83 protein-coding genes (1 of these 83 running past the window's edge) are annotated in these 90636 nt (G+C 62.9%); 52 read left to right on the forward strand and 31 right to left on the reverse strand.

The window, feature by feature from the left end:
* The 14 genes from RTP54_RS23100 to RTP54_RS23165 form a co-directional block, all read left to right on the forward strand.
* Positions 1-368, forward strand: the 3' portion of a protein-coding gene (locus RTP54_RS23100) for a hypothetical protein (protein ID WP_409517190.1). Its footprint begins 19 nt before the window's first position; 368 of the gene's 387 nt are visible here — the last part of the coding sequence; the start codon falls outside the window, past its left edge; its stop codon occupies positions 366-368.
* Positions 369-507: 139 nt separating this feature from the next.
* Positions 508-1410, forward strand: a complete 903-nt coding sequence (locus tag RTP54_RS23105; RefSeq protein WP_112811245.1) for a LysR family transcriptional regulator — start codon at positions 508-510, stop codon at positions 1408-1410.
* Between the two features lie 82 nt (positions 1411-1492).
* Positions 1493-1981, forward strand: coding sequence for a GAF domain-containing protein (locus RTP54_RS23110; RefSeq protein ID WP_312365929.1), 489 nt, complete (start codon positions 1493-1495; stop codon positions 1979-1981).
* Between the two features lie 57 nt (positions 1982-2038).
* Positions 2039-3160 carry an FAD-dependent oxidoreductase gene (locus RTP54_RS23115; protein WP_312365930.1) on the forward strand — a complete coding sequence of 374 codons (1122 nt, stop codon included), beginning with the start codon at positions 2039-2041 and terminating at the stop codon, positions 3158-3160.
* A gap of 296 nt (positions 3161-3456) precedes the next feature.
* A complete protein-coding gene (locus RTP54_RS23120) occupies positions 3457-3636 on the forward strand; it encodes a hypothetical protein (RefSeq protein ID WP_312365931.1) in 180 nt (59 codons plus the stop codon).
* A gap of 276 nt (positions 3637-3912) precedes the next feature.
* Entirely contained in the window at positions 3913-4857 is a 945-nt protein-coding gene (locus tag RTP54_RS23125) for an ABC transporter permease (RefSeq protein WP_112811249.1), read from the forward strand.
* Positions 4854-5672 (forward strand): ABC transporter permease, encoded by an 819-nt coding sequence (locus RTP54_RS23130; protein ID WP_112811250.1) that lies wholly within the window; start codon positions 4854-4856, stop codon positions 5670-5672. The genes RTP54_RS23125 and RTP54_RS23130 overlap by 4 nt, the downstream gene beginning before the upstream one ends.
* Complete coding sequence (locus RTP54_RS23135; protein WP_312365932.1) at positions 5669-7297, forward strand: ABC transporter ATP-binding protein; 1629 nt, start codon at positions 5669-5671, stop codon at positions 7295-7297. Before RTP54_RS23130 ends, RTP54_RS23135 begins: the two co-directional genes overlap by 4 nt.
* Position 7298: 1 nt before the next feature.
* The gene (locus RTP54_RS23140) at positions 7299-8156 is read left to right on the forward strand and encodes a serine hydrolase (protein ID WP_312365933.1); all 858 of its coding nucleotides are present in this window, start codon (positions 7299-7301) and stop codon (positions 8154-8156) included.
* Between the two features lie 53 nt (positions 8157-8209).
* A complete protein-coding gene (locus RTP54_RS23145) occupies positions 8210-9754 on the forward strand; it encodes an ABC transporter substrate-binding protein (RefSeq protein WP_312365934.1) in 1545 nt (514 codons plus the stop codon).
* Positions 9755-9867: 113 nt separating this feature from the next.
* The gene (locus tag RTP54_RS23150; RefSeq protein ID WP_312365935.1) at positions 9868-11307 is read left to right on the forward strand and encodes a M20 family metallopeptidase; all 1440 of its coding nucleotides are present in this window, start codon (positions 9868-9870) and stop codon (positions 11305-11307) included.
* Positions 11308-11582: 275 nt separating this feature from the next.
* A complete protein-coding gene (gene repA, locus RTP54_RS23155; protein ID WP_409517191.1) occupies positions 11583-12842 on the forward strand; it encodes a plasmid partitioning protein RepA in 1260 nt (419 codons plus the stop codon).
* Between the two features lie 4 nt (positions 12843-12846).
* Positions 12847-13911, forward strand: a complete 1065-nt coding sequence (repB, locus tag RTP54_RS23160; protein WP_112811255.1) for a plasmid partitioning protein RepB — start codon at positions 12847-12849, stop codon at positions 13909-13911.
* Between the two features lie 350 nt (positions 13912-14261).
* The gene (locus RTP54_RS23165; RefSeq protein ID WP_312365936.1) at positions 14262-17171 is read left to right on the forward strand and encodes a DNA translocase FtsK; all 2910 of its coding nucleotides are present in this window, start codon (positions 14262-14264) and stop codon (positions 17169-17171) included.
* 83 nt (positions 17172-17254) lie between these two features.
* Here the strand turns inward: RTP54_RS23165 and RTP54_RS23170 are convergent, their stop codons facing one another.
* Entirely contained in the window at positions 17255-17656 is a 402-nt protein-coding gene (locus RTP54_RS23170) for a VOC family protein (protein WP_312365937.1), read from the reverse strand.
* 320 nt (positions 17657-17976) lie between these two features.
* Here RTP54_RS23170 and RTP54_RS23175 point away from each other — a divergent pair, with 320 nt between their 5' ends.
* The 12 genes from RTP54_RS23175 (at position 17977) to RTP54_RS23230 (ending at position 34569) form a co-directional block, all read left to right on the forward strand.
* Entirely contained in the window at positions 17977-19044 is a 1068-nt protein-coding gene (locus RTP54_RS23175; protein ID WP_312365938.1) for a LacI family DNA-binding transcriptional regulator, read from the forward strand.
* A 25-nt stretch (positions 19045-19069) separates the two neighbouring features.
* A complete protein-coding gene (locus RTP54_RS23180) occupies positions 19070-19816 on the forward strand; it encodes a transporter substrate-binding domain-containing protein (RefSeq protein ID WP_112811258.1) in 747 nt (248 codons plus the stop codon).
* A 76-nt stretch (positions 19817-19892) separates the two neighbouring features.
* Complete coding sequence (locus RTP54_RS23185; RefSeq protein ID WP_312365939.1) at positions 19893-21548, forward strand: amino acid ABC transporter permease; 1656 nt, start codon at positions 19893-19895, stop codon at positions 21546-21548.
* A gap of 25 nt (positions 21549-21573) precedes the next feature.
* Complete coding sequence (locus RTP54_RS23190; protein ID WP_312365940.1) at positions 21574-22236, forward strand: SDR family oxidoreductase; 663 nt, start codon at positions 21574-21576, stop codon at positions 22234-22236.
* 17 nt (positions 22237-22253) lie between these two features.
* Positions 22254-25286, forward strand: a complete 3033-nt coding sequence (locus tag RTP54_RS23195; RefSeq protein ID WP_312365941.1) for an aminotransferase class III-fold pyridoxal phosphate-dependent enzyme — start codon at positions 22254-22256, stop codon at positions 25284-25286.
* A gap of 202 nt (positions 25287-25488) precedes the next feature.
* A complete protein-coding gene (locus RTP54_RS23200) occupies positions 25489-26637 on the forward strand; it encodes an ABC transporter ATP-binding protein (protein ID WP_112811262.1) in 1149 nt (382 codons plus the stop codon).
* Between the two features lie 20 nt (positions 26638-26657).
* Entirely contained in the window at positions 26658-27890 is a 1233-nt protein-coding gene (locus tag RTP54_RS23205; RefSeq protein WP_312365942.1) for a sugar ABC transporter substrate-binding protein, read from the forward strand.
* A 19-nt stretch (positions 27891-27909) separates the two neighbouring features.
* Positions 27910-28866: a sugar ABC transporter permease gene (locus tag RTP54_RS23210; protein ID WP_312365943.1), complete on the forward strand. Its 957-nt coding sequence runs from the start codon at positions 27910-27912 to the stop codon at positions 28864-28866.
* Positions 28859-29671: a carbohydrate ABC transporter permease gene (locus tag RTP54_RS23215; protein WP_112811265.1), complete on the forward strand. Its 813-nt coding sequence runs from the start codon at positions 28859-28861 to the stop codon at positions 29669-29671. Before RTP54_RS23210 ends, RTP54_RS23215 begins: the two co-directional genes overlap by 8 nt.
* 3 nt (positions 29672-29674) lie before the next feature.
* The gene (locus RTP54_RS23220; protein WP_312365944.1) at positions 29675-31378 is read left to right on the forward strand and encodes an amylo-alpha-1,6-glucosidase; all 1704 of its coding nucleotides are present in this window, start codon (positions 29675-29677) and stop codon (positions 31376-31378) included.
* A 14-nt stretch (positions 31379-31392) separates the two neighbouring features.
* Positions 31393-32427 (forward strand): LacI family DNA-binding transcriptional regulator, encoded by a 1035-nt coding sequence (locus tag RTP54_RS23225; RefSeq protein WP_112811267.1) that lies wholly within the window; start codon positions 31393-31395, stop codon positions 32425-32427.
* Between the two features lie 129 nt (positions 32428-32556).
* Complete coding sequence (locus RTP54_RS23230) at positions 32557-34569, forward strand: beta-galactosidase (RefSeq protein WP_312365945.1); 2013 nt, start codon at positions 32557-32559, stop codon at positions 34567-34569.
* A gap of 45 nt (positions 34570-34614) precedes the next feature.
* Here RTP54_RS23230 and RTP54_RS23235 read toward each other — a convergent pair whose 3' ends face one another.
* Together RTP54_RS23235 and RTP54_RS23240 are read right to left on the reverse strand one after the other, a co-directional pair.
* Positions 34615-35109: an SRPBCC family protein gene (locus RTP54_RS23235; protein WP_112816079.1), complete on the reverse strand. Its 495-nt coding sequence runs from the start codon at positions 35107-35109 to the stop codon at positions 34615-34617.
* Position 35110: 1 nt separating this feature from the next.
* Positions 35111-35494 carry an ArsR/SmtB family transcription factor gene (locus RTP54_RS23240; protein WP_112811269.1) on the reverse strand — a complete coding sequence of 128 codons (384 nt, stop codon included), beginning with the start codon at positions 35492-35494 and terminating at the stop codon, positions 35111-35113.
* 252 nt (positions 35495-35746) lie between these two features.
* On the opposite strand from RTP54_RS23240, the gene RTP54_RS23245 reads away from it, so the two are divergent.
* Positions 35747-36244 carry a DUF2165 family protein gene (locus RTP54_RS23245; protein WP_112811328.1) on the forward strand — a complete coding sequence of 166 codons (498 nt, stop codon included), beginning with the start codon at positions 35747-35749 and terminating at the stop codon, positions 36242-36244.
* A gap of 41 nt (positions 36245-36285) precedes the next feature.
* On the opposite strand, the gene pcaF is transcribed toward RTP54_RS23245, so the two are convergent.
* Genes pcaF through RTP54_RS23260 form a run of 3 tightly spaced genes read right to left on the reverse strand, consistent with a single transcriptional unit; the run spans position 36286 to position 39145 of the window.
* Positions 36286-37491, reverse strand: coding sequence for a 3-oxoadipyl-CoA thiolase (pcaF, locus tag RTP54_RS23250; protein WP_112811270.1), 1206 nt, complete (start codon positions 37489-37491; stop codon positions 36286-36288).
* Positions 37492-38274, reverse strand: a complete 783-nt coding sequence (locus RTP54_RS23255) for a CoA-transferase subunit beta (RefSeq protein ID WP_312365946.1) — start codon at positions 38272-38274, stop codon at positions 37492-37494.
* 10 nt (positions 38275-38284) lie between these two features.
* Entirely contained in the window at positions 38285-39145 is an 861-nt protein-coding gene (locus tag RTP54_RS23260) for a CoA transferase subunit A (RefSeq protein ID WP_312365947.1), read from the reverse strand.
* 242 nt (positions 39146-39387) lie between these two features.
* On the opposite strand from RTP54_RS23260, the gene RTP54_RS23265 reads away from it, so the two are divergent.
* Both RTP54_RS23265 and RTP54_RS23270 read left to right on the forward strand, forming a co-directional pair.
* Positions 39388-40143, forward strand: coding sequence for an IclR family transcriptional regulator (locus RTP54_RS23265; RefSeq protein WP_312365948.1), 756 nt, complete (start codon positions 39388-39390; stop codon positions 40141-40143).
* Positions 40144-40216: 73 nt separating this feature from the next.
* On the forward strand, positions 40217-40879 hold the full coding sequence (locus RTP54_RS23270) for a sulfite oxidase-like oxidoreductase (protein ID WP_312365949.1): 663 nt from the start codon (positions 40217-40219) through the stop codon (positions 40877-40879).
* A gap of 58 nt (positions 40880-40937) precedes the next feature.
* Here the strand turns inward: RTP54_RS23270 and RTP54_RS23275 are convergent, their stop codons facing one another.
* The 3 genes from RTP54_RS23275 to RTP54_RS23285 form a co-directional block, all read right to left on the reverse strand.
* Positions 40938-41141 (reverse strand): hypothetical protein, encoded by a 204-nt coding sequence (locus RTP54_RS23275; protein WP_112811274.1) that lies wholly within the window; start codon positions 41139-41141, stop codon positions 40938-40940.
* Positions 41142-41571: 430 nt separating this feature from the next.
* Positions 41572-42033 (reverse strand): acyl-CoA thioesterase, encoded by a 462-nt coding sequence (locus RTP54_RS23280; protein WP_162703664.1) that lies wholly within the window; start codon positions 42031-42033, stop codon positions 41572-41574.
* A gap of 367 nt (positions 42034-42400) precedes the next feature.
* Positions 42401-42661 carry a hypothetical protein gene (locus tag RTP54_RS23285; RefSeq protein ID WP_312365950.1) on the reverse strand — a complete coding sequence of 87 codons (261 nt, stop codon included), beginning with the start codon at positions 42659-42661 and terminating at the stop codon, positions 42401-42403.
* Between RTP54_RS23285 and RTP54_RS23290 the strand changes: the two genes are divergently transcribed.
* Together RTP54_RS23290 and RTP54_RS23295 are read left to right on the forward strand one after the other, a co-directional pair.
* Entirely contained in the window at positions 42660-43643 is a 984-nt protein-coding gene (locus RTP54_RS23290) for a GAF domain-containing DNA-binding protein (protein ID WP_312365951.1), read from the forward strand. The genes RTP54_RS23285 and RTP54_RS23290 overlap by 2 nt on opposite strands.
* A gap of 256 nt (positions 43644-43899) precedes the next feature.
* Entirely contained in the window at positions 43900-50736 is a 6837-nt protein-coding gene (locus RTP54_RS23295; protein ID WP_312365952.1) for an autotransporter domain-containing protein, read from the forward strand.
* A 90-nt stretch (positions 50737-50826) separates the two neighbouring features.
* On the opposite strand, the gene RTP54_RS23300 is transcribed toward RTP54_RS23295, so the two are convergent.
* Positions 50827-51714 (reverse strand): helix-turn-helix domain-containing protein, encoded by an 888-nt coding sequence (locus tag RTP54_RS23300; protein ID WP_312365953.1) that lies wholly within the window; start codon positions 51712-51714, stop codon positions 50827-50829.
* Between the two features lie 114 nt (positions 51715-51828).
* Between RTP54_RS23300 and pobA the strand changes: the two genes are divergently transcribed.
* On the forward strand, positions 51829-53001 hold the full coding sequence (gene pobA / locus RTP54_RS23305; RefSeq protein WP_312365954.1) for a 4-hydroxybenzoate 3-monooxygenase: 1173 nt from the start codon (positions 51829-51831) through the stop codon (positions 52999-53001).
* Here the strand turns inward: pobA and RTP54_RS23310 are convergent.
* Positions 52980-53534, reverse strand: coding sequence for a GNAT family protein (locus RTP54_RS23310; protein ID WP_312365955.1), 555 nt, complete (start codon positions 53532-53534; stop codon positions 52980-52982). The two genes, pobA and RTP54_RS23310, sit on opposite strands and share 22 nt — an antisense overlap.
* A 90-nt stretch (positions 53535-53624) precedes the next feature.
* A complete protein-coding gene (gene pcaQ / locus RTP54_RS23315) occupies positions 53625-54551 on the reverse strand; it encodes a pca operon transcription factor PcaQ (protein WP_312365956.1) in 927 nt (308 codons plus the stop codon).
* Between the two features lie 93 nt (positions 54552-54644).
* Between pcaQ and pcaD the strand changes: the two genes are divergently transcribed.
* The 5 genes from pcaD to RTP54_RS23340 all read left to right on the forward strand — a co-directional run bounded on the left by pcaD (position 54645) and on the right by RTP54_RS23340 (position 58403).
* Positions 54645-55457, forward strand: coding sequence for a 3-oxoadipate enol-lactonase (gene pcaD, locus RTP54_RS23320; protein WP_112811281.1), 813 nt, complete (start codon positions 54645-54647; stop codon positions 55455-55457).
* Positions 55450-55854: a 4-carboxymuconolactone decarboxylase gene (gene pcaC, locus RTP54_RS23325; RefSeq protein ID WP_112811282.1), complete on the forward strand. Its 405-nt coding sequence runs from the start codon at positions 55450-55452 to the stop codon at positions 55852-55854. The genes pcaD and pcaC overlap by 8 nt, the downstream gene beginning before the upstream one ends.
* Positions 55855-55866: 12 nt before the next feature.
* Positions 55867-56616 (forward strand): protocatechuate 3,4-dioxygenase subunit beta, encoded by a 750-nt coding sequence (gene pcaH, locus RTP54_RS23330; protein ID WP_312365957.1) that lies wholly within the window; start codon positions 55867-55869, stop codon positions 56614-56616.
* Positions 56616-57230 (forward strand): protocatechuate 3,4-dioxygenase subunit alpha, encoded by a 615-nt coding sequence (pcaG, locus tag RTP54_RS23335; protein ID WP_312365958.1) that lies wholly within the window; start codon positions 56616-56618, stop codon positions 57228-57230. Before pcaH ends, pcaG begins: the two co-directional genes overlap by 1 nt.
* A 117-nt stretch (positions 57231-57347) precedes the next feature.
* Positions 57348-58403 (forward strand): 3-carboxy-cis,cis-muconate cycloisomerase, encoded by a 1056-nt coding sequence (locus RTP54_RS23340; RefSeq protein ID WP_312365959.1) that lies wholly within the window; start codon positions 57348-57350, stop codon positions 58401-58403.
* A gap of 4 nt (positions 58404-58407) precedes the next feature.
* Here RTP54_RS23340 and RTP54_RS23345 read toward each other — a convergent pair whose 3' ends face one another.
* The 3 genes from RTP54_RS23345 to RTP54_RS23355 form a co-directional block, all read right to left on the reverse strand.
* On the reverse strand, positions 58408-58749 hold the full coding sequence (locus RTP54_RS23345) for a tetratricopeptide repeat protein (RefSeq protein ID WP_312365960.1): 342 nt from the start codon (positions 58747-58749) through the stop codon (positions 58408-58410).
* A gap of 31 nt (positions 58750-58780) precedes the next feature.
* Positions 58781-59371 carry a flavin reductase family protein gene (locus RTP54_RS23350; protein ID WP_312365961.1) on the reverse strand — a complete coding sequence of 197 codons (591 nt, stop codon included), beginning with the start codon at positions 59369-59371 and terminating at the stop codon, positions 58781-58783.
* Positions 59372-59433: 62 nt separating this feature from the next.
* Positions 59434-60042, reverse strand: coding sequence for a superoxide dismutase (locus RTP54_RS23355; protein ID WP_112818633.1), 609 nt, complete (start codon positions 60040-60042; stop codon positions 59434-59436).
* Between the two features lie 105 nt (positions 60043-60147).
* On the opposite strand from RTP54_RS23355, the gene RTP54_RS23360 reads away from it, so the two are divergent.
* Complete coding sequence (locus RTP54_RS23360) at positions 60148-60828, forward strand: metalloregulator ArsR/SmtB family transcription factor (protein ID WP_312365962.1); 681 nt, start codon at positions 60148-60150, stop codon at positions 60826-60828.
* A 55-nt stretch (positions 60829-60883) separates the two neighbouring features.
* On the opposite strand, the gene RTP54_RS23365 is transcribed toward RTP54_RS23360, so the two are convergent.
* Positions 60884-61651 carry an SDR family NAD(P)-dependent oxidoreductase gene (locus tag RTP54_RS23365; protein ID WP_312365963.1) on the reverse strand — a complete coding sequence of 256 codons (768 nt, stop codon included), beginning with the start codon at positions 61649-61651 and terminating at the stop codon, positions 60884-60886.
* A 295-nt stretch (positions 61652-61946) separates the two neighbouring features.
* On the opposite strand from RTP54_RS23365, the gene queC reads away from it, so the two are divergent.
* Genes queC through queE form a run of 3 tightly spaced genes read left to right on the forward strand, consistent with a single transcriptional unit; the run spans position 61947 to position 63738 of the window.
* Positions 61947-62657 carry a 7-cyano-7-deazaguanine synthase QueC gene (gene queC / locus RTP54_RS23370; protein WP_312365964.1) on the forward strand — a complete coding sequence of 237 codons (711 nt, stop codon included), beginning with the start codon at positions 61947-61949 and terminating at the stop codon, positions 62655-62657.
* Complete coding sequence (gene queD / locus RTP54_RS23375; protein ID WP_312365965.1) at positions 62657-63013, forward strand: 6-carboxytetrahydropterin synthase QueD; 357 nt, start codon at positions 62657-62659, stop codon at positions 63011-63013. Before queC ends, queD begins: the two co-directional genes overlap by 1 nt.
* Positions 63010-63738 (forward strand): 7-carboxy-7-deazaguanine synthase QueE, encoded by a 729-nt coding sequence (gene queE, locus RTP54_RS23380; RefSeq protein WP_312365966.1) that lies wholly within the window; start codon positions 63010-63012, stop codon positions 63736-63738. The genes queD and queE overlap by 4 nt, the downstream gene beginning before the upstream one ends.
* A 48-nt stretch (positions 63739-63786) precedes the next feature.
* Here the strand turns inward: queE and RTP54_RS23385 are convergent, their stop codons facing one another.
* From RTP54_RS23385 to RTP54_RS23395, 3 genes are all read right to left on the reverse strand, one after another.
* A complete protein-coding gene (locus RTP54_RS23385; protein ID WP_312365967.1) occupies positions 63787-65652 on the reverse strand; it encodes a hypothetical protein in 1866 nt (621 codons plus the stop codon).
* A 280-nt stretch (positions 65653-65932) separates the two neighbouring features.
* The gene (locus tag RTP54_RS23390; RefSeq protein WP_312365968.1) at positions 65933-66721 is read right to left on the reverse strand and encodes a hypothetical protein; all 789 of its coding nucleotides are present in this window, start codon (positions 66719-66721) and stop codon (positions 65933-65935) included.
* 19 nt (positions 66722-66740) lie between these two features.
* On the reverse strand, positions 66741-66977 hold the full coding sequence (locus tag RTP54_RS23395; RefSeq protein ID WP_112818624.1) for a hypothetical protein: 237 nt from the start codon (positions 66975-66977) through the stop codon (positions 66741-66743).
* Between the two features lie 285 nt (positions 66978-67262).
* On the opposite strand from RTP54_RS23395, the gene RTP54_RS23400 reads away from it, so the two are divergent.
* From RTP54_RS23400 to RTP54_RS23410, 3 genes are all read left to right on the forward strand, one after another.
* On the forward strand, positions 67263-67940 hold the full coding sequence (locus tag RTP54_RS23400; RefSeq protein WP_112811298.1) for a winged helix-turn-helix domain-containing protein: 678 nt from the start codon (positions 67263-67265) through the stop codon (positions 67938-67940).
* Complete coding sequence (locus RTP54_RS23405; protein ID WP_312365969.1) at positions 67927-69297, forward strand: HAMP domain-containing sensor histidine kinase; 1371 nt, start codon at positions 67927-67929, stop codon at positions 69295-69297. Before RTP54_RS23400 ends, RTP54_RS23405 begins: the two co-directional genes overlap by 14 nt.
* 65 nt (positions 69298-69362) lie before the next feature.
* Positions 69363-69929, forward strand: a complete 567-nt coding sequence (locus RTP54_RS23410) for a dual specificity protein phosphatase family protein (protein WP_312365970.1) — start codon at positions 69363-69365, stop codon at positions 69927-69929.
* A 181-nt stretch (positions 69930-70110) separates the two neighbouring features.
* On the opposite strand, the gene RTP54_RS23415 is transcribed toward RTP54_RS23410, so the two are convergent.
* The 11 genes from RTP54_RS23415 to RTP54_RS23465 form a co-directional block, all read right to left on the reverse strand.
* Positions 70111-70821 carry a phosphatase PAP2 family protein gene (locus RTP54_RS23415; protein ID WP_409517193.1) on the reverse strand — a complete coding sequence of 237 codons (711 nt, stop codon included), beginning with the start codon at positions 70819-70821 and terminating at the stop codon, positions 70111-70113.
* A 25-nt stretch (positions 70822-70846) separates the two neighbouring features.
* Positions 70847-72169: a histidine kinase dimerization/phospho-acceptor domain-containing protein gene (locus RTP54_RS23420; protein ID WP_312365971.1), complete on the reverse strand. Its 1323-nt coding sequence runs from the start codon at positions 72167-72169 to the stop codon at positions 70847-70849.
* Between the two features lie 6 nt (positions 72170-72175).
* Positions 72176-72829 (reverse strand): response regulator transcription factor, encoded by a 654-nt coding sequence (locus RTP54_RS23425; protein WP_112811334.1) that lies wholly within the window; start codon positions 72827-72829, stop codon positions 72176-72178.
* Between the two features lie 52 nt (positions 72830-72881).
* The gene (locus RTP54_RS23430) at positions 72882-74570 is read right to left on the reverse strand and encodes a phosphoethanolamine--lipid A transferase (RefSeq protein ID WP_312365972.1); all 1689 of its coding nucleotides are present in this window, start codon (positions 74568-74570) and stop codon (positions 72882-72884) included.
* A 174-nt stretch (positions 74571-74744) separates the two neighbouring features.
* Complete coding sequence (locus tag RTP54_RS23435) at positions 74745-75494, reverse strand: isoprenylcysteine carboxylmethyltransferase family protein (protein WP_312365973.1); 750 nt, start codon at positions 75492-75494, stop codon at positions 74745-74747.
* A 9-nt stretch (positions 75495-75503) separates the two neighbouring features.
* Positions 75504-76265 (reverse strand): carboxy-S-adenosyl-L-methionine synthase CmoA, encoded by a 762-nt coding sequence (gene cmoA / locus RTP54_RS23440; RefSeq protein WP_312365974.1) that lies wholly within the window; start codon positions 76263-76265, stop codon positions 75504-75506.
* Positions 76266-76498: 233 nt separating this feature from the next.
* Positions 76499-77329, reverse strand: coding sequence for an ABC transporter ATP-binding protein (locus tag RTP54_RS23445; protein ID WP_312365975.1), 831 nt, complete (start codon positions 77327-77329; stop codon positions 76499-76501).
* A gap of 7 nt (positions 77330-77336) precedes the next feature.
* Entirely contained in the window at positions 77337-78368 is a 1032-nt protein-coding gene (locus RTP54_RS23450) for an iron ABC transporter permease (protein WP_312365976.1), read from the reverse strand.
* Positions 78365-79375, reverse strand: a complete 1011-nt coding sequence (locus RTP54_RS23455; protein ID WP_312365977.1) for an iron ABC transporter permease — start codon at positions 79373-79375, stop codon at positions 78365-78367. The genes RTP54_RS23450 and RTP54_RS23455 overlap by 4 nt, the downstream gene beginning before the upstream one ends.
* Entirely contained in the window at positions 79372-80736 is a 1365-nt protein-coding gene (locus RTP54_RS23460) for an MATE family efflux transporter (protein WP_312365978.1), read from the reverse strand. Before RTP54_RS23460 ends, RTP54_RS23455 begins: the two co-directional genes overlap by 4 nt.
* Before the next feature lie 31 nt (positions 80737-80767).
* Positions 80768-81757, reverse strand: coding sequence for an ABC transporter substrate-binding protein (locus tag RTP54_RS23465; protein ID WP_312365979.1), 990 nt, complete (start codon positions 81755-81757; stop codon positions 80768-80770).
* A 227-nt stretch (positions 81758-81984) separates the two neighbouring features.
* Here RTP54_RS23465 and RTP54_RS23470 point away from each other — a divergent pair, with 227 nt between their 5' ends.
* From RTP54_RS23470 to RTP54_RS23495, 6 genes are all read left to right on the forward strand, one after another.
* On the forward strand, positions 81985-82836 hold the full coding sequence (locus RTP54_RS23470) for a LysR family transcriptional regulator (protein WP_312365980.1): 852 nt from the start codon (positions 81985-81987) through the stop codon (positions 82834-82836).
* 240 nt (positions 82837-83076) lie between these two features.
* A complete protein-coding gene (locus RTP54_RS23475; RefSeq protein WP_112818615.1) occupies positions 83077-84249 on the forward strand; it encodes an ABC transporter substrate-binding protein in 1173 nt (390 codons plus the stop codon).
* 318 nt (positions 84250-84567) lie between these two features.
* The gene (locus tag RTP54_RS23480) at positions 84568-85434 is read left to right on the forward strand and encodes a branched-chain amino acid ABC transporter permease (protein ID WP_112811308.1); all 867 of its coding nucleotides are present in this window, start codon (positions 84568-84570) and stop codon (positions 85432-85434) included.
* 2 nt (positions 85435-85436) lie between these two features.
* On the forward strand, positions 85437-86435 hold the full coding sequence (locus RTP54_RS23485) for a branched-chain amino acid ABC transporter permease (protein WP_312365991.1): 999 nt from the start codon (positions 85437-85439) through the stop codon (positions 86433-86435).
* The gene (locus RTP54_RS23490; RefSeq protein ID WP_312365992.1) at positions 86435-87199 is read left to right on the forward strand and encodes an ABC transporter ATP-binding protein; all 765 of its coding nucleotides are present in this window, start codon (positions 86435-86437) and stop codon (positions 87197-87199) included. The genes RTP54_RS23485 and RTP54_RS23490 overlap by 1 nt, the downstream gene beginning before the upstream one ends.
* Positions 87180-87896 carry an ABC transporter ATP-binding protein gene (locus RTP54_RS23495; RefSeq protein WP_312365981.1) on the forward strand — a complete coding sequence of 239 codons (717 nt, stop codon included), beginning with the start codon at positions 87180-87182 and terminating at the stop codon, positions 87894-87896. Before RTP54_RS23490 ends, RTP54_RS23495 begins: the two co-directional genes overlap by 20 nt.
* A gap of 88 nt (positions 87897-87984) precedes the next feature.
* Here RTP54_RS23495 and RTP54_RS23500 read toward each other — a convergent pair whose 3' ends face one another.
* Entirely contained in the window at positions 87985-88671 is a 687-nt protein-coding gene (locus RTP54_RS23500) for a GntR family transcriptional regulator (RefSeq protein ID WP_312365982.1), read from the reverse strand.
* A 205-nt stretch (positions 88672-88876) separates the two neighbouring features.
* Between RTP54_RS23500 and RTP54_RS23505 the strand changes: the two genes are divergently transcribed.
* Both RTP54_RS23505 and RTP54_RS23510 read left to right on the forward strand, forming a co-directional pair.
* Positions 88877-89920: a 4-hydroxythreonine-4-phosphate dehydrogenase PdxA gene (locus tag RTP54_RS23505; RefSeq protein WP_312365983.1), complete on the forward strand. Its 1044-nt coding sequence runs from the start codon at positions 88877-88879 to the stop codon at positions 89918-89920.
* A 74-nt stretch (positions 89921-89994) separates the two neighbouring features.
* A partial coding sequence (locus RTP54_RS23510; protein WP_312365984.1) for a tripartite tricarboxylate transporter substrate-binding protein occupies positions 89995-90636 on the forward strand: 642 nt, incomplete at its 3' end.

Consider the following 90636-nt stretch of genomic DNA (forward strand, 5'->3'; position numbering starts at 1 on the left):
CTCTTCATGAAGGGCATGCCTCCATCATCCTGCAAAATCTCTTCCGAGATGCCCTTGAGGCCTATGATGATTGGGGCGAGGGGATGCCTGAACCCGTGGTTTCGTTCGAAGGCAAGGTGCTGCTGATCGGGTACGTCTTCGACCGGATGAAATCTTGCACCGACATCATGCCGGCAAACATGATCGGCATCGTCACCGACGGTCTGACCAAGCCCTGGAGTGGCGACGGTCCGCTCGACGAGATGACGTTTTCGACCGCGGCGCGTGTCATGTCCGTTCTCACCAAACGGCAGACGCGTCGTTACGGCAGTGGCTCTATCGAAGTCTTTGCCGAGCGCTTCAAGCCATCGTTGCGTATCGACGCCTGATCCGTCAGGACAGATCGAAAAGCCCGGAGAGCGCGCAGGCGCTCTTCGGTTCCTGCTTTCGCCGAATCCGGCTTCCTAGATCCGCTTCCATTTCGTAGACACGACAGGAACCGGCGATGGGATCGATGAGGCGGCGACCATGAATTTTCGACAATTGGAGGTGCTGCGGACCCTGCTTGCCACCGGCTCGACGATCGCCGCGGCAAAGACCATGGGGCTTAGTCAGTCCGGCGTCAGCCGCCTGTTGCAGCAACTGGAAGAGGACCTGTCGCTAACGCTGTTTGCGCGCGACAAGGGCCGGCTGATCCCCACGCCCGAGGCGATGAAGCTGTCGGAGGATGCCGAGCATATCCTGCTCGGGATCGATCGTTTCACCAATCTCGCCCAGGATCTTCGCAGCGGCGCGGTCGGCCCGGAAGTCGTCCGGATCGGCCTGCCGAACAGCATGTCGGAAAGCTTCGCGCCGGCGATGCTCGCCGATTATGCCAGGGATTTTCCCGGCGTGCGCATCGAAACCTTCTTCGACACCACCGTTGCCATTGCCCGCCTCGTCGAGCAGCGGATCATCGATTTCGGCTTCCTGCGTTACGAGGGGCAATTGAGCGCCAGCCTCGAGATGCAGCCGGTGGCTGGCGGCGTGAGCGTCTGCGTCATGGCCAAGGACCATCCGCTGACGGCGCTCGATCACGTCACGCCGAAGGAATTGAGGGGCATCCCGCTGATCCTTATCGGTCGCCGCCGGCCGACCCGGGTCATGCTCGACGAGATCTTTCGTAAGGCCGGCGTGCCGCAGAAGGTCAAGATCGAGACGCACAGCAACAGCTCGGCCTGCGCCTATGCCGCCCATGATCTGGGTGTTGCGATCATCAGCAGTTTCTTTGCAAATCTGCACCGGCACCTGCCGATCGAGATCAGGAGTTTTTCGCCGCACCTGACGCAGGATTTCGGCGTTGCGACCGCCGCCGGCGTGCCGCTGTCGATTGCCGCCCAGGCGATGATCGATTGCCTGAAGCGCCAGGTTGCAGCCTCCCAGCAGCCGTGAGCGCTTGGGTGCTGCCGTAATTGGCAAATGCCGTCTGCGACACTACATTGCCGATCCATGTGTTGAGAGAGTGAAGAGCATCATGTTTCAGGCAGCCGTCATCGATACCGGCGACAAGACCGAATTCTACAGGGAACTGGCGCAGCAGCTCGAGGGTCTGCTGCACGGCGAGCCGAACCTGATCGCCAATGCCGCCAACGCCTCGGCGCTGATGTTCCAGACGATGCCCGATCTCAACTGGGCCGGTTTCTATTTCCTCGATACCGACGCCGAACTGGTGCTCGGGCCGTTCCAGGGCAAACCGGCCTGCGTTCGCATCCCCGTCGGCCGCGGCGTCTGCGGCACGGCGGTGAAGGAAGGGCGATCGATCCTCGTCGAGGACGTGCACGCCTTTCCCGGCCATATCGCCTGCGATGCGGCATCCCGCTCCGAACTCGTGGTGCCCGTCAGGCGCAACGGCCGGGTGATCGGCGTCATCGACCTCGACAGCCCCAAGCCTGCCCGTTTCGACCTTGACGACCAGGCCGGCATCGAAACGCTCGCTGCCATCTTCGCAGCCGCGATCGGCTGAGGAACGCTGCCTTGGTTGCTCTGAAAACGACCGACCCTCGTTCGGTCTTGCCCTGAAATGATGGATATCGAGAGTTCGCTTGTTCCGGCCGATACGCATGCGCGCGTCGCCCGCAAGATCGATATCGTCGTGATCGGCGCCGGGCAGGCAGGGCTGTCTTCGGCCTACCATCTAAGCCGGCTCGGACTGTCTCCCCACGTGCAGTACGTGGTTATCGACCGGTCGCCGCAGCCGGGCGGCGCCTGGCAGTTCCGCTGGCCGTCGCTGACGCTCAGCACCGTCAACGGCATTCACGATCTGCCCGGCATGAAGTTTGCCGAGGCCGTCGACACGAGCAAGGGCGAAGTCCACGCCGCCGTCGCCGTTCCGCAATATTACGGTGCCTACGAGAGGGCATTCGAGCTGCCGGTCCGCCGGCCGGTTGCCGTCAGCGTGGTGTGCGAGCGTGGCGAACGCTTCCGGGTCGAGACCGATGCCGGCGTCTATGCTGCCCGCGGCATCATCAATGCTACCGGCACCTGGGAGGCGCCTTACGTTCCGCGCTATCCGGGAGCCGAGCTTTTCAAGGGGCGGCAGCTGCATACCAAGGACTATCAGACCGCCGACGCGTTTGCGGGCCAGCGCGTTTTGGTGGTTGGTGGCGGCATATCGGCGATCCAGTTGCTGGACGAAATTTCCAGGGTTGCATCGACCACATGGGTCACGCGCGAGGAACCGGCCTTCCGCGACACGCCGTTTACGCCAGAGGTCGGCCGTGCGGCGGTCGCCATGGTCGAGGACCGTGTCCGCCGTGGTCTACCGCCGGGCTCGGTCGTTTCCGTCACCGGCATTCCGATAACGCCGGCGATCCTCGCTGCCCGCGCCCGCGGCGCGCTCGATCGCCGGCCGATGTTTGCCGAGATCACCGCATCCGGCGTGCGCTGGCCGGACGGACGCGAACAGGCCTTCGACGTCATTCTCTGGAGCACCGGTTTTCGCAGCGCGCTCGACCATCTGGCGCCGCTGCAGTTGCGCAACGCTGACGGCGGCATCCTGATGACCGGCCGGCTTGCGACACAGGTAGCGAAGGACCCGAGGATCCACCTGGTCGGTTACGGCCCGTCCGCATCGACGATCGGCGCGAACCGCGCAGGCGGCGCGGCTGCGCGCGAGCTCGCCGAACATCTTCAGCTGCTCTGATCGTCGTTTCGCAGGCCGTCCGTCCCGCACCCTACAGCGTTTCGCCACGGCGCCCGCCTTCGGCATCGAGGGGTGTATGCGGAAAATTCCGCTTGAGCCGGACGTTGCGTCATACCTTAAGCCTGATTCTCGAAGGCGCCTTGAACAATCGGGCGTCGAGTCTCGGCGGGTCGCTACAGCGGGATCTTCGTGCCCGCAGGCACGCCGATGCTCATCGCGTTTCGCTTCATCGGGCGTCGGTACCGGAGCTGTTCTTCGGCGACATCCGACGGCGGCGGCGAAGGATACGGTCGCGGATGATGATGCAGGCAACGCAGACGAAGCGCCGGGCAGCGGTCACTGCGGTTCGGCGCGTTGTGGTCGGACTCGCCTTTGCCGTGTTCGTCGTTGGTGTCGCGTCTGCCGTCAGCGCAGCGCGTGCGCGTGGTGGCGATCTCTTTCCCGATCTGAAGATTGGTCTCAACATCCGCTGGTGAACGACGGACCGGGGTGAACCGCGGCTGCACGTTTCACGCTTCGCCTCTGCGCGCTGCTTTAATGCTCCCGCTCTGAGTCCGCAACAATCGACCGGGACATGCGCTGTGACTACCACGCCACACGATGGTGCGCATGTCATGCCTTCGTCATAGAGCTATGACGATTCGTCATAATATTGCGCAGTTTTTTCCATTCGATCATAGTTGTTTCAAGAAAAGCCGGCAGGAGGGCCGAATCGCGATGTTGCGCCAGGCTGCTCTCAGTACGGGGAACCCATGATCAAGTTCATACTCAACCGCCTCGTGATGGCGATACCGACGATCGTCATCGTCTCGGTGGCCGTGTTCACGCTCATCCGTCTCATTCCCGGCGATCCGGCCGCGCTGATGCTCGGCGATATGGCCGAGCCGCAGCAGATCGCCGAAATGCGCGGCGTGCTCGGTCTTGACCGCAGCATTCCCGAGCAGTTCGTCATCTGGGCCGGCAATATCCTGTCCGGCGACTTCGGCCGCTCCATCGTCACAGACGAGCCGGTCCTGCACCTGGTGCTGAGCCGCTTCATGGTGAGCGCCGAGATCGTCGTGATCGCGGTGTTCCTGGCAAGCCTGATTGCTGTTCCCGCCGGCGTCATCGCCGCCTGGCGGCAGAACAGCCTGACGGACCTGGCGCTGGTCGGCACCGCGACCGTGCTCCTGTCGATCCCGACCTTCTGGCTCGGCCTGCTGTTGCTGCTCGCCTTCGGCCTGAAGCTCGGTTGGTTGCCGGTGCTCGGCTACGTGCCGATCTCGGAAAACTGGAAAGGCGGGCTTCTCTATCTCGTGCTGCCAGTGATGACGCTGGTCATCCATGAAATGGGCGTGATCATCCGCATGGCGCGCGCCTCGACGCTCGAAGTGCTCCGCCTCGATTACATCACCCACGCCCGCGCCAAGGGCCTGTCGGAAAGTGCCGTGCTCTGGAAGCATGCCTTCAAGAATGCCTTCGGCCCGACCTGGACGATGATCGGCCTGATCCTCGGCAATCTGCTCGGCGGTATCGCCGTCATCGAGACGGTCTTCACCATTCCGGGCCTTGGCCGCCTGATGGTCGACAGCATCTTCCAGCGGGACTACCCGGTGATCCAGGGCTGCCTGCTGCTCGTCGCCTTCTCCTATGTCGTCGTCAACCTGGTGGTCGACCTCCTCTATCCTCTCTTCGATCCGCGGGTGGTGGCAGAATGAGAAAGTTCACGTTCAACGGCGTCATCGGCGGCGGCCTGATTGCCGCGCTCGTCATCACCGCACTGATCGGTGTGTTCTGGACGCCTTACGATCCCAGTGCACTCGGCTTCACCTCGCGTCTCGCCGCTCCCGGTGCCGCCCACTGGCTCGGCACCGATGAGTTCGGCCGCGACGTGGCCAGCCGGCTGATGATCGGCGCCCGCGCCAGCGTCTGGATCGGCTGTCTGACGGTTGCCTTCGCGGTCGTCTGTGGCACGTTGATCGGCCTCATCAGCGGCTATGCCCGCGGCTGGGTCGATGGCGTCATCATGGCGGTCAACAACGCGCTGCTCGCCTTTCCGGGCATCCTTCTGGCGCTCGGGCTGCTCGCCGTCTTCGGGGCCAACCAGTACGGCATCATCTTCGCGCTCGGCATCGCCTATACGCCGTCGATGGCACGCGTCGTGCGCGGCGCGGTCCTGTCGCTGCGCGAGCGCGAGTTCATCGAGGCTTCGCGCGTCATGGGCAATGGCGAGATATATACGATGCTGCGCCACATCTTGCCGAACTGCCTGGCCCCGATCACCGTGCTTGCGACATCGATGTTCGGCTGGGCGATCCTGTCGGAAAGCGCGCTGTCGTTCCTCGGCCTCGGCGTACCGCCACCGGCGCCGACCTGGGGCAACATGCTGGCCGCCGGCCGCCCGTTCATCGAGCAGGCCGTCTGGCTCGGCTTCTTCCCCGGCCTCTGCATCGCGCTGACATTGCTCGGCATCAACCTTCTCGGCGACGCGCTCCGCGACAAGCTAGACCCCCGCATGCGAGGCCTGAAATGACCGGTAGCTCCCTCCTCAGTGTTCGCGACCTGTCGCTGGCCGTCTCCCACAATGGCAATCAGGTGGTGAAGAGCGTCAGCTTTGACGTCGGCGCGGGTGAAATCGTCGGCATCGTCGGCGAATCCGGCTCCGGCAAGACGCTGGCGACCCGCGCCATCATCGGGCTGATCCCGCCTGCCGTGCGCCATGTCGGCGGCACGATCAGGTACCGCGGACGCGATGTGCTGTCCCTGAAGGATCGCGACCTAAGGCAATTGCGCGGCGGCGAGATCGGTGTCGTGTTCCAAGAGCCGATGACCTCGCTCAACCCGTCGATGACCATCGGCCGGCAGCTCGAAGAAGGCCTGATCCTGCACACGAAGAAAAGCGCCGACGAGCGTCGGGCTGCGATCCTCGATATGCTGAAGCGCGTCGGCTTGCGCGAGCCGGAGCGGGCGCTTGTCGCCTATCCGCACGAGTTCTCCGGCGGGATGCGTCAGCGCATCATGCTTGCCTCGGTCATGCTCCTGAAGCCGGCGCTCCTGATCGCCGACGAACCGACGACTGCGCTGGATGCTGTGGTCCAGCGCGACGTCATGGAACTGATGGTCGAACTCACAAAGGCCGAAGGCACGGCCGTCCTCCTGATCAGCCACGACCTGCCGATGGTGGCGCGCTACACCGACCGCTTCGTCGTCATGGAAAAGGGCGTGATCGTCGAGCAGGGACAGACCGCGGACATTTTGAGCGCTCCGGAGCATCCCTATACCCGCAAGCTGCTCTCCTCGCTGCCGTTTCGCGCGGCACCACGCAAACTCGACATGTCGCGCACGCCCATGGTGTCGGCGCGCAACATCGTCGTCGAGTATCCCGGTCGCAAGGGGCTCTTCCGCAAGCAGGCGCCGAAACGCGCGCTGCATGGCGTCAGCGTCGACATCCATGTCGGCGAAGTCGTTGCCCTGGTCGGCGGCTCCGGTTCGGGCAAGACGACGCTCGGGCGCACCATCGCCGGCCTCGTCGCGCAGAGCGAGGGCGAAATCCTGTTCCAGGGACGCGAGCGCAGCGCCGATTGGCGTGATTATCGCCTGAACTGCCAGATGGTCTTCCAGGACCCCTATTCGTCACTCGATCCGCGCATGACGATCCAGGCGCTGGTCGAAGAGGCCTTGCGGCTAGTGCCCGATCTCGATGGCGCGGCCAAGCGCAAGCGGGCGCTCGATACGCTCGACGAGGTCGGCCTTGCCGGCGATTTTGCCAATCGCTACCCGCACGAGCTTTCAGGGGGCCAACGCCAGCGCGTTGCGATTGCACGAGCGATCGCGCGGCGGCCGAAATTCCTGATCGCCGACGAGCCGGTCTCGGCACTCGACGTAACGGTGCGGGCGCAGGTGCTCGAGCTCTTTTCCGACCTGCAGAAACGCTACGGATTTTCCTGCCTGTTCATCAGCCACGATCTCGGCGTCGTCGAGCAGGTGGCTGACCGGGTGATCGTCATGCAGGACGGCCGCATCGTCGAACAGGGCGATCGCGACCGGATCTTCGACCAGCCGCAGGAGGCCTATACGCGCAAGCTGCTTTCCGCGATCCCCGCGCTCGACCTCAACCAGACGGGCGGCGTTACCCTCAAATGGCGCCTGGAGGCCTGACATGACCGTCGCGATCAAACCCGCCACCATTTCCGATCGGCTCCACGCGATTGCCGACGCCCAGCCGTTCATTACCCGCTTTCTCGTCCGCAATCTGCAGACCGGTGAAACGATCGGGCGCGGCGAAAACGAAGAGACGCCGTCGGCGAGCACCCGCAAGACCTCGATCATGATGGCGGCGCTGAAGGCGACCCACGAGGGCCGGCTCGATCTCGATCTGCCCATCACTTACGAGGAGCGGCTGAAGCACGAGGTCGCGAGCGGCATGTTGCGCTACATGACGCCGGGTCTCGTCATTCCGCTGCGCGATGCCATCGTCGGCATGATGGTTTTGAGCGACAATGTCTGCACCAAGATGGTGCTGGAGCGGCTGACGCTGGAAGAGGTCGATGGCTATTGCAAGGCGATCGGCATGGTGGGTACCCACCATCGCTTCCTGATCCCGCCGCTGGGGCTGAAGCAGGACCATTCGCTCGGTGAAGTCACGACCACGACGGCGAGCGACCAGATCCTGCTGCTCGAAGCGATCCTTGCGGCCCAGGACGATGAGGCTGCCGCTGCCCGGCTTGGCGCATCGGTCGCGGTTTGCCGCTTTGCGCTGCAGACACTGAAGAACCAGGTTTTACGCTACGGCATCCGCTCACGCCTGCCTTTCGAGGTCGTTGCCGCCAGCAAGTCCGGCCGGGGCAAGCGCGGGCGCATGGATACGGGCCTCGTCTATCGCGATAACAGGCCGCTCTATGCCATTGCCGTCTTCACCGATGGCGTGCCGCAGGTGATGGCCGACGGCACGCCCGGATACACCATTGCGCTCGAAACCATCGGCCTGTTGTCCAAGGCCTGCTGGGACGCGTTCTGAGCGGAGATCAACCGCAACAAACCAACAAGAAACAACTGGAGAAGAGTGGAACAATGAGAAACTTATTCCTTGCCGGCACCATCCTGATGAGTGCCGCCGGCTTTGCCGAGGCGCGTGACCTCGTCGTCGCGCAGAGCTCCGATATCCGCAGCAACGTGCCGGGTGTCAACCGGGACGGCAACACCGATTCCGTGATCTTCCATATCGTCGAAGGTCTCGTCGGCTATGCCGAGAACGGCGAAGTCAAACCGCTCGTCGCCAAGAGCTTCGACGTGTCGCCGGATGGCCTGACCTATACGTTCAAGCTGCGCGACGACGTGAAGTTCCATAACGGCAATGCGGTCACGGCCGATGACGTCGTATGGAACTGGAACCGCTACATGGCAGCAGACACCAAGTGGACCTGCGCCGGCGATTTCGACGGTAGCAAGACCATCAAGGTTTCCGCCGTCACCGCTGTCGATCCGACCACGGTGACGATGACCATCGAAAAGCCCTCGGCTGTCTTCCTCGGCCTGATGGCACGCCCCGAGTGCGGCTACACCGGCATCATCGCCAAGGATTCGGTCGGCGCCGACGGTGCCTTCGTCGCGCCCATCGGTACCGGTCCGTTCAAGTGGGCCGAGTGGAAGAAGGGCGAATATGTCCGTCTCGCAAAGAACGACGCTTACGTTTCGCCCGCCAATGACGGCAAGCCGGATGGCATGGTCGGCTCCAAGCGGCCGCTGGTCGACGGCATCAAGTTCATGGTCATCCCCGATGCCTCGACGGTGAAGACCGGCCTTTTGTCCGGCGCGCTCGATACCGCCGAAGTCTCGGCCGACCTGATCTCGGAGTTCAAGGACAGCGAGACGATGCAGCTCATCGTCAAGCGCAACAACGGCAAGAACCTCCTGTACTTCCAGACCCGCGACAAGGTGCTGAGCAACGTCGCCGTGCGCCGGGCCATGGCCGAAGCGCTCGACCTCGACCAGCTGGTTGCCGCCGTGTCGAACGGCACCGGAGAAGCCAACGCGTCGATGGTTTCTGCGGACTCGATCTTCTATTCCGACGTCCAGAAGGCGAAGATCCCGATGGATCTGGAAAAGGCCAAGAAGGACCTGGCCGACGCCGGCTACAACGGTGAGCCGATCACCATCATTGCCAACAAGCGTGGCAACGTGCCGAGCTTCCCGGCAGCCGTCGTCGCCCAGGCGATGATGCAGCAGGTTGGCCTCAACGTGCAGATCGAGGTGCTCGACTACGCCACCCAGGTCGATCGCCGCCGTTCCGGCAACTACCAGGTCATCTCGCAATCGGTGTCGCCGCGTCTCGACCCGGCACTGATGTACTCCTTCTACGTCGGCAACAAGGACAAGAACGCCTCGTTGATGTGGGATAATCCGAAGGCGATCGAGCTGATGAAGGCCGCCTATGTCGAGGCCGACCAGGCCAAGCGCCAGGCGATCTTCGACGAGTTCCACAAGCTGATGCTCGAGGAAGTCCCGGGGATCTTCATGTACGACATGGTCGACATCTGGGGCGCGACGAAGAAGCTGCACGGCGAGCCCGTCTGGCAGTCGAACACCCGGCTCTGGGAAGTCACGCTCGACGACTAAGTCGTCGCCGGGTCCGATCCTGCAATCCAGTGGCGGCATCCGTGCCGCCACCTTCCATCCGAAGACAGAAATGCCAATGCGGCCGGCCCCCGTCGCCCGCAAGAGGAATATCTATGCCCCAGCCATCCGTCGTCGCCGCTCTTTCCGAGATCGTCGAAGCATTGAAGCCCGAATTTGCAGCCATGAGCGACGCGATCTGGGATCATGCCGAGCTGAGCTTTCGCGAGCACAAGTCGGCTGTGACGCAGATCGCGATGCTGGAGAAACACGGGTTTCGCATCAAGCGAGGAACGGCCGATATCGAAACCGCCTTTACCGGCGAGGCCGGCGAGGGCGGCCCGGTGATTGCCCTTCTCGGTGAGTTCGATGCGCTGGCGGGGCTGAGCCAGGTTGCCGGCATCGCCGAGGAAAAGCCGCTCGTCAGTGGCGGCACGGGGCATGGCTGTGGCCACAACCTGCTCGGCACAGGCTCTTTGCTCGCCGCAGTCGCACTCGCGCGTTACCTTCGCGAAAACAAACTGCCGGGCACGGTGCGCTATTATGGTTGCCCCGGCGAAGAGGGCGGCTCGGGCAAGACCTTCATGGCGCGCGCCGGGGCTTTTGCCGATGTCGATACCGCGCTCACCTGGCATCCGGCACCGTTCAACGGCGTGCGCTCGACCAACAATCTCGCCGTTCTGGAAATCTATTACCGTTTCAAGGGCGTGGCCGCGCATGCCTCGAACGGCGCCCATCTCGGGCGCAGCGCGCTCGACGCGCTTGAGCTGATGAACATCGGCGTCAACTTCCTGCGCGAGCACATGCCGCAGGATTGCCGCGTGCATTATGCCATCACCGATGCCGGCGGCACGGCGGCCAATGTCGTCCAGGCGCGCGCCGAAGCGCTTTACCTGGTGCGCGCGCCGCAGATGCCGGAAGCGCTCACGCTCGCCGCCCGGATCGACAAGGTCGCCAGGGGCGCTGCCATGATGACGGAGACGGAGGTCGAGATTGTGTTCGACCGTGCCGCCACCAATCTCCTGCCCAATATCACGCTGGAAACGGCGATCCACCAGAACATGGTGGCGCTCGGCCCGGTTGCCTTCGACGAGGCCGATATCGCGTTTGCCCGCGAGATCCAGAAGACGATGACGCCGGAGGCGATCGCCAGCAGCATCCGGCTCTACCAGATCAAGGGCGACGTCTTTGCCAACAGCCGGATGGACGGAACGAGCGGCCTGCACCTCGGCCTTCGCGACTTCGACGGACAGTCGCATTTCCGCGCCGGCTCGACCGATGTCGGCGATGTCAGCTGGGTGACGCCGACGGCGCAATGCTGGGCGCCCGCCTGGGCGATCGGCACCGCGCCGCACACCTGGCAGGTGGTCGCGCAGGGCAAGAGCCCGGCCGCCCACAAGGCCTTCGCGCATGCGGCCAAGTCGCTGGCGGCAACCGGCCTCGACCTCATCCTCAATCCGCATCTGCTGGCTGAAGCCAAGGCCGAGTGGCGTGAAAAGACCGAGGGCAAGCCCTACCGGTGCCCGATCCCGGACCATATCGGCCCCAAGCTCTGATTATCGGCGGGCATTCGTTTCGCGCACTGCCATGTCAAGCCGCCAGCCTCCCGGGGTTGGCGGCTTTTTCGTTTCTTCGGACCCATCAAACACCCGAGGGGCTTGCCGCACCGCTCGGTGGAATGCGGTCCGACGCCTTGACGCGAATCGCAGTCTGCGGCATCACTGTTACGGAATTTCGCGAATATGCGACATTTGAGCGTATCTGATTTAAATCTCTGTTAGTGTCTTTCGGCGACAAAGCCGTGCGAAGGCGCGCAAGGAGCACGGCGGGAATGGACATGACGGTAACACAGACGCGACCCGGGACCGATCTTTCCCACGCCAGGCTGCCGGCTGACGAAGCGATCGCCGCTGACGCCCGCGCCCTTTCCGAGCAGTTGAAGGCCATGCGCGAACGGCTGTTTCCGCCGACCGCGATGAAGACGCTGCGCAGCTTCACCTCAGGCGAGGCGGCCAAGCTGATCGGGGTCTCCGACGGCTATCTGCGCCAGCTGTCGCTGGCAGGCGAAGGGCCGCAGCCCGATACCGGAACCGGCGGCCGCCGCTCCTATTCGCTCTCCGACATCAACGCGCTGCGCCGGCATCTTGCCGAGCAGGCGCTGGCCAAGGGCAATGCAGCCAAGGCGCGCAGCTACCTGAAATGGCGCGACCGCGAGCGCGGCGAGCACTTGCAGGTAATCTCCGTCACCAACTTCAAGGGCGGCTCCGGCAAGACCACATCGTCGGTCCACATCGCGCAATATCTGGCCATGACCGGCCACCGGGTCTTGGCCGTCGACCTCGATCCGCAGGCCTCGCTTTCGGCCCTGTTCGGCTACCAGCCGGAACTCGACCTCACCGGCAACGACACGCTCTATGGCGCCATCCGCTATGATGCCGAGGCGCGGCCGCTGAAGGATATCATCCGCCCGACCTATTTCGACGGGCTCGACCTGGTGCCCGGCAATCTGGAACTGCAGGAGTTCGAACACACGACGCCGCAGGCACTGAGCGCCCGCCATAGCGGCTCGGATGCCGGGCCGTTGTTCTTCGCGCGGGTGCAGTCGGCGCTGGCAAGCGTTGCCGACGACTACGACGTCGTCGTCATCGACTGCCCGCCGCAGCTCGGCTACCTCACGCTGTCGGCGCTTTGCGCCTCGACCTCGGTGCTCGTCACCGTGCATCCGCAGATGCTCGACGTCGCGTCGATGAACCAGTTCCTTTACATGACATCCGACCTTTTGAGCGTCGTGCGCGAGGCGGGTGGTGAGCTCAATTTCGACTTCCTGCGCTACCTCGTCACCCGCTTCGAGCCGAATGATGGCCCGCAGGCGCAGATCGTTGGTTTCATGCGCTCGCTGTTCGGCGACCGGGTCCTGACCTCGGCGATGGTCAAGTCGACGGCCGTTTCCGACGCGGGCCTGACCAAGCAGACCCTTTACGAGGTCGGCCGGGAAAACTTCACCCGCGCCACTTATGACCGGGCGATCGAATCTCTGAACTCCGTCAACGGTGAAATCGAAGCTCTCATTCATGCGGCCTGGGGGCGCTAAGGACATGGCTGGCAACCGCAAGAACGAACTGCGCGCTCTCTTTTCCGGCAATGTGCCGCCGGCAGCCCCGGCGCAGGTGACCGAGACGGCTCAGACGACGTCTGCTGCGGTGACGGCATTGACCCCTCCGGCACCCCCGGCCGACACGCCACGCGCCGCATCCGGCGCGATCAAGGCCATGGGCCTGTCGCTCGGCAGCATCACCCGCGAGGCCGAAGAAGCCCGGTCGCTGCGCGAGGCGTTGCATCAGGGCGAGCGCGTCGTCGAACTCGACCCGGATCTGGTCGATGCTTCCTTCGTCGGCGACCGCCTGACCGATGGCGAGCTCGATGATCCGGATTTCCTGGCGCTCGGCGACAGCATTCGCGAAAACGGCCAGCAGTCGCCGATCCTGGTGCGGCCGCATCCGGAAAAGCAGGGACGATACCAGACCGCCTACGGCCACCGGCGGCTCAACGCCGTGCGCAGCCTCGGCATCAAGGTCAAGGCGATCGTCCGGTCGCTGACGGATGACGAACTGGTGCTGGCGCAGGGCAAGGAAAATGCCGAGCGCCGCAACCTGTCGTTCATCGAGCGGGCGCTGTTTGCCGCAGCGCTTGCTGATCGCGGATTTGACCGCAAGGTGATCGGTGATGCGCTTGCCGTGCAGAAGAGCGAACTGTCGCGTCTGATCCAGGTCGCCGAAGGCGTGCCCTTGGCGATCGCTCGGGCGATCGGTCCGGCGCCCAAGGTTGGCCGTGAACGCTGGATGGCGATCGGGACCATGCTCGAAAGCGAGCCGGCGCGGCAGAAGGCGGAGGAGGAGATCGGCCTCAGGCGGTTCCTCGAAGCCGACAGCGACCAGCGCTTCCAGTTCGTCTTTGCCCGGCTGTCGCGCGTCGACCGGCAGGACCCGGCCAAGCCCGAGGCTCTCGTCGACGAGAACGGTCGGAAATTTGGCAAGCTGAAGCGGGACGGAAAGACCGCCCGGATCGAGTTTTCGCCTGACGTCAGCCCTGCCTTCGTCGATGAGGCGATCGAGCTTCTGGCGAAGCATCACGCGGCTTTCACGGCTGCGCGCCGGAGCTGATCGGCCAGCGTATTTGCAAGCTCGCAGCGACTATTCCCGGGCCGGCGTGACGCAATCACGCCGGCCCGATTCGTCGTGGCCTTAATCTGCGACGCAGGCGACGTCCCGCGCCCAGCTGCAGCGTCCCGAAATGACGATCCGGAAGAAATATTTTCGCCCTCGTGACGCCAGCGACAGAATGGCGCGATGCCCTTGAGAGGGATGGGGATTGCGGTTGCTGTCGAGACCGTTTTACCGGATCGAACGTGCCCTGCGTCGTCATTCGAGTGACGCTTGGAAGGGACTTGTTAACCTTCATTTCCTATCGCTTAGCAGGCCCCTCGGCGATGTCTCTAGCTCTTCCAGGACCCATGCGTATTCCCAGGACAAACTTCTCTCAGGCAGCTTTGCATGATGCAAACCAGGCGGATTACTATGACGATCCGCAGGACGGTGCGTTGAGCGATATGCCCACCCATGACGTGGATCCCGTCGATCCCTATCAGTTGTACGAGGCGCCTGCGGCGCCCCGCAAGCCCGCCAACCAGCAATCGGACGCGACCGCCCATGTCGGCCGCGCCGCGCGCCTCTATGGCCAGGGCACGGCCTATGCGCCCGCCCAGGTGACGTCGTCGACCGACGAGCCGCTGCCGACCCTGTCGGAGATCGCCGGTCACTACGGCGATTCGACCTGGGAGAGCCATTTCTTCCTGGCACCGAATGTGCGTTTCACCCGCACGCCGGAACGGGAGTTCACAAAGCGCCGCGCACCGTCTGATGCCGAGAGCGAAGCGGTATCGGAAGACAACAGCGCGCCGGTCGAAGCCATAGCTGCCGAGATTGCGCCAGTCGGGGGCGCGCCGGTCGCCATCGACGTAGCCCCGGTCGCCGTCGAGGTTGCCGACCCGGTTGAAGCGCCGGTGACCTTCGCTGCGCCGGTGCCCGCACCGGAGCCGGCCCTGCCGTCCTACAGCCCTTCCGAGCTGCTGCGCGTGCTCACCAGCCAGTTGCCGCATTGGTCGTCGGGGCCGAAGCCAGAGGCTGCCAACACGATCTCCGTCGCGGACGCCGCCGTCGCGAGCCCGCCCGCCGCTGTCATCGTCGAAACCCCTGCGGCGATCGTGTCGCCGCCGGTAACCGTCGAGCCGCTCGCGACCTCCGTGTCGACGGTCGCTGCGGCAGAGGTTCCGGCCGATACGCGTCTGTCCTTCCTGTCGGACTTCGCCTTCTTCGAATTCGGTCCGTCCTCGGGCGACGAAGAAGCGGCCGAGGCTGTACAGCCGAAGCCTTTTGTCGAAACGGCGGCACCGGTTTCGTTTGCTCCCGCCACTTTCGCGCCGGCTCCGGTTTCGAACCCGGGCCCGATCAAGTCTGTCGAAATCAGGCGCATGCCGCCAACGGCGATCACCTCGCTCTTCCGCGTCGTCGAATGCCGCCCGGCAACCGCCGTGCCGGTGATCGCTGAAACGGTTGTCGCAGCGCAGGCTGAGCCCGTGCCGGCGCAGCCCGCACCAGAAGTGCCCGCGCCAATTGCGGTGCCGTCGGAAATCTCGTCGGTCCCCCCTGTCGTCATCGAGCCTGTCGAAATCGCAGCGCTGGTGGCCGAGGAAGAGCCTGTCCGCACTGTTGCGACAGTCTCCAAAGCGGCGATCACCATGCCTGCCCAGGTGTCACGTGCCCCTTCGCTGTTGCCGCCGATCGGCGTCATCGAACGGTTCGCCCAGGCCGACGGCTATGAATTCCCGTCCGAGGACCTGCTGCAGGAGCCGCCGGAAGGTCGTGGCTTCTTCATGTCGCAGGAACAGCTCGAGCAGAATGCCGGGCTCCTTGAAAGCGTGCTCGAGGATTTCGGCGTGCGCGGCGAGATCATCCATGTCCGGCCGGGCCCGGTCGTCACGCTTTACGAATTCGAGCCGGCACCCGGCGTCAAGTCATCGCGCGTGATCAACCTTGCCGATGACATCGCCCGCTCGATGTCGGCACTGTCGGCCCGTGTCGCCGTGGTCCCCGGCCGCAACGTCATCGGCATCGAGCTGCCGAATGCGACCCGCGAGACCGTGTATTTCCGCGAACTGATCGAATCCGTCGATTTCCGCAAGACGAACTGCAAGCTGGCGCTTTGCCTCGGCAAGACCATCGGCGGCGAACCCGTCATCGCCGAACTCGCCAAGATGCCGCATCTGCTCGTTGCCGGCACCACCGGCTCGGGCAAGTCGGTGGCGATCAACACGATGATCCTGTCTCTGCTCTACCGGTTGAAGCCGGAAGAATGCCGCCTGATCATGGTCGATCCGAAGATGCTGGAACTCTCCGTCTATGACGGTATCCCGCACCTGCTGACACCCGTCGTCACCGATCCGAAGAAGGCCGTCATGGCGCTGAAATGGGCGGTGCGCGAAATGGAGGACCGCTATCGCAAGATGTCGCGCCTCGGCGTTCGCAACATCGACGGCTACAACCAGCGTGCGGCAGCCGCCCGCGAAAAGGGTGAGCCGGTCATGTGTACGGTCCAGGCCGGCTTCGAGAAGGGCACTGGCGAGGCGCTGTTCGAGCAGCAGGAGATGGACCTGGCGCCGATGCCCTACATCGTCGTCATCGTCGACGAGATGGCAGACCTTATGATGGTTGCGGGCAAGGAGATCGAAGGCGCGATCCAGCGGCTTGCGCAGATGGCGCGTGCGGCCGGTATCCACCTGATCATGGCGACGCAGCGTCCCTCGGTCGATGTCATCACCGGCACGATCAAGGCCAACTTCCCGACCCGCATCTCCTTCCAGGTCACCTCGAAGATCGACAGCCGGACCATCCTTGGCGAACAGGGGGCCGAGCAGCTTCTCGGCCAGGGCGACATGTTGCACATGCAGGGTGGCGGGCGCATCGCCCGTGTCCACGGCCCGTTCGTTTCGGACCAGGAAGTGGAACATGTCGTCGCGCATCTGAAGACGCAGGGGCGGCCCGAATATCTCGAAACCGTCACGGCGGACGAGGAAGAAGAGGAGCCGGCCGAGGAGCAGGGTGCCGTCTTCGACAAGACGGCCATGGCGTCCGAGGACGGTAACGAACTCTACGACCAGGCGGTCAAGGTGGTGCTGCGCGACAAGAAATGCTCGACGTCCTACATCCAGCGTCGTCTGGGCATCGGCTACAACCGCGCCGCATCGCTCGTCGAACGCATGGAGAAGGAGGGCCTCGTGGGTGCCGCCAACCATGTCGGCAAGCGCGAGATCATCCATGGCAATCGCGACCACGCCAGCACGCCTGAAAGCGACGACATGGATTGAGGCCGCGGCCTCTGTCGCAAGTGTCATCTGAAAGGCCGCGAAGATAGCTTCGCGGCCTTTTCCCATGCGGGCTTTGCTGCCGCCTAGGCTTCCGGCGTGTTGAAGACCGCTTCGATCGCATGACCGTCGGGATCGATGACGAAGGCGGCGTAGTAGTTCGGGCCATAATGGGGGCGCAGACCCGGTTTGCCGTTGTCCATGCCACCATGCGCGACCGCCGCCTCATGGAAGGCGTCGACTGCACCGCGGTTCGGCGCGGCGAAGGCGAGATGAAAGTCCGGTCCCGGAGCCTGCTGGCCCGCAGGGCAGAGCTTGATCGCGAGTTTGTCTCCGCCGCCCGCAATACCATATCCGATGGCCTGATCAGGTTCGCCGGGTCTGAGGTCGTCCCAGACCCTGACATAGCCAAGCGGCGCCAGGGCGGCATCATAGAATGCGGCGGCGCGCTCGATGTTGGAGACGCCGAAGGAAATGTGGTGAAGCATAAGGCTCTCGCTGCAAATGGCCGTTCTCTGGCCATGAGACAGTGGCGGACACCGATCCGCAAGCCGTCCCGACCGTTATGATCGGCTGTGCACGCTTCAACCGGGATATCATGGGCAAATCGCACGGCCCGTTTGCCGGCACGCGCGCTTGCTTGAGCCACGGCTTTCGCCGCGGTGCTATTTTGGAGTGCCTGCCGGATCGAACTTTAGCTGTCCGCCGTCCCCTAATGTTAGAATAAAAACGTTTTTATTTTTCTTGAAAACGTTTTTATTGGCTGTTACGCATAATGTGAGAACGAGCCAAGGGCCTGGGAGGGTGCATGGCGGCGCATATGCACAAGACCCGGCGTACACCGCCGCCGACGATCAAGACGCTGGCGGAAATCACTGGCTATTCCATCGCGACAATCTCGAAGGCGCTCAGGGATTCGCCTGTCGTCTCGCCGGTCACGCGCGATCTCATCTTCAAGGCGGCACGCGAGGTCGGTTATCAGGCCAATGCCCGCGGAATGGCACTACGCACTGGAAAAAGCTTCCAGGCGGCCGTGCTGATGCCGGTGACGGCTGCGCGCGACTATGAGTGGGACGGCGTCGAATACACACAGGTCTTGAGCGGCGTCAGCCAGGCACTCGAAGGTACGGACTACCGCATGTCCGTGCATGTCATCCGTGATGCTGCCGATGGCGTCGAGACCGCGCGCCGCATCGTCGAGCACGGGCTGGCCGACGGATTGATCTTCTCTGGCATCCTTGCCGACGACCCGCGCATCGATCTGCTGGTCGACCATCATTTCCCGTTCGTGTCGATGGGGCGTTGCCGCAAGGATCTGGACTACGCCCATGTCGATATCGACAATGAATGGGCGGCCCATGCGGCGACCGCGCGGCTCATTGCCGGCGGGCATCGTCGCATCGCGCTGGTCAACCCGGAGCGCCGGCTGTCCTACGCGCTGGACAGGCTCGATGGTTTTGCGCGCGCTTTCCGCGAGACCGGGATCATTGCTTCCATGGACCTCGTCGTCGAAGGCGATCTGTCGACGCATTTCGGCCGGCAGAGCGTGATCGAGCTGCTGCAGGCGGCGGAACCACCGACCGCCTTCGTCTGCATCAACGAATCGACCACGCTCGGCGTGCTCTCGGGGCTTGGCAGCCTCGGGCGGCAGGTGGGCGTCGATATCGACGTGATCGCCTATGACGACATCAATGTCAGCGCCTATTTCACGCCGCCGGTCACCACATTCTACCAACCGATCGAGGTCCTCGGACGGACCCTCGGGCAGTTCCTGCTGAAGCGCATGGAGGGTGAGGACCCGAAGGCACTCCGGCAGGTCTTCAGGCCAACCCTGATCGAACGACAGCCGGATAATCTCGGCGGCAGGCTGGCCTGAGCTTTATCATCCAAGGAGGAGAACCATGAAGAAACTGATCATTGCGCTGACCTTTGCAGCCCTGTCGGCAAGCGTGTCCCATGCCGCCGATCTCGGCGGGAAACTGCTCAAGGTGGGCTCCGACACCACCTCGCCGCCGATGGAGAGCGTCGATCCCGCGACCGGCCAGATCGTCGGCTTCGACGTCGACGTGGTCAACGCCGTCTGCGCCAAGATCAATTGCCAGGCCGAGTTCATCACGACCGGCTGGGACGGCATCTTCGCCGCCCTCGACCAGGGCAATTTCGACCTTGTCGCATCCGGTGTCTCGATCACCGAGGAACGCAAGAAGGCGATGGATTTCTCCGATCCCTACATCGTCAACAGCCAGGCCGTGCTGATGCGCGTCGAAGACCAGGACATCACGCTCGAGCGCTTCAAGGATGCCGGCAGGAAGCTTTCGGCCCAGGCCAACACGACCGACGCGCAGGTTGCCGAGAGCGTCGTCGGCAAGGAGAACGTCGCTGCCTATGACACGTTCAGCGCGGCGATCATCGCGCTCAAGAACAAGGACGTAGACGGCGTGGTCATCAACGGCGCCAATGCGGCCGCCTACGAGCGCGAGTTCGCCGGCGAGCTGGTGGTCGCGATCAAGGATCTGGAATCCGACCCGCTCGGCCTGGTCTTCCGCAAGGGCGACGAGAACATCGCGGCCTTCAACGAAGGCCTGAAGATGATCAAGGACGATGGCACGCTCGACCAGCTGGTCAACAAGTACTGGGGACTGAAGTAACCTCCCGCAATTCCCCGGAGCGCCGACGTGTGCTCCGGGATCCCAGCCTGTTTCATTCGATACCCCGGAGGAATGAATGTCGTTCCTGAGAAGCGTGCGTCCGAGCAATCTTATCATCCTGACCGCGCTGCCCTTCATCATCTATCTCTTCGTTTCCTCCGGAGACTACCAGCGGTCGCTTCGCGCCATTCTCGGCGTCGAGAACGGATCGTCGGCCTTCGTGCCCGGCTTCCTCGCACTGGCGATCGCCTTTTCGGCGGGGCTGTGCGTTCTCCTGTTTTCGCGGGCGAAGGCGAGCCGCCCGAAATGGGCGGTGGCGGCCGCCGTGCTCAACGTCGCGGCAGCCGGCGTCCTGCTACTGGGACATAACATCCACCCCTTCATCGCCTCGGTGGTGGCAAACGGCGTCGACGCGTTCAAATCGGACCTGATCGTCAAGGGCGTGACACCGCGCCAGCTGACGGACGCGGCCGATCTGTGGGTGCGCAGCATCGAGGCATGGCTGTTCCCCGCCTATCTTCTTTTGAGCCTTCTCGGCCTCGGGCTGTTCTTTGCCGGCGCGCGCCCCGGCGAGCCCGTCGACAGCCCGCTGCGGCGGATGGGGCGCTGGATTCTCGGCATCATCAACGGCGCCGGACTGATCTTTGTCTTCTTCTTTGCCCATATCGCCTTTGCCGCCGGGGTGGCGACCACCATTCGCGCCGCGATTGCCGCATACATTCTGGCGGCCGTGCTGGGCCTTGTCTGGGTCGGGCTCTTGCAACTGCATTCGACGGTGCGCACCAGCCTCTATTTCGCCGTGGCGACACTGGTTCTGGCACTTGCGGCCGGGTGGTTCCTGCTGCAGCCGCGCGATACCTATGTGCTGGCGGGTACGCTTCAAGGCAAGGTGGGCATCGTCACCAACACGCCGGCGGGCCTCATCAGCGCCGTGCGCTTCGGCCAGTATGAGGGCGCGCCGCAGACGGAGACGCCTGTGCGTACCTTCGTCGGCCCGACCGAGGCGCTTGCCTCGATCGCCAAGAACGAGGGCGTCAGCGCCGCCTTGCTGCCGGCCGCCGCCGCGCCCGCCGATATGCCGGTGCTCTGGAAGATCGAAGCGCTGAATGACCGCGACCGCGCGACCGGCATCACCATCGCCGTGCTTGCAATCGTTCTCGGGCTTTTGACCTTCGGCGGCTACCTGCACCAGCGCCATCCGTTGGCGATCGGCTCGGAATTCATCGTCGACACCATTCGCGGCATTCCGATGCTGGTAATCGTGCTTTATGTCGGCCTGCCGCTCAGCGGCGCGCTGAAGGACGCGACGCAAGGCGTGCTCGATCCGCCCAATCTGGTGCGCGGCATCGTCGCCATGGCGCTCGCCTACTCCGCCTATCTCGCCGAAATCTTCCGCTCGGGCATCAACGCCATTCCGGTCGGTCAGGTCGAGGCGGCGCGCAGCATCGGTCTCAACCGCTGGCAGACGGCGCGCCTCGTCATCCTGCCGCAGGCCTTCCGGATCATCATTCCGCCACTCGGCAACGAGCTGATCGCGATCCTGAAAGACACCTCGCTGCTGTCGATCCTGTCGATCCGCGACATCACCCAGCGCATGCGGGAGTTCCAGTCGGCGAGCTTCCTGCCGTTCGCGCCCTATAACTCCGCGGCGATCTTCTACATCTTCCTGACGCTTGCCGCGGCGAGCCTCGTGAACATGGTCGAGAGAAAATATGACATCAAGCATCGATAGCACGAGGGGGCGCAGGCCCCGGACTGTGTTGATCACCGGTGCCTCCCGCGGCCTCGGCCGCGAACTGGCGTCCCTTTATGCGGCGGACAACTGGCGCGTCATTGCCTGCCTGCGCGGAGGGGCGTCTTTGGGTGGAGAGATCGAAACGCAATTGCTCGATGTCTCCGATCCGTCTTCGATTGGAGCGCTCGGTCGAGCGCTGCAAGGCGTGGCTATAGACGTTGTCATCAACAATGCCGGCATTCGCGGCGATACCGGCGGGCTTTCGACGCTCGACGGCGACGACTTCGTCGAGGTGATGCGCATCAACGCGCTCGCTCCCTTGCTGCTGGCGCGGGCGCTGCGGGCAAACCTTCTGGCGGGGGAAAGTCGGGTCATCGCCAACATCTCCAGCCGCGCCGGCTCGCTTGCCGAAGGCACGCTCGACGACGATGACGGCGACTATGCCTATCGCTGCTCGAAGGCGGCCCTGAACATGGCGACGGTGAAGCTGGCGCAGGATCTGCGCAAGGACGGCATCACCGTGCTGTCGCTGCATCCCGGCTGGGTGAAGACCGACATGGGTGGAGACGAGGCGAGTGTGCCGGTGGCGACAAGTGCCGCCGGGCTGAAGGCAATTATCGACAAGGCCGATCCAGCCGATAGCGGCAGTTTCCGCAGCTACGACGGACGACGGATTTCATGGTGACGGGACACGCAGCAGGCATGACAGAGATGGACGTTAAGGCAGAACAGGAGCTGGCGGCAATCCGGGCATTGCTCATCGAGGCCTATGGCATCGAAGGAGACGTATCGCCGCTCCCGGGCGAGCACGATCTCAACTACCGCGTACGGGTGCAAGACGGCGGGCAATATCTCTTGAAGCTGCACGCGCCTGGGGATGCAGACGATCTCGGCATGCAGATCGCGGTGCTCGATCATCTGGCGCAAGCGGCAGCTGGCCTGCCGGTCTCGCGGCCGGTGTTGGACCGCGAGGGAGCATCGACGGTCAAGGCGACGCTGCGCGGCGAGCGCACCGCCAGGTTGCTTACCTGGCTTGAAGGCGATATCTGGGCGAAAGCCGCCTCGCGATGCCCGACCAGCGTGGATACGCTCGGGGACCTGCTCGGCCGGCTCGACCGATGCCTCGAGGGCTTTGGACATGCCGGCACAAAGCGCGTCTATGCCTGGGATATCGGTCGCGCCGACATGCATCTGCCGCATGTAGATCTGATCGATGGCGCCGACAAACGGGTCGCGGTCGGTGCGATCCTCGAGCGGTTTGCCGCATCGGTGCTTCCGAAGCTTGAAGCCTGCCCCCGTCAGGTCATCCACAACGATGCCAACGACTACAACGTGCTTCTGGACGAAGACGGCCGCGTCAGCGGCCTCATCGATTTCGGCGATATGGTCGAGACCTGGCGCGTCGTCGAGATTGCCGTCGCTTCCGCCTATGCGCTGATCGGCACCAGGGACCCGGTCGGTACGATTGCGGCGCTCGCGGCCGCCTATCACCGCGTAAACCCGATCAGCGAGACGGAGGCGAACCTAATCTTCGACCTCGTTCGCACCCGTTACGCCGTCAGCATGTGCATGGCGGCCAAACAGATCCGCGAAAACCCTGAAAACACTTACCTGCTGGTCAGCCAGGAGGATGTCTGGCGCGAGCTTCAGCGTCTGGAGCGCGAAAACCGTGCGATAGCCGTCGCCCGCATTCGCGACGCCTGCGGTTTTGCACCGGTGGCACACGCGGCATCGGTCGTTCGATGGCTGGAGCGGAATGCTCATGGTTTTTCCGTCATCGTCAAACCGTCCGTTACAAAGCCGGAAGTCGCCGTCTTCGATTTCTCCGCATCCAGTCCCGAGGCGGCGCAATGGGCGGCGCTAGACGCTGCGGCAGCGGAGACGCGGATCGCGGGTCAAATCCGGGGGCAGAGCGCCGATTTCGGCATCGGGCTTTATGGCGAGGATCGCGGCATCTACCAGGGCGATGCCTATGAGACGGCGACGGCGGGCGAGCGCCGCTCGATCCATCTCGGCGTCGACATTTTCGCGCCGGCGGGCGAGCCGGTGCATGCGCCGTTTGCCGGCAAGGTTGCCTTCCTTCATGACGATGCCGTCGCCTTCGGTTTCGGCCCGACGGTGCTTTTGGAACATGCGACCGATACCGGCGACATTTTCTGGACGCTCTACGGCCATCTGTCGCGCAGTTCACTCGCGAAGCTGGCGATCGGCCAGCCGATCTCCGCGGGTGAAAGCTTTGCGGCTTTTGGCGCACCTGAGGAAAACGGCAACTGGGCGCCGCATCTGCACTTCCAGCTGGTGACCGACCATCTCGGGCTCGAAGGCTGCATGTTTGGTGTCGGCCTGCGAGATCAGTGGCAGGTCTGGCGCGAGGTGAGCCCCGATCCGAGCGTCGTGCTCGGGCTCTCCGTTCCGGCCTCCGTCATCGTCGCCCGCGACAAGGATTTCCTCGTGCGTGAGCGTCATCGCCGCATCGGCCGTTCGCTCAGCATCGCCTATAGCGCCGCACCGCTGAAGATCGTCGGCGGCGAGGGCGCCCACCTGGTCGACGAAGATGGCACGCGCTGGCTCGACATGGTCAACAATGTCTGCCACGTCGGCCATTGCCATCCGCGCGTCGTCAAGGCGGCGCAGGCGCAGATGGGCAAGCTCAACACCAATTCGCGTTACCTGCACGATTCGCTGGTCGAGTATTCCAGGCGGCTCGCATCCCAGTTTCCGGATCCGCTCAACGTCTGCTTCTTTGTCAATTCCGGCAGCGAAGCCAATGATCTCGCACTCAGGCTGGCGCGCGCCTATACCGGCAACCGCGACGTGATCACTGTGGATCACGCCTATCACGGTCACCTCTCAAGCATGATCGACGTCAGCCCCTACAAGTTTGCCGGCAGGGGTGGCGAGGGGCGTCCAGCCCATGTCCAAGTCGCGGAAATGCCCGATCTCTATCGCGGCCGCTACCGCTACGGCGACGTCGATGCCGGCCGCAAATATGCCGACGACGTGCGCAACCAGATCCTGGCGCTCGCGGCCAACGGCCGCCGCCCGGCGCTGTTCTTCAGCGAGGGCATCCTCGGCACGGGCGGTCAGCTGACATTGCCGGAAGGCTATCTGCGGGAGGCCTATGCGCATGTGCGCGCCGCCGGCGGCCTCTGCCTCGCCGACGAGGTGCAGGTCGGCTTCGGCCGCGTCGGCAGCCATATGTGGGCGCATCAGACGCAAGGGGTGGTCCCGGATATCGTCACCATGGGCAAACCGATCGGCAACGGCCACCCGATGGCCGCCGTCGTCACCACGGAGGCGATCGCCGCCTCGTTCGCCAACGGCATGGAGTATTTCAACACCTTCGGCGGCAATCCGGTTTCGGCCGAGATCGGGCTTGCCGTGCTCGACGTCATCCGCGACGAGCGGCTGATGCATCATTGCAAGGTCGTCGGCGACCGGCTGATGGACGGAGCGCGTGCGCTTTCCAGGCGCCATGCCATCATCGGCGACGTGCGCGGCTACGGCCTCTTCAACGGCATCGAACTGGTGCGCGATCGCGAGACGCTGGAACCGGCGGCATGCGAGCTCGACTTCGTCATCGCCGAAATGAAGTGCAAGCACCGGATCCTCTTGAGCAGCGAGGGGCCGCACCACAATGTGCTGAAGGTCAAGCCGCCGGCGCCGTTCAGCGCAGCCGATTGCGACTACTTCCTCGAAGCGCTCGACGACACGCTCGGGCGCCTAAGCCCTTGATCGAAATGCGATACGGCTGGCCATGCGCCGGCCGTGTCTTTTCTGGATCCTTTGTCCTGCACAGCAATTTCTCGGGCGCGGATTTTTTCCCTTTACAACGAAGTTAAACGTTTTTATCGTTCATATAAACGTTTAACACGAACATGTGGCAGCTAGATCGTTCAGGCTTGCGCCGCAATGTTCGCCATCAGGGGAGGGCCCGTTGGCAGCTATCCGAATTGAAAATCTGCGCAAAGGCTTTGGGTCGCTCGAAGTCTTGAAGGGCATCAATCTCGATATCGCCGACGGCGAATTCGTCTGCTTTCTCGGCCCATCCGGGTGCGGCAAGAGCACGCTGCTGCGCTCGATCGCCGGCCTCGAGGAACTCGATTCCGGCTCGATCCATCTCGGCGATCGCGATATCACCGATCTGCGCTCGGCCAAGCGCGATATCGCGATGGTCTTCCAGAATTACGCGCTCTATCCCCATATGAACGTGCGCAAGAACCTGTCCTTCGGCCTGGCGCTGAACGGCATGAAGCGCGACGAGATCGATCGCCGCGTCGACAATGCCGCCGACATCCTGCGCATCTCCGAACTGTTGCACCGCAAGCCCCGCCAGCTCTCCGGCGGTCAGCGCCAGCGTGTCGCCATCGGCCGCGCGATCGTTCGCGAACCAAAACTGTTCCTGCTCGATGAGCCGCTGTCGAACCTCGATGCCGGCCTGCGCGTCACCATGCGTGTCGAGCTCGCCGCTCTCCATGAACGCCTCGGCGTCACGATGATCTACGTCACCCACGATCAGGTCGAGGCGATGACGCTGTCCGATCGCGTGGTCGTGCTCGACAAGGGCAAGGTCAGCCAGTTCGGCACACCGCTCGAATTGTTCTATCAGCCGGCAAACCTGTTCGTGGCCGGCTTCATTGGCTCGCCAAGGATGAATTTCGTCACCGCGAACGTGGTTCGCCAGGATCGCTCGGAACTGACGCTTTCGGGCGGCGGCCTGGTGCGCGACCTGACGGTCGAAACGCTGTCATCGGCTGTCGTCGCCAAGGACAAGCCGGTCACGGTCGGCATCCGCCCGGACAAGCTCGAACTGGTTTCGCCCGAGGAGGCGCATCTGGTCGGCGACGTCCGACTGGTGGAGCGTCTCGGCACCGAGAGCCATGTGCATATCGCTCTTGAGAACGGCTCCGACATGACCGCTGTCGTGCGCGGTACCCATCCGGTTTCCAACCGCGAGCGCATTCACCTGCGTATCCCGCCGGAACATTGCCACCTGTTCGACGCCGAAGGCAGGGCGATCGCGCGGGCGCTCGAGCCCGAGACGCAGATGCTGATCAATCAGGAAAAAAGCAAAAGGGTCGCGTGACCCGAATGAGGAGGAGAAACATGCAGAACAGGACGAAATCGCTCATCGGCTCGCTGATGGTCTTGGCGATGGCTGGAGTCGCCACGGCCCGTGCGGAGGAGACCTTGCGCTTTGCCACCTGGGACACGGACGAGAGCCTCGCGATCCAGCAGGCGATCGCCAAGAAGTTCGAGGAAAAGCATCCGGGCGTGACGGTTCAGGTCGAGCCCTATGCGGACGGTTACGACCAGAAGCTGATCGCCGCTTTCGGCGCCGGCAGCCCGCCTGATGTCATGTACATGTGGAACTTCCCGCAGTATTACACCTCGCTGATGCCGCTCGATGATCTGATCGCGCGGGACGCTGCCGAAGTGAAGCCGGACGATTTCCCGAAAGGCCTGATGAACACGACGCGCGTCGAAGGCAAGACCTACGGCATGCCTTCGGGCTTCACCACCCAGGTCGTCTTCTACAACAAGGACATGTTCGCCAAGGCCGGCGTCGAGGAGCCGAAGGACGGCTGGACCTGGGACGACCTGCGCGCCAAGGCCGCCAAGTTCCGTGACGAGCCGAACAAGGTTTACGGCTTCGCCGTCGACGCCAAACCCGATCCTTACGATTTCGAGCAGTTCCTCTGGTCGAACGGCACCAAATACATCTCCGACGACGGCAAGCAGATCGACGGCTATATGAACAGCGATGCCGCCGCGCATGTGCTCGACATGTTCGGCGACATGGCCAAGAAGCAGGAAGCGATCACGCTCAACCTCGGCGACGACACATCGGGCAGCACGCTGTTCAAGGGCGGCAAGATCGCCATGTTCCAGAGCGCCATGTGGTCGAAGTCCGGTATCGATGCCTCGGGCATCAAATATGGCGTCGCACCGCTGCCGAAGTTCGGCGACAAGACCGCGCATTCCGCGCTCGGCGTCTCGGCGATCTCGATTGCCAAGGATGCGGCCCATCCGGATCTCGCCTGGGAGTTCGTCAAGTTCTTCTCGTCGCCCGAAGCCGTTGCCATGCGCGTCAACGACCTGCCGGTGCGCACCAGCGTGGCTGAAGAAAAGGGCATGACCACGGACCCGATCTACAAGCCGTTCTTCGACATTCTCGCGACGTCCAACACCGAGACTCATGCGTTCCTGAAGAACGCCAACTGGGGCAAGGTCCAGGACAATCTCGCGCGTGCCATCGAAGCCACGATGATCGATCAGGGCAATGCCAAGCAGCATCTCGACGATGCGGTCAATCGCTCCAAGCGGCTGATCAAGTAAGAAGAGGGAGGACGGGGAGATGGACATGACCTATGCCGGGGCGGAGCCCAAGGTGGCAAAGCGAAAGCGCTCCGCCATCGCGCGCCATGCCGCGCCTTATCTGTTCATTTCCCCGTGGATCCTCGGGTTCCTGTTCTTCACGCTCGGACCGCTCGTCTTTTCGCTGACGATGAGCTTCTACGACTGGCCCGTTGTCGGCGAGCGCACCTTCGTCGGCCTCGACAACTACCGTATGATGATGATGGACGACCCGCAGTTCTGGGAAAGTCTCTGGATCACGGTGAAGTTCGCGGCGATCTACGTGCCGTTCAACATCATCATGTCGTTCTTTCTGGCACTGATGCTGCACAACATCACCTTTGCCAGCGGCTTTTTCCGCACCGCCTTCTACCTGCCGAGCGTCATCTCCGGCGTTGCGCTCGTGACGATCTGGAGCTGGATCTACAGCAAGGAATACGGCCTTCTGAACTTCATGCTGTCGCTTGCCGGCATCGACGGGCCGAACTGGCTTGGCGATCCGAACCTGGCGATCGTCGCAATCATCATCGCCAGCCTCTGGGGCCTCGGCGGCACCATGCTGATCCTCCTCACCGGTCTCAAAGCCATTCCGAAGGAACTCTACGAGGCGGCGACCGTGTCGGGCGTTCCCGGCTGGGCGCAGATGCTGTTCATCACCCTGCCGATGCTCGGCCCGATGCTGCTCTTCACCTTCATCACCTCGATCATCTCCGCCTTCCAGCAGCTGACGATCGCCCTGCTCCTGACCAAGGGCGGCCCGCTCGGCTCCACCTATTTCTTTGCCATGTACATCTACGACAACGCCTTCAAGTATTTCGACATGGGTTATGCCGCCGCCGGCTCCTGGGTGATGTTCATCATCGTCCTTATGCTCAGCCTCGGCGTCATGCGCTGGTCGGCCGCCTGGGTCTATTACGAAGGTGAAGTCCGCCAGAACGATGGAGACGGCCATGCGTAAGACGCTGCTCTATTCCGCGCTGATCCTGCTGTCGGCCCTGTTCATCGCGCCGTTCTACTGGACCTTCATGACGGCGATCAAAAGCGCCGCCGATCTCTACCAGTTCCCGCCGGTATTCTGGCCGTCGGAATGGCATTGGGAGAACTTTGCCGCCGCCTGGAACAAGCAGCCCTTCGGCACCTATCTGACCAACTCGGTTATCGTCGTGGTGTTTTCGACCATCGGCCAGCTGATCTCCTCGTCGCTGGTCGCCTACGGCTTTGCCCGCTTCCGCTTCCCTGGCCGCGACCCGCTGTTCATCGTGCTGCTCGCCACCATGATGATCCCGTGGGATGTGAAGATGATTCCGCTCTACATGGAATTCAACATGCTCGGCTGGATCAACACGCTGAAGCCGCTGATCGTGCCGGCCTATTTCGCCGATGCCTTCTTCGTTTTCCTGCTGCGCCAATACATCATGACCGTGCCGATGGAAATCGACGAGGCCGCGCGCATGGATGGGGCCAACGCCTTCGACATCTACTGGCGAATCCACCTGCCGCTGATGATGCCGGCGCTGGTGCTGGTCGGCACCTTCCACTTCATGAACGCCTGGAACGACTATCTCGGCCCGTTGATCTTCTTGAACGACCAGTCGAAGTACACGCTGACGCTCGGGCTTTCGATGTTCAAGGGCCTGCATGAGGTCGACGTCACCTCGATTGCCGCGATCACGGTGATCCTCTGCCTGCCGCCGCTCGCCCTCTTCTTCGTCGCCCAGCGCTACATCATGGATGGCGCGGTCGGATCGTCGGTGAAGGGATAAGTGATGCTGTTCGATATCGAGCATATCCCCTTCAGCCGGAGGGGTCGGTTCCTGACGCTGTCGATGATGAAGGTGCCGGGCGGCGATGGCGCCCGCGCCCTCTACCTGCGCTTCGTTGCCGGCGGCGACGAACGGCCTTCGCTCGGACGCCTCTGCCGCGTCGAGTTCCTCGATCCTGCGGGCAAGCCGGTCGAGGCGACCTTCGAGCTTTCGCCCGAGCGTCTGGTTGCGCGTATCGGCGCGGGATCGCTGACCTTCGTCATCGGCGAAGGCGAGCGGCTGCATATCCGCGGTGAGAATGCCGGTGTGCGCTTCCATCTCGAAGGGTCGCGTTACGACTACGTCTATCGCACGCCAACCGGCGACGATTGCCTGGTGGCGGCCGTCGAAAACGTCAAGTTCATTCCCCGCGCCGTATCAGGCACGCTCGATGTGTCGGGCGCCTGGCAGCGCGACCACTCGGCCGACGTCTCTTTCGCTTTCTCGGGCGAGGGCCCGTTCGAGGGCAATGTCGACTTCTTCCGTACCGTGCCGCCGACAGCGCCGCTCCAGAGCTTCACGGATGCCCTTAGCGGCGCGACAGCCGAATTCGCGGAATGGCATGCTTCCCTGCCGAAGGGTACGGCCGGCCAGGACGAGGCGCATCGGCTCGCAAGCTATCTGCTGTGGGCGAATGGCGTGCCGGTGGGCGGCCAGTTGACCCGGCCGGCGATCTACATGTCCAAGAACCACATGATCAACATCTGGAGCTGGGACAACGCGTTTTCGGCTCTTGGCGTGGCGGCGATTGACCAGAACCTCGCCTTCGACCAGTTCGCTGCGATATTCGACCACCAGGATGCCTCCGGCCTGCTGCCCGACTATATCAATGACCGCGACGTGCTCTTCGCCTTCACCAAGCCGCCCGTACACGGTTGGGCGGTGTCGCTGATCGCGGCGAGGCATCCGGATTTTCTGACCGCAGGGCGCCGGGAATACCTGCGCGACGCGATCGGCCGCCAGGTCGATTACTGGCTGACTTACGCCCGCGCCGATGCGACGTCGCTGCCGAGCTATTTCCATGGCAACGACAGCGGCTGGGACAATGCGACCTTCTTTGCCGAGGGCGGTCCGGTTGTCTCTCCTGATCTGCCGGTGTTCCTCATTCTCGCCTGCGAGACGCTTGCGACATTGCTCGAAAGCGATCCGGGCCGAGCCGCGCAATGGAACGCCAAGGCGGATGCCTTGCAGACGCTGCTGTTTGAGCGCCTGTGGACCGGCGAAACCTTCGGCGCGCGGCTTGCGGGCGCCCCGGACCGGGTTCTTCCCGGCGAAAACCTGATCCAGTTCATGCCGTTGCTGCTCGGCGCGCGCCTGCCCGCCGAAATGCGCGAAAAGCTTGTCGCACGTCTCGTTTCCGGCGGCTTTATCACTGCCTGGGGGCCGGCGACGGAAAGCCCGAAAAGCCCCTTCTACGAGGATGACGGCTATTGGCGCGGGCCGATCTGGGCGCCGACGACGCTGCTTCTCTGGGACGGCCTTCGCCGGCAAGGGGAGATTGAGCTGACGCGTGATATCGCGGAAAAGTTCTGTTCACTTGCCAGCAAAAGCGGTATGGCCGAAAACTTCGATGCGCGGTCGGGGAGGGGCCTTCGCGATCGGGCTTTCGCCTGGACATCCGCAGTCTATCTCCTGCTGGCGGCATCGCTCAGCGACCACAACCCGTGACGAGCCGAGACGCCATGCAGAGACCGACGATCAAGACCATTGCGCAGGAAACGGGGCTGTCGATCGCCACCGTATCCAAGGCCCTGAAGCATTCGCCTCAGGTTCGCCCGGAAACGCGCGCGATCGTCATCGAGGCCGCCGAGCGGGTCGGCTACGAACTCAACATGCATGGCGTGCAGTTGCGAACCGGCAAGACCTATCAGGTCGCCGCCATCATGACGGCGCCGGGGCCGAAGCAGAACGAGTGGGAAGGCGTCGAATACGCGCAGCTCTTGAGCGGCATTTCCTGGGCGCTGGAAGACAGTCCCTATCGTGTCTCGCTCTATGCGGTCAGGAATTTCGAGGAAAGCCAGGCGATCATCAAGCAGATCGTGTCGCTGAAGAAGGCCGACGGCATCATCATCTCGGGGACCCGTGCCGACGATCCGCGCATCCGCACGATGCAGGCGGCGGACTTTCCCTTCGTCACCTATGGCACCAGCGTGCACAACGCGCCGCATGCCTATGTGGACGCCGACAACGAGCAGATGATCCGCGTCTCGATGGCGCGGCTGGTCGAGCGCGGTCATCGCCGCATCGCGCTGCTCAACCCGTTGTCGGACTTGAGCTACGGCATCACCCGGCTCGAGGCCTACAGGCATGCGCTCGAGGGCGCGGGCCTGCCCTTCGATCCGGCGCTGGTTGCGCATGGGCGGCTGACCCCTGCCTTCGGGCGGGAAAACGTGCTGACGATGTCGGATCTTTCCAATCCGCCGACCGCCTATATCTGTGCCAATGAGGCCTCCGCGCTCGGCGCCTTCTCCGGTTTTCACGAGCGTGGGCTGGTGCATGGGCGCGACGCCGTCATCAATGCCACCGACGACCTCAATGTCAGCCAATATTTCGCACCGCCGATCACCACCTATTACCTGCCGATCAGCGAGCCGAGCAGCCTGCTCGGCGCCTATATCCTGCGCCGGATGGAAGGCGAGCCGCCGGAGGCGCTGCAGACGCTTCTGATGCCCAAGCTGATCGAGCGCTGCGACGACCGCCTGACCCAGAGCCGCTAAGGCCGAACACGATACGACGAGAACACGCCTGCGCCGGATGATATAAACGTTTATATCCCATGAGTGCGCATAGCGTCGAAGACGAAATGCCGGGTGAAGCCGGCCGAAAGCATGACGAAGGACCTGATCTTGCATATGCCCCTGACGCGACCGAACCGTTTCAACGCCGACCAGCAGGAGACCGACATGCTCGAACTCGGCGTCTGCTACTATCCGGAGCAATGGCCGCGCGAGAAATGGGAAGAGGATGCCCGCCGCATGGTCGAACTCGGGCTTGCCTGGGTGCGGATCGGCGAATTCGCCTGGGCGAAGATCGAACCCCGGCCGGGCGAGTTTCATTGGGAATGGCTCGACGACGCGATCGACGTGCTCGGCAGCGCCGGTCTCAAGGTCATTCTGGGCACGCCGACCGCAGCACCGCCAAAGTGGTTGATCGACCGCCACCCCGATATCCTGCCCGTCGACGTCAACGGAGTCGTTCGCAAGTTTGGCGCCCGGCGCCACTATTGCTTCTCCAGCCGGGCCTACCGCGTCGAGGCAGCGCGCATCACCGACGCCATGGCCGAACGCTACGGCGGACACGCCTTCGTCCACGCCTGGCAGACGGACAACGAGTATGGCGACCACGATACGATCTACAGCTATTCCGCGGAGGCCGAGCGGGCTTTTCGCCTGTGGCTCGCCGAGCGTTACGGCACGACAGACGAGCTGAACCGCGCCTGGGGCACGGCCTTCTGGGCTATGAACTATAACAGCTTCGATGAAATCGAGCTGCCGAACAATCTCGTCGAAGAGCCGAGCCCGACCCATATCGTCGACTTCATCCGCTTCTCGTCCGACCAGGTGAAGAGCTTCAACAAGGTGCAGGTCGACATCATCCGCGGCCATGCCCCCGGGCGCCCGGTGACGCACAATTTCATGTCGCACAACACCGACTTCGACCACTACAAGGTCGGAGAAGACATCGATATCGCCTCCTGGGACGTCTATCCGATGGGCGGGCTTCTGAATGGCCGCCTCTCGGCCGACGACAAGGGCCGCTATCTGCGCGTCGGCGATCCGGACCAGCCGGCCTTCAACCATGATCTCTACCGCACCGTCGGCCGCGGTCGCGTCTGGGTGATGGAGCAGCAGCCGGGTCCGGTCAACTGGGCGGCACACAACCAGTCACCGGCCGACGGCATGGTGCGCCTTTGGACCTGGCTTGCCTATGCGCACGGCGTCGACATGGTCAACTATTTCCGCTGGCGGCAGGTGCCGTTTGCGCAGGAGCAGTTCCACGCCGGCCTGCTTTTGCCCAACAGCGAGCCGGACCAGGGTTATCTCGAAGTGGCGCAGGTGGCCGAAGAGATGAAGCTTCTGCCGAAGGGCGAGGCGCGCGGCAAGGCCAAGGTCGCAATCCTGCTCGACTACAATTCCCGCTGGGCGACACGCGCCCTGCCGCAGGGCAGGACCTATTCGGCCGCAGCGACGGCGCTCGACTGGTATTCGACCGTCTCGCGCCTCGGCGTCGACGTCGACTTCATCGGCCAGCATTCCAATCTCGAGGGTTACCAGCTGGTGCTGGCGCCGGACCTCGTCATCGCCAATCAGGCTTTCGTCGAGAAGCTGGCGAAGTCTGAGGCCAAGGTATTGTTCGGACCGCGCAGCGGCAGCAAGACCGAGGACATGCACATTCCCGAAGGCTTGCCCCCGGGCCCGCTTGCGGCTCTCATCGATGTCAGCGTCGCCCGCGTCGAATCCCTGCCTGAGTTCCATGAGGAGTTGGTGCTTTACGGCAACGAGACCTATCCCTCCGGAATCTGGCGGGAAACCGTTCGCACCAGCGAGACGGTGCTTGCGACCTTCGAGGGTGAATACCGCAACGGCGCTCCGGCGCTCGTCGGCAACGACAGGGCACGGTACCTCGCGGCAACCGCCCAGGGCGATTTCCTGAGGAAGGTGATCAATGATGCGCTTGGTTGGGCTTCGGTCGAGGCGCTCGCCGATCTCGGCGACCTGCGCATCACCCGCCGCGGCAAGCTCAACTTCGCCTTCAACTATGGCAAGGAGCAAGCCGATGTACCGGCGGGTGCCGCCGCCACGTTCCATGTCGGCGGCCGCAAGCTTGGTCCCGTCGACGTCGCTATCTGGACGGAGTGACGATTGAACCGTGGGCGGATCGCTCCGCCCACGGTCCTTCCGTGGTTACTTCGCAAATTCGGAAGCAAGAATGCCTTCGAGACGATCGTAGCCGATGGCGATGCCGCTCTCCATTGGCGACTTCAGCACCGCGTCGCGTGTCTCGGTCGAGGAGTAGATGACGGTCGTCGTGACCGTGGTGCGTCCGCCATTCTCGACGAAAAGTGTCGTCACCTCGGTCTGGCCGCCTGTCCAGTCCTCGTCGAACAGTTCTTCATGGACGATCCGGTCTGGCGCAGCGATTTCACGATAGGTGCCGCCCATGCCCATCTCGGTACCGCCAGTGTCCTTCCAGACATAACGAAACTTGCCCCCGGGCCGAAGGTCGATCTCGCAGACGGGCAACGACCAGCCGTCCGGGCCGGTCAGCCAGCGCTTGACGAGTGCCGGTTTGGTGAAGGCGTCGAAAACCAGCCGGCGCGGCGCGTCGAAGGTCCTGACGATGCGAACCTCGCGATCGCCATGGGCCGTTACGACAAGTTTGTTCGATGTTGTGTTCATGTCAGTCCTCCTTCGTCGTCAAATCGGTGAGATGTCCCGTCGACGCCTGTGCGGCGGCTTCGGCCTTCAGTTCCTCAAGCAATGTATCGAGCCTTGAAAAATTGGCTTCCCAGAGCTTGCGGTATTCCTTCAACCAGTCCGTCGCCTCGGCGAGCGGATCGATCTCGATGCGGCAAGGTCGGCGCTGCGCGTCGCGGCTGCGCGACACCAGCCCGGCGCGCTCCAGAACCTTCAGATGTTTCGACACGGCCGGCTGGCTCATGGCGAAGGGTTCGGCGAGTTCGAGGACCGAGGCATCGCCGAGGGCGAGGCGGGCGAGAATGGCCCGCCGTGTCGGGTCGGCGAGTGCTGCAAAGGTGGCGTCGAGGCGTTCGGACGGTGTCATTTATATAACCAAATAGTTCTAGAACTGTGTGGTTATCTTATGCCGCGTGACGAGAGTCAAGCCGCCAGCCGCAAACCCCGTCACGCCCAGTTCTGCGCGCATCGCAGCCCAAGCGAATATGCGCGATCCCGCAAGTTGTGGATGAGGCAGGTTGCCGGCCCGTTCACGCGGCCGAAGGGCTATGGCTGGCCTGATGCCGGCAGGATTCGGCCCCGATTTTGGCCGGCCGGCAGCGGACAGGAGTACCAGACCATGAAAATCATTCGCATCGCCAAGACCGCAGCCGTCGCTGCCATCGCCTTGTTCTCGACGCTCGTCGCCTTCGGCAACATCACCGACTACGCAACAAACTTCGCCTTCGTCCAACATGTGATGATGATGGATACGATCTTTCCCGATGCGGCGATCAAGTATCGCGCGATCACCAGCCCGACGCTGCACAACCTGTTCTACATTGCGATCATCGCGGCCGAGGCGCTGACGGCGCTGCTCTGCTGGCTCGGCGCCTACAGGCTGGCCACGAACCTCAACGGTGGCGCCCGCGAGTTCAACCGGGCAAAGACCGTGGCGATATCGGGCCTGACGCTCGGCTTTCTCGTCTGGCAGGTCGGCTTCATGTCGGTGGGCGGCGAGTGGTTCGGCATGTGGATGTCGAAGCAATGGAACGGGGTCCCCGACGCTTTCCGCTTCTTCATCACCATTCTGCTGGTGCTGATCTTCGTGGCGCAGCGCGACGAAGAGACCGTTTGAATGACAAAAAAGGGAGCCGTCATGGGACGGCTCCCGGTTGACTAGACGCGCTCCAGCGCGACGGCGATGCCTTGGCCGACGCCGATGCACATCGTCGAAAGGCTGTAGCGTCCGCCGGTTTCGGCAAGCTCCAGCGCTGCCGTCCCGGTGATCCGGGCGCCGGACATGCCGAGCGGATGGCCGAGCGCGATGGCGCCGCCATTGCGGTTGACGCGCCCGTCGTCATCGGCGATGCCGAGATCGCGCAGTGTAGCCAGCCCTTGCGAGGCAAAGGCCTCGTTGAGTTCGATCACATCGAATTCTTCCTGCCTGAGGCCCAGCCGCGCCATCAGTTTCTTCGAGGCGGGTGCCGGCCCAAAACCCATGATGCGCGGGGCGACACCAGCGGTCGCTCCGCCAAGGATCCTTGCAATCGGCCGCAGGCCGTATGTCTTTACCGCCGCCTCCGAAGCGATGACCAAGGCTGCGGCACCATCATTGACGCCGGAGGCATTGCCGGCCGTCACCGTGCCGCCTTCCTTGCGGAAGGGCGTGCCGAGCTTGGCAAGCGCCTCTATCGTCGTTGCGCGCGGATGTTCGTCCCGTTCGACAACGATGGCATCGCCCTTGCGCTGCGGGATGGTGACGGCGACGATCTCCTTGGCCAGCCGGCCGCTCGCCTGCGCTGCCGCCGCCTTCGCCTGGCTGCGCAGCGCAAATTCGTCCTGATCCTGCCTGCTTACCTTGAAGTCCTCGGCGACGTTTTCGCCGGTCTCAGGCATGGAATCGACGCCGTATTGCTTCTTCATCAGCGGGTTGATGAAGCGCCAGCCGATGGTGGTGTCATGGATCTCGGCATTGCGCGAAAAGGCGCTTTCTGCCTTTGGCATCACGAAGGGCGCGCGCGACATGCTCTCGACGCCACCTGCTATCATCAGCTCTGCTTCGCCCGCCTTGATGGCGCGCGCCGCCGCGATCACCGCGTCCATGCCCGAGCCGCACAGGCGGTTGATCGTGGTGCCGGTGACGCTCGCCGGTAGTCCTGCGAGCAGCAGCGACATGCGTGCGACGTTGCGGTTGTCTTCGCCGGCCTGGTTGGCGCAGCCGAAAATCACGTCGTCGACCGCCTCCCAATCAATCGATCGGTTGCGTTCGATCAGCGCCTTTAGCGGGATCGCGCCGAGGTCGTCTGCCCTCACGGACGACAGCGCGCCGCCGAAGCGCCCGATCGGCGTGCGGATGTAGTCGCAGATATAGGCCTCGGCCATTTATGCGGCCTCCCGGCTGGCCTGATGGGCCTTCCTGGTGCGTGCATTGATGTCGCGAAGCGTTGCAAGCTCCACCTCGCTCGGCACCGGCGTCTCGATCACCCGGCTGGCAAACTTGATTGGCCAGCCGCAATTTTCGACGATCTGCTCGCGCGTCACGCCATGATGGATCGACACGACGGTCAGTTCCCTGCTCACCGCATCGGGCTCGAGGATACAGAGATCGGTGATAACGCGCGTCGGCCCCTTGGTCTTCATGCCGAGCCGTTCGCGATGATCGCCGCCTTCGCCATGGCCCATCGAGGTGATGAACGGCAGCTTTTCGACGAAGCCGCGCTTGGAAAGCGCCATGGTGATGAAAATGCGGCCGCAATTGGAGGCGATTTCCGGCGCGCCGCCGCCGCCGGGAAGCCGGACCTTCGGGTGATCATAGGGCCCGACGACCGTGGTATTGAGATTGGCGAACCTGTCGATCTGCGCCCCGCCGAGAAACCCGGTGGTGATGCGGCCGCCCTGCAGCCAGTAGCGAAACATTTCCGGCACCGAGACGGTGAAGAGAGCGGTATCGCAAAGCTCGCCGTCGCCGATCGACAGCGGCAGCACGTCCGGCTTGGTGCCGACGGTTCCACTTTCGTAGATCAGGGTGATGTCGGGTGCGTGGGTCAGTCGCGCCACGTTGCAGGCGGCCGACGGCGCGCCGATGCCGACAAAGCAGACGTCGTCGTTGGAAAGTTCGCGCGATGCGGCAATGGTCATCATTTCGGTCGGGGTGAAGTCCGTCATCATCGCCTCCTCAAGCAGCTTTCGACGGCGTCTTGCCGGCATGTCGTGCAAAATCCTCAGGCCCGGCGTCGAGCACGTTTTCCTTGATCCAGGCGGTGAAGCTGTCGCGGTCGCGGGCGATGTCGTCCCAGCCGATATAGAAGGCGTTCGAGCGCGGATAGTAGCCATGGGCGTAGGATGGGAATGCGCCGCCCGGCACATGGCTGACGGCGGTAACCGCCCAGCTCGGCAGGACGGCCGAATTGGGCGATGGCGGTGCCAGCTCGTCGACGATTTCCTCGACCGTGACGATCGAACGCTTGGCCGCAAGCACGGCCTCCTTCTGCACTCCGACGATGCCTTCGAGCAGAACGTTGCCCTTCCTGTCGGCGCGCTGGGCATGGATGATGGTCACGTCGGGCCGGATCGCCGGAACGGCGGCGAGCACCTCCGACGTGAACGGGCAGGTCACGGACTTGATGTTGGGGTTCACCTTCGGCAGATCGGCGCCGATATAACCGCGCAGCATCGCAAACGGCAGGTTGGCGGCGCCGGCCTCATAGGCGTTGGCCATGGCCGCATGCGAATGCTCCTCGATCTCCAACGGCCGTGGCCACTGGTTCTCGACCGCGTCGCGGAAGCGGTGCAGCGAGCCGACGCCCGGATTGCCGCCCCAGGAAAATTTCATGCCGCGTGCGGCGCCGACGCCGATCAGCTGGTCGTAGAGAATATCCGGCGTCATGCGCACGAGAAACAGATCCTTGCGACCCTGGCGGATCACTTCATGCCCGGCGGCATAGGGGATCAGATGAGTGAACCCTTCCATGGCGACGGTGTCACCATCCCTGACGTTGTCGCCGATCGCTTCGGCAAGTGGCACGATCTTCGCCATGTTTCCTCTCTTTTCCGTCGCGCGTGTTGCCGCCAGTCAGGCGGGCGCTTGATTGTGTGCGGGGGGAGGGGCTTCGTCTCAGGGATCCACAGCCCCACTCGTCCGGGGCAATCGGTGGTTCTCGTTGCCTGCCGCTGCCTGAAATAGGCTCTCAAAAATCGGCGGGGTCAAACAGTTTGTGCGATATTTGACATTTGTTCGTATATCGCACAGATTGATGCCTGCTCAATCGAGGGTGAACGATGCGAGAAACCGACTTCGTCAGCGGCTTTGCCCGCGGCCTGACCGTCATCGAGGCCTTTGGCGAAACGCAACAGAAGCTGACGATCACCGAGGCGGCCAACATCACCGGCCTCGACCGGGCGACGGTGCGCCGTTCGCTGTTGACGCTTTCGCAACTCGGTTATGCCGACTACGACGGCAAATTCTTCTCGCTGACGCCCAAGGTGCTCCGGCTCGGCCATGCCTATCTCTCGGCAACGCCGCTGCCGGCAATCGTCCAGCCCTATCTCGACCAGCTTTCCGAACGGGCCGGGCAGAGCGCCTCTGCATCGGTTCTCGACGGCACGGAGATCGTCTACATCGCGCGCGCCTCGCAAAGGCGGGTGATGTCGATCAGCCTGATGCCGGGTTCGAGGCTTCCTGCCTACTGCGCCTCGATGGGGCGTGTATGGCTCGCCGCCCTGCCTGAATCCCAAGCACGGGATGTGCTCGCCCGCTCCGACCTCAAGGCGAACACGCCTCATACGAAAACCGATGCGCAGGTGTTGATGGCCGAGATCACCCGTGTGCGCGAACAGGGCTATGCGATCATCGACCAGGAACTGGAAATCGGCCTCTGCTCGATCGCCGTCCCGCTTCTCAACGACCGCAACCAGATGGTCGCCGCGCTCAACATCGGCGCACCGGCCGCCCATGTATCCGCGGGCGAAATGCTCGAACGCTACCTGCCGCTTCTCAAGGAGACGCAGGCGGCATTGCGGATCGTGCTGCGCTGACGCCAGCGCCGGCATCGGTGCTTGACGGAAACCGCAACGGATCATCTAATCGGGGAAAGCCGGAGAGCAGACCATGCCCGAAGACGAGCGCCCAACGGAAACGAAGCTGACGACGACGAAACGGCGTTGGGCGGCAGCGGGAAAATTCCTGACCGGGCGGGTCGCCCGGCCGCAGGACGAGCGCCTGCCGCCGGGGCAGCACCTCGTTCGGGATTGGCCGGTGCTGGATCTCGGACAGCAGCCGGCAATCGGGCTCGAGCGCTGGCGCCTGGATGTAACCGGCCTTGTCGAACAGCCCCTGTCGCTCGATTGGGCGATGTTCAAGGCTCTGCCGCAAAGCGACAGCCTTTCCGATATTCACTGCGTCACCACCTGGTCGCGCTACGACAACCGCTGGCAGGGCGTCTCGACGCACGACCTGCTCGATCAGGTCATGCCCACGCCGGAAGCGACCCACGTCCTTCTGACGAGTTACGACGGGTACACGACCAATCTGCCGCTCGCCGACTTCGCCTCGGAACACGCGCTGCTTGCGACCGATTGGGAAGGCCAGCCGATCAGCCGCACCCATGGCGGACCGATGCGCCTCGTCGTGCCGCATCTCTATTTCTGGAAGAGCGCCAAGTGGCTGACACGCATCGAGTTTCGCGCCGGCGACGAAGCTGGATTCTGGGAGCGGAATGGCTACCATATGCGCGGCGACCCCTGGCTTGAGCAGCGTTACTCGCAAGACTGACATCGAGCGGAGCGACCGCTCCGCCCGATGGTACGACCGACCGGCAGGGCAGGACGCCCTACTTCATCAGATCCATATGTTGTTCGGACCGGGCCCTGATCAGGGGATCGAGGTCCGACTTGTAGGGGCCGTATTTCGTAAACATCTCGTAGGCATCGAGCGGCGGAATGCCCGATGCGCGGATGAAATCTTCCAGATCGTATCGAACTTCGCCATTGGCGACGCCTTCGGTAAATTGCTTTCCCGTCTCGGATGTGGACATGTCGATCTCCGATATCCTGGGCCCGCAACGGCAGTGTTGGTTTCCCCGGCTGCAGGCGTGATAGGTGCTTGGCGTGGTCACGATAATGACGCCAGATACTGAACGCGGCGCGATGACATCGAGAACGCGTCACTCTGTCTCTGGAACGCTGTGGCATGCTCACGGCACATGGACATGGGCTGGGTAACGCGGATGGAGCCCCATCTCCTCACTCGGTTTCGGCAGTTTGGTCAGTCAGGCGGCGGCAATCCATGAGGCAATGCGCATCAGAAAAGCCGCCGGCTTGGCCTGTCGTTCCGACGGTCGGAAGATACACTATCGGGCCGCCGTCCCAAACCCCGGAGCGTGTTTTGCCGCGGCCTGTTGCAAAAAGTGACTGGCCCTGAAGCAAAGTCAGAGCTTGACGCGGCGGACAGTCAAGCGGCGCTCGTCAGGTTTCCGGTGCCGAGCTTGCCGCCTGGAAGCGCGCTTCGAACTCGCGCCGCAGGCTTTTGCGGATCTCGGCCGCGCGCTGGCGGCGCAGTCTGACATCGGTTGTCGGATTGTAGGGGGGAACCGCGGTCGGGCGCGCTTCGGCATCAACGGCGACCATCGTGAAATAACAGGAGTTGGTGTGCCGGCGCTCGCCCGTACGGATGTTCTCAGCCTCGACGCGGATCCCGACCTCCATCGACGTGCGGCCTGCATGGTTGATAGAGGCGCGAAAGGTCACGAGTTCGCCGACATGGATCGGCTGGCGAAAGACAACCTGGTCCACCGATAGCGTCACCGCATATTGCTGCGAGTAACGCGAGGCACAGGAAAATGCGACGCGGTCGAGAAGGTTGAGCAGGGCGCCGCCGTGGACCTTGCCGCTGAAGTTGGCCATGTCGGGCGTCATCAGGACGACCATTTCGAGCTCGCTTGTGTCATGTCCGGCTTCCACGGCAACTCCTCTGGAATGGTCGCTACCCCTTGGGGTGCGATTGCGCATCGAGGGACGATGCCAGCATTGCCGGCCAGGGTCCAGCTTGCGCCCCTCGTCGCCGACGGTTGGAGCGGCTGCCATAGACCTGGAGCCGTACAGGCCAGCCATATCGGGACGGCCCATGTCCCTCGTGGGAGAGGGCGTCATTGACCGCCACAACGATGCGCTCCCGGGCCGCGTCAGCCGCAGATAGCGTCGTTGACCGCTCGCCTGAACCGTCAGCAATAGGTGCCTGCGGCGAGAGGTCGAGCGGAAACTTGCCCCAGAACCCGCCCAGAAATGGGTTGCAAAATTATGCGGATCGCTCTTGCATTTTTTTGCGCATAAATTCAATTGGTACTCGCACGCGGATGCCAGCGGCGAAAAATGCCGGCACATGACGATGGAGGGGGGCCATCGCACCGCAAGCGCAATTGTTTTTCTCGAATTTTGCCCAACGCCACCCTTCGGCGAACTCCGGGCGTTGCTGCCACTTTTTACCGCCGGGCATTTCCGGGAAGCCCAAAAATTTACACGGCAATTTCCTTTTCCCAGTTTCCGTATTGATCGCCATGAATGAGCAATTGCACCCATCCGACCATTCCACCAGCCTGCCACCCTACGAACTGATCCCGATCACCGACTGGGCCTTGCCAACGGCGGGGGAGCCCGCGCTCGATTGGGCCTATCTGGCTGCAACGCACCTCATCGGCCTGCCGGCCAAGCTTGCGATCGCCGCGATCCTGGAAGAGACCGGCATGCTTGCCGGCGCCGATCGCGCGTGGATGTTCGAATATTGCGACGACCTCCTGCGCTTCCGCAACACCCAGGAATGGGTGCGGGGTGATGCGACATCCCATGTCAACGACTTGCAGCAGACACCGGTGACGATGGTCGGCTGGCTGCACCAGTGGCTGATCGTCGGAAAGGCGGTCATGATCAACGATGTCGCCCGGCTGCCGCGCCCGGCGCGCGCGCTTCAGGCCGAAATGCTTCGACAGAACGACAAGAGCGTTCTCTGCGTCCCTGTCTTTCACGCGGGCACGTTGCGCGGCTGCATCGGCTTCGATGCGACCCGGGCGATGCGCCGGTGGACGATCCAAGAGGTTCACCAGCTTGCGCGCTGCGCAAGGCTGATCGGGATCGCCCGCTACGGGCGGGCGACGACCCCAAGCGAACGGGACGGCGCTGCCGCGACGTCCTCCATCGGGCCTGATCCCCTCGTCCATCTGCATATGCCGGGGCGCACCCGCGGCGTGCCGCTGTCTGCGATCGTCGGACTTCGTTCGGCCAAGGATTACACCCAGATCTGGCTGAAGGATGAAGCTGCCGTCCTGGATCTCCGCCCGCTTTCATTCTGGATTGGCCTGCTGCCGAAGTCGAACTTCCTGCGGATCCACCGTACCGCGGTGGTCAACATCGCGCACGTGACCGAGCTCGACCGTCATGCCGGTCCGACAAAGCAGGCCTGGGCCGTGCGCCTGCGCAGATTCGACGAACTCTGGATCGTGTCCCGCCCCTACAGGCAGGAATTGCGCAGCCGGCTCGGCATCTGAGATTTTCCACAGAGCTCAACGGCGCACTTTGTCGCTTCGTCGAACCCGTAGGTTGTTTCGTCGATAAGGCGTTGCTGCTTCAGGGTTGCCATGTAAGCGAGCTTCCTGGGACATTTTCAGACGACGGCGGAGGGGCAAGCCTTTGAAAAAGATCAATTGTAAGAATCAGGGCTTGGAAAGCGGGCTTGAACGGGAAGAGCGTAACGAGCGGCGGCCGCCATCGCGTCGGCCTGCTGCCCGTAGCCGGCGCTCGCTGATGAGCAGCACCGCTCTCTGGTTGTTCGCGGCCTCGGGTCTTGCCCTTGGTATGGCCACGGCGGTACCGCTGGCGCATGCGGGAGGCAAGGGTGGCAACGGTGGTGGGCCTGCGGGCGCAGCCGGCGGCAGCGTAGACGGCAATTTGCAGGGCACGCCTGGCGGCAGCGCAGTCAATCCCGGAAACGGCGGTGGCGGTGGCGGGCCGGGTGCTGCAGGGGGCGCGGGCGGCCAGAACGGCAGCGGAGTTGCCGGCAACGGCGGTGCCGGCGGAACGGGTGGCAGCCCGAACGGTGCGACGGGTGGCAACGGCAGCGGCGCCGGCGTCGATTATGGCGGCGGCGGTGGTGGTGGCGGCGGTGCGCACGGCAGCGTTGGCGTTGCCGCCGGTCGTGGTGGCAATGGCGGCGCCTCGACGAACGGTGACGGCGGTGGCGGAGGCGCCGGGGGATACGGCCGGATCGTTGCCGCTGGCGGCTCAGAGAGCATATCGGGAGCGGCCATTACAGGCGGGCAGGGCGGCGACGGCGGGACCGGGCCCGGCTTCGGATTTGGCGGCAGCGGCGGCGATGGCGGCGATGGCGCGGCACTGATCGGTGGCGGCACCTTGACAGTAAACTCGGACGTCACGGGCGGCGCAGGCGGCAGTGGCGGCACCGGCGGCCTCGGCGGGGGGCGCAAAGGCGACGGCGGTCACGGCATCAGCGCGCTGAACGGCGGCACGGTGATCGTCAACGGTACTGTGCGGGGCGGCCTGGCCGGAACGGGCGGGACAGGCGGCGTGGGCGGTTCGGGCCTCTTCGGACGCAATCTGATTGTGAACCTGGGTGCTTCCGGCTCGATCAACGGCTACGGCGGCGCCGATGCCATGACCTTCGATGGTGGCGCCAACACATTCCGTTTTCTGGCCACGTCCCCCGGTCTCTTCGGCAACATCGCAATCAACAATGGCGCCACTCTGACGATCGAGCAGAGCGCAAACGGTAGTCTGAGCAGTGCGATTACAGGCAACGGGTCGCTGATCAAAACCGGCAGCGGCACGCTGACACTGGGTGGAATGAACACCTATACCGGTGCAACATCGATCGTGGCGGGCGGTACGCTTGCCCTCTCCGGCCAGGGCAGGATCAACGCCTCGAGTGGTTTGACGGCCGACGGCATCTTCGATGTCTCTGCCGCGGTCTCGCCGTCGGTCAAGTCGCTTGTCGGCAGTGGGCAGGTGGAGCTCGGCAGCAAGTCGCTGAATATCACCAATGCGACCGGTACGTTCTCCGGCGCGATCAACGGCACCGGCGGCATTTCCGTCAGTGGCGGCACCCAGGTCCTGACCGGTGCCAACACCTTCAGCGGTCAGGCAGGGATCAATAACGGCGCGACGCTGCAGATCGGTAATGGCGGTACGGGCGGTTCACTCGTAGGGAACATCAACAATAGCGGCGCGGTGGTCTTCAACAGTTCCAGCAGCTTGCTCTATGGCGGGTCGATTACCGGCAACGGTACGTTCTCGCAGCTCGGCACCGGCACGCTGACGCTGACTGCGACCAACAGCACGGCTGGCGCGGTAACGATCGGCACGGGCAGCACGCTGCAACTCGGTAATGGTGGCACGTCCGGCTGGATCGGCGGCAGCGGCAACTTCCTCGGTGTGATCACCAACAACGGCACGCTCGTCTACAACCGCTCGGACAATGTCAGCCATGCCGGCACGTTCGGGGGCACCGGCACGATCACGCAGGCCGGAACCGGCAAGCTGACGCTGACGGGCAATAACTCGCTGTTTGCAGGCTCAACGTCGGTGACGGGGGGCACGGCACTTATCAACGGCCAGCTTGGCGGCAACGTCAATGTCGCCAGCGGCGGTACGCTCGGCGGATCGGGCCGGATCGGCGGTGATGTCGCCATCAATGGCACGCTTTCGGCCGGCAACAGCCCTGGCACCCTGACGATTGGCGGTGATCTGACGCTCAATGCCGGCTCCACATCGGTGTTCGAGTTGAACGCACGCGGCCTCGTCGGCAGTGCGGGCAACAACGATCTGGTGAAGGTCGGCGGCGACCTGACGCTCGGCGGCGTGCTGAACGCTCAGGTGGCCCAGGCCGGTTTTTACCGGCTGTTCGAATATGACGGTTCGCTCACGGGCAGTTTTGCGACGACGACTGCCACATCGACGGCGCAGAACTTCACGGTTGCCAGCCATCAGGTCGAGACGGGTATCGCCAAGCAGGTCAATCTGTCGGTGCTCGGCACCGGCCAGACGATGCACTTCTGGGATGGCGCGGACACGACCGGCAACGGCGCGGTCAACGGCGGCGCTGGCACCTGGTCTTCGACAGGGACCAACTGGACCGGCCCGGCGACGCGTTCCGATATCAACGGCCGTTTCGGTGGATCGGTCGGCGTGTTTGCCGGTGCGAACGGCGGCGCCGTCAACGTCGTCGGCACGCAGAGCTTCGATACGCTGCAGTTTTCTGCAACGACCGGTGGCACCGGCTACACGCTCAATGGCGGCGTGCTTGCCTTCAACCCGGCAAGCGGCACGGCGGCAACGATCAATGTCGACAGCGGCATCGCAACCACGATCGGTTCGGTGCTGCAGGATGGCGGCACCGGCACCGGGCTAAAAAAGGCCGGTAACGGCACGCTGACGCTGACGGGCGTGAACACCTATACCGGCGCGACGACGATCAACGGGGGCGGTACGCTGGCCCTGTCCGGCGCGGGCAGCATCGGCACTTCGAGCGGCGTGACGGGTGACGGCACCTTCGACGTCTCCGCGGCGACAGCTGCGAATGTCAAGTCGCTGACCGGCGGCGGCCGGGTCGTGCTCGGCGGCAACACGCTTAATATCAACAACGCCACGGGCACGTTCTCGGGTGTGATCAGCGGTGCCGGCGGCGTCAACATCGCGGGCGGCACACAGGTTCTGACCGCCGCCAACACCCATACCGGCGCGACGACGGTCGCGGCGGGGGGCGCGCTGGTGCTTTCCGGCCAGGGGCGGGTCAGCGCCTCGAGCGGATTGACGGCCAACGGCACCGTGGACGTTTCGGCGGCAGGCGCTCCGATCATCAATTCGCTTGCCGGTAGCGGCCAGGTGCTGCTCGGTGGCAAGACGCTGGTCATCAACAACGCGACGGGTACGTTCTCGGGTGCAATCAACGGCACCGGCGGCGTTTTTGTCAGTGGCGGTACCCAGGTCCTTTCCGGCGCCAACACCTTTACCGGCACGGCGGTCACGAATACCGGTGCGACGTTGCAGATCGGCGACGGCGGTGCGGGTGGCTCGATCGTGTCTGATGTCAACAACCACGGCGCGCTGGTCTTCAATCGTGCCGGCAATCTGACCTATAGCGGCGAGATCACCGGCGACGGCGCGTTCTCGCAGGTAGGCAGCGGCACGCTGACGCTGACGAAAGACCACAGCACGGCCGCTGCGGTCACGATCGGCACGGGCAGCACCTTGCAGCTCGGCAACGGCGGCACGACCGGTTGGATCGGCGGCACAGTCGGTTACCTTGGCTCGATCGCCAACAACGGCGCGCTCGTCTACAACCGTTCGAACGACGTGACTTACGCCGGCGTGGTCTCGGGCAATGGCACGTTGACCCAGGCCGGTACGGGCAAGCTGACGCTGACGGGCGACAATTCGCAGTTCAGTGGCGCAACCTCGGTGACGTCGGGTACGACCTACGTCAACGGCCAGCTTGGCGGCAACGTCAATGTCGGCACCGGCGGTACGCTCGGCGGATCGGGCGAGGTCAAGGGCGATGTCGTCGTCGATGGCACGCTCTCGGCCGGCAACAGCCCTGGCACGCTGACGATCGCTGGCGATCTGACGCTCAATGGCGGCTCCACATCGGTGTTCGAACTGAATACGCCCGGCCTCGTCGGCGGCACCGACAACGATCTGGTGAAGGTCGGCGGCAACCTGACGCTCGGCGGTGCGCTGGACGCTCGGGTAGCTTCGGCCGGCTATTACCGGCTGTTCGAATATGACGGTTCGCTCACCGGCAATTTTGCGACGGCAACAGCCACATCGACAGCCCCTGGCTTCACCGTTGCAAGCCATCAAGTTCAGACGGCAATCGCCAAGCAGGTCAATCTGTCGGTGCTGGGCACCGGCCAGACGATGCAGTTCTGGGATGGCGCGGACACGACCGGCGACGGCACGGTCAACGGCGGCGCCGGCACATGGACGTCTGCTGTCACGAACTGGACCGGCGACCCGCTGAATGCCGGCGTCAACGGCACCTATGGCGGATCGGTTGGCGTGTTTGCCGGCGCCACTGGCGGCACCGTCAACGTCGTCGGCACGCAGAACTTCGACACGCTGCAATTCTCCGCGACGACCGATGGCAGCGGCTACACCATCAATGGCGGCGCGCTTGCCTTCAACCCGGCAACCGGCACGGCGGCGACGATCAATGTCGGCAACGGCGTCTCAACCACGATCGAGACGGTGCTGCAGAATGGCGGGACCGGCACCGGGCTCAACAAGGTCGGCAACGGCACGCTGACGCTGAAGGGCATGAACACCTATACCGGCGCGACGAGCATCGCGGCGGGCGGCACGCTGGCCCTGTCCGGCCAGGGTCGGATCAACGCCTCGAGCGGTCTGACGGCCAACGGCACCTTCGACGTCTCTGCTGCGGCCGCAGCTGATGTCAAGTCGCTTGCCGGCACCGGCCAGGTGGTACTCGGCAGCAATTATCTGAAGATCAACAATGCGACCGGTACGTTCTCCGGTGCGATCACTGGCGCCGGCGGCGTCAATATCGCGGCTGGCACGCAGGTTCTGACCGGCGCCAACACCTTTACCGGCGGTGCGGGCATCTCTGCCGGCGCCACGCTGCAGATCGGCGATGGCGGCGCTGGCGGAAGCCTGGCCTCGGGTGTCACCAACTTCGGCGCGCTCGTCTTCAACAGCTCGGCTAACGCAAACTACGGCGGTTCGATCACCGGCCCGGGCTCGTTCTCGCAGATCGGCACGGGCACGCTGACGCTGACAGCCAACAACAGCACATCCGTCGCGGTGACCGTCGGTACGGGCAGCACGCTGCAGCTCGGTAATGGCGGCACGACCGGCTGGATCGGCGGTTCGGGCAATTTCCTCGGCTCGATCGCCAACAACGGTGCGCTGATCTATAACCGCTCGAACGACGTCACCTATGCCGGCACTGTCTCGGGCAACGGCACATTGACCCAGGCCGGCACGGGCAAATTGACCCTGACGGGCGTCAACAGCTTTACCGGCGCGACCGACATCAAGTCGGGTGATCTGATCGTCAATGGTTCGCTGGCGAATTCCAGCCTGACCACGATCAGGCGCGGAGCGCGTCTCGGCGGCACCGGCACGCTTGGCAACACGACCATCCAGGCCGGTGGCGTCCACGCCCCGGGCAGTTCGATCGGCACGCAGACGATCGCCGGCAACTACACCAACAACGGCGTTCTGCAGATCGAAGGTTCGCCGACCGCCACCGACAAGCTGATCGTGTCGGGCGGCGTCGATATCTCCGGAGCGACCCTTGATCTCCTGCTTTCGCCCAACACGGCGTCTAGCTGGCAGCTGATCAACGGCCCGTTCATCCTCATCGACAAGCAGAGTTCAGGTGCGATCACCGGCACCTTTGCCTCGATCGTCGACAACCTGGTGTTCCTCGATCCGACCGTCGATTACAGCGGCGGCGACGGCAACGACCTGTCGCTCAAGCTGACCCGCAACGATGTCTCCTTTGCCAGCATCGGTCGCACCCGCAACCAGATCGCCGCCAGCACTGCCGTCGAGGGTCTCGGTCTCACCAACCCCATCTTCAGCGCTGTCGCCTTCGCGGCAACGCCAGAGGCGGCGCGGACGGCCTTCGATCTGCTTTCCGGCGAAGTGCACAGTTCGTTCCAGTCGATCCTGATCGAGGACAGCCGGTTCCTGCGCGATGCCGCAAACGACCGTCTGCGCTCGGTGCTCGGCACGGTCGCTGCGAAGCAGTCGAGCGAAACGACCGGCGCAATCGGCAGCGGTGAACTGGCTCTGTGGTCGCAGGGCTTCGGCTCCTGGGGACGCATCGACGGTGACGGCAATGCCGCCAAGGCAGACCGCTCCATCGGCGGCTTCTTCGTCGGTGCCGATACGCAGGTGGACGAATGGACCGTCGGCGCTCTTGCCGGTTACTCGCGCGCCTCGATGGACATCGACGCTCGGTTCTCTTCGGCAACCTCCGACAACTATCATCTCGGGCTCTATGCCGGCGGACGCTGGGGCGATGCATCGCTCAGAACCGGCGCTGCCTATAGCTGGCACGATATCGAGACGAGCCGCACGGTTTCGTTCCCGGGCTTCTCGGACACGCTCGATGCCGACTATAGTGCCGGCACCGGCCAGGTCTTCGGCGAGTTCGCCTATGCCTTCCAGACCGGCGCGGTCGATCTGGAGCCGTTTGCAAACCTTGCCTACGTGCACCTCAACCGTGACGGCTTCACCGAGCGGGGTGGCGCGGCCGCTCTCGTCGGCAAGGACGCTTCGCAGGACACGACGTTTACGACGCTCGGTCTGCGCGCTGCGTCCAGCTTCGACCTCGGCGGCGTTCTTGCGACGGCCCGCGGCACTGTCGGCTGGAGGCATGCCTTCGGCGACACGTTGCCGTTGTCGTCGAACGGGTTCTCTGCGGCAAGCACGTTTGTCATTGCCGGTGTTCCGATTGCCGAAAACTCGGCGGTGCTTGAAGCCGGTCTCGATTTCGCTGTCGCGCCGGACGCCACCCTCGGCCTGACCTACACGGGTCAATTCGGCGGCGGCGTCAGCGATCAGAGTGTGAAGGCAAATCTGAGCGTCAAGTTCTGATTGAACGCAATCGAGGCGAACAGCCGCCCGCCGGGGTCCTTCAGCATCCCGGCGGGCGGCTGTTCGCGTTCAAGGCTGGCTTGAAGCGTTCTACGCGCCAAGCTTCATCCGCTCGGCAAGTCGCCAGGCTCTTGGCGTCATGCCGGTCTGGCGCAGGAAGAAGCGTGAGAAATAGGCCGGATCGGCAAAGCCGAGCCGGAAGCCGATTTCCTGGACGCTGCCGCGCGTGAAGACGAGTTCGCGGCGGGCCTCGTCCGTCAGCTTGCGGGCGATGATCTCGTGGGCGCTCTGGCCGGTGACATCGCGGGCGATGCGATTGAGATGCGTGGGCGAGAGGCCGAGTTCTCGGGCATAAAACGTGGCCGGCCTGTGAGCGCGGTGGTGCTGTTGGAGGAGGCCGAGAAACTGCTCCATGCGCCGTTGGTTTTCCGTGTCGGCGGCGTCGTCCTTGACCGGGTGCTCCTCGCCCAGGCGTGCAGCCAGCGTCAACGCGGACGTCAGGTAGGCGTCGAGCAGGTCGGTCCGATGGCTTCGGTTGGCCTCCCATTCCGCGCCCAGTCGGGCGAGCGTCAGCGCCACATAGCCACCGTCTTCGCTACCGTCGAGGCGGGTCTGGCGCGGAGCAGCCATCCAGCTCCCGAGGCGGCTGCGCTCTCCTGGCGAAACCCGTAAATGCGAGGCGAGAACGGTAAAGACGAAGCCGTCGATATCGCGAGAAAACCGGAAGCCATGATTGAGCGCCGGCGGCACGGTGATCATTACGGGAGGGCGAATGGGCTGCACCGTTTCGCCAAACAGCGCATCTCCCGAACCGCCGGCAATGTACAAGATCTGAAAGAAATTCTGATGCCGATGCAGCCCGATCTCCCAATGATACAGGCTGCTGCGCGACGGGATCGTTTCGCAATGCAGCCAGAAATCAGGCCGTTCGCGCGCGTCTTCCCCGTAGAGCTCGTAGGTCGGGACCGGTTTCGTCATTGCTGTCATCCATCGCCGATGTTCGATTAGTGCAATTTCTCGACCGGAATGTCCATTGAGGCCGGTGGCCCTCCCGCGCAAGATTTTGGCGAAAGTCAATTTCGGGAGGACAGCATGCGCACACAGGTCGTCATCATCGGGTCGGGGCCATCGGGTCTTCTCCTCGGGCAATTGCTGACCGGCGCCGGCATCGACAATGTCGTGCTCGACCGCGTGAGCAGGGATTACATCCTTGGCCGGGTGCGCGCAGGCGTTCTGGAGGAAGGGACGGTCGGCCTGATGAGCCAGGCAGGCGCGGATACCCGCTTGCGTGCGGAAGGGCTGCCGCATGACGGCTTCTCACTGGCATTCGACGGCCGCGATCACCGCATCGACCTCGCCGGGCTGACCGGCGGCAAACGCGTGATGGTCTATGGCCAGACCGAGCTGACGCGTGACCTGATGGCAGAGCGTGAACGATGCGGCGCGCCATCGATCTACGCTGCTGCCACTGTCGAGCCGCACGGCTTTGATGGGCAGAACCCCTATGTCACCTATGAACGCGATGGTGTGAGCCAACGCATCGATTGCGACTTCATTGCCGGGTGCGACGGTTTTCACGGGGTCAGCCGCAAGTCCGTACCTGACACTGCGATCCGCACGTTCGAGAAGGTCTATCCCTTCGGCTGGCTGGGCATTCTCGCCGATGTCCCGCCGGTCAGCCACGAACTGGTCTATGCCAACCATCCGCGCGGCTTTGCGCTCTGCTCGATGCGCTCGCAGACCCGCAGCCGCTATTACCTGCAATGCGCGCTTGACGAGAAGATCGAGGCATGGACCGACCAGCGCTTCTGGGACGAACTGCGGCGCCGGTTGCCGGCGCACCATGCCGAGGCGCTGGTGACGGGCGCGTCCTTCGAAAAGTCCATCGCGCCGCTGCGCTCCTTCGTCGCCGAGCCGATGCGTTTCGGCCGGCTGTTTCTCGTGGGAGACGCCGCCCATATCGTCCCGCCGACGGGCGCCAAGGGATTGAACCTGGCTGCGAGCGACGTCCACTACCTGTTCAACGGGCTGCTGGAGCACTACCAGGATCGGTCGAATGCGGGTGTCGATGCCTATTCCGCAAATGCGCTGGCCAGAGTGTGGAAGGCGGTGCGCTTTTCCTGGTGGATGACCACCATGCTGCATCGTTTTCCCGATACCGGCGATTTCGACCAGAAGATCCAGGAAGCCGAACTCGACTATCTCACCCATTCGCGCGCCGCCTCGACCGCGCTTGCGGAAAATTATGTCGGCTTGCCGTTTTGAGTGAGGGCTGTCGCAGGAAGGTCACTGCGCAGCATGCCGTAAAGGGCGGTGTCCCACCTGACGTCGCCGACCTTCGCTGACGATCGGCGCACGCCCTCCTCGACAAAGCCGAGCTTGAGATAGGTCCGGATCGCCGCGGCGTTGAAGGTGTAGACGTTCAGTTCCAGCCGCTCGAAGCGCGCATCGGCAAAGAAACGCGTGACCACCTGCCGCAGGAACGGGTCGGCAAGCCCCTGTCCGCGAAACGTCGGACTGACCGCGACGCGGGCGAGGCGGCCGACGCCGTTTTCCCAGTCGAGCGCGATCTGTGCGTGACCGGCAAGCGAACCGCCGACGGTGCCGGCAAACATCCAGCGTTCCGGGGCTTCGCCAAGGGTCGAAGCGAGCATTGCCTCAAGTTGCACCGCGTCGAGCGGAAAGCGAAGTCCCGTTCCACCCCATTGCGCCAGCGCTTCGGCGGTCGGAAACCAGTCAAGCATGCCGCCGATATGGTGGCGGGCGAATGTTTCGAGTTGGACGGGAGCGATGGGCATGGCGACTTCAGAATGGTGAACGGATTTCGGAAAGTCGTTCTTCGAGCCGGCTTTGTAAAGGGGCGACCCTCGCCGTTCGCACAGCCGCCGTCAGTGCCTTTGGGCGATTTCGGCGGCTGCCTCGCGGATCGTCTGGATCAGGATCGATAGCGGCAGCGATGGGACGGAGTCGGCACGCATTGTCAGGCCGACCGGCCCCTTGGTCTCGCTGGTGTCGATCGGCAGGACCGCGAGCGTTCCATCAGCGATATCGCTGGCAACGACACCCTGAGAGATGATCCAGATGGCATCGCTGGTCCGCACGAAGGCCCGGCCGAAGGCGTCTGATACCGTTTCGATCTGGTTTGGCAGGCCGGGCGTGCCGTTGGCGATCAGAAAATGATCGACGAAGGGGCGGATGATCGAGGCGCGCGTCGGCATCAGCACGGGATAATCTGCAAGATGGGAAAACGCCGATTGCGCGCCGGCAAGCAGGGGATGCCCGGCGCGAACCGCAAAAACCACCTGTTCGGAATAGAGATGCTCGAAGGAAAAGCCGGTCATTTTCTCAGGTGCGGCCAGCCGGCCGACGACGAGGTCGAGGTCGCCGACCCGCAGCTGCTCCAGAAGCACGGCATTCTCACCGGTGACGATCTTGATCCTGGCGCCGGTGTCCTCCTTCAGGAACAGCGACATTGCCCGCGGCATGATCCGCGTCGAGACTGTGGGGAGGGCGCCGATGCGCACCGGGACGCCGTCGCCGGAGCGCTCCTGCGAGACCGAATCGAGCCCTTGGCGGAGCGCCGTCAACGCGGCACCCGCATGTCGGAGAAAGACCTCGCCATAGCGGGTGATCTTGATGCCGCGTCCCTCGCGTTCGAAAACGGCAACGCCCAACACCTCTTCCAGCTCGCGGATGGTCTTGGTGACGGCCGGCTGGCTGACATGCAGGAGTTCGGCCGCCTTCATGACGCTCTTCTGCCTTGCGACCTCGACAAACGTCTGCAGATGGCGAAACTTGACGCGGGCATCGACCATGGAATTCATAACCCTCGGGTTAATGGAATGCCGTGAAATATCATTTTACCTAACCAGATTAAACAGACAATTTGTTTTCAGAGGAGACGTGCCGTGCAGTTTGCCCGCATCAACGACATCACCATCCATTATCAGGTCATCGGCGCCACGGCCGAGCGGCCGGTGCTGGTCTTTGCCAATTCACTCGGCACCGATTTCCGGATCTGGCGGGATGTCATTGTGCGTCTGGCGGGCGACTACGCAATCGTTCTCTACGACAAGCGCGGCCATGGTCTCTCCGATATCGGCCCGCTGCCTTATTCGATCGAAGACCACGCCAATGACTTGGCCGGGCTGCTCGACATGCTCGCCGTCAGCCGGGCGATCGTCTGCGGCCTTTCCGTTGGTGGGCTGATCGCCCAGTCGCTCTATCAACAGCGGCCGGATCTCGTGCGCGCCTTGGTTCTCTGCGACACGGCGCACAAGATCGGCACGCCGGAACTCTGGGCGCAGCGTATAGCCGCGATCGAAGCGAACGGCATCGAGGCGATCGCCGATGGTATCCTGGAGCGTTGGTTCACACCGGCCTTTAGACGGCCGGAAAATGCGGCATTGGTCGGTTATCGCAATATGCTGATCCGCCAGTCGGCGACGGGCTATGCCGCGACCTGCGGCGCGATCCGCGACGCCGACTACACCGAGGCGGCAAAGCGTATCGCCGTGCCGGTTCTTTGCGTCGTCGGCGATCACGACGGTTCGACCCCTCCGGACGTGGTGCTTGCCACCGCACGCCTGATCCCGGGTGCCCGCTACGAAGTCATCCGCGACGCCGGCCATATTCCTTGCGTCGAAAAGCCGGAGGAACTGACCGCGATGCTGCGCGCCTTTTTCGAAATTGTAACGCATGGAGACAAAAGCCATGAGTGAAGCCTTTACGCCCTCCGACCGCCATCGCCAGGGCATGGCGACGCGGCGAGCCGTTCTTGGCGACACCCACGTGGATCGGGCCCAGTCGACGTCCACCGACTTCGATCGCCCGTTCCAGGATCTGATCACCGAGGCGGCGTGGGGGCATGTGTGGTCGCGTCCGACCTGGACGAAGCGGGAGCGTTCGATCGTCACGATCGCGCTCCTGGCGGCCCTTGGGCAGGATGAAGAGGTGGCGATGCATGTGCGCGCCACCGCCAACACCGGCGCCACCCGTGACGACATCTGCGAGGCGTTGCTGCACGTGGCGATCTATGCCGGGGTTCCCGCCGCCAACCACGCGATCAAGATCGTCAAACAGGTCTTTGCGGAAATGGACGCGGGCAAGGCGGCCTGACGGGAGAACGAGATGTCCGATAGAGCGAACCGCAAGCCCGAGACCGGCGCCTTCTTTCCGCGCGACAGAAACTGGCATGCGCCGGCATTGACGCCCGGCTACAAGACCTCGGTGCTGCGCTCGCCGCAGAAGGCGCTTCTGTCGCTCGACGGCACGATCTCCGAGATCACCGGCCCGGTCTTCGGCCATTCGATGCTCGGCGAAAGCGACAATGATCTCATCCATAATTTCGCAAAGCCTGGCGAGAGCGCGATCGGCGAGCGCATCATCGTTCATGGCCGGGTGCTCGACGAACGCGGTCGTCCGGTTCCCGGCGCTCTTCTCGAATTCTGGCAGGCCAATGCCGGCGGACGCTACCGCCACAAGAAGGAAAGCTATCTGGCAGCGCTCGATCCGAATTTCGGCGGTTGCGGTCGCACCATCACCGACGAGGACGGCTTCTATTCCTTGCGCACCATCAAGCCCGGCCCCTATCCCTGGCCGAACGGCGTCAACGACTGGCGCCCGGCCCACATCCATTTTTCGATCTTCGGCCACGGCTTCGCGCAGCGGCTGATCACGCAGATGTATTTCGAGGGCGATCCGATGATCTGGAAGTGTCCGATCGTCAATACCATCGCCGATCGCCGTGCAATCGAGCAGCTGATCGCACCGCTCGACTGGGCCAACACCATCCCGATGGATGCGAGAGCCTACAAGTTCGACATCGTCTTGCGCGGACGGCGCTCGACGCTGTTTGAAAACCGCATGGAGGGCAACTGATGGTCCAGGCGCTCGACCACCTTAAGGAAACGGCGTCGCAGACCGCCGGTCCCTACGTCCATATAGGCCTGACGCCGAATTTCTGCGGCATCGGCGGTGTCTACGACGCGGACCTGGGGGCAGTGATGGTCGGTGAAAAGACCCTTGGCCAACGCATCACGGTCAGCGGCAGGGTGCTCGATGGCACGGGCACGCCGCTCAAGGACGCCCTGGTGGAAATCTGGCAGGCGGATGCCGCGGGGCTCTACAACTCGCCCTCGGAGATGCGCGGGTCTGCCGATCCGGCATTCTTGGGCTGGGGGCGGTGTCCGACCGGCGACGAGGACGGCGTCTTCCGGTTCGAAACCATCAAGCCTGGCAAGGTGCCCTTCAAGGACGGGCGGCCGATGGCGCCGCACATCACGTTCTGGATCGTTGCGCGCGGCATCAATATCGGCCTCCACACCCGGATGTACTTTCCCGACGAAGCGGAGGCGAATGCCGCGGACCCCCTGCTTTTGCGGGTCGAACATCGCGATCGCGTCGCCACGCTTGTCGCAACCGGCAGCGCCCCTAATTATATCTTCGACATTCACCTGCAGGGTGAGAAGGAAACGGTCTTCCTCGACATCTGAAACCGGAATGTCATGGCTACGGACGGTCTGTTGCGTTTCGGTGCGTAGACGTCGGAAGCCGGACTGTGGCACTGCGTTGAAGTGTGAGCCTCACTTACGGCAACCATCGGGGGGACCATGACCTATTCCGCTTTCGACCATCCCTATCTCTCCGGTCTTCTTGGTGACGAGGCGGTGGCTGCCGAGTTTTCGACTGCCGCCGATATTCACGCCATGCTCGCCTTCGAGGCGGCGCTGGCGCGTGCCGAGGCGATCCACGGCATCATTCCGGCAAGTGCCGCCGACCGCATCACCGAGGCCTGTCGCGGCTTTTCTCCCGATGTCGCAGCACTCCGGCGGGCGATGGCGCTCGACGGTGTCGTCGTTCCCGAACTGGTGCGGCAGTTGCGCGTGGCCGTTGGTGGCGAAGCGGCAGCGCACGTCCATTTCGGCGCGACCAGCCAGGATGTGATTGATACCAGTTTGATGCTGCGCATGAAGGCCGTTGCCGAGCTGTTCGCCACGCGGTTGGGCGATGTCGTCTCGGCGCTGGAAGAGTGCGACGACCAATGGGGCGAGCGAGCCCTGATGGGGCGCACGCGCATGCAGGCGGCGATCCCGATCACCGTTTCTGATCGTCTGCGCACCTGGATAGAACCCCTGCTTGACCACAAGGACAGGCTCGAGGCGATGGATCGCGATCTCTTCGCAGTCCAGTTTGGCGGCGCGGCCGGCACGCTCGACAGGCTGCAGGGCCGGGCGGACGATGTGCGCGCGACGTTGGCCGAGGAACTGTCGCTTGCGGATTTTCCGCAATGGCACAGCCAGCGTTCGGAGGTCGCCGATTTCGCCAATGCCCTGTCGCTGGTGACTGGAAGCCTCGGCAAGTTCGGGCAGGACGTGGCGCTGATGGCGCAGCAGGGTGGCGAAATCGAGCTTGCGGGCGGCGGCGGTTCCTCGGCGATGCCGCACAAGCAGAACCCGGTTGCAGCCGAGGTCCTGGTGGCGCTTGCGCGCTTCAACGCGACGCAGCTTTCCGGCATTCACCAGGCGCTGGTCCACGAACAGGAACGCTCCGGTGCCGCCTGGACGCTCGAATGGCTGATCATGCCGCAGATGGCAGGCGCAACGGCCGCTGCTCTTCGCCTTGCAGCCGAGCTTGCGGGCAATATCCGGCGGCTCGGCTCCGCATGAGCGTTCAGGTCTCGGGCTCGCTCCTGTTGGCCGCGGTGCATTGCCTGTCCAGGCGCTTCAGAAAAACCGTGATTTCACGGGCGACCTGGAGGTCGCCCTTCTGTTCGGCGACGGCGCGGCCCTCGGTCCAGGTGCGCCGGGCCTCTTCGATGCGGTTCAGTTTCAGCATGGCCGCTCCACGGAGCTTCCAGGCTGCCGAATAGGTCGGATCGAATTCGATCGCCCGCTGGAAATGCAAGATTGCGGTTTCGCCATCCCCTTCCTGCAGGCAGATGCTGCCAAGGGTGAACCGCAGGAGCGCGTCGTCGCGGCCGTCACGCAGAAGTTTTTCAAGCACCAGTCGCATGGTCGTTCCCGAATGGATGTTTGCGCGCGGCTCAGATCGTCGGGCAGGCGGCGCCCGATGGCAATGGCCGCCCGCCCGATGGCGTGGCGAAGCCTGCCGATCTTTCGAGCGCCTGATACTGGCGCTCGCTCCACAGAAGCGGCTCGGCAAAATCCAGGGTTTCCGTCGCGATGATGGTTCCGACGAAGAGCCTGTGGTCTCCGACAAGCACGGATGCGCTCAACATGCAGTCGAGCCCGGCGGTCGCGCCGATGAGGCGCGGGCGGCCGGAGGGCCAATCCGCCCAGACCCCGACGAGATACCGGTTGGCGGCCGCGACCCGGCCGGCAAAGGCGTCGGCGACCAGTTCCTGCCCCTGGGCGAGCATGGCGAGCGAAAAGCCTTGCCGGCTCGAGATGGCGTCGGCCAGGGCGCTATCGGCCTTGATCGAGACGACGATCGACGGCGGGTTTGCCGAGAGCGAGAAGACGGCCGTGGCCGTGCGCCCCAGGCATTCCGAGCCGCTGCCGGAGCTGACGACGCAGACCGTCGAGGCCAACCGTGCCATCGTGTCGGCAAACTGCGGCCGGGTGACAGCGCGTTCGGCGTGGGCTGCAATGTCGACGGAGACGATCTGGGTCATGGGGCACAATCCGGCTTGGGTATGGATGTGGCGCCGCCGAGGCGGCGCCACGGCAGGCTGGCTCAGGCAGCGTTGAGCGCGGCCTCGGCGAACTCGTAGTTGGCAAGCCGGTCGAGGAAGTTGCTGACATAGTCGGGGCGGCGGTTGCGGAAGTCGATGTAGTAGCTGTGCTCCCAGACATCGAGGCCGAGCAGCGCCTTGCCCTCGTTGGTGGCGATCGGGTTCGAGCCGTTGGCGGTCTTCGTCACCTTGAGCTTGCCGCCGGCATCGAGGACGAGCCAGGCCCAGCCGGAACCGAACTGGCTGGTGGCCGCCGCCTTGAACGCGTCCTTGAAGGCCGCGACGCTGCCGAAATCTTCGGTGAGCTTCTTTTCCAGGCTGTCGGGAATGCGACCGCCCTTGGGTGAGAGATTGTTCCAGAACAGGATGTGGTTCCAGTGCTGGCCGGCATTGTTGAAGACCGGTGCCAGTTCGGGCTTGCCGTTGACGTGGCGAATGATGTCTTCAAGCGAAAGGCCGGCAAGCGCCGGATCCTTGTCGACGAATCCGTTGAGCGCGGTCACATAGGCCTGATGATGCTTGCCGTGGTGGAATTCCAGCGTCTCGGCGCTCATGCCGGCGTCGGCCAGCGCACCGATGGAAAAGGGAAGGGAGGGAAGTTCGAAAGCCATGGGTGAAATCCTCATCAGCCGGATGCAACGCAGCTTGTGTCTTGTGCGGAAACCATCCGGCGTGTATTTAACAAGGCAATTCTTTGTAAATCTCCGGACGATAATATGTCAAGCGATCACTTGTTAAATCCGGATCAGAGCCAGGGGCGTTCCCCCGCCGAACGTATTCTGCTGGCGCTGAAACTGCATGGGCCACAGACGGCGCCGTCGCTCGGCAAGCGCCTGTCGATATCGGGCGAGGCGGCTCGCCAGCAACTGGTCCGGCTCGCGGAGGATGCACTCGTCAACTCCTGGTCTGAGGCGCGTGGCGTCGGGCGCCCCTCGCAATATTGGGGGCTGACGGCATCGGGCCATGCGGAGTTTCCCGATACCCATGCGGAACTGACCGTCCAGCTGCTGCGCACGATCCGCCAGACGCTGGGGGAAGACGCGGTTGATCGCATCATCGCCGCGCGCGAGGAGGAGACGCGAACCGGCTATCGTGCCGCACTTGACGGAGCCGGAAGCCTGAAGGAGAGGGTGGAAACGCTCGTGCGCCTGCGCACGGCCGAAGGTTACATGGCTGGTTTCGAGGAGGTCGCCGACGGCGCCTTTCTCTTCGTCGAGAACCATTGTCCGATCTGCGCCGCGGCGGCCAGCTGTCAGGGTTTTTGCCGGGCGGAGATCAATGTTTTCCGCGACATTCTGGGTTTGGACGTCACCGTCGAGCGGAGCGAGCATATTCTCGCCGGCGCTCGCCGCTGCGCCTATGTGATCACGCCGGCGCCTATCGCGGGTGCCGCCTGACCGTCTGGACGTGGACCGGATGCGTCGCGCATCCGGTCCCGCCGGCCATAAGCTCTCAGCGCGCGCCCATGCGCAACGCACCGTCGAGACGGATGACTTCGCCGTTCAGCATCCGGTTCTCGCAGATATGCTGCACGAGGGCCGCAAATTCCTCCGGCTTGCCGAGGCGCTGCGGGAAGGGAACGCTCTTGCCGAGCGAATCCTGGACCTCCTGCGGCATGCCGGCCATCATCGGCGTTTCAAAAATGCCGGGCGCGATAGCGACGACCCGGATGCCGTGCCGCGCCAGTTCGCGCGCGATCGGCAAGGTCATGGCAACGACGCCGCCCTTGGAGGCGGAATAGGCGGCCTGTCCGATCTGGCCGTCGAAGGCGGCGACCGAGGCGGTGTTGACGATGACGCCACGCTCGCCGTCGTCGCCCGGCGCTTCCTTCTCCATCGCAGCCGCTGCCAGCCGGACCATGTTGAATGTGCCGATCAGATTGATGCCGACCGCGCGGGCAAAACTATCGAGGCGATGGGGACCTTCGCGTCCAAGCACCTTTTCACCCGGTGCGATGCCGGCGCAATTGATCAGCCCGTGAAGATGGCCGAACTTGTCGACAGCGGCGGAGATGGCGGCTGCGCCGTCCGCCTCGCTGGTGACGTCCGTCTTGACGAAGAGAGCGTTGTGTCCAAGCGTCTCGGCCGTCGCCCGCCCGGCGTCTTCGTTGATATCCGCGAGTACGACGCGCGCGCCCTTGCCATGCAAAAGGCGGGCAACGCCGGCGCCAAGGCCCGAACCGCCGCCGGTCACAATGAAGACTTTTCCGTCGATCTGCATTCCAAAATTCCTCCCATGTCGATCTCTGCCACGCGCCAGCGCTTGCATGCCAAGGCAGCGAAGGTCACGCCCTCCGGCGTGACGCGCGACGTTAGCGTTTTTGCAAGCGCGCGGAAATCGCCCTCAGCGCTTTTAATGCTGCATTGCACCTGACGTACAACGTGTGCCTTGGCGCAGCTCATTTTCGACGCGCGCTGAACGTGCTGGTGAGGGGTGGTCAAAAGCCGGGCGATGGCTTAGAAGCGGCGCCGCATCCGGTCGCAGCCCACCCGGTCAAAACAAGGGATCCACATCTATGAGAACTATCGTCATCTGCTCCGGCGGATTGGACTCCGTTTCGCTCGCCCACAGGATCGCGGCGGAACACGAACTCGTCGGCCTTCTGTCCTTCGATTACGGCCAACGCCACCGCAAGGAACTCGAATTCGCCGCCGCCTGTGGCCGGCGGCTCAACGTTCCGCATGAGGTCATCGATATCACCGGCGTCGGCCGGCACCTGACCGGATCGGCACTGACCGATGATGTCGAGGTGCCCGACGGCCACTATGCCGAGGAGACGATGAAGGCGACGGTCGTGCCGAACCGCAACGCCATCATGCTGGCGATCGCCTTCGGGCTCGCCTCGGCCCGCAAGGCAGAAGCGGTCGCCGTTGCAGTCCATGGCGGCGACCATTTCATCTATCCCGATTGCCGGCCGGGTTTCATCGGCGCATTCCAGAAGATGCAGGACGAAGCGCTCGACGGCTATGGCAGCGTGCGGCTCTACGCCCCCTATGTCGAGGTGCCGAAAGCCGCGATCGTCGCCGATGGCGCAAGGCACGGCACGCCCTTCGGCGAGACCTGGTCTTGTTACAAAGGCGGCGAGCACCATTGCGGGCGTTGCGGCACCTGTGTCGAGCGACGCGAGGCCTTTCATCTCGCCGGCGTCGAGGATCCGACCGCCTATGCCGATCCGGACTTCTGGCGCGCGGCCACCAGCCGCTTCTCGGCAGAGGAGATCCGCTGATGTACCGCATCACCAAGGAGTTTCATTTCTCCGCCTCGCACCAGTTGAGCCACCTGCCGGCCGATCACCAGTGCGCGCGGCTGCATGGCCATAACTACATCGTCGAGGTCGAGCTTGCTGCCGCCGATCTCGACGAAGACGGTTTCGTGCGGGATTATCACGATCTGGCGCCGCTCAAGCGCTACATCGACGACAGTTTCGACCATCGTCACCTGAACGATGTGCTCGGCCACGAGCGGGTGACGTCGGAGTGCCTGGCGAAGCATTTCTATGACTGGTGCAAGGCGCTGCTGCCGGAAACGTCGGCGGTGCGCGTCAGCGAGACGCCGAAGACCTGGGCGGAATACCGACCATGACCGGCGCCGTAATCCGGGTCAGCGAGATCTTCGGCCCGACAATCCAGGGCGAGGGCGTGCTGATCGGCCAGCCGACGGTCTTCGTGCGCACAGGGGGCTGCGATTACCGCTGTTCCTGGTGCGATACGCTGCATGCGGTCGACAGCGAACACCGGGAAGAGTGGCGGCCGATGGCGGTGGACGATGTCTGGAGCGCCGTCGTGCGGCTCTCCGGCGGCGTGCCGCTCACCGTTTCGCTCTCCGGCGGCAATCCGGCCATTCAGCCGCTCGGCCCGCTGATCGCGCGCGGCCGTGGCGACGGTTATCGGTTTGCGCTCGAGACGCAGGGCAGCGTCGCCAGGGACTGGTTCGCCGATCTCGACACGCTGGTGCTCAGCCCGAAGCCGCCGTCGAGCGGCATGGAGACCGACTTCGCGAAACTGGACGACTGTGTTGCCATGGCGGCAGGCCATCCGACGACGGTGCTGAAGTTCGTCGTCTTCGACGACCGGGACTATGCCTATGCCCGCGACGTCGCCCGGCGGTATACGTCGCTACCGGTTTATCTGCAGCCGGGAAACCACACGCCGCCGCCTCCCGATGACGACAGCGCCACCGTCGATATCGAAGGTGTGATGAACCGCATGCTTTGGCTGGTCGACAAGGTGATCGACGACAGATGGTTCGACGCGGGGGTGCTGCCGCAGCTGCACGTCCTGTTGTGGGGCAATCGCCGCGGCGTCTAGACACGGCAGAAGCAGCCCGTCGTTCGCGCTGAGATGCGGGAGCGCGGTCTAAAACTCGCAGTCGCGTTTCGACTTCCCCGCGCTTTTGATGTCCCGCTGGAACAGGGTTTCGTTCGCATCCGGATCGATCGCCTGGAAGGCCTGCCAGAGGTGCTCCGTGTCCGCACCCATGCGCGCGAACGTGCTGATCAGCAGCGAGCCGTAACTCGCATGGACCGGAAGCTGCTTTTCCGCCAGCAAGCGTTTCAACACCGGCAGCGCCGCCACACCATTTTCTCCCGCCCGGCATAGGCCCTTCATGCCGGCGAGATAGGGATGCTGGTAGCGATTCTCCTGATAAAAGTGCTGCCCGCCGCTAAGCCCGACTTCGATCAGATGGACGAGCGCCGGCACGCCGTCCTTGCCGAACGCCCCGAGCCTGGCAAGTGCCAAGTCGAGATATTGTTGCGCGGACGGGTCTCGCGCCAGACGGTCGAGGTCGTAGAAATGTGGCGCAAGCGACTGGATGGACAATGCCGCCAGCGCAATATCGAGATCGCCGAGCGAGCTTTCGAAGTGGACGCCAAGATGGTCGGGCCAGGTCTGTCCGGCGCTCGCGCGCGCAAAAAGCAGGTCGGCAAGCTTTGCCCGGGTTTCCGCAGGTTCGTTGCTCTCGGCATATCTCACGGCCAGATAGAGCCGCGGCGGAGGCGGAAACTGCGGAGAGGCAAGAATCGCCAGAGCAAGGTCGAATTCGCGTTTGCTAAGTTTGGTATCCCGCACCACTCCGAACTTTTGAGAGTATGTGGAAAATGCCTCCCACTCCGCCGGTGTCGGCGCGCGAGAGGCAGCGACGGCAGCTTCAATTTTCTCGACAATCCGCCTGCCGACGCCCGCATCATCGAGCGCCAGTTGCAGGCCGAGCGTGGATGTCAGAAATGTTACCCAATGCGCATCATCGTCGACATATCGGCTGGGGCTGTTCACCATCTTGGCCAAGCGGAACCACCCCATATCCATTCGGAATTCGGAGCCGAATGCCGGCCCCGGCAAAAGCAGGGGAGCAAATGGAGCGTAATTTATCCGTGTCGAACGATAGATTTCGTCAAGGCCAGTTTTTCGATCCACGGTGTGGACGCTTGTCGTGAACGTTGAAATCGTGTCGGCCGAAAAATCGAACCCGGCTTCGATGTCGCTGACACCGCGCTTGGTGCGGCCTTGCGAGATTACCAGATCGGCGTCTCCAAGCGTGGTAGCCTTCTGCACCAGGCATCGGCCGTTGCTGATCGACAGATTCATGGCCTCGACAGCGTTCGTATCTCGCGTCTCACCCGCGGCATTGCGCAAGCGGAGGCTGTGGTAACCCGGCTGGAAGCGCGTCGAAGGGCAGATGGAACGGTTCTCAAGCCGAAACTCGATTGCGCTTTCATCGAGCCGAGGCTCGGCGAAGAGATTTTTTACCGCCACGACGAGCACTCTGTCGGCGCTACCGCTCAAAAGTGCGTGAAGGCAAAAGCCGTCGCATTTCGTCGTTTGCCGATCAAAGTTGCTCCACCTGCGCACCGCGATCGCCCTGGCCGTCACCGGCGCCGTGATCTCGTTGCGGTCCGCCGCCGCGATCGCCTCGACGTCGTTCTCGATACGCCAGTTGAGAAGTGCTGCCGGAAGCGCAAACAGCGCGGCAGTTGCCACGCAGGCGAGGACTATCTTCAAACTTTTTCCTGCCGGCGCCAGCCGGTAGACGAGAACAAGCGTAAAGGAAACGAGCAGGAGCGCGGGCGCGGCCCAGAACAGGACAGCAATGGGAAGACCGACGATCGACAATGCGGCAAGTATGCCAATGCCCGGCACCTTAAGTGCGAGCACGGCAACGATGGTCAGAGGAACGAAGAACCAGAAGAGGGCAGTTCGTCCTGATGGTCTACGATATTTCATTGGGGTATCCGGCCGTGGGCGATCTCGCTGTCTCGCATAATCCGAGGCCGGTGAAGAAAGCACCACGAAGATTGGATAACCTTTGGTTGCATTTGCGTTAGCGTGGATGTGGCAAGCCAAAAAAGCCTCGACGGTCCGCCGAGGCTTTGAAGTTCTTGTTTCGATGATCCATGGCCACATGACATGATCGAAACGGCCCCCAGCAAATCCGGTGCGGTTCAAACGACGAATGCGAAGGCGCTGACGTCTTGCGTTGCGTATGCTTCAGAGCACCGTACCCTCACATTTGATGTTGCGATTCCAGGTCCGTGTCCTCCGGTTGTCGGCTTGCCGTGAGATAGATGACCAGGGTGACGATGGCGACGAGAAACATGAGGCTTGTCGCGATCGTGCCGAACCCAAGGCCGCCATACTCCACCGGCTGAGAAAGGAGGTCACCAAACGACGCTCCAAGCGGGCGCGTGAAGATGTAAGCGAGCCAGAAGGTCAGTATCGGATCCAGCTTGAGAGCGTAGTAACCGACGGCAATCACCGCGATGATGGCGCCGAACAACAGGCCCGTTGCGAGGTAACCTATGGCCAGGACCTCAGCGACCAGATCGCCGACGGCCGTACCGAGCGCGAAGGTGAACAGAATTGCCAGCCAATAGAAAATCTCTCGGCGCAGCGTGAAGATCGAGTGGATCGACAAGGTTCTTTCCGTCGCGTACCAGACGGCGAAGGTGACGGCCAGAAGGACGGTGAAGGCGATCGCCGTCGTCTCGAGCGCAACCCCGAAATTGTCGACGAGGTTGTCGGTCACGAGTGTCCCGACGATGCTGATGAGGACGACGGCAGTCCAATAGACCGAAGGGAAATAGCGTCTCTGGGCGAACTGCATCAGGAGAGCGGCAGCCAGGATCGCGCTCATCACCACCGACGTCGTGGCGAGCCCGAGCCCAAGATTGATGGCCAGGTAGTCTGCGGCGGTTTCGCCCATCGTGACCGCCATCAGTTTGATCAGCCAGAATTCGATGGTGACGTCGGGCACCCGGTTTTTCGGGCCTGCCGACACGGTGTTCGCTGTCATGACCTGTCTCCCTCAAGACCTATTTGCCGATGATTGTGATTGCTTGCGTGAGGAACTGGTCTGCGCGGACATCGTCATCGGCGTTGCAGCGCTCGACGGCCTTGTCTTCGAGATCCTGGACCTTCGCGCGATCGGCATCGCCAAGCTTCGCGCTCGCTTTTGCGGCGCGCATATCCTTCAACATGGTCTCACAGGGGACGGTCGCTGCAGAGGACGCCAACGGCGATGCGCCGACAAGGAGCGCGGCAACGAGCATGACGGGGGTGATTTTCTTCACGGGGGCAATCCTTCCGATTGTACGAGCTGTCGTTGGCGTCGCGCCATTCGTTGACGCCGGTATGGTTCTACCGGGTCAATTTTGCCGGGCCCTTTCCCAGGTCTTACGGTTTCGTAAGCTCTATTGTCGGACAGCGCTGCCGCATTCCCGGACTAATTGAACCCGCCCCGATGACTTGCTTCTTTCGAAAAAGATGACCGTGTCGGCAGCTGCTCGACAGGTGCGCGGCCCTAAAGATCGGGTTTGTTCAGCTCAGAGGTTCAGATGCGCATCCTCGTCATCGAAGACGACCACACGACAGCCGGATACGTCGAGCGCGGCTTCTGCGAGGCCGGCCATGTCTGCGATGTCATCGCAGATGGGCGCGACGCGCTGTTTCACGCCAGCAAGGAAGACTACAATGTGCTTGTGGTCGATCGCATGCTCCCAGGGCTCGATGGGCTGTCGCTGATGAAGGCGTTGCGGGCCGCTCAGGTCAAAACGCCGGCGATCTTCCTCACGTCGGTCGGGGGCGTTGACGACCGCGTAGAAGGGCTCGAGGCCGGGGGCGACGACTATCTCGTCAAACCCTTTGCCTTTTCCGAGCTTCTCGCGCGCGTCAATGCGCTCGGAAGACGTCCACCATCTCAAGCGCAGGTCACCGTCCTGCGGTGCGCCGACCTCGAGCTCGACCTCGTCAAGCGCCAGGCCCGGCGTGGCAGCCAGACCATCGAACTCCAGCCACGCGAATTTACGCTGTTGGAGGTGCTGATGCGCGGGGAGGGCCGCGTTCTCACGCGAACCATGTTGCTCGAGCGCGTCTGGGAGTTTCATTTCGACCCGAAAACCAGCGTGGTCGAAACCCACATCAGCCGACTTCGGGCAAAGATTGACAAGCCGTTCGACGTCCAGCTCGTCCATACCGTGCGCAACACCGGTTACAGTGTCCATGCACCGCGCTAGGCTTTACCGAAGTACACCCTTCCGGCTTGCCCTGACATTCGCGGTTCTTTTCGTTGCAGCCTTTGCGGTGTCGGGGTTGATTACCTATCAGTTGCTGAAACGCGACCTGTTGTCCGCGCTGGACAGGTCCGTCGACGATGCCTACGCGGTCACGGCGTCCACCTACGCGAAGGACGATGTCGAGGACCTGATCGCCACCGTCGAAGCCTATTCGAAGCTGCGCTCCGGCAGCCGTGTCTTTTCACTTGTCGATCAGGCTGGAAGGCGGATCGCCGGAAACGTCGACGCCGTCGGGCTTGCGCCGGGTCTGTCGACCTTGAAGGCCGCCGACATCGGCGTCGAAGGCGCGGCAGACTTTCGCGTTCGGGCGGGAACAGTCGACGGATACATGCTTGTCGTTGGCCAGAGCTTCGAAGAGACAGACAAGCTGGAGGACATCGCCCTGATCAGCTTCGGATGGGCGCTGGTCATCACCGTCTTCATCGCCATTGCAGGTGGCACCTTCCTTGGCTCGCGCGCGCAGGCTCGCCTGGACGGGATCGTGCGCACGATGGTCGACGTGTCGAACGGAAGGATGAGAGCCCGAATTCCACTACGCGGGAGCCGAGACGACATCGACGCGGTTTCGGCCCAGATAAATCACGCGTTGGAACGCCTGGCCAATCTGGTCGAAAGCATGCGCCAGGTCAGCGCGGACATTGCCCACGAGCTCAAGACGCCGCTCAACAGGCTGACGCTGACGATCAATGATGCGCTGGCGAGGAATGCCGAGGGTCTTAGCGTCGACAAGCAGCTTGTCGACGCGTTGGCCGAGAGCGAACAGATCAATGCGACTTTCGAGGCGTTGCTGCGGATATCGCAGATCGAGGCTGGCGGACGGAAGGCGCGTTTCAGCGAGATCGACCTCCTGGGCATTCTGACTACGGTCGCGGAAATCTATATCGACGTGGCTGAAGACCATGGGCAAAGGCTCCATTTCGTGCCGGAGATCACGCAGTCTTGCGTTGTCCAGGGTGATCGGGAGCTCCTGACGCAATTGTTCGTAAACCTGGTCGAAAATGCCATCAATCACTGTCCCAAGGGCACCGACATCGTCATCGGCATTACCGGAAGCCGTCACGGCTGCACGACGACGATCAGCGACAACGGCCCGGGCATTCCGGCGGCCGAGCGGGACAAGGTGTTCAGGCGGCTGTATCGGCTCGACAAGAGCCGCACGACGCACGGCAGTGGCCTCGGTCTGAGCCTGGTTCGCGCAGTATCCGATCTACATCATGGCGTCATCCGCTTGGCCGACAACGGGCCGGGCTTGCGCATTTCCCTGACCCTTCCGGCGGCCGCAGCAGAGCAAAACTGACCTGGCGGCCGTTCAGCTTCATGTCAGCGGCTGCATGCATGGTGCTTGAAACAGGAGCACTTCGGATGAAATTCGGAATTGTCAAACCGCTATTGTGGACGACGCTGACGGTAGCGTTGGCCGTTGGCGGATATCTCGCAGCTATCCAGCTCTCCGGCAACTTTGACGAGGTCATTGCGGGCGAACTTTACCGCTCGAACCAGCCGACGCCGGAGCAGATCACCAAATACGTCAAGCGTTATGGCATCAAGACGATCATCAACCTTCGTGGTGCCGATGACGGCGCGGCCTGGTATCGCGACGAGGTGGCGACTGCAACGGCGCTCGGCGTAAAGCATGTGGACTTCAAGATGTCGTCGAGCCAGGAGATGACGTTCGATCAATCCCAGAGTCTCGTTTCGCTGTTGCGCGATGCGCCTAAGCCACTGCTCATTCACTGCAGGTCAGGCGCTGACCGCACGGGGCTGGCGTCTGTCATCTACCTTCAACAGATTGCCAGGACCGACGAAGAGACCGCCGAAAAACAGCTGTCGATATGGTTTGGGCATATCGGCGTCCCCTACGTCTCCTCTAGCTACGCAATGGATGAGAACTGGGAAAAACTGGAGAAAGTGTTCGGTCTGGCCGGTTAGAGCGTTTCATCTTTAAACGGATGCGATTCCGTCGGCTCAAAACGGCCGTTCCACGCGAAGGATGGCGAGAGCGATGCGGATCCATCGGGCAAGCCATCCGACAAAGTGGACGGCCGTCTTCAGCCAACCCGAAGGGCCGGATGAAGCTTGGCAGAATGCTTCCGTTTCAAGATGAAGCGCTCTAGCGGCCGACGGGTTCCTCGCGGCGAGGCAGATAGCGTCTGGCGATCATCCAACAGATCGTTGCCCATGTCGCGCCGGCGCACCAGCCACCAAGCACGTCCGTCGGATAGTGAACGCCCAGATAGACCCGGCTTAGCCCGACCAGGAGCGTGAGCACCAGGGCCACGGCAATGACGTACAATCGCGTGGCACGGCTCGCCTGAACACGCGAGAGAAGCAGACCCAGCGTCAGATATGTGACGGCGGACAGCATGGCATGTCCGCTCGGGAAACTGAGATCGTGAACGTCGACAAGGTGGGGAACGATGTCGGGCCGCGGCCTTGCAATTCCGATCTTCAAAAGCGTGCTGAGCAACCATCCGCCAAGGACCGAAAACAGGACGAACATGCCGGTCTGGCGCCGCAGGGCGAGCAGGAGATAGCCAACGGTGCCGACGGTGACCAAGGTCAGGACCGTCGTGCCGCCGAGGCTGGTAATGTCGGTGACCACATGTGTCAGCCATTCGGGCCCGATCGGGACGGAAAGGTCACCCGGTTGGCGCAGTGAGCGCAGGATTGCATCATCGAAGGCGCGCGTTTCGCCCTCGATGACTTCACTTGTCAACCTGAGGAAGACGAAGGCCCCGCCAGACGCCACGGCGAACCCGGCGATGACCGAGGAGCCAAGCGACGTTACCTGCCCGGAGAGCCATTTGCCGAGTGCGGGGATCGTGGACAAGACAGAGTTCCAATCGCTAGAAGCGCACGGCGGCCTCAAAGCCGCCAGGCCTGCCGGTTGCCGGGGAGTGAAGCGCCAGATTGCCGTTCATCTGCTCGACGAAGCGCTTGACGATCGAAAGTCCAAGTCCGGAGCCGGCCGCTTGCGTCGGCCCTCGGGTAAAACGCTTCGTCAGGCTTGCCAACGTCGCCTGATCCAGAACGGCGCTTTCATTGACGATCCGCAGGCCCTCACTGTCGAAGTAGACATCGACGATGCTTCGCGCGGGACTGTGGACCAACGCGTTCTCGAGCAGGTTTCGCACGACGATCGCGAATGCATCTGGGCGGACTTGCCGTTCGACGCGTGCATCGCCCTGTGCATGAAGGACGATGCGCCCCGCGCCCAACGCCGATCGCCTGATGTCTTCGATCACAACGTCCAGGATCGGGAAGAGGTTTGTCTTCTCATCCGAAATACCGATGCCGGCCTCGGCGCGCGACATCTGCAGCAGCTTTTCCGCCAGCCGGGCGAGGTGTTGAAGCGAGCGCTCGATCTGTCCGGCGCGTGCCGCCAGCGACGGTGGCACCTCGGCGAGCAGACGCTGGGTCTGGGCCAGCGCGCCGGCGATCGGTGTGCGCAATTCGTGGGCGCTGTTGGCGGTGAACTCCCGCTCCGCTTCGAGCGCTGATCGGAGCCGCTCCAGCAACAGGTTGACGGAGCGGGCGATCGGGCGAAGTTCAACCGGGAGCCCGGCCTCATCGACCGGGATCATGTTGCCGCCGTCCTTGGTGCCGATATCGTTGCGCAACCCTTCGATCGGCGACAACGTCATCCGGACAACGAGGATGATGGCAATGATGCTTGCGGGAATGAGGGCCAGGATCGGGAAGAAGAGGGCCATGCCTCCTTCGATTGCAGCCTCGCGCCTGTGGTCGAGCCCATCCGCAACCTGGATGTAGAGTGAGCCGTCCGCTGTGCCGGCCGTGTAGAGCCGGTGTGTGTCGGTCTGCGAGAAGCCGACGGCAAGTGCGATGGGAAACGGTTCGGAAGGCGCGTCCCTTGATTTCAACAGGATCTGACCGTCCCGCCCCCGAACCTGGTAGGTCAGATATTCGCGGTTGGTGGCGGCCTTTTCCGCCACGCCCCGGGGGGCGTTTCCTGCTTGCCTTCCCGCCAGATCGTCATTCACGATCGGTAGCAGGCGTTCTGCCGTTTCCTGAATTCCACTGTCAAAAATCTCGGAAAACTCGTCCTGCATGATCAGCACGCCGAAACCCATGGCGACGAGCCAGAAGGCTGCGACGACGCTGGTGATCGCCACGACGAGCTTGCGGGTCATGCTTGGCGTCTGAAACATGGTCACTCACTTGATGCAGTAGCCGACGCCCCGGATTGTCTCGATGCGATCGTGCCCGATCTTCTTTCGGAGCCGGCTGATATAGACCTCGACCGTGTTGCTCTCTATTTCGGCGCCGAAGGCATAGAGTTCCTCGTGCAGCTGCGCCTTGGATACGATCGCTCCTGGCCGTGCCGCGAGCTTGTCCAGCACCGCCCATTCACGGGCGCTCAGGAGCTGGATCTCGTTGTCGACGACGACGTTTCGATTGATCTGGTCGATTTCGATGCCGGGCAGGCGAATGGTTGACGTTGGTTTTCCCGCGTAGCGCCTCGACACGGCCAGCATTCGCGCCGTCAATTCGTCCAGGTCGAAGGGCTTGACGAGATAGTCGTCCGCGCCGCTGTTGAGCCCCTCGATCCGATCGGAAACCTGATCATGTGCCGTCAGGATGATCACCGGCGTCGCATCCTGTCGCCCGCGCAGGTGGCGCAGCAGCGACAGACCGTCTCCATCAGGCAATCGAAGGTCGAGAAGGATCAGCCCGTACTCGACTGTCTCCGTCGCCGCCATGGCATCGACGACGCCGGTAAACCAGTCGACAGCGTGTCCCGCGGCGGCGATGTGGTCGCGCAGCGCCTCCCCCAGAACCTGATCGTCTTCCACAAGCAGAACGCGCACACCATCACCAGACATCAAACGACCCATGGCTATTGTCGCCCGAAGAGACATGTCAAGTCGACCGTTTTTCGATCGGTCTGGTTGCCGAAGAAGCCTCGGTTCGCTTGCAGGCCGCAAACACGTCGAGTTGTGGATCGTAGACCGACGTGGAGACATTCATCATGCCGAGCACGCTGTGAAAGAGATTGTCATGGGAGTAGGCATCCGCCCGTGCACGTTGTGTCAGGCAGGCGCGGTCAACACCGAAGGACGCCGCAAAATCCGGATCCATCCAGGTCAGGAACGGGACATGCGTCTGCGTGTCCGGCGCGAAGAGATAGGGCGTACCATGCAGGTACAGTCCATTCTCGCCAAGCGATTCTCCGTGGTCGGACATATAGAGCATGGCGCCTGCGAGCTTTTGTGAATGGGCCGCGAGCTTGTCGATGATCACAGAAAGGACGTGGTCGGTATAAAGGATCGTATTGTCGTAGGCATTGAGGATCTCGCTATCGAGGCAGTCCCCGAGCTCCGCCGTGCGGCAATCGGGCGTGAAGCGTCGATAGTCCTCTGGATATCGAAGATAGTAAGTCGGCCCGTGGCTGCCCAATTGGTGAAGGACCAGCACGCTATCCTTGTCGACGTTGTCGAGCCAGGCGTCGAGCTTGTCGAAGAAAATGGCATCCTGGCATTCGCCGAGCCGGCAGAAGCGCGGATCCGTCGACGTGGCAAGGTCGACGTAGCGGATCCGATCCGCAACGCCCTTGCTGCCGGTGTTGTTGTCCCACCACTCCACCTGGATGCCGGCATGGGAAAGAACGTCGACAAGGTTTTCGTTTTCGAGGGACTTTCGATGGGAATAACTCGACCGCGTGAGGTTCGAGAACATGCATGGGATCGACGTCGCCGTCGCAGTGCCGCAGCTGGTCGTATGAGCGAAGTAAACGATGTCCCTCCGGGCAAGTTCCGGATTGGTGTCTCGACCATAACCGCCGAGCGCGAAATTGGCGGCGCGCGCGGTTTCGCCGGCAACGATCACCGTGACGCGCGGCTTTCTGATACCGTCGATCGCCGGGCGAACTGTTGCGTCGGTGCCGAGAGGTGCGACAACGATTTCCTGCTCTGCGCCGGTTTGCATGAGGTACTTCATCGTCCCGGATAGCGGCGTGATCGGGTTCAGTGTCTTCACCAGGTCCTTGTGCTGGCGGATCGCCGTCACGAATGTCTTGGAATGCGAGAAACCGGCGATGCCGAAGACCAGGAAACTGACGGTTATGGCGACGCTATTGCGCATCAGCTTGTGACCGAAGGGGTGATGAACGATCCGCACCCAGATGATCGCCACGACGGGCAACAGCACGTAGAGAGCCAGATGCCAGGCAAATGCCGGCGTCAGCAGATGTCCGGCTTCCGCGGGCGTGGTTTCAAACGCGTTGCGGACCATGTCGCTGTCGATCACAACGCCGAACCGGTCGGTGAACCACGAAGAGACGCCTGCGACCACAACCAGCACTATGAAAAATGGCTTGGTGAGGTACTTCACCGAGAACATCGTCACCAGGCCAAAAAACAGGCAGCTGATTGCCAGATAGAGGGTAGCGACGGCGAGGGGGTATGCCGCGAGATAGAGGTTTATCTTCCCCCAGAAGGTCTGATTGGTGAACACCACGAGGTAAAGTGCGGTCAATGCGCTCAACTGAATGCTACCGACCCTTGGCCGAAAGCGTTGAATGACGGTCCACGTCGATGGTTTGTCGTGCAAAGCTAAACCCCATGGCTGGCAAGTTCGATGCAACGCGACAGCAGACGCCGCGTGCTAGGCAGTGCATCCTTTGCGTGGGATTTCTGACATGAACCTGAAGGGGGAGAGGCGGATCGCCGATGCTTTGCCCGGGGTCGCAGCAATGCTCGTTTTCAACAGGGCGAGCCAACGCGGCTAGAACGACGTCTTCGGCTCACGGAAGACACCGCGTTTCTTGAGGTGGCTGATCAACGCGGTTGCCAGGCCGACGAGCGCCATGAGTGCGGCAAGGAAGAGCAGATAGGAAAGCTGGTGCTCAAGGTCATCGGCGCTGGCGAAGCGATACATTTCGGTTCCAAGGACGGCAATCAGGGCCGATGAGACGGTCGAATAGTCCTTCGCGATGACACGCTTGACGTTGAACGTCATCCCCTCGGTAGCGCGCTCAAAATTTCCAAGCCGCAGCGTCCAACGCGGTACGTCCCGACAGTAGGCGCGGTAGGCATCCCCAAACTTGTCTTCCAGGAACGCCTCCTCGGCATGGACAATGCACTGATACATGAAGGTAAACAGGCAAATACCGATGGCGATGACCAGCGGATCGCCGTGCAGCAGGAATATGCCCGAATAGACAAGCATGTTGCCGACATAGAGTGGGTTTCGACAGACACCGAACATGCCTTCGGTCACCAGATCCTTGGCGTAGACCCGCTTATTCAAGCCCCCTCGCTTGATATAGGCATAACCCACCACGACCATGCGCAATGCCAAGCCGCTGAAAACAACGAGGACCGCAACGACGTCCTTGAACAACGCTGCCGTGGGGCTACCCCAAAGCTCGAGCGGCGGTGCAGCCAGGCAGAAAAGCGCGACAATGACCGCAGGAAAGACTTGATTTCGATATCGGAAGAAGAAGTTTCCAAGCGTTAACATCATCGTCTTCATCTCGATGCTCTACTTTACCGCGACAATTCCGCAGAAATTGTACCAACGGAAAAAGACTTCGACGCTCCGGAAGCCGACTTCGCGCAACAGTTGCAGGTTTTCCTCCAGACGATAGGGGATCAGCACGTTTTCCAGAGCCTCGCGCTTCTTGGATATCTCGATCTCGGAGTAACCGTTGCGCCGCTTGAAATCGTAATAGTGCTGGATAAAGAGCCGATTGAAGGTCGTGTCTTCGCCTGTCAGCTTCTCGACCAGCAACAGACAGCCTCTATCGTTCAGGGCCCGATGCATCATGCGCATGACCCGCTCGCGATAAAGGGGGCGAATGAACTGGAGCGTCAGCAGCATGGTGACAACGCTCGCGTTTTCCATGTCCACGCCCTGGTGGAGATCGGCCGCCATCAGTTCGATCTTGCGTCTGGCACCTGCTGCTTCGATCTTTTGCCGGGCCTTGTCCAGCATGTCCGGCGCATTGTCGATGCCGACGAACCGAACGTCCGGCCTGATGACGCCGTCCAGACTGAGGAGGGTCGTGGCCGTCGAGCAGCCAATATCATACAGGTTCGTGTGCGGTTGCGCGAAGTCGAGCGCGAGCTCGCAGACCATCCGCTGCATCTCTTCATAGTAGGGGACAGAGCGGCCAACCATGTCGTCGAACACATCGGCCACGGTCGCGTTGAACGCAAAATCGCCGACCTGTTGGTCCTCTCGAGCAAAGACTTCATCCTTGCGATTGGTGCGCAAGTGGAGGTGCGGTGCCTTATCAGCCATCGATTGCAACCCGATTGATCCGATGCGTGACGGACCTCAACACAGGACATGCTGGAGCCAGTCGCAGCCCAGGAGGCCACGATAACCTGACACGAACCTGAAGGGACCAGCCGACCCGGCGCGCACCGGCGGCGCTGCACCAAGGAGACAATCGATTCCAGGGCGAACGCTACTGTCGAGCAATGTGTTGGCGGACATCGATCCGCGAGGGTGGCGGCTGCCGGAGCAGTGCTTCAGTTATGTGCTGGTGCGGTGAAAGCCGCCGCCGATCGCGGATCCTGCGACGGCACGCTGCCGAGCGGTACGCGGAAGTAGGGCTCGCCCGAGGCGGCAGCTTCGAAACTGCCCTGAACCTCAAACGTTGTCTGAAGGTAGTTGGTGCTCGCCAGCTCGTGGCTGCGGCCTTCGAAAACGAACTTGCCTTTGCAGAGCAATAGAACGTTGTCGGCGACGGCCATCGCATGATTGAGGTCGTGGATTGCAAGCACGACAGCAATACCTCGTTCTGTGCTCAGCCGCTTGAGCAGCTCAAGGACCTCGACCTGATGACCGATATCGAGGAACGATGTCGGTTCGTCCAGCAGGAGGATTTCCGCCTCCTGCGCCAACGCGGCCGCGATCCAGGCGCGCTGGCGTTCCCCTCCGGAAAGGTTGGCGAGATCACGGTCCGCGAGCGCGACGAGGCCCGTTTGCTCAAGCGCCCAGTCGACGACCGCGAGATCCTTGCGCGAAAAGCTCTGGAACAGGCCGAGATGCGCAAAGCGCCCCTGCCGAACGAGTTGCTCGACGGACATGTTTTCGGGAGATGTCGGGTTCTGCGGCAGGAAGGAGAGGCGCTTGGCAAGGTCCCGCCGCCGCCAGGTTTCGATCGGCCTTGCATCGAGGCTGACCGTACCGCTCGTACAGCGCGCAAGACCGGCCAGGGCATGCAGTGCCGTACTCTTCCCGGATCCGTTTGGACCTATCAGCGACGTTATCTCTCCCGGGCGTACCTCGATCGACAATGCGTCAAGCGCGGTCATCGCCCCGTAGTTGATCGTAATCTCGTCGGCTCTCAACGGCATAGCGGCCTCATCGATATCGGCGGAGCAGGAAAATGAGGAACGGCGCGCCCGCAAAGGCGGTAACCACCCCAATCGGGATTTCTTCGGGCCCGCCGACCAATCGGCCCACCAGGTCGGCGCCGGTCACGAGCGCTGCTCCGATCAGCGCGGCAAACGGAATGACCAGTGCAAAATGCTTGCCGGCGACGAAGCGTGCCAGGTGCGGCACGACGAGGCCGACGAAGATGAGCGGCCCCACAGCACCCACGGCGCTGGCAGCCAGGATCGAGGCAACACAAAGCGCCAGGCTGAAGTGGAGCCGATATGAAAGACCGAAGGACCGCGCGACATCCTCATCAAAACGCAGCATCAACACCGGCCGATAGAGCACGGGTAGAACGGCAAGGCCGACCACAGTGAATGGAAGCAGGAAAAGCACGTGTTCCCAGCCCCGCGCATAGAGGCTGCCCGAAAGCCACTGCATGACAATCTCGAAACGCGAGCTGCCCCAGCCGACCACGATGCCCATGGCGATGGCATGGAGGAACGCGCCAATGGCAATGCCGCACAGCGTCAGTTGCAGTGCGGCCATCCGTTTGGAGATGGCAAGACAGTAGATCACCAGGCCGCTCATCAGCCCGCCGACGCAGCCGACCAGCGGCAGCCAGGAAACGGGCAGTGTATAAAGCGCGTTGGCATCCGAATTGAAGCGATAGACGGCAAAGAACAGGAATACGGTGACCGCCAGCGTGGCCCCTTGCGATATGCCGAGGATGGTTGGATCGGCGAGCGGATTTCGGGTGATGGACTGCAGTAGTGCGCCGGCGACCGCGAAATGAATGCCGGCCAGTATTCCCGTGAGGATCCGTGGCAGGCGGATTGTCAGAATGATCAGGTCTGATTGTTCCGATCCGTTGCCGGTCAACGTCGCGATCACCTCGCTCGTCGGCACATCAACGACGCCGAGCACCACCGCGACGACGACCAGGCTCATCGCCAGAAGCAGGAGCGCAAGCATCCCCCTTGTCGGCGTGGCGTTGATGGCGCGTCCTTCGATCATGGGCGTGTCCCCGCTGTCATTCGGAGGCCGCGCCGCTGGATCAGGTAGATGAACACCGGGCCACCGATCAACGCCGTGAAGATGCTCACCGGAATTTCGCGCGGAGCCGCGACGGACCGTGCCAATGCATCGGCTGTCACCAGCAGGGCTCCCCCGAGTGCGATGCTGAGAAGGATCGCCCAGAGCGTGTCTGCGGGGCGCAGAAGGCGAACGAGGTGAGGGGCAGCAAGGCCGATGAATGCGATCGGCCCGGCCACGGGCGTTACGCCCGCGACCAGGATAATTGCGCAGATGAGGATGACCGGTTTCCAGATGGCCGTGTTGACGCCCATGCCGGCCGCCGCTTCATCGCCAAGGCCGAACAGGCCAATGACCCGCTGGCTGACAAGCGCACCGAAGAGGCCGACGACAATCCAGGGAAGCATGTAGACGACCTGTGGCCAGGAGCGGCCCTGAAATCCGCCGGAAAGCCAGAACAGCACGGATGGTGACTGCGGCCCTGCGAGCAACAGGACGTAAGTCGTGATGGCGCTCAGGAACAATGCCACCGTAACGCCGGAAAGCGCCAGATGCAGCGGCGAACCGCGCCCGCCATTCGATGCAAAAAGCGTCAGCGCTGCTGCGCCGATACCGCCCGCCATGCCAATCGGCGGATAGTAGACGGACGATACGGCCGGGAAGAAAATGAAGGTGATGACGATAGCCGTTACCGCCCCGGCCGACACACCCGTCAGGTCGGGCGCTGCCAGCGGATTTCTGGTGATCGACTGGAGCAGGAAGCCCGCGGTGGCCAATGCTGCGCCAGCGAGGAATGCCGCCAGACTGCGAGGCATTCGAAGTGTCCAGACGATAATGCCGTCCGTTCCCTGATTGGGCGTCAGAAGCGCACCGACAGCCTTCGAAAGCGACATGGGCTTCGCTCCGAAGAGCAATCCGGCCACAAAAACCAAGAGCGTACCGGCGAGGATAAAGACAAGCATGGAAAGCGAGCGGGAGTGCCGTTTCATGAGATTGACCGCGCAAATTCAAGTTTGGCGGCCGTGCGCTCGAAAAGAAGCACCATGCCGATGCCGGCAGCGACCAGTCCCGCCCCCATTCCGATCCAGACGCCAAAGGCACCGAGTGGCGTCTGGGACCCGAGCAGCCAGGCCAGCGGCAACCCGAAGGCCCAATAGCAGACAATCGTTATCCAAAAACCATGGCCGGCCCGTCCTACGCTGCGCACTGCACCCACACCAATGTTCTGGACGAAATCGAACACCTGGATAATCGCTGCTATCATCAGGAGCGTGAGCGCCATGTTGTAGGCTTGTACGGATGTGGCTTGATCGAGTGAGAACAGTCGCAGGATCGGCGCGGGAAACAGGCAGAACAGCACCGAGAAGATGCCGACGACGACAAGGCCCAGGCAGAAGCCGCTGCGCCCGACGCGCAGGGTTCCGTTCCAGTCCTTGCTGCCGAGCGCCTCGCTGACGCCCACCGACGTCGCATGCGACATCCCGATCGAGAGCATGAAGACCACATACATGACCTGGTTGACCACCGCGTGCGCTGCCAGCGCGGAGGCGCCGAAGGCGCCCATCATCAATGCGATCGAAAGCGTGAAGCCGGCTTCGGACCCGTAGGAGCCGGCGGTCGGCAAGCCGATCGCGAGCAGTCTGCGCAAAGATACGAGAACCTCGTTTAGGGATTTCACCGGCGCAAACCGCGTCGTTCGATGTGTCACGACTGCAACTGCGGCAAATTGCAGGAGAAATGAAATCGAGCTGGAGGCAGCAACACCGGGGATGCCAAGGATCGGCAGGCCGAAAGCGCCAAACAGGAAGCCATAGTCGAGGAAGGCATTGACGACGACGGTTCCCAACGTGATGGCGAGCAGGACGCTGGTCTTGCGCTGTCCCACCACGACACCGCGGTAAGCGTCGAACCAGAACAGCGGGAGGTAGCCGGGCGCCATGAAAATCAGATAGTCGCGGACTTGCACGGAAATGTCCCCGTCCTGCCCGAACCACTCCAGCGTGGATCCTGCCAGGGCGAGTATCGCGGCCGCCACAACGGCCGTGATCGACGACATGATCAAGGCGGCGGCAAGATGATTGCCGCCGACCTTGTCGCCCTGGTCTTGCGCCACCAGGTTGGATGTTCCGATGATCATCCCGAAACCCATGGTTCTCAACAGGTTGAACAAGGTATAGCCGAGCGCGCCGACCGCAATCGCGGTGCCGCCGAACCAACCGAGCATGACCATGTCCGTCGTCGAAATCGCCACCTGAGCGATTTGGATGAATGAAAGCGGTAACGCCAACTCGGCGATGCGCCGCGCTTCGTCAAAGGTAGGGATGCTGTCTGACACTTCGGTGGTCCGCATTGGCCCGGCCCTTCGGGCCGGAAAATTCGTGCTACTTGACCGATTCCGGTATCAGTTTGCGCGCCTCGGCCTTTACGTCGACGGCCGGGAACGTATCGGGGTGAAGCAGGTGCGCCGCTTCCTTCAGGACGATCTCACGCGCGATCGGTCCATGCGCTTCAACCCAATGGTCGCCGACATAGTGGACCCGGCCGTTCTTGACGGCGCTCAGCTGTTGCCAGATCGGGTTGTTCTCCTGCGGGCGGTCCGGACCATAGTCGTAGACGAAGATAACTTCCGGATCCTTCTCCAGCATCGTTTCGAGGCTCATTTCCAGCCCCCAGTTTTCAGGCACCGACGGTGTCGGATTCTGGCCGCCGATGTTGTCTCCTCCGAGCGCCACGAGAATGGCGGCCGTCATGTTTTCCGACCGGAAGACCCACGGCGTCTCGCCGCCCCACATGACGACGAAACGCGGATGCACATCCTTCGGCGCTTTCGCCGCGTAGGCTTCTAGGTCTGCCTTGAATTGTTTGTTCAGTTCCTGACCGCGCTCCGGTTTGCCGAGGATGGTCGCCAACTGACCGATCGTACGATCGCTGTCGGCATAGAGTTCGAGGTTGTAGGCCAGATACGGCGCGACTTTCTGATACTGTACCGCATTGCCTTCGGTGTAGCGGCGGATGGCGACGGTGATGTCAGGCTTTGCCTCGGCGAGAAGCTCCAGGTTCGGGGTCGCACGTTGGCCGATCTGCTTGACCCCATCCAGATAGCCTCCCAGGAAATCGGGATTGCGCCCCTCGACCATATAGGTTGTCGCGATCGGCTTTATTCCGAGCGCCAGCGCGACGTCGGCAGCAAAGTACGACACCGAGGCCAGGCGCTTTGCGTCCGTGGGCACGTTGACAACCACTCCGCGGTCATCAATGACATTGAGCGTCGATGGCGACTGCGCGTGAGCCGGCAGGCTGAACGTACCCAGCGCGAGGATGGCGGCAAAGGCATGGCCGGTAGCAGTGCGGCTCAGGCGGGCGAAGGGCATTGTTGTCTCCATCGTCGGTTGCCGCTCATGCCTTGATCTGCCGGGCATGAGCAATTCTCATTGTCGCGAAGCGCTCTCGGACCAATGGGGCTCCGGGATTGCGGTCCCTGGTCTTTATAGTGCTTCATTTTCTGGATTGTTGATATTAATAGTCCACTTTAAAGCAATCGAAAGTTTCTCAAGCCCGCATGACAAATTCGCACGCTGAAAGCATCAAGAACCCGCCGTTGAACACGCTCGTGGCGTTTTCAACGGCAAGCAGGCATGGAAGCCTGACTTTGGCGGCTGCGGAAATGCATCTCACGCCCGGCGCCATCAGCAGGCAGGTGAAGCAGTTGGAGGATGCGCTGGGGGTGAGCCTCTTCCACCGGTCGCACAACGCCATCACGCTGACGGATGCCGGGCAACGCTACTTGACCTATGTGAACGCGGCGCTCGCCATTCTCGAAACAGGCACACGCGGCTTGAACACGGAGCGCTCGCGGATCGTCATCCAGGCTCCGATTACCCTGGCGAGGCGGTGGCTCATACCGCGCATCGGTTCGTTTCGGCAGGAAAATCCGGCGGCCGACCTCGTTATTCAGTCCCTCGCGCTGGGTGCGGTCGAAAGACCCGATTTGACGATTACCTACAAACGAAGTGCCGACGCCGCGGAGGTGTCATCGACGTTCCTGCTGGACAGGACAATGGCTGTGTGTTCGCCAAAGCTGATAAGTGGCAACCGGAGCCAGCTGGAGGCGAGCGATATCCTCGATTTACCCATCCTGCTGGACACGGCAGATGCATGGTCCTGGAGGTGCTGGTGCAACGCTGCGGGCCTCGCGTTCGAGCCACGCGGCGGAAGCATGGCCTTCGATACGGACGAGGCATCGATCGACGCGTGCATTTCAGGCCTTGGCGTAGGGCAGGCAAGCCCGCTCTTCATTGAACCGGAGCTGCGATCGGGACAACTCATTGCGCTTTCGGCTGCGGTGGTGCCCACCGTTGGCGCATACGAAATCTCCAAGCCGGTCGAGTTCGGCATGGCGGGGATCTTCCTGGAATGGCTGACGAAATGGAGGAACGTGGAGGCTGAATGACCGCGACCGCACAGTGTCCGGTGGCGGCATTAGACTGACATGGACCGCCTCGCGTTTTTCAGGCGCCCCGGCTTTCGGTGAGGCAAGGTCATCGAGAGACATAACCGGCAGATTATGGTTTCTGCCCCATAATTCATTTTTACATCACCGTTTCGCATGGCAAACTGACAGACATCAAAATCGAATTGCTTTGCGAAGACGGTGCCGCAACGGGAGTGGACGGTGCCACAGGGAGGAAACATGAAACGGACTGTACTGGCCGCGCTCGCGGCGCTGGCAATGAGTGGCGCTGCCTATGCCGACACGATCAAGATCGGTGTCGTCGGGCCTTTTTCGGGGCCCTTCGCGCTGCAGGGCAAGAATTTCAAGGCCGGCATCGACGCCTATATGGCGGTGAACGGCAGCAAGGTCGGCGACGACGATATCGAGATCATCTACCGCGACGTGCCGCAGGCCGATCCGGCGCAGTCCAAGGCGCTGGCGCAGGAGCTGGTGGTGAAGGAAGGCGTGCAGTATCTGGCCGGCTTCTACTTCACGCCGGACGCCATGGCCGTCACGCCATTGCTGGAGCAGGCCAATGTGCCTCTGGTCATCATGAACGCGGCGACGTCGGCGATCGTGACCAAGAGCCCGCTGGTGGTGCGCACATCGTTCACCACCTGGCAGACCTCGACGCCGATCGCCAAGGTGGCGAAGGACGCCGGTGTGTCCAAGGTTATCTCCGTCGTCAGCGACTACGGTCCGGGTGTCGACGCCGAAAACGCCTTCAAGGCAGGGTTTGAGGCGGTTGGCGGCCAGGTCGTCGAGGCCATCCGCATGCCGCTCGCCACCAATGATTTCTCGCCGATCATGCAGCGCATCAAGGATTCGGGCGCCGAAGGCGTCTTTGCGTTCCTGCCGTCAGGTCCGACCACGCTCGGCTTCGTCAAGGCCTATAACGAAAACGGCCTGAAGAGCGGCGGCATCAAGTTCTTCGCGCCGGGAGACCTGACGCAGGAATCCGACCTGCCCGCCCTCGGCGAAGCGGCCCTCGGGATCCAGACGACCTTCCACTACGCCGTTTCGCACGATTCGCCAGAAAACAAGGCTTTCGTCGAGGCTGCGTCGAAAGCGATCGGCAATCCGGCCGAACTCTCCTTCCCTTCGGTCGGCGCCTATGACGGCATGCATGTCATCTACAAGATGATCGAGGCGACCGGCGGCGAGCAGGACGCGCAAAAGGCAGTCGACGCCGTCAAGGGTCTCGCCTGGACGAGCCCGCGGGGGCCTGTCGCCATCGACCCCGAATCGCGCCACATCACGCAGAACATCTATCTTCGGGAAGTGACCAAGGCGGATGACGGCACCTACTACAACAAGGAGGTTCAGACCTTCGAGAAGCAGGGCGACCCCGGTCTCGCAGCGCTGAAGTAGAGGCTACGGCAAACGCGGGCGGCTGTGCGGCCGCCCGCGTTGCAGCCAACGGACCGACGACGCCGTCGCTCGCGTGAAACGGATGCCCATTGCATTTCTCCGAATGGCTGCAAGCGGTTTGCGCAGGCACCGGGTAGGGTGCGCATCCCCGAGTGGTGCGCGGCGTGCCGTAACCGGACGTGCTCGACAAAAAGCGTCGGATCGCTTCCGGCTTTGGCTGAAGCGGGGGCGATCCATTCTATCCGTGGTGTGTCGGAGAGGGGCGATTTCGCCCGCCCGTCACTTCGCGAGTGATAACGAAAGGCATCGGATAATCCCATGCAGACAGTCCTCAGTATCGCGATCGATGCCCTTGCCTACGGCATGGTGCTCTTCGTCATTTCCATCGGGCTTTCCGTGACCATGGGATTGATGCGCGTCGTCAATCTCGCCCATGGCGCCTTTGCCATGATCGGCGGCTATATCGCCTCCTATGCGGCGCGCGATCTGGGGCTCGCCTATGGTTTCGCCATCCTGCTGGCCGTTTTCGGCACGATCCTGATCGCCATTCCGATCGAGCGCCTGCTTTATCGCCGGATCTATGGCGCGCCGGAGCTCACCCAGGTGCTGATGACGATCGGCATCACCTTCTGCATCATCGGCATAGCCAATTATGTCTTCGGCCCGACGCTGAAGACCGTGCCGCTGCCGGCACAACTGCAGGGCTCCGTCGATCTCGGCTTCCGCGCCATCGCCACCCACCGGCTGTTTGCGATCCTGTGCGGCCTCGCCGTGGCGCTTGCCCTCTGGTACGCGATCGAAAGGACGGCCTTTGGCGTCAAGCTGCGCGCTTCCGTCGATAATGCCGCGATGGCGGCCGCCCTCGGCGTGCGCACGCAGATCGTTTATGCCGTGAGCTTTGCCGTCGCGGTCGGCCTTGCCGCCTTTGGCGGGGTTGTCGGTGCCGAGCTTCTGCCGGTCGAGCCCTATTATGCGCTGCGCTACATGGTGACATTCCTGGTCGTCGTATCCGTCGGCGGTGCCGGCTCGATCCCCGGCGCGCTTGCCGCCTGTCTGCTGCTTGGCGGCATCGACACGACCGGCCGCTACCTGATGCCGGAATTCGGCGAATTCTTCTTCTATCTGGCCGTCATCGCGATCATCTGCGTGTTCCCGCGCGGACTTGCCGGGAGGACCAAGGGATGAGCATGACCACCACCAACGAGATGATCGGACAGACACCGGTCAGGCGCCGCTTCGGTGCCAGCGACCTGATCGGCCTTGGCGTCATCGTGGCGCTCGCCATCGTCGGCTATTTCCTGTTTCCCAACAATCTGGCGCTGCTCACGCGCATTATCGCGATCGCACTTCTGGTGTTCTCGCTCGATCTCGTCACCGGCTATTGCGGGGTGGCGACACTGGGGCACGCCGCGCTGTTCGGCGCCGGCGCCTATGCCGCGGGGATCGTCTCGGCGCATTACGGCATCAACGACCCGATCGCCATGCTTGCCTTCGGCATTGCCGCCGGTGCCGTTGCCGGCCTCCTCTGCGGCGCCGTCATCCTGCGGGCCCACGGCCTGCCGCAACTGGTGCTGTCCATCGCGCTCATCCACCTGTTCCACGAGTTCGCCAACAAGGCGTCGTCGTGGACCGGCGGCAGCGACGGCCTGTCCGGCATTGCCCCGAGCGCTTTGCTTGGTCTTTATGAATTCGACCTGTGGGGACGCACGGCTTACGTCTTCGGCGTCGTGCTTCTGGTGCTGGTCTTCTTCGTGCTGCGGCTGATCGTGCGCTCGCCGTTCGGCATGCTGTGCCGGGCGATCAAGGAAGACCCGATCCGCATCCGCTCGATGGGGGCATCGCCCAAGGCGGCGCTGATGAAGATGTACGTCATTTCTGGCGCGGTCGCTGGCGTCGGCGGGGCGCTGAACGCGATCTCGACCCAGGTGGTCGGCCTCGACAGCCTGTCCTTCACCATGTCGGCCGAAAGCCTTGTCATGCTGGTACTCGGCGGCACCGGTTCACTCTTCGGCGCGCTGACCGGAACCATCGTGTTCATGTTTTTCGAGGACGTGGTTTCTGCCGCCAATCCGTTCCACTGGCTGACCATGGTCGGCGCGCTCTTGATCGCTGTCGTCCTCTTCGCGCCGAAGGGGCTTTACGGAACGGCTGCGGACTTCCTGTCCCGCCGGCGGGAGGCAAAATGATGCAGCCGATCTTCGAAGTCCGCAACTTGAAGCGCGCCTTTGGCGGGCTTGCGGTTACCAACGATGTCAGCCTCAGCATGGCGCCCGGCGATCGCGTCGCACTCATCGGTCCGAACGGTGCCGGCAAGACGACCTTCGTCAACCTGGTGACCGGCAACCTCGCGCCCGATTCCGGCGAGGTGCGCCTCGGCGGCGAGACCGTCACCGGCATCGACGCGATCGGCCGGGTGCGGCGAGGGCTCGTCCGTTCATTCCAGGTGACGCGGCTGTTTCTCGATATGACGCCTGCCGAGCACGTTGCGCTTGCCGTGCTCCAGCGCGACGGCCGCTCCGGTCGCCTGTTCGGCAACTTCCTTGCCATGCCCGACGTGATGGACGAGGTCGGCCAACTGCTGGGCAAGCTCGGGCTTCGTGAGTTGATGCACAGAAAGGTCAGCGAGATCGCCTATGGCCAACAGCGCCTACTGGAAATCGCCGTGGCTCTGGCCTTGAAGCCCAAGGTGTTGCTGCTCGACGAACCCGCGGCCGGCGTGCCGCAGAGCGACACCGGGCGCATCGAGCAGGCGCTTGCGGACCTGCCGGCCGATCTCGCCGTGCTGATGATCGAGCACGACATGGATCTGGTCTTCCGTTTTGCCAAGCGCGTTGTTGTTCTGGCTGCCGGCGCCATCATCTTCGACGGTTCGCCGTCCGACGTTACCCGGGATCCACGGGTGCGCGAAGCCTATCTGGGGAGCTATGCCAATGCCAGCCACGCCGCTTGAGGTGCAGAACCTGTCGGCCGGTTACGGCCCGACACGGGTGCTCGAAGACATCTCGTTCTCGGTTCCGGCCGGCGCGCGTCTTGCCGTTCTCGGCCGCAACGGCATGGGCAAGACCACGCTTTTGGCGACGCTTGCCGGGCAGACGAAACGCTATGGCGGTCAAATCCACATGGGCGATACGGATGTTACCGCCTTGCCGAGCGCCTCGCGCGCCCGCAAGGGCCTCGGCTTCGTGCCGCAGGCGCGTTGTGTGTTTCCGACGCTGACGGTCGAGGAAAACCTGTTCGTCGGTCTGAAAGACCGGCCGAAGGCGGCTCTGCAGGAGGCCTACGACATGTTTCCCCGGCTCTTCGAGCGCCGGCGCAACCTCGGCAGCCAGCTGTCCGGCGGCGAGCAGCAGATGCTGTCGACGGCGCGCTCGATCCTCGGGCGCCCCTCGGTTCTGCTTCTCGACGAGCCGCTCGAAGGATTGGCGCCAGTCATTTGCGAGGAACTGATGAAGGCCTTTGCCGAGCTTGCGCGAACCGGCGACATGACGATCGTTCTGGTCGAGCAGCGCATCCAGAGTGCGCTGGACTTTGCCGATCAGGTCATTGTTCTCGAGCGTGGCCGGATCGCCTGGAGCGGTACGCCGCAAGCGCTTTCGGACGACCCCGATGCCATCGAGCGCCTGCTGGGTGTTGGCGGTCTTCATTAAGCGTGACGGTGCTCGCCGGCACGATCTTATGAACCGGGAGCGCGCAGTGTGCAGTTGGATTAAAGGTGGGCGGCCGCGGTGAGCCCGGCTAGACGGATGCGCGCACCCGTTCCCACGCATTCGTCAAGTGGCGGCAGAGCACCTCGGACAGTCTGGCCTTGTCGCGTGCTTCGAGCGCGACGATCATCTCGTCGTGTTCGGCGACGGATGCCGACCATTTTTCCGGCCCCTCGTGGCCGATGAAGCGAATGCGCTTCAGCCGCGTTTGCAGCATGCTGTGCATATCCGCGAGTGGCGCGTTTTCCGCAAGCAGCACGATGGCTGAATGGATCTGCTGGTTCAGCTTGTAGTATTGCAGGCGCTCGCCGGCCTTGTAGCGGCGTACCATTTCGTCATGCAGCGCCCGCACCTCGGCGATGCCCGCATCAGTGGCGGTGTCGCAGGCCAGTTTGCCGGCAAGCTCTTCGAGCGTGCGCAACACCGTCAGCATATCGTGCACGTCCTTGGCGCTGAAGCGCTTCACGACAGCGCCACGGCTCGGAACCAGTTCCACCAGGCCTTCGCTCGCCAGATACTTGATCGCTTCGCGCAAGGGGGTCCGCGAGACGCCGAGTTGCTCGCCGAGCTGGCCTTCATGCAGGCGCGTGCCGGGCGACAGATCACCTTCGATGATCATGTCGCGCAGGTGGCTGACGAGGGTGTCGTGCAAGGCCGTCCGCCTGATCGGGCCGGGGCCGCCGTCAGCGCGTCTCTCCAATGGTGTGATTTCGTTCATCATTTCGCTTCTGCGCTTGGCGGCCGCGCGTCGGCCGTCCGTTCCCCTTGCGTGCCGATTGAATCAGCACTGCCTGATTGAAGCATGGCGGCAGGGCTCGTCATCGTCAACAGAAAATGCTGCATACAGAATACAAAAGACTTGATGCAGAATTTTGAATAACGTATGACAGCGGCCGAGAAGCATGAAGTGGAGGACATCTCACATGACGACCAACGGTGCTGCCGCTAACGGCGCGCGTCCTGTCATCGCGCTTGCCATGGGCGATCCTGCCGGTATCAGTCCGGAACTCACCGCGCGGTTGCTCGCGCTCTCCGATATCCGCGAAGCTGCCCACATCATCACGATCGGCGATCGCCGAATTCTGGATGAGGGTGCAAGGATTGCCGGCGTGACGCTCGATCTGCAGGCGTCCACCCTGGAGGACCTCGACAAGGCGGGTGTGGATCGCCACGTTTTCGTCGATCTCGGTCACCTTGATCCGGCCGATGTCGATCGCGGCGAGGCAACGCTCGCAGGCGGCACGTTCGCCACGCGTAACTTCCGCACCGCTCTGGAACTGGCGCATGCCGGCAAGGCCGAGGCCGTGTGCTTTACGCCCTTCAACAAGAAGGCAATGCGCTTTGCCTATCCGGGCTACGACGACGAGATCCGTTTCGTGTCGGACGTGCTTGGGTTCACAGGCAAGATCCGGGAATTCAACGTTCTCGAGAAGGTCTGGAACGCCCGCGTCACCTCCCACATTCCGATCAAGGAAGTCGCTGACAACCTCTCGATCGATGGCATCATCGCCGAGCTCGAACTGACGCAGGCCTGCCTCAAGGAGGCTGGTTATGGCGAGGCTAAGATCGCGGTTGCCGGTCTCAACCCGCATGCCGGCGACGGCGGCAGCTTCGGCATGGAAGAGATCGACATCATCGAGCCGGCGGTCGAGAAGGCCAGGGCGCTCGGCTTCAACGTCGACGGCCCGTTCCCCGCTGACACGGTCTTCGGCCGGGCTTTGAAGGAAGGCTACAATGCCGTCCTGACCATGTACCACGATCAGGGTCAGATCGCCATGAAGCTCATCGGCTTCGACAAGGGCGTGACGATGATGGGTGGCCTGCCTTTCCCGCTTTGCACCCCTGCGCACGGCACGGCCTACGACATTGCCGGCAAGGGCATCGCCGATGTCAACGCGACCCGCGAGGCGCTGCTCCTTGCCGTGCGCATGGCGAAGAAGAAGGCGGCGCTCTCGGCTGCTGCCTGAATTCCCACGCTTTCAAGCACTACCGGCGCAGGAGGAGGTCTTGCGCCGCATTTCACCCAACGGGAGGACTAGATATGAAGAAATCCGTTTCACTCGCATGCATCATGGCAGCCGCATTCGGCGTTGCCGCTCCGGCATCGGCTTTCGAGCCCGACCGTCCGGTTGAGTTCATCGTCACGGCTGGCCCCGGCGGCGGCACGGACATCTTCGCCCGCACGATCCAGGCGATCATCGGCAAGTACGAACTGATGAAGGCGCCAGTCGTCGTCACCAACAAGGGCAGCGCCGGCGGCGCCGAAGGCTTCGTGTACGCGGCGACCAACAAGGGCGACGCCTACAAGCTCGCATTCGGTACCAACAACGCCTACCTTCTGCCGGTTCGCGCCAAGGTGCCTTACAAGGCTGAAGACCTGACCCCGGTTGCAGCGCTCGCCTCCGACGAATTCGTTCTCTGGGTCAACGGCAAGGCGCCTTACGCTACGGCTGCCGATTTTGCCGCCAAGGCCAAGGAAGGCGGTCTGAAGATCGGCGGAAGCCAGTCGAAGGACGTTGACCAGATCCTGACCTCGATGATCAACGAGGCAACCGGCGCGACCATCAATTACATCCCGTTCAAGAGCGGTGGCGAGGCGGCAGTCCAGCTCGCCGGCGAACACCTCGACGCCAACGTCAACAACCCGAGCGAGAACCTCGGCCAGTGGCAGGCCGGCATGGTC

Origin of the sequence: Ensifer sp., from assembly GCF_031989085.1 — a bacterium.
Classification (GTDB): Bacteria; Pseudomonadota; Alphaproteobacteria; order Rhizobiales; family Rhizobiaceae; genus Ensifer.

Bases quoted from the DNA above. Each gene is read 5' to 3' on its own strand.
- RTP54_RS23105 (WP_112811245.1), top strand. From the start codon at position 508: ATGAATTTTCGACAATTGGAGGTGCTGCGGACCCTGCTTGCCACCGGC.
- RTP54_RS23110 (WP_312365929.1), top strand. From the start codon at position 1,493: ATGTTTCAGGCAGCCGTCATCGATACCGGCGACAAGACCGAATTCTAC.
- RTP54_RS23115 (WP_312365930.1), top strand. From the start codon at position 2,039: ATGATGGATATCGAGAGTTCGCTTGTTCCGGCCGATACGCATGCGCGC.
- RTP54_RS23120 (WP_312365931.1), top strand. From the start codon at position 3,457: ATGATGATGCAGGCAACGCAGACGAAGCGCCGGGCAGCGGTCACTGCG.
- RTP54_RS23125 (WP_112811249.1), top strand. From the start codon at position 3,913: ATGATCAAGTTCATACTCAACCGCCTCGTGATGGCGATACCGACGATC.
- RTP54_RS23130 (WP_112811250.1), top strand. From the start codon at position 4,854: ATGAGAAAGTTCACGTTCAACGGCGTCATCGGCGGCGGCCTGATTGCC.
- RTP54_RS23135 (WP_312365932.1), top strand. From the start codon at position 5,669: ATGACCGGTAGCTCCCTCCTCAGTGTTCGCGACCTGTCGCTGGCCGTC.
- RTP54_RS23140 (WP_312365933.1), top strand. From the start codon at position 7,299: ATGACCGTCGCGATCAAACCCGCCACCATTTCCGATCGGCTCCACGCG.
- RTP54_RS23145 (WP_312365934.1), top strand. From the start codon at position 8,210: ATGAGAAACTTATTCCTTGCCGGCACCATCCTGATGAGTGCCGCCGGC.
- RTP54_RS23150 (WP_312365935.1), top strand. From the start codon at position 9,868: ATGCCCCAGCCATCCGTCGTCGCCGCTCTTTCCGAGATCGTCGAAGCA.
- repA (WP_409517191.1), top strand. From the start codon at position 11,583: ATGGACATGACGGTAACACAGACGCGACCCGGGACCGATCTTTCCCAC.
- repB (WP_112811255.1), top strand. From the start codon at position 12,847: ATGGCTGGCAACCGCAAGAACGAACTGCGCGCTCTCTTTTCCGGCAAT.
- RTP54_RS23165 (WP_312365936.1), top strand. From the start codon at position 14,262: ATGCGTATTCCCAGGACAAACTTCTCTCAGGCAGCTTTGCATGATGCA.
- RTP54_RS23170 (WP_312365937.1), bottom strand. From the start codon at position 17,656: ATGCTTCACCACATTTCCTTCGGCGTCTCCAACATCGAGCGCGCCGCC.
- RTP54_RS23175 (WP_312365938.1), top strand. From the start codon at position 17,977: ATGGCGGCGCATATGCACAAGACCCGGCGTACACCGCCGCCGACGATC.
- RTP54_RS23180 (WP_112811258.1), top strand. From the start codon at position 19,070: ATGAAGAAACTGATCATTGCGCTGACCTTTGCAGCCCTGTCGGCAAGC.
- RTP54_RS23185 (WP_312365939.1), top strand. From the start codon at position 19,893: ATGTCGTTCCTGAGAAGCGTGCGTCCGAGCAATCTTATCATCCTGACC.
- RTP54_RS23195 (WP_312365941.1), top strand. From the start codon at position 22,254: ATGACAGAGATGGACGTTAAGGCAGAACAGGAGCTGGCGGCAATCCGG.
- RTP54_RS23205 (WP_312365942.1), top strand. From the start codon at position 26,658: ATGCAGAACAGGACGAAATCGCTCATCGGCTCGCTGATGGTCTTGGCG.
- RTP54_RS23210 (WP_312365943.1), top strand. From the start codon at position 27,910: ATGGACATGACCTATGCCGGGGCGGAGCCCAAGGTGGCAAAGCGAAAG.
- RTP54_RS23215 (WP_112811265.1), top strand. From the start codon at position 28,859: ATGCGTAAGACGCTGCTCTATTCCGCGCTGATCCTGCTGTCGGCCCTG.
- RTP54_RS23220 (WP_312365944.1), top strand. From the start codon at position 29,675: ATGCTGTTCGATATCGAGCATATCCCCTTCAGCCGGAGGGGTCGGTTC.
- RTP54_RS23225 (WP_112811267.1), top strand. From the start codon at position 31,393: ATGCAGAGACCGACGATCAAGACCATTGCGCAGGAAACGGGGCTGTCG.
- RTP54_RS23235 (WP_112816079.1), bottom strand. From the start codon at position 35,109: ATGAACACAACATCGAACAAACTTGTCGTAACGGCCCATGGCGATCGC.
- RTP54_RS23240 (WP_112811269.1), bottom strand. From the start codon at position 35,494: ATGACACCGTCCGAACGCCTCGACGCCACCTTTGCAGCACTCGCCGAC.
- RTP54_RS23245 (WP_112811328.1), top strand. From the start codon at position 35,747: ATGAAAATCATTCGCATCGCCAAGACCGCAGCCGTCGCTGCCATCGCC.
- pcaF (WP_112811270.1), bottom strand. From the start codon at position 37,491: ATGGCCGAGGCCTATATCTGCGACTACATCCGCACGCCGATCGGGCGC.
- RTP54_RS23255 (WP_312365946.1), bottom strand. From the start codon at position 38,274: ATGACGGACTTCACCCCGACCGAAATGATGACCATTGCCGCATCGCGC.
- RTP54_RS23260 (WP_312365947.1), bottom strand. From the start codon at position 39,145: ATGGCGAAGATCGTGCCACTTGCCGAAGCGATCGGCGACAACGTCAGG.
- RTP54_RS23265 (WP_312365948.1), top strand. From the start codon at position 39,388: ATGCGAGAAACCGACTTCGTCAGCGGCTTTGCCCGCGGCCTGACCGTC.
- RTP54_RS23270 (WP_312365949.1), top strand. From the start codon at position 40,217: ATGCCCGAAGACGAGCGCCCAACGGAAACGAAGCTGACGACGACGAAA.
- RTP54_RS23275 (WP_112811274.1), bottom strand. From the start codon at position 41,141: ATGTCCACATCCGAGACGGGAAAGCAATTTACCGAAGGCGTCGCCAAT.
- RTP54_RS23280 (WP_162703664.1), bottom strand. From the start codon at position 42,033: ATGGTCGTCCTGATGACGCCCGACATGGCCAACTTCAGCGGCAAGGTC.
- RTP54_RS23290 (WP_312365951.1), top strand. From the start codon at position 42,660: ATGAATGAGCAATTGCACCCATCCGACCATTCCACCAGCCTGCCACCC.
- RTP54_RS23285 (WP_312365950.1), bottom strand. From the start codon at position 42,661: ATGGCGATCAATACGGAAACTGGGAAAAGGAAATTGCCGTGTAAATTT.
- RTP54_RS23295 (WP_312365952.1), top strand. From the start codon at position 43,900: ATGAGCAGCACCGCTCTCTGGTTGTTCGCGGCCTCGGGTCTTGCCCTT.
- RTP54_RS23300 (WP_312365953.1), bottom strand. From the start codon at position 51,714: ATGACGAAACCGGTCCCGACCTACGAGCTCTACGGGGAAGACGCGCGC.
- pobA (WP_312365954.1), top strand. From the start codon at position 51,829: ATGCGCACACAGGTCGTCATCATCGGGTCGGGGCCATCGGGTCTTCTC.
- RTP54_RS23310 (WP_312365955.1), bottom strand. From the start codon at position 53,534: ATGCCCATCGCTCCCGTCCAACTCGAAACATTCGCCCGCCACCATATC.
- pcaQ (WP_312365956.1), bottom strand. From the start codon at position 54,551: ATGGTCGATGCCCGCGTCAAGTTTCGCCATCTGCAGACGTTTGTCGAG.
- pcaC (WP_112811282.1), top strand. From the start codon at position 55,450: ATGAGTGAAGCCTTTACGCCCTCCGACCGCCATCGCCAGGGCATGGCG.
- pcaH (WP_312365957.1), top strand. From the start codon at position 55,867: ATGTCCGATAGAGCGAACCGCAAGCCCGAGACCGGCGCCTTCTTTCCG.
- pcaG (WP_312365958.1), top strand. From the start codon at position 56,616: ATGGTCCAGGCGCTCGACCACCTTAAGGAAACGGCGTCGCAGACCGCC.
- RTP54_RS23340 (WP_312365959.1), top strand. From the start codon at position 57,348: ATGACCTATTCCGCTTTCGACCATCCCTATCTCTCCGGTCTTCTTGGT.
- RTP54_RS23345 (WP_312365960.1), bottom strand. From the start codon at position 58,749: ATGCGACTGGTGCTTGAAAAACTTCTGCGTGACGGCCGCGACGACGCG.
- RTP54_RS23350 (WP_312365961.1), bottom strand. From the start codon at position 59,371: ATGACCCAGATCGTCTCCGTCGACATTGCAGCCCACGCCGAACGCGCT.
- RTP54_RS23355 (WP_112818633.1), bottom strand. From the start codon at position 60,042: ATGGCTTTCGAACTTCCCTCCCTTCCCTTTTCCATCGGTGCGCTGGCC.
- RTP54_RS23360 (WP_312365962.1), top strand. From the start codon at position 60,148: ATGTCAAGCGATCACTTGTTAAATCCGGATCAGAGCCAGGGGCGTTCC.
- RTP54_RS23365 (WP_312365963.1), bottom strand. From the start codon at position 61,651: ATGCAGATCGACGGAAAAGTCTTCATTGTGACCGGCGGCGGTTCGGGC.
- queC (WP_312365964.1), top strand. From the start codon at position 61,947: ATGAGAACTATCGTCATCTGCTCCGGCGGATTGGACTCCGTTTCGCTC.
- queD (WP_312365965.1), top strand. From the start codon at position 62,657: ATGTACCGCATCACCAAGGAGTTTCATTTCTCCGCCTCGCACCAGTTG.
- queE (WP_312365966.1), top strand. From the start codon at position 63,010: ATGACCGGCGCCGTAATCCGGGTCAGCGAGATCTTCGGCCCGACAATC.
- RTP54_RS23385 (WP_312365967.1), bottom strand. From the start codon at position 65,652: ATGAAATATCGTAGACCATCAGGACGAACTGCCCTCTTCTGGTTCTTC.
- RTP54_RS23390 (WP_312365968.1), bottom strand. From the start codon at position 66,721: ATGACAGCGAACACCGTGTCGGCAGGCCCGAAAAACCGGGTGCCCGAC.
- RTP54_RS23395 (WP_112818624.1), bottom strand. From the start codon at position 66,977: ATGCTCGTTGCCGCGCTCCTTGTCGGCGCATCGCCGTTGGCGTCCTCT.
- RTP54_RS23400 (WP_112811298.1), top strand. From the start codon at position 67,263: ATGCGCATCCTCGTCATCGAAGACGACCACACGACAGCCGGATACGTC.
- RTP54_RS23405 (WP_312365969.1), top strand. From the start codon at position 67,927: ATGCACCGCGCTAGGCTTTACCGAAGTACACCCTTCCGGCTTGCCCTG.
- RTP54_RS23410 (WP_312365970.1), top strand. From the start codon at position 69,363: ATGAAATTCGGAATTGTCAAACCGCTATTGTGGACGACGCTGACGGTA.
- RTP54_RS23420 (WP_312365971.1), bottom strand. From the start codon at position 72,169: ATGTTTCAGACGCCAAGCATGACCCGCAAGCTCGTCGTGGCGATCACC.
- RTP54_RS23435 (WP_312365973.1), bottom strand. From the start codon at position 75,494: ATGAAGACGATGATGTTAACGCTTGGAAACTTCTTCTTCCGATATCGA.
- cmoA (WP_312365974.1), bottom strand. From the start codon at position 76,265: ATGGCTGATAAGGCACCGCACCTCCACTTGCGCACCAATCGCAAGGAT.
- RTP54_RS23445 (WP_312365975.1), bottom strand. From the start codon at position 77,329: ATGCCGTTGAGAGCCGACGAGATTACGATCAACTACGGGGCGATGACC.
- RTP54_RS23450 (WP_312365976.1), bottom strand. From the start codon at position 78,368: ATGATCGAAGGACGCGCCATCAACGCCACGCCGACAAGGGGGATGCTT.
- RTP54_RS23455 (WP_312365977.1), bottom strand. From the start codon at position 79,375: ATGAAACGGCACTCCCGCTCGCTTTCCATGCTTGTCTTTATCCTCGCC.
- RTP54_RS23460 (WP_312365978.1), bottom strand. From the start codon at position 80,736: ATGCGGACCACCGAAGTGTCAGACAGCATCCCTACCTTTGACGAAGCG.
- RTP54_RS23465 (WP_312365979.1), bottom strand. From the start codon at position 81,757: ATGCCCTTCGCCCGCCTGAGCCGCACTGCTACCGGCCATGCCTTTGCC.
- RTP54_RS23475 (WP_112818615.1), top strand. From the start codon at position 83,077: ATGAAACGGACTGTACTGGCCGCGCTCGCGGCGCTGGCAATGAGTGGC.
- RTP54_RS23480 (WP_112811308.1), top strand. From the start codon at position 84,568: ATGCAGACAGTCCTCAGTATCGCGATCGATGCCCTTGCCTACGGCATG.
- RTP54_RS23485 (WP_312365991.1), top strand. From the start codon at position 85,437: ATGACCACCACCAACGAGATGATCGGACAGACACCGGTCAGGCGCCGC.
- RTP54_RS23490 (WP_312365992.1), top strand. From the start codon at position 86,435: ATGCAGCCGATCTTCGAAGTCCGCAACTTGAAGCGCGCCTTTGGCGGG.
- RTP54_RS23495 (WP_312365981.1), top strand. From the start codon at position 87,180: ATGCCAGCCACGCCGCTTGAGGTGCAGAACCTGTCGGCCGGTTACGGC.
- RTP54_RS23500 (WP_312365982.1), bottom strand. From the start codon at position 88,671: ATGAACGAAATCACACCATTGGAGAGACGCGCTGACGGCGGCCCCGGC.
- RTP54_RS23505 (WP_312365983.1), top strand. From the start codon at position 88,877: ATGACGACCAACGGTGCTGCCGCTAACGGCGCGCGTCCTGTCATCGCG.